The organism is Salinibacter ruber DSM 13855, assembly GCF_000013045.1.
In the GTDB taxonomy this organism is placed as follows: Bacteria; Bacteroidota; Rhodothermia; order Rhodothermales; family Salinibacteraceae; genus Salinibacter; species Salinibacter ruber.
Genome location: NC_007677.1, coordinates 805,040 through 918,077, shown reverse-complemented (window position 1 = coordinate 918,077; position 113,038 = coordinate 805,040). Strand labels below are relative to the sequence as shown.

Annotated in this window: 105 protein-coding genes, 7 pseudogenes and 1 riboswitch (2 of these 113 cut by a window edge); of the genes and pseudogenes, 42 read left to right on the top strand and 70 right to left on the bottom strand. The window is 64.2% G+C overall.

Translation table 11 applies throughout. The features are described from left to right. Positions 1 to 313, bottom strand: partial view of a hypothetical protein gene (locus SRU_RS03760; RefSeq protein ID WP_103017375.1) — the 5' portion only. 71 nt of this gene lie to the left of the window's left edge; 313 of the gene's 384 nt are visible here — the first part of the coding sequence; it begins with the start codon at positions 311 to 313; the stop codon falls past the left edge of the window. A 538-nt stretch (positions 314 to 851) separates the two neighbouring features. Between SRU_RS03760 and SRU_RS03755 the strand changes: the two genes are divergently transcribed. The 5 genes from SRU_RS03755 to SRU_RS03735 all read left to right on the top strand — a co-directional run bounded on the left by SRU_RS03755 (position 852) and on the right by SRU_RS03735 (position 4,080). Next, positions 852 to 1,244 carry a TIGR03643 family protein gene (locus SRU_RS03755; RefSeq protein ID WP_011403479.1) on the top strand — a complete coding sequence of 131 codons (393 nt, stop codon included), beginning with the start codon at positions 852 to 854 and terminating at the stop codon, positions 1,242 to 1,244. 435 nt (positions 1,245 to 1,679) lie between these two features. Further along, on the top strand, positions 1,680 to 2,468 hold the full coding sequence (locus SRU_RS03750) for a hypothetical protein (RefSeq protein ID WP_237701920.1): 789 nt from the start codon (positions 1,680 to 1,682) through the stop codon (positions 2,466 to 2,468). Positions 2,469 to 2,514: 46 nt separating this feature from the next. Continuing rightward, positions 2,515 to 2,916, top strand: coding sequence for a hypothetical protein (locus tag SRU_RS03745; protein WP_011403477.1), 402 nt, complete (start codon positions 2,515 to 2,517; stop codon positions 2,914 to 2,916). A 72-nt stretch (positions 2,917 to 2,988) separates the two neighbouring features. After that, positions 2,989 to 3,474, top strand: coding sequence for a DUF2214 family protein (locus SRU_RS03740; RefSeq protein ID WP_237701918.1), 486 nt, complete (start codon positions 2,989 to 2,991; stop codon positions 3,472 to 3,474). A 291-nt stretch (positions 3,475 to 3,765) separates the two neighbouring features. Then, complete coding sequence (locus SRU_RS03735; protein ID WP_011403475.1) at positions 3,766 to 4,080, top strand: hypothetical protein; 315 nt, start codon at positions 3,766 to 3,768, stop codon at positions 4,078 to 4,080. A gap of 102 nt (positions 4,081 to 4,182) precedes the next feature. Here SRU_RS03735 and SRU_RS03730 read toward each other — a convergent pair whose 3' ends face one another. The 3 genes from SRU_RS03730 to SRU_RS03720 all read right to left on the bottom strand — a co-directional run bounded on the left by SRU_RS03730 (position 4,183) and on the right by SRU_RS03720 (position 7,273). Beyond that, positions 4,183 to 4,860 carry a potassium channel family protein gene (locus SRU_RS03730; RefSeq protein WP_237701917.1) on the bottom strand — a complete coding sequence of 226 codons (678 nt, stop codon included), beginning with the start codon at positions 4,858 to 4,860 and terminating at the stop codon, positions 4,183 to 4,185. A 129-nt stretch (positions 4,861 to 4,989) separates the two neighbouring features. Continuing rightward, positions 4,990 to 6,180: a carboxypeptidase-like regulatory domain-containing protein gene (locus tag SRU_RS03725; RefSeq protein ID WP_237701915.1), complete on the bottom strand. Its 1,191-nt coding sequence runs from the start codon at positions 6,178 to 6,180 to the stop codon at positions 4,990 to 4,992. A 385-nt stretch (positions 6,181 to 6,565) separates the two neighbouring features. Continuing rightward, on the bottom strand, positions 6,566 to 7,273 hold the full coding sequence (locus SRU_RS03720) for a ferredoxin--NADP reductase (RefSeq protein ID WP_118826169.1): 708 nt from the start codon (positions 7,271 to 7,273) through the stop codon (positions 6,566 to 6,568). Positions 7,274 to 7,875: 602 nt separating this feature from the next. Further along, a riboswitch (TPP riboswitch) is annotated at positions 7,876 to 7,998 on the top strand. Positions 7,999 to 8,083: 85 nt separating this feature from the next. On the opposite strand from SRU_RS03720, the gene SRU_RS03715 reads away from it, so the two are divergent. From SRU_RS03715 to ispE, 13 genes and pseudogenes are all read left to right on the top strand, one after another. Next, positions 8,084 to 9,025, top strand: a complete 942-nt coding sequence (locus tag SRU_RS03715; RefSeq protein ID WP_118826168.1) for an ABC transporter substrate-binding protein — start codon at positions 8,084 to 8,086, stop codon at positions 9,023 to 9,025. A gap of 240 nt (positions 9,026 to 9,265) precedes the next feature. Further along, positions 9,266 to 9,319: pseudogene (locus SRU_RS16005) on the top strand (hypothetical protein); the annotation flags it as partial. 2 nt (positions 9,320 to 9,321) lie between these two features. Continuing rightward, positions 9,322 to 9,531 (top strand): hypothetical protein, encoded by a 210-nt coding sequence (locus SRU_RS03710; RefSeq protein WP_011403470.1) that lies wholly within the window; start codon positions 9,322 to 9,324, stop codon positions 9,529 to 9,531. Positions 9,532 to 10,011: 480 nt separating this feature from the next. Further along, positions 10,012 to 10,296: a DUF427 domain-containing protein gene (locus tag SRU_RS03705; protein WP_011403469.1), complete on the top strand. Its 285-nt coding sequence runs from the start codon at positions 10,012 to 10,014 to the stop codon at positions 10,294 to 10,296. Between the two features lie 67 nt (positions 10,297 to 10,363). Then, positions 10,364 to 10,876, top strand: a complete 513-nt coding sequence (locus SRU_RS03700) for a GAF domain-containing protein (protein WP_011403468.1) — start codon at positions 10,364 to 10,366, stop codon at positions 10,874 to 10,876. A 146-nt stretch (positions 10,877 to 11,022) separates the two neighbouring features. Further along, positions 11,023 to 13,569, top strand: coding sequence for an ABC transporter permease (locus tag SRU_RS03695; RefSeq protein ID WP_011403467.1), 2,547 nt, complete (start codon positions 11,023 to 11,025; stop codon positions 13,567 to 13,569). 86 nt (positions 13,570 to 13,655) lie between these two features. Then, positions 13,656 to 13,841: a CPXCG motif-containing cysteine-rich protein gene (locus SRU_RS03690; RefSeq protein ID WP_043552009.1), complete on the top strand. Its 186-nt coding sequence runs from the start codon at positions 13,656 to 13,658 to the stop codon at positions 13,839 to 13,841. A 117-nt stretch (positions 13,842 to 13,958) separates the two neighbouring features. Continuing rightward, complete coding sequence (locus tag SRU_RS03685; RefSeq protein WP_013061297.1) at positions 13,959 to 14,717, top strand: YggS family pyridoxal phosphate-dependent enzyme; 759 nt, start codon at positions 13,959 to 13,961, stop codon at positions 14,715 to 14,717. Positions 14,718 to 14,907: 190 nt separating this feature from the next. Next, positions 14,908 to 16,104: a DivIVA domain-containing protein gene (locus tag SRU_RS03680; RefSeq protein WP_164923491.1), complete on the top strand. Its 1,197-nt coding sequence runs from the start codon at positions 14,908 to 14,910 to the stop codon at positions 16,102 to 16,104. 54 nt (positions 16,105 to 16,158) lie between these two features. Further along, positions 16,159 to 17,016: a purine-nucleoside phosphorylase gene (locus tag SRU_RS03675; protein WP_011403463.1), complete on the top strand. Its 858-nt coding sequence runs from the start codon at positions 16,159 to 16,161 to the stop codon at positions 17,014 to 17,016. Positions 17,017 to 17,124: 108 nt separating this feature from the next. Beyond that, positions 17,125 to 19,590: a bifunctional aspartate kinase/homoserine dehydrogenase I gene (gene thrA / locus SRU_RS03670; protein WP_011403462.1), complete on the top strand. Its 2,466-nt coding sequence runs from the start codon at positions 17,125 to 17,127 to the stop codon at positions 19,588 to 19,590. Between the two features lie 151 nt (positions 19,591 to 19,741). Then, positions 19,742 to 20,701, top strand: a complete 960-nt coding sequence (locus tag SRU_RS03665; RefSeq protein ID WP_011403461.1) for a homoserine kinase — start codon at positions 19,742 to 19,744, stop codon at positions 20,699 to 20,701. A gap of 76 nt (positions 20,702 to 20,777) precedes the next feature. Continuing rightward, positions 20,778 to 21,632, top strand: coding sequence for a 4-(cytidine 5'-diphospho)-2-C-methyl-D-erythritol kinase (ispE, locus tag SRU_RS03660; protein WP_164923490.1), 855 nt, complete (start codon positions 20,778 to 20,780; stop codon positions 21,630 to 21,632). Between the two features lie 137 nt (positions 21,633 to 21,769). On the opposite strand, the gene SRU_RS03655 is transcribed toward ispE, so the two are convergent. The 4 genes from SRU_RS03655 to SRU_RS03640 form a co-directional block, all read right to left on the bottom strand. Next, positions 21,770 to 22,312, bottom strand: coding sequence for a hypothetical protein (locus SRU_RS03655; protein WP_237701913.1), 543 nt, complete (start codon positions 22,310 to 22,312; stop codon positions 21,770 to 21,772). Between the two features lie 223 nt (positions 22,313 to 22,535). Then, complete coding sequence (locus tag SRU_RS03650) at positions 22,536 to 23,831, bottom strand: metallophosphoesterase family protein (RefSeq protein ID WP_237701912.1); 1,296 nt, start codon at positions 23,829 to 23,831, stop codon at positions 22,536 to 22,538. A 93-nt stretch (positions 23,832 to 23,924) separates the two neighbouring features. Continuing rightward, a complete protein-coding gene (locus SRU_RS03645) occupies positions 23,925 to 26,300 on the bottom strand; it encodes a penicillin-binding protein 1A (protein ID WP_011403457.1) in 2,376 nt (791 codons plus the stop codon). A 51-nt stretch (positions 26,301 to 26,351) separates the two neighbouring features. Continuing rightward, entirely contained in the window at positions 26,352 to 27,107 is a 756-nt protein-coding gene (locus tag SRU_RS03640; RefSeq protein ID WP_011403456.1) for a UDP-2,3-diacylglucosamine diphosphatase, read from the bottom strand. Between the two features lie 150 nt (positions 27,108 to 27,257). Between SRU_RS03640 and SRU_RS03635 the strand changes: the two genes are divergently transcribed. The 3 genes from SRU_RS03635 (at position 27,258) to ispG (ending at position 30,510) form a co-directional block, all read left to right on the top strand. Then, positions 27,258 to 27,923, top strand: a complete 666-nt coding sequence (locus tag SRU_RS03635; protein ID WP_043552007.1) for a rhomboid family intramembrane serine protease — start codon at positions 27,258 to 27,260, stop codon at positions 27,921 to 27,923. 330 nt (positions 27,924 to 28,253) lie between these two features. Further along, positions 28,254 to 29,180: a rhomboid family protein gene (locus SRU_RS03630; RefSeq protein ID WP_237701911.1), complete on the top strand. Its 927-nt coding sequence runs from the start codon at positions 28,254 to 28,256 to the stop codon at positions 29,178 to 29,180. 133 nt (positions 29,181 to 29,313) lie between these two features. Next, positions 29,314 to 30,510 carry a flavodoxin-dependent (E)-4-hydroxy-3-methylbut-2-enyl-diphosphate synthase gene (gene ispG / locus SRU_RS03625; protein ID WP_112903303.1) on the top strand — a complete coding sequence of 399 codons (1,197 nt, stop codon included), beginning with the start codon at positions 29,314 to 29,316 and terminating at the stop codon, positions 30,508 to 30,510. A 63-nt stretch (positions 30,511 to 30,573) separates the two neighbouring features. Here ispG and SRU_RS03620 read toward each other — a convergent pair whose 3' ends face one another. The 3 genes from SRU_RS03620 to SRU_RS03610 all read right to left on the bottom strand — a co-directional run bounded on the left by SRU_RS03620 (position 30,574) and on the right by SRU_RS03610 (position 33,400). Then, positions 30,574 to 31,524 (bottom strand): L-lactate dehydrogenase, encoded by a 951-nt coding sequence (locus SRU_RS03620; RefSeq protein ID WP_011403452.1) that lies wholly within the window; start codon positions 31,522 to 31,524, stop codon positions 30,574 to 30,576. A gap of 46 nt (positions 31,525 to 31,570) precedes the next feature. Beyond that, positions 31,571 to 32,410: a DNA-binding protein gene (locus tag SRU_RS03615; RefSeq protein ID WP_237701910.1), complete on the bottom strand. Its 840-nt coding sequence runs from the start codon at positions 32,408 to 32,410 to the stop codon at positions 31,571 to 31,573. A gap of 147 nt (positions 32,411 to 32,557) precedes the next feature. After that, positions 32,558 to 33,400, bottom strand: coding sequence for a universal stress protein (locus SRU_RS03610; protein ID WP_164923489.1), 843 nt, complete (start codon positions 33,398 to 33,400; stop codon positions 32,558 to 32,560). Between the two features lie 243 nt (positions 33,401 to 33,643). Here SRU_RS03610 and SRU_RS03605 point away from each other — a divergent pair, with 243 nt between their 5' ends. The 3 genes from SRU_RS03605 to SRU_RS03595 all read left to right on the top strand — a co-directional run bounded on the left by SRU_RS03605 (position 33,644) and on the right by SRU_RS03595 (position 36,852). After that, positions 33,644 to 35,017, top strand: a complete 1,374-nt coding sequence (locus SRU_RS03605) for a PAS domain S-box protein (RefSeq protein ID WP_237701908.1) — start codon at positions 33,644 to 33,646, stop codon at positions 35,015 to 35,017. 195 nt (positions 35,018 to 35,212) lie between these two features. Further along, positions 35,213 to 35,866: a response regulator gene (locus SRU_RS03600; RefSeq protein WP_011403448.1), complete on the top strand. Its 654-nt coding sequence runs from the start codon at positions 35,213 to 35,215 to the stop codon at positions 35,864 to 35,866. Positions 35,867 to 35,910: 44 nt separating this feature from the next. Beyond that, complete coding sequence (locus SRU_RS03595; RefSeq protein WP_013061282.1) at positions 35,911 to 36,852, top strand: universal stress protein; 942 nt, start codon at positions 35,911 to 35,913, stop codon at positions 36,850 to 36,852. Between the two features lie 87 nt (positions 36,853 to 36,939). Here the strand turns inward: SRU_RS03595 and SRU_RS03590 are convergent, their stop codons facing one another. Then, complete coding sequence (locus SRU_RS03590) at positions 36,940 to 37,233, bottom strand: hypothetical protein (protein WP_013061281.1); 294 nt, start codon at positions 37,231 to 37,233, stop codon at positions 36,940 to 36,942. 225 nt (positions 37,234 to 37,458) lie between these two features. Here SRU_RS03590 and SRU_RS03585 point away from each other — a divergent pair, with 225 nt between their 5' ends. Further along, entirely contained in the window at positions 37,459 to 37,758 is a 300-nt protein-coding gene (locus SRU_RS03585; protein WP_013061280.1) for a putative quinol monooxygenase, read from the top strand. Between the two features lie 175 nt (positions 37,759 to 37,933). Here SRU_RS03585 and aroA read toward each other — a convergent pair whose 3' ends face one another. Then, a complete protein-coding gene (gene aroA / locus SRU_RS03580; RefSeq protein ID WP_011403445.1) occupies positions 37,934 to 39,226 on the bottom strand; it encodes a 3-phosphoshikimate 1-carboxyvinyltransferase in 1,293 nt (430 codons plus the stop codon). Positions 39,227 to 39,520: 294 nt separating this feature from the next. Continuing rightward, positions 39,521 to 40,612 carry an adenosine deaminase gene (gene add, locus SRU_RS03575; protein ID WP_013061279.1) on the bottom strand — a complete coding sequence of 364 codons (1,092 nt, stop codon included), beginning with the start codon at positions 40,610 to 40,612 and terminating at the stop codon, positions 39,521 to 39,523. Between the two features lie 255 nt (positions 40,613 to 40,867). Here add and tatA point away from each other — a divergent pair, with 255 nt between their 5' ends. From tatA to SRU_RS03555, 4 genes are all read left to right on the top strand, one after another. Next, positions 40,868 to 41,272, top strand: a complete 405-nt coding sequence (tatA, locus tag SRU_RS03570; RefSeq protein WP_011403443.1) for a twin-arginine translocase TatA/TatE family subunit — start codon at positions 40,868 to 40,870, stop codon at positions 41,270 to 41,272. Positions 41,273 to 41,365: 93 nt separating this feature from the next. Next, entirely contained in the window at positions 41,366 to 42,910 is a 1,545-nt protein-coding gene (locus SRU_RS03565) for an amidase family protein (protein ID WP_011403442.1), read from the top strand. Between the two features lie 306 nt (positions 42,911 to 43,216). After that, a complete protein-coding gene (gene sucD, locus SRU_RS03560; protein WP_011403441.1) occupies positions 43,217 to 44,083 on the top strand; it encodes a succinate--CoA ligase subunit alpha in 867 nt (288 codons plus the stop codon). Between the two features lie 219 nt (positions 44,084 to 44,302). Further along, positions 44,303 to 45,643 (top strand): NAD(P)-dependent oxidoreductase, encoded by a 1,341-nt coding sequence (locus SRU_RS03555; RefSeq protein ID WP_043552000.1) that lies wholly within the window; start codon positions 44,303 to 44,305, stop codon positions 45,641 to 45,643. 125 nt (positions 45,644 to 45,768) lie between these two features. Here the strand turns inward: SRU_RS03555 and SRU_RS03550 are convergent, their stop codons facing one another. From SRU_RS03550 to truA, 5 genes are all read right to left on the bottom strand, one after another. Continuing rightward, positions 45,769 to 46,260: a DUF4920 domain-containing protein gene (locus SRU_RS03550; RefSeq protein WP_164923488.1), complete on the bottom strand. Its 492-nt coding sequence runs from the start codon at positions 46,258 to 46,260 to the stop codon at positions 45,769 to 45,771. 448 nt (positions 46,261 to 46,708) lie between these two features. After that, positions 46,709 to 47,692: a YpdA family putative bacillithiol disulfide reductase gene (locus SRU_RS03545; RefSeq protein WP_011403438.1), complete on the bottom strand. Its 984-nt coding sequence runs from the start codon at positions 47,690 to 47,692 to the stop codon at positions 46,709 to 46,711. 170 nt (positions 47,693 to 47,862) lie between these two features. Further along, positions 47,863 to 49,170, bottom strand: a complete 1,308-nt coding sequence (locus tag SRU_RS03540) for an arginine deiminase family protein (protein ID WP_011403437.1) — start codon at positions 49,168 to 49,170, stop codon at positions 47,863 to 47,865. 68 nt (positions 49,171 to 49,238) lie between these two features. Beyond that, the gene (locus SRU_RS03535) at positions 49,239 to 49,427 is read right to left on the bottom strand and encodes a hypothetical protein (protein WP_237701906.1); all 189 of its coding nucleotides are present in this window, start codon (positions 49,425 to 49,427) and stop codon (positions 49,239 to 49,241) included. Positions 49,428 to 49,587: 160 nt separating this feature from the next. After that, a complete protein-coding gene (truA, locus tag SRU_RS03530) occupies positions 49,588 to 50,385 on the bottom strand; it encodes a tRNA pseudouridine(38-40) synthase TruA (RefSeq protein ID WP_011403435.1) in 798 nt (265 codons plus the stop codon). A 128-nt stretch (positions 50,386 to 50,513) separates the two neighbouring features. Between truA and SRU_RS03525 the strand changes: the two genes are divergently transcribed. The 6 genes from SRU_RS03525 to SRU_RS03500 all read left to right on the top strand — a co-directional run bounded on the left by SRU_RS03525 (position 50,514) and on the right by SRU_RS03500 (position 57,362). Then, positions 50,514 to 51,053 carry a shikimate kinase gene (locus tag SRU_RS03525; protein ID WP_237701905.1) on the top strand — a complete coding sequence of 180 codons (540 nt, stop codon included), beginning with the start codon at positions 50,514 to 50,516 and terminating at the stop codon, positions 51,051 to 51,053. A gap of 109 nt (positions 51,054 to 51,162) precedes the next feature. Continuing rightward, positions 51,163 to 51,696 carry a PH domain-containing protein gene (locus SRU_RS03520; RefSeq protein ID WP_183956718.1) on the top strand — a complete coding sequence of 178 codons (534 nt, stop codon included), beginning with the start codon at positions 51,163 to 51,165 and terminating at the stop codon, positions 51,694 to 51,696. Further along, positions 51,696 to 53,408, top strand: coding sequence for a PH domain-containing protein (locus SRU_RS03515; protein ID WP_164923487.1), 1,713 nt, complete (start codon positions 51,696 to 51,698; stop codon positions 53,406 to 53,408). The genes SRU_RS03520 and SRU_RS03515 overlap by 1 nt, the downstream gene beginning before the upstream one ends. Before the next feature lie 120 nt (positions 53,409 to 53,528). After that, entirely contained in the window at positions 53,529 to 55,049 is a 1,521-nt protein-coding gene (gene malQ, locus SRU_RS03510; RefSeq protein WP_011403431.1) for a 4-alpha-glucanotransferase, read from the top strand. A 190-nt stretch (positions 55,050 to 55,239) separates the two neighbouring features. After that, complete coding sequence (treZ, locus tag SRU_RS03505) at positions 55,240 to 57,012, top strand: malto-oligosyltrehalose trehalohydrolase (RefSeq protein ID WP_011403430.1); 1,773 nt, start codon at positions 55,240 to 55,242, stop codon at positions 57,010 to 57,012. Positions 57,013 to 57,068: 56 nt separating this feature from the next. Continuing rightward, on the top strand, positions 57,069 to 57,362 hold the full coding sequence (locus SRU_RS03500; protein WP_164923486.1) for a helix-turn-helix domain-containing protein: 294 nt from the start codon (positions 57,069 to 57,071) through the stop codon (positions 57,360 to 57,362). Between the two features lie 332 nt (positions 57,363 to 57,694). Here the strand turns inward: SRU_RS03500 and SRU_RS03495 are convergent, their stop codons facing one another. Together SRU_RS03495 and SRU_RS03490 are read right to left on the bottom strand one after the other, a co-directional pair. Continuing rightward, entirely contained in the window at positions 57,695 to 58,195 is a 501-nt protein-coding gene (locus tag SRU_RS03495; protein ID WP_237701903.1) for a hypothetical protein, read from the bottom strand. A gap of 51 nt (positions 58,196 to 58,246) precedes the next feature. Then, positions 58,247 to 58,477 (bottom strand): UPF0175 family protein, encoded by a 231-nt coding sequence (locus SRU_RS03490; protein WP_164923484.1) that lies wholly within the window; start codon positions 58,475 to 58,477, stop codon positions 58,247 to 58,249. A gap of 145 nt (positions 58,478 to 58,622) precedes the next feature. On the opposite strand from SRU_RS03490, the gene SRU_RS03485 reads away from it, so the two are divergent. Beyond that, positions 58,623 to 59,879, top strand: a complete 1,257-nt coding sequence (locus SRU_RS03485) for a M48 family metallopeptidase (protein ID WP_011403427.1) — start codon at positions 58,623 to 58,625, stop codon at positions 59,877 to 59,879. Between the two features lie 18 nt (positions 59,880 to 59,897). Here SRU_RS03485 and SRU_RS03480 read toward each other — a convergent pair whose 3' ends face one another. From SRU_RS03480 to SRU_RS03460, 5 genes are all read right to left on the bottom strand, one after another. Further along, the gene (locus tag SRU_RS03480; RefSeq protein ID WP_237701896.1) at positions 59,898 to 63,986 is read right to left on the bottom strand and encodes an ATP-binding protein; all 4,089 of its coding nucleotides are present in this window, start codon (positions 63,984 to 63,986) and stop codon (positions 59,898 to 59,900) included. Positions 63,987 to 64,130: 144 nt separating this feature from the next. Further along, positions 64,131 to 64,595: a DUF4783 domain-containing protein gene (locus SRU_RS03475; protein WP_011403425.1), complete on the bottom strand. Its 465-nt coding sequence runs from the start codon at positions 64,593 to 64,595 to the stop codon at positions 64,131 to 64,133. Between the two features lie 184 nt (positions 64,596 to 64,779). Then, positions 64,780 to 65,745, bottom strand: coding sequence for a 2-hydroxyacid dehydrogenase (locus SRU_RS03470; RefSeq protein WP_011403424.1), 966 nt, complete (start codon positions 65,743 to 65,745; stop codon positions 64,780 to 64,782). 170 nt (positions 65,746 to 65,915) lie between these two features. Continuing rightward, a complete protein-coding gene (locus SRU_RS03465; RefSeq protein ID WP_011403423.1) occupies positions 65,916 to 68,375 on the bottom strand; it encodes an endonuclease MutS2 in 2,460 nt (819 codons plus the stop codon). 308 nt (positions 68,376 to 68,683) lie between these two features. After that, positions 68,684 to 69,697 carry a sugar phosphate nucleotidyltransferase gene (locus SRU_RS03460; protein ID WP_164923482.1) on the bottom strand — a complete coding sequence of 338 codons (1,014 nt, stop codon included), beginning with the start codon at positions 69,695 to 69,697 and terminating at the stop codon, positions 68,684 to 68,686. Between the two features lie 543 nt (positions 69,698 to 70,240). Between SRU_RS03460 and SRU_RS03455 the strand changes: the two genes are divergently transcribed. Then, the gene (locus SRU_RS03455) at positions 70,241 to 71,155 is read left to right on the top strand and encodes a tetratricopeptide repeat protein (RefSeq protein WP_164923481.1); all 915 of its coding nucleotides are present in this window, start codon (positions 70,241 to 70,243) and stop codon (positions 71,153 to 71,155) included. Positions 71,156 to 71,366: 211 nt separating this feature from the next. On the opposite strand, the gene SRU_RS03450 is transcribed toward SRU_RS03455, so the two are convergent. The 6 genes from SRU_RS03450 to SRU_RS03425 all read right to left on the bottom strand — a co-directional run bounded on the left by SRU_RS03450 (position 71,367) and on the right by SRU_RS03425 (position 75,150). Next, positions 71,367 to 71,522 carry a hypothetical protein gene (locus tag SRU_RS03450; protein ID WP_158442683.1) on the bottom strand — a complete coding sequence of 52 codons (156 nt, stop codon included), beginning with the start codon at positions 71,520 to 71,522 and terminating at the stop codon, positions 71,367 to 71,369. Positions 71,523 to 71,617: 95 nt separating this feature from the next. Continuing rightward, complete coding sequence (locus SRU_RS03445; protein WP_051010918.1) at positions 71,618 to 72,049, bottom strand: hypothetical protein; 432 nt, start codon at positions 72,047 to 72,049, stop codon at positions 71,618 to 71,620. A gap of 95 nt (positions 72,050 to 72,144) precedes the next feature. After that, positions 72,145 to 72,552 (bottom strand): chorismate mutase, encoded by a 408-nt coding sequence (locus SRU_RS03440; protein ID WP_237701894.1) that lies wholly within the window; start codon positions 72,550 to 72,552, stop codon positions 72,145 to 72,147. A gap of 137 nt (positions 72,553 to 72,689) precedes the next feature. After that, positions 72,690 to 72,833, bottom strand: a complete 144-nt coding sequence (locus SRU_RS03435; RefSeq protein WP_162892262.1) for a hypothetical protein — start codon at positions 72,831 to 72,833, stop codon at positions 72,690 to 72,692. Positions 72,834 to 73,007: 174 nt separating this feature from the next. Further along, positions 73,008 to 73,514 (bottom strand): Uma2 family endonuclease, encoded by a 507-nt coding sequence (locus SRU_RS03430; protein WP_011403417.1) that lies wholly within the window; start codon positions 73,512 to 73,514, stop codon positions 73,008 to 73,010. Positions 73,515 to 73,620: 106 nt separating this feature from the next. Beyond that, a complete protein-coding gene (locus tag SRU_RS03425) occupies positions 73,621 to 75,150 on the bottom strand; it encodes a capsule assembly Wzi family protein (protein ID WP_237701892.1) in 1,530 nt (509 codons plus the stop codon). Between the two features lie 341 nt (positions 75,151 to 75,491). Between SRU_RS03425 and SRU_RS03420 the strand changes: the two genes are divergently transcribed. After that, positions 75,492 to 75,920, top strand: a complete 429-nt coding sequence (locus SRU_RS03420; RefSeq protein ID WP_162891519.1) for a hypothetical protein — start codon at positions 75,492 to 75,494, stop codon at positions 75,918 to 75,920. A gap of 224 nt (positions 75,921 to 76,144) precedes the next feature. On the opposite strand, the gene SRU_RS03415 is transcribed toward SRU_RS03420, so the two are convergent. The 17 genes and pseudogenes from SRU_RS03415 to SRU_RS03340 all read right to left on the bottom strand — a co-directional run bounded on the left by SRU_RS03415 (position 76,145) and on the right by SRU_RS03340 (position 86,195). Next, entirely contained in the window at positions 76,145 to 76,369 is a 225-nt protein-coding gene (locus tag SRU_RS03415) for a DUF4926 domain-containing protein (RefSeq protein ID WP_011403415.1), read from the bottom strand. 235 nt (positions 76,370 to 76,604) lie between these two features. Then, positions 76,605 to 76,862: a hypothetical protein gene (locus tag SRU_RS03410; RefSeq protein WP_164923479.1), complete on the bottom strand. Its 258-nt coding sequence runs from the start codon at positions 76,860 to 76,862 to the stop codon at positions 76,605 to 76,607. 83 nt (positions 76,863 to 76,945) lie between these two features. Next, positions 76,946 to 77,225 (bottom strand): annotated as a pseudogene (locus tag SRU_RS15450) (DUF433 domain-containing protein). A gap of 55 nt (positions 77,226 to 77,280) precedes the next feature. Beyond that, positions 77,281 to 77,787 (bottom strand): hypothetical protein, encoded by a 507-nt coding sequence (locus tag SRU_RS16000; protein ID WP_374982343.1) that lies wholly within the window; start codon positions 77,785 to 77,787, stop codon positions 77,281 to 77,283. Between the two features lie 104 nt (positions 77,788 to 77,891). Next, positions 77,892 to 78,173, bottom strand: a pseudogene (gene mntA, locus SRU_RS15995) (type VII toxin-antitoxin system MntA family adenylyltransferase antitoxin); the annotation flags it as partial. 1,007 nt (positions 78,174 to 79,180) lie between these two features. Further along, the gene (locus SRU_RS03395) at positions 79,181 to 79,468 is read right to left on the bottom strand and encodes a nucleotidyltransferase family protein (RefSeq protein ID WP_011403413.1); all 288 of its coding nucleotides are present in this window, start codon (positions 79,466 to 79,468) and stop codon (positions 79,181 to 79,183) included. A gap of 251 nt (positions 79,469 to 79,719) precedes the next feature. Then, a complete protein-coding gene (locus tag SRU_RS15990) occupies positions 79,720 to 79,947 on the bottom strand; it encodes a PIN domain-containing protein (RefSeq protein WP_164923477.1) in 228 nt (75 codons plus the stop codon). A 162-nt stretch (positions 79,948 to 80,109) separates the two neighbouring features. Further along, the gene (locus SRU_RS03385) at positions 80,110 to 81,243 is read right to left on the bottom strand and encodes an RNA-guided endonuclease InsQ/TnpB family protein (protein ID WP_011403412.1); all 1,134 of its coding nucleotides are present in this window, start codon (positions 81,241 to 81,243) and stop codon (positions 80,110 to 80,112) included. A gap of 3 nt (positions 81,244 to 81,246) precedes the next feature. Then, positions 81,247 to 81,645, bottom strand: coding sequence for an IS200/IS605 family transposase (tnpA, locus tag SRU_RS03380; RefSeq protein WP_043551986.1), 399 nt, complete (start codon positions 81,643 to 81,645; stop codon positions 81,247 to 81,249). A 270-nt stretch (positions 81,646 to 81,915) separates the two neighbouring features. Next, entirely contained in the window at positions 81,916 to 82,161 is a 246-nt protein-coding gene (locus tag SRU_RS15830; RefSeq protein ID WP_011403410.1) for a type II toxin-antitoxin system Phd/YefM family antitoxin, read from the bottom strand. 352 nt (positions 82,162 to 82,513) lie between these two features. Further along, positions 82,514 to 82,723, bottom strand: a pseudogene (locus SRU_RS15985) (DUF5615 family PIN-like protein); the annotation flags it as partial. Between the two features lie 115 nt (positions 82,724 to 82,838). Next, on the bottom strand, positions 82,839 to 83,138 hold the full coding sequence (locus tag SRU_RS03365) for a DUF433 domain-containing protein (protein ID WP_043551984.1): 300 nt from the start codon (positions 83,136 to 83,138) through the stop codon (positions 82,839 to 82,841). Between the two features lie 318 nt (positions 83,139 to 83,456). Then, positions 83,457 to 83,606 carry a DUF3368 domain-containing protein gene (locus SRU_RS15980; protein ID WP_162892943.1) on the bottom strand — a complete coding sequence of 50 codons (150 nt, stop codon included), beginning with the start codon at positions 83,604 to 83,606 and terminating at the stop codon, positions 83,457 to 83,459. Between the two features lie 141 nt (positions 83,607 to 83,747). Then, positions 83,748 to 83,942 carry a hypothetical protein gene (locus SRU_RS03355; protein WP_162892942.1) on the bottom strand — a complete coding sequence of 65 codons (195 nt, stop codon included), beginning with the start codon at positions 83,940 to 83,942 and terminating at the stop codon, positions 83,748 to 83,750. Beyond that, positions 83,939 to 84,220, bottom strand: a complete 282-nt coding sequence (locus SRU_RS03350; protein WP_162892941.1) for a UPF0175 family protein — start codon at positions 84,218 to 84,220, stop codon at positions 83,939 to 83,941. The genes SRU_RS03355 and SRU_RS03350 overlap by 4 nt, the downstream gene beginning before the upstream one ends. Positions 84,221 to 84,411: 191 nt before the next feature. Beyond that, the gene (locus tag SRU_RS03345) at positions 84,412 to 85,395 is read right to left on the bottom strand and encodes an NAD-dependent epimerase/dehydratase family protein (RefSeq protein WP_011403405.1); all 984 of its coding nucleotides are present in this window, start codon (positions 85,393 to 85,395) and stop codon (positions 84,412 to 84,414) included. Between the two features lie 81 nt (positions 85,396 to 85,476). Continuing rightward, positions 85,477 to 86,195 (bottom strand): IS1 family transposase gene (locus SRU_RS03340; RefSeq protein ID WP_164923476.1). Its coding sequence is split into 2 segments (ribosomal slippage): positions 85,477 to 85,946 and positions 85,946 to 86,195, totalling 720 coding nucleotides; the frame shifts between segments, so codons are not numbered across the junction. A gap of 529 nt (positions 86,196 to 86,724) precedes the next feature. On the opposite strand from SRU_RS03340, the gene SRU_RS15975 reads away from it, so the two are divergent. Beyond that, the gene (locus SRU_RS15975; protein WP_374982341.1) at positions 86,725 to 86,913 is read left to right on the top strand and encodes a transposase; all 189 of its coding nucleotides are present in this window, start codon (positions 86,725 to 86,727) and stop codon (positions 86,911 to 86,913) included. Here SRU_RS15975 and SRU_RS03330 read toward each other — a convergent pair. Next, positions 86,859 to 87,752 carry an IS982 family transposase gene (locus SRU_RS03330; protein ID WP_011403403.1) on the bottom strand — a complete coding sequence of 298 codons (894 nt, stop codon included), beginning with the start codon at positions 87,750 to 87,752 and terminating at the stop codon, positions 86,859 to 86,861. The two genes, SRU_RS15975 and SRU_RS03330, sit on opposite strands and share 55 nt — an antisense overlap. Positions 87,753 to 88,511: 759 nt before the next feature. Here SRU_RS03330 and SRU_RS03325 point away from each other — a divergent pair. After that, positions 88,512 to 89,069 (top strand): UpxY family transcription antiterminator, encoded by a 558-nt coding sequence (locus SRU_RS03325; protein WP_231847339.1) that lies wholly within the window; start codon positions 88,512 to 88,514, stop codon positions 89,067 to 89,069. Positions 89,070 to 89,179: 110 nt separating this feature from the next. On the opposite strand, the gene SRU_RS03320 is transcribed toward SRU_RS03325, so the two are convergent. Continuing rightward, positions 89,180 to 89,464, bottom strand: a complete 285-nt coding sequence (locus tag SRU_RS03320) for a HigA family addiction module antitoxin (RefSeq protein WP_043551974.1) — start codon at positions 89,462 to 89,464, stop codon at positions 89,180 to 89,182. 16 nt (positions 89,465 to 89,480) lie between these two features. After that, positions 89,481 to 89,651, bottom strand: a complete 171-nt coding sequence (locus SRU_RS15970; protein WP_011403400.1) for a type II toxin-antitoxin system RelE/ParE family toxin — start codon at positions 89,649 to 89,651, stop codon at positions 89,481 to 89,483. A 475-nt stretch (positions 89,652 to 90,126) separates the two neighbouring features. Here SRU_RS15970 and SRU_RS03310 point away from each other — a divergent pair, with 475 nt between their 5' ends. Both SRU_RS03310 and SRU_RS03305 read left to right on the top strand, forming a co-directional pair. Further along, positions 90,127 to 90,888, top strand: a complete 762-nt coding sequence (locus tag SRU_RS03310) for a hypothetical protein (RefSeq protein ID WP_237701889.1) — start codon at positions 90,127 to 90,129, stop codon at positions 90,886 to 90,888. An 897-nt stretch (positions 90,889 to 91,785) separates the two neighbouring features. Continuing rightward, a complete protein-coding gene (locus SRU_RS03305; RefSeq protein WP_237701887.1) occupies positions 91,786 to 93,603 on the top strand; it encodes a site-specific integrase in 1,818 nt (605 codons plus the stop codon). Positions 93,604 to 93,820: 217 nt separating this feature from the next. On the opposite strand, the pseudogene SRU_RS15965 reads toward SRU_RS03305, so the two are convergent. The 18 genes and pseudogenes from SRU_RS15965 to SRU_RS15430 form a co-directional block, all read right to left on the bottom strand. Continuing rightward, positions 93,821 to 93,933 (bottom strand): annotated as a pseudogene (locus tag SRU_RS15965) (IS4 family transposase); the annotation flags it as partial. A gap of 139 nt (positions 93,934 to 94,072) precedes the next feature. Beyond that, positions 94,073 to 95,038, bottom strand: coding sequence for an IS1634 family transposase (locus SRU_RS03300; protein WP_164923474.1), 966 nt, complete (start codon positions 95,036 to 95,038; stop codon positions 94,073 to 94,075). Beyond that, entirely contained in the window at positions 94,953 to 95,714 is a 762-nt protein-coding gene (locus tag SRU_RS03295; protein WP_164923473.1) for an IS1634 family transposase, read from the bottom strand. Before SRU_RS03295 ends, SRU_RS03300 begins: the two co-directional genes overlap by 86 nt. 318 nt (positions 95,715 to 96,032) lie before the next feature. After that, on the bottom strand, positions 96,033 to 96,620 hold the full coding sequence (gene xrtX / locus SRU_RS03290) for an exosortase X (protein ID WP_011403397.1): 588 nt from the start codon (positions 96,618 to 96,620) through the stop codon (positions 96,033 to 96,035). Between the two features lie 63 nt (positions 96,621 to 96,683). Further along, positions 96,684 to 97,475: a sugar transferase gene (locus SRU_RS03285; protein ID WP_164923472.1), complete on the bottom strand. Its 792-nt coding sequence runs from the start codon at positions 97,473 to 97,475 to the stop codon at positions 96,684 to 96,686. Beyond that, positions 97,472 to 97,936 (bottom strand): hypothetical protein, encoded by a 465-nt coding sequence (locus tag SRU_RS03280; RefSeq protein WP_237701886.1) that lies wholly within the window; start codon positions 97,934 to 97,936, stop codon positions 97,472 to 97,474. Before SRU_RS03280 ends, SRU_RS03285 begins: the two co-directional genes overlap by 4 nt. Before the next feature lie 215 nt (positions 97,937 to 98,151). Next, positions 98,152 to 100,035, bottom strand: a complete 1,884-nt coding sequence (locus tag SRU_RS03275; RefSeq protein WP_164923470.1) for a hypothetical protein — start codon at positions 100,033 to 100,035, stop codon at positions 98,152 to 98,154. Positions 100,036 to 100,262: 227 nt separating this feature from the next. Then, entirely contained in the window at positions 100,263 to 101,513 is a 1,251-nt protein-coding gene (locus SRU_RS03270) for a glycosyltransferase family 4 protein (RefSeq protein ID WP_164923469.1), read from the bottom strand. A 465-nt stretch (positions 101,514 to 101,978) separates the two neighbouring features. Continuing rightward, a complete protein-coding gene (locus SRU_RS03265; protein ID WP_011403393.1) occupies positions 101,979 to 102,962 on the bottom strand; it encodes an NAD-dependent epimerase/dehydratase family protein in 984 nt (327 codons plus the stop codon). A 188-nt stretch (positions 102,963 to 103,150) separates the two neighbouring features. Next, positions 103,151 to 104,293 carry an NAD-dependent epimerase/dehydratase family protein gene (locus SRU_RS03260; RefSeq protein ID WP_011403392.1) on the bottom strand — a complete coding sequence of 381 codons (1,143 nt, stop codon included), beginning with the start codon at positions 104,291 to 104,293 and terminating at the stop codon, positions 103,151 to 103,153. Between the two features lie 466 nt (positions 104,294 to 104,759). Continuing rightward, a pseudogene (locus SRU_RS15960) lies at positions 104,760 to 105,729 on the bottom strand (IS256 family transposase). A gap of 327 nt (positions 105,730 to 106,056) precedes the next feature. Beyond that, positions 106,057 to 107,025, bottom strand: a complete 969-nt coding sequence (locus SRU_RS03250) for an NAD-dependent epimerase/dehydratase family protein (RefSeq protein ID WP_164923468.1) — start codon at positions 107,023 to 107,025, stop codon at positions 106,057 to 106,059. A 5-nt stretch (positions 107,026 to 107,030) separates the two neighbouring features. Beyond that, complete coding sequence (locus tag SRU_RS03245) at positions 107,031 to 108,227, bottom strand: glycosyltransferase family 4 protein (RefSeq protein ID WP_011403391.1); 1,197 nt, start codon at positions 108,225 to 108,227, stop codon at positions 107,031 to 107,033. 15 nt (positions 108,228 to 108,242) lie between these two features. Further along, positions 108,243 to 109,037 carry a sulfotransferase domain-containing protein gene (locus SRU_RS03240; protein WP_237701885.1) on the bottom strand — a complete coding sequence of 265 codons (795 nt, stop codon included), beginning with the start codon at positions 109,035 to 109,037 and terminating at the stop codon, positions 108,243 to 108,245. Positions 109,038 to 110,080: 1,043 nt separating this feature from the next. Beyond that, complete coding sequence (locus SRU_RS03235; RefSeq protein ID WP_164923466.1) at positions 110,081 to 110,809, bottom strand: glycosyltransferase family 61 protein; 729 nt, start codon at positions 110,807 to 110,809, stop codon at positions 110,081 to 110,083. A gap of 617 nt (positions 110,810 to 111,426) precedes the next feature. Continuing rightward, on the bottom strand, positions 111,427 to 112,059 hold the full coding sequence (locus SRU_RS03230) for a class I SAM-dependent methyltransferase (protein ID WP_011403388.1): 633 nt from the start codon (positions 112,057 to 112,059) through the stop codon (positions 111,427 to 111,429). Between the two features lie 232 nt (positions 112,060 to 112,291). Further along, positions 112,292 to 112,753 (bottom strand): IS1634 family transposase, encoded by a 462-nt coding sequence (locus tag SRU_RS15955; RefSeq protein WP_164923722.1) that lies wholly within the window; start codon positions 112,751 to 112,753, stop codon positions 112,292 to 112,294. Between the two features lie 18 nt (positions 112,754 to 112,771). Beyond that, positions 112,772 to 113,038, bottom strand: a pseudogene (locus SRU_RS15430) (IS1634 family transposase) (it continues 824 nt past the right edge of the window).

Sequence of the window (113,038 nt, the reverse complement as noted above, 5' to 3'; positions counted from 1 at the left end):
CCTCCCCGACCTCGTTGACCCCCGCCGGCCCAAAGGCCCAGATTCCCCCGGCGATGATGACGAGAACCGCGGCGGTCTCGCCCCAGGACGCCTGCACCCACAGGGCCACCAGCATGCCCAGCCCGGCCCCCAGTGCCACGAACAGCATGCCGGCCCGGACGGGGTCCACGCCGGCTCCTCCCCCCGCCCAGCCCCCACGGGGCGCCGGCAGGCGGGACTCCCCACCGAGCAAGAGGCCGCCGAAAAACAAGAGAAGCAGGCCGATCAGGCAAAAAATCGCGCCGTAGGTGAGGGCGCTGCGGACGTAATTCACGGTGAATGGGGTTTGATTACACGAAGGGAGTCCCCTCAAAGACTTCCGCTGAGCGACCCTTGGGGCCTCTTCGTCCGGAAAGCGGCAGCCCCAGGGCACGGTTTGTTTTCGTCTTCTGTCCTCGTCCTTCAAATGCACATGCAGGCTGCCGGTCATCTCGTTCAGCGGATACCCGGAACCGGCCAGGGACGATGCCGATCCGGGAGACGGACCAGACCCCCTTCCTGGGTTGCACCCGCCAAACGGAAGACAGCCCCGCCCAATCGACGGGAGCGGGTCCGCAACGCCTGGGTCGACCACGCAACCTTTCGACCTTGTTACTCTCGGGTCCAGGCCCTAGGCGAATCGATCGTCGTGCCGTCCATGTCCAAGTTGATGAATTGTCTTGCCCGATAGGCGGCACAGACACGCTTCAGTTCGGGGACCCGTCCGTTTCCCGTCAGGTCCCCAGTCGCCGTCGGCTGGGGGGAGCCGTCGTGCCGAGCCTTTGGGGGACCGTTTCGCCATGCATGCTCCACGTTGAGATCCCTCGCTCGCCATGGGCGTCCAAAGCGACCACGACCTTTCGGATGAAGACGTGTCCCACGTCATCGGCATGGCCTGGAAAGACGACGTGCCCTTCGAGGCCATCGAGGCGCGGTACGGACTTGACGAAGAAGCCGTCATCGCACTGATGCGCGACCGACTGAAGCGGTCGAGTTGGAAGCTCTGGCGCGAGCGGGTCAGCGGCCGCCCGTCGAAGCATGCCGCCCGACAGTCTCTGACCGACTCGGTCAGCAAACGCCCCCCGGGTGCCCGTTCGCTGGAGCCCCTCGACGGCCCGAATTCCCCTGCAGATCTGGAGGATGGGTCTCCATTTCGGGACCGTCCGGGCGACACGGACGGCGCACCCGATGTCCCCGAAAACGACGACCCGGACCCGGACGGGTAGCGACCGGCGGGACGCAAGACGCTGATGGGCCGTTCAGTGCCCCTTCCGAAGGCGACTCGTCGCGGGCCGACCGCTTCGGTTTTCGCCCAGGCAGGCACACCGTCCCCCCAGCAGACGAGACAGGGTCTGCTCGTCTGTTCTAGACGCCGCCCCGTCACCATCCCGAACGCCTCCTCGGCCGTTGGCACTGCAGAGCCACATCCCCGATCCGCAAGCGTAATAAAGATGATAAAAGGGTCTTCTTTTAATAAAATAGGCGAACCTTCGCCTCCTTCGTGCCGAATGACTTCCCGCGAGGAAGCGACGGGCTCAAGGATTCGGGACTGGGGACTTCGGCACCGGTCCCCTCGGCAGCGAATTGCATTTGCCGGTCCGGGCGTGGGCGTCGGTCGCTTCTCTCTGTCTCAACAGCTGGTCACAGATGCCTCCGTGCTGATGTACTGGAAGACCTCCCCTGCCCGCTCGTCCGCATGCCCGCGCTCCCTCCTTCTCTCCGCCCAGGCGCTCCTCTTCGGGGGCCTTCTGCTGGCTGCCGCCGCTCCCCCGGCGGTCGCGCAGGACGGGCCCACGGCGAATGCGGGCGAGAGGCCCGAAGAGCGCAGCTACGTTGCCATCGGCGTGAGCGGAACTGATCTTGGGCCGCTCAACAACCGCCTGTCCGCCAACAGCTACCCGACCTTCTCCACAGAGCTGCTGTCCATCGGCGGAGGCACGTACCGTGTCGTGGCGGGCCGTATTCTGCTGGGGGCCGAGCTAAACGGCCTTCTCGCCCCAAGCCAGGGGTTTGAGGGACGGGATGTCTTTCTCGGGGGCGGGTACGGGCTGTTGTCGCTGGGGTATTGGATTGAGCCGACCCCTCGGCTGCGCGCGTTCCCAACGGCGGGCGTCGGGGCGGGCGGCCTCCTGCTCAACATTGGGGACGACGGCTCGGCCCATTTTGACGACGTTCTCGCCGATCCGAACCGGTCCGCCACGCTCAGCACGGGGAGCCTGCTGGTGAGCCTAGGGGCGGGGCTGGAGTATCAGTTCGGCACGCCGGGGGGCGATGGGCTTCGTCTCGGCCTGCGGGGCGGCTACCTGCTCTCCGCCCTCAGCTCCGACTGGCAGCTCGGGCAGAGCCGCCTCGGGGGCGGCCCGGACGCCAGCATGCAGGGGCCGTTTCTCCGCCTCACCGTGGGCGGGGTGAGGGCGGCGCTGGGCGACGCAACCGGCGACAAGCAGTGAACGCGCCCGACGAGGCGCCCAACGATCTCTTGCCTCCGCGATTAGTATGCCTGATCTCCCGCTCGTCTCGCATGTTCTCCCGGCCGCGCTCGCCCTGCTGGCGTACGTGGGCGCTGGTCTCGGGTACGTGCTCACCGCACCTGAGGGCGACGGCAGCGGCGGCACACCACGACTGTGCTGTGCGGCGCTTGAGCACTACCTCGATACCCATACGGTTTCGGCCCCCATCGAGCACGCCCTGCGCCGCGGCACAGTGGCGGTGGGCATGACCCGCCGACAGGTGATCTTGCTTCGGGGCGTCCCCCGGGCCTACGCGTCCGAAGGCAAGCGCCCGCTGCTGATCTACGACGCGGAGGACACTGCGACGCCGTCCTGGCTCCACGTTCGGTTCGAGGACGGGCGCGTCGCGTCCGTGCGGCGGGTGCCGGCGGCCGGAGTGCCGGCGTAGCGGGCCGCCGGGGTCTTCTGTGGGGCATTGGGAATGCTTTCGCATGCATCTGTCGCCACTCCGTGTACGCCGATGGCCCTCTGGTCCTCCGCGCTCGTGCTGTACTTGCACATCCTCAGCTTCATGCTCACCTACGCCGCGGTGGCGGCCGAGTACGCCCTGCTGCGCGGCCCCACCGACGCCGCCACGGTCCGGTCACTGGGGACGGCCGACCTCGTGTACGGAATTGCCGCCGTCGGCGTGTTCGTCACCGGTGCGGTGCAGGTTCTGTACTTCGGGAAGGGGTTCGCCTACTACATGCAAAGCCCAGTGCTGTGGACGAAGGTCGGGCTGTTTACGCTGGTCGGCGTGGCGTCCGTCTACCCCACGCTCACGTTTCTGCGGTGGCAGGCCGAGCTCGACGGCGAGGACGTGCCCGTTCAGAACCTGTTGGGGCTCTCGATTCCCCCGCGGGCAGCCCCCCGCAACGGGCGACTGCGGAGCACCGTCGGGCTTGAACTCGGCCTGCTGACCCTCCTCCCGCTCCTCGGCAGTGCACTGCACTACGGGCTCGGCTGAGACGCCGGGGGAACTCGGCCCCCACCCAATGACGATGCCGCGTGCGCCTACGCCCCCCTTGCCGGCCGATTCGCACGGTCGTCCTCGACATTTCTTCCACATCACACCGGGAGGGAGGCGCGCATGGACAGACCACCGGGCCGTTCTCATTTAACGTCGCACACATTTTGTGGACCAGAATGTCCTGCCCCAGCGGCACAGATTCCTGACAGGTGCCTGGCAGCTGGCCGCGGGTCCCAATGACCGCAGTCGGGCGACTGCTCCACGCTCCCCCCACAGACCAACAGGCCGATGGACGATACAGACTCTATCCCTTCCCGCTCCGATCTTTTGGACCAGTTCGAGCGACTGTTCGGAAGCCGGACCCCTGACTTCGAGCGGCAGGCCGAGAAACTACAGCAGCTGCGCCGCAGGGTGAGCGAACAACGAGGCGAGCAGTTCGCGGAGGAGTGGTACGAGGTGTACGGCAGCCCGATCGAACTGGGCCGTCTCGCTCATGCCCGGTGGACGGAGCTGGGCCCCAACACGAAGCGGCACGTCATCGATGAACTCCAGTTGGCGGACCCGGTCGGGGAGGAGATGAACTACCTTCCCGCGTCGGGCTAGCGAAGCGCGAGGCCACGAATGTCCCTGGCCACCAGCCGGGAGCAGGAGAAAAGCAGCCGCCCCTCCGTCCCCACTGAGCGGTGTGTCTCGGCGGCCTCGGCGCTAGCCGACCAGTCGTCTCCGCGCCTCGCGGGCCACGCCGGGGGCCGCCGCAATCAGGTACCGGTGTCCCGGCACGAGCTCGGTGCTGGGCTGGGGCACCTCGTCGTTCGTGACGTCGAACACGACGTGACTCTGGTCCGGGAGCGCGGCGGCATCCAGCTGCTTGCCGGCGGCCGGGGCCTCCGGGGCGACCTGAACCTCCGCCACATCAAGGTCGCCGCCAACGTCCTCGAAGACCCGCGTGTCCCCGGTCAGGATTTGATTGACCGCGGACTTTGCCCCGGCCCGTTCCGGGTAGACCACCCGGTCAAAGAACGTGCCTTCCTCGTCGAGCTGATCGGGCCGTTCGATCCGGGCAACCGTGCGGATGTCGCCGGTGAGGTGCTTGACAACCGCACAAATTGCGAAGTTTGTTGCTCCGGTCTCCGTGAGGGCGGCGAGGACGTCGGCCCGCTCGGGATCGGCCTGCGCCAGCACCTTCGGGTCTGTGGCGTCCCCTTCGATAACCGTCGCCCCCAGTGCCTGCCGGGCGTCCTCGACGATGTCCGGGTCCTTGTCGATGAGATACGCCTCGTGGCCCTGGTCTCTCAGGACCCGGGCCGTCCGGTGCCCAACGCGCCCGGCCCCGGCGATAATGATGTGGAGATCCTCCGAGTCTGGGTTGGAAATGGCAGTCATGTGGGTGGATGGGCTTCTGGTGGATGCGAGGGCGCGCGGCGGGCCGCGTGCCATGAGGGCGTGGAATCGGAATCCCCACGGGCTATATTCCTCTCCTCAGGGAAGGTTTTCGGCCGCCCGCATCGGCGCCTACTGCGGGCGGTACTCCTTTGGCACTTGGTCGGCCACCCGCTCGAACCCGAAGTATCCCGACACCGTCACGCCGTACCGCTCCACGACCTCGCCCTTGTAGTCGACAGTGGCCGGGCCCCGCTCCAGCCAAAATTGGGAGGTCTGGTAGCGGGGCGCCCGTCCGCCCCGGCGCCCGGTGCGCTCTTCGCGCCAGGCCGAATAGGCCTCACTTTGCTTCTCCCCGAGGTAGATGACCTCGGCCGCCCCCTGAAAGTCAAGAATGTGTTCGTCCGGCCCGTCTCCCTCGGTCATGATGTCGCCCACCTCGATGGACATCCGTCCGCCCCCAGAAAAGCCCGACCCGAAGCCGCCGCTCCCCGGCGGGCCCGACGACGAGCTGCCGGGGGGGCTGCCCGGTGCATTCTGGCGGTAGAACAGCTTGAAGCCCTGTTCCTCGACCCGATCCTCAATCATGGCGAGCATGAGGTGGTGGAAGGACCCAAGGAATGCCTCCCGGCGGGCCTTCTCCCACTCCGCCTCTTGGGCCGGGGTGCCCTCCAGTTCTTCAAAGAACGGCTCCCCATCGTACTGTGTCCGCCGCTGGGTGACCTTGAAGTCCTCCAGGTGGTACTCCACCCGGTAGCCGAGGGCCTGGTTTTCGATCACGATGGGGCGGGCGGCAAAGGCTTCCAGCGAGCCCAGGCCCCCGTCGAAGCTGAGCACCTCCCGGTTTCGGATGTTCGCCTGCTCCGCGTTGGGGGTCTCCCCCAGGAAGGCCGACTTAAATCGCTCGAAGCGCCGCTGCCACTGCTCGTCCCGCTCGGCCTCGACGACGACGCCCTCCCCTTCCAGGACCGTTTCCGGCAGCGCAAACTCGAACCGATACGGCCTCGCCTCCCGCAGGTTGAGGCTCCGGGACGCCGACTTGTACCCCACGAAAGAGACGTAGAGCTGCTGAGCCCCGAGCGGCACGCCCGTGAGCCGGAAGCGCCCCTGGTCGTCGGTCGTCGTCCCCCGCATGCTCTCCGCGATGAAGACGTTCACGTCCGACAGGGGAGCGCCGGTCGCCGAGTCTACGACGGTGCCCACCAGGGTGGCCCGTCCGCGTGCAGGGGCGGGCTGCTGGGCGTTGGCCGCCTGCCCGGCGCCAAGTAGCGCACAGAGGCAGAGGAAAAAAGCGAGATGGGGACCCCCTGTGACACGACGCATGGGACAAAGGCGAGCCGGAAAAGAAGCAGTGTAGGTGGGACAGACTGGGTCTACCCTCTGCGGCGCGGGCGAGGACAACGGGCGCACCTCTCCGGCCGCACACTCGTCCCCCAATCATGTGTGCCCGGCGGGGGCAGGGAGTTACAGCTGCGCCAAGGCAGGAGACGCATCCGCTCGGGCAGCGCCTCCGTCGGAACCACATCCGCCGGGAGATCCACAGCCCCCACGATCGGGAGCCGGCCCGGTTTGGGGCACCGGGGCCGCCGTCCGCAGCGGGACAGGTGCTGAGGCACAGCGGCAACCCGGAGCGACCGGGTTGAAAGCAGGGGCGGAAGCTACACGGCGGATGTGAGGCGACGGGCTCCCCAGGGCGGGGGCACGCAGGCTACACCGCGTCGCTTTCCCAGCCCTCGGTGAAGATGCGGCCGTCGTCGACGCCCTCCTCCTGCAGCATCTCTTCGCTGTCGACCACCATCGGGGGGATCCCGCAGATGTAGTAGTGCGGGTCCTCGAAGCGCTCGTCCACCACATCGCCCAGGTGGGTCTGTACGTGCCCGGTCGGCCCGTCCCAGTCCTCGTCGGACAGGGAGTAGAGCACCTCCAGATTGTCGCGGCCCGCGGACAGGTGGTCGAGGGTCTCCCGGTACATGATGTCCTCCTGCGTCCGCTCCCCGTAGAGGAACGCCGCCCGGCCGCTGCCCTCGCTCAAGTACTGCTTGAGCATCGCGATCATTGGGGTGATGCCCGTCCCCGTCGAGAGGAACACGACATCTCGGTCCAAGTCGCGCAGATGCAGGTTGCCGCTGGGCTTGGTAATTGTGATCTCCTCCCCCACCGACCGGTCGTGCATCCAGGTCGAGGCCGTGCCGTCCTCGTAGCGCTTGATGCCGAGGGCCAGGGCCCCGGTGCCCGGCAGGTTGACCGGCGTGTAGGGCCGCCCGACGACGTCTCCGTTCTGCTCAAACTTGATCACGACGTGCTGGCCCGGCTGGTAGGAGAAGGTATGGTCCCCCGCCTCAAGGATGAACTGCTTGACCCGAGGGGTCATTTCGTGGATGGAGGTAAGCGTGGTTTCTAGCGTGTCGGAAGCCATAGGGGGCGGGTTCTTGCGTTGGTAGAGTTCAGAAGGGGAGTGCAGGCCGCTTTACATCGAGGGTGATGGTCAACAGACCGCAATCCGGGTGGGGTGGGAACGTCAGGCGTACGGACGACCGGTCGTGCAACCGAAGAGACAATCATACTGCCCGGCGCAATTTCCAAAAGGCCAGGCGAGGGTCGAACGGGACGCGACCGGGGCCGTGACGTTCACGGAAACGCACAAAAGGGGCGGCGCAGGGCCGAAGTATGGGGTTGACCCCTTCGGAAAATTGGAAACGGGTTCTTGTGAGTTTTGTGCTAGAAGGAGGCAACGAGGGACAGCCGGAAAGATTCCGGGGGCGGGCGATTTTGGTTGCTTAGTTAAGTTGTTGTGTCTCAGTCCGCCTGTCACGAGGAGGCACCCGCTGAGCCTTCCAGGCAGGATGGCGACGGCGTATGGGTTGAGGGGACGTGGCGTGCCGTCCCCGAACGAACTCCTCTGGGCTGCCCTCCGCGGGGCTCCCTGTACTGTAACAGGATCGCCACGCCCCACTGCTTGCAAAAATTTCCGCCGGGTGGCCATTGACGTCGATTCGGGCACTCCTTATGATGCATTTGTGCACGCGCTAGGGGTGCCTCGACGCCTGTGCCTGTGGCCAATGCAGCGCAGTCGAGGCTGAGATCACACCCTTTGAACCTGACCCGGTTCGCACCGGCGTAGGAACTCGTCTTGGCCCGTCCTGACTCTTCGCCCACGGCCGTGGGCAGGGAGGCACTGCTGGCGCTTCTTTTCTCGTCAATCGCCAGCACAACCTCCGTTCCCGAAATGGACACGATTCGCCTGGGGCTCGAGTGGTTTCTGAATCCGGACCACACCCCCCTTCTTCTCGCCAAAGAACACGGCTGGCTCGAAGACGCCGGCCTGAACCTCGAGGTCATTGAGCCGGAGGAGCACCTCGACGCCGTCACCGCTATCGAAGAAGGCGACATGGACGTGGCGGTCACCGAGCCGCTCCACCTCGTTGAGGACCGCGCCGCCGGCCGACCGGTCGTCGGCTTCACCCGGTTCCTGCACACCAACGGCGGGGTGATGTACCGCCCCGACGCCGGCATTGAGCGCCCTCGCGACCTCGCCGGGACACGCCTGCAGTATCCTGGGGCCCCCGGCCCCGGCGGCCCCGCGATCGCCGGTTCGATGGTCGAGGCCGACGGCGGAACGTACGATCCCGACGCGTTCACGCCGGTCGACTACGGCTTCTACCACACCGACGCCCTGGTCGACGGGGAGGCCGACGCGGCCACGCTGGCCTTCTATAACTTCGAGCTCGTGGAGGCGGCCCACCGGGGCCTTGAGGCGGAGTTTTTCGCCCTCAAGGATTGGGGCATACCGGACTTCTGCCAACTCGTCTTGATCAGCACGCCCAGTCGGCTGGAGGAGCGCCGAGACGCCTTCGCCCGCCTCGTGGAGGTGCTGCGCCGGGGAATCGACCTTCTGCACCAGCGCCCGGCGGAGGCGCGGGCCGTCTACGCGCGCCGCACCGGGGCGGACCTGGACGACGAGCAGACCGACGCGATCTTCGGGGCCACCCTGCCGTGCTTCACGTACGACCTGTCGATGACGGCACAGTACTACGAGCAGCTGGAGGCCTGGATGGCAGGTCGCAACCTGATCGACGACCGTCCCGGGAAAGGGGCGTACTGGACGAATGCGCTCGCGCTCCCGGGTCCGGGAACGCCGTCGCAAGAGACCGCGGCGGCCCTCAGATGAAGCGCCCCCGCTTTCACGAAAAAAGGCGCGAGCGTCGACTCGCCAGCTCGTCGTCCGCCGTGCGGCCCCCGGCACAGACGCCGGGGGCCGTTCCTTATTTTGGGAGTGCGTCGACGGCGCTCTCCCGGTGCCCGCGCGACTGGCGGCTCCGTCCCGAGGCGAAACTGCCCCGACCGAATTTGGGTATCCCCCAACAAGGAGCCCACTTCCGCATCCCCTCATCCCGTCCCCGACTCCGCCATGGCGCTCATCGACTGTCCCGAGTGCGCGACCGACGTGAGTGAGCACGCGGAACGTTGTCCCCACTGCGGCTATCCGTTCGAGGAGCCCAGCGGTCCCGACAGGGAGGCGTCGTCCTCACGGACATCGACATCGGGTTCAACGACTGGGCAGTTATTCTTCTCAAGGCCGGCCTGGCCGCGTTCCCGGTCGCCATCATCGCCGTGCTTCTGTACTTCGTCTTGACCATCGCGGGCACCGCGCTGGTTGGCGGGATTGGGGGGTGACCGTGGCCTGCGCCGGCCATCGCCGCGAGCCGGCCCCCATCATGGTCGCGAAAGGAGAAGCGGGACTGCCGTCGGGGGCAACGATCCTCCGAGATGGATTCCGCCATCTACGAACGCCCGGGGCAGATGAGCGAAAGCGGAATGCACGCTACGAACATCGGTCTCGTCACGGCCTGCATCGGGCTCGGGACAGGAGCGTACACTGGACCGTTGCCGGCCCGAATGGGCGTCTCCCCCATGTTCGCTCTCGGGCCCGTCGCGACCATCGGCAGCGGTGGGCCCCGTGCGGTATTTTCGTGACGTACGCCGCCGGCTTCCGCCCCTCTCGTGCAGAACATTCGGGCACACTGCAACGACTTCGACACGGTGTGGCACCTGCGGGCTTCCGGTCCGTATCGTAATGTTGAAATTCGCACTCTCTGATACGGAGGGACTACTTCCCCCTCCGCTCGTGTCCTTCGTCATAACCGCCCAACAGCCATGAAAGCCACCTGGAACGACATCGTTCTCGCCGAGAGCGACGATACCGTCGTCGTTGAAGGCAACCACTACTTCCCGCCCGAGTCGTTGAACAAGGACTACTTCAAGAAGAGCGAGCACCGCACCACCTGCCCGTGGAAGGGCAAGGCCCACTACTACGACCTGGTCGACAACGGCAACCGCGCGGAGGACTCCGCCTGGTACTACCCGGATCCGTCCGACGAGGCCTCCGAGCTCAAGGACCACGTTGCCTTCTACACCAGTCAGGTGGAGGTGACGGAGTAGAATTGCCCCTCGCGGTCCGGCCGTCGGGCCGCCCCCAATCGTTTTCGTGCACGACCGCCCGCCCCAGATGCCTTCCCCCGCCTCCTCCACCGCTACTGCGTCGGACAAAGCCGAACGCTACGCCGACACCCGTCGTCGCATCGACGCGCTGCTGGACGGCCCGACCGACTGGGTGTCGGCGATGGCCACCGTGGCGTGCGAACTCCACCACTCATTCGACCACTACGACTGGACGGGCTTCTACCGGGCGGTGTCCGATGACGAGCTGCTCGTGGGGCCGTACCAGGGCCCGCACGGCTGCCTCCACATCGACGTTGATCGGGGCGTGTGCGGCGCGGCGGCACGGACCCGCGAGACGCAGCTATGGCCGGACGTGTCCAAGGCCCCGGACCACATCGCGTGCCAGTCGTCCACCCAGTCGGAAATCGTCGTGCCCGTCCTTACGCCAGACGATGCCCTGCTGGCCGTGCTCGACGTCGACTCCGATACACTCGGCGCGTTCGACCCGACCGACCGGGAGCACCTGGAGGCCCTGTGTCGGGACCTCGGCGCGCAATTCGGCGACACAGAACTGAGGTAGCCTGTGGAGCGGCCTTTCGTCCCTGATGCACGTGCACGCGTCAGCCATGGCGCGCGGCCTCCGGCACCGCACGTCGGGCCCCTCTCAGCTCGCGTCCTGCCCTCGCCTCTCCTCTCGCCACTTTCCTGACGCTTTTCAGAGCCCGAATGAGCGAGAACGTCCCGTGGATTCTCAAGATGGCCTGGCGCGACAGTCGCGGCAGCCGCACGCGACTGGCCCTCTACCTCTCCGCGATGGTGCTGGGCGTGGCGGCCCTCGTGGCCATTCGGGGCTTCGGCGAAAATCTGACGCGGACGGTCGACCGGGAGGCGAAGACGCTCCTGGGGGCCGACCTGAAAATCGAGAGCGATGCGCCGTTTCGGGACTCCACCGAGGCGCTCCTCGACTCGATCGGCGGCACCCAGTCGCGCCGCATCTCGTTCGCGTCGATGGCCTACTTTCCCGCCACCGGCGGCACGCGGCTCTCCGCCGTGCGGGCCGTGGAGGGCGGCTTTCCGTTCTACGGCGCTTTGGAGACGCGCCCCGACGACGCGGCGGCCCGCTATCAGGCCGAGGACGGCGCCCTCGTGGACGGGGCGCTCCTGCGCCAGTTCGGTGTGGAGGTGGGCGACTCCGTCCGCATCGGGGAGACGCAGTATCCCATTCTCGGGGAGCTGAAGCAGGCCCCAGGCGAGTCGAGCTTTACCTCGGCCGCCAGCCCCCGCATCTACCTGCCCCGCGCCCGGCTCGACACGTCCCTCTTCGGCCGCGGGAGCCGCGTGGAGTACGAGGTGATGTTCGAGTTCACGGAGGCCCGCGACCGGAATGAGTTGATTGCGGGGATCGACCCCTACCTGGACCGGCACGACCTTGACCTCGACACCGTGGAGGAGGCGGCCTCGGGCTGGCAGGACGGCCTCAGCGACCTGTATCGGTTCCTCGGCCTCGCCGGCTTCGTGGCGCTGCTGCTGGGGAGCCTCGGCGTGGCGAGTGCGGTGCACGTGTACGTCCAGCGCCGCCTCACCTCGATCGCCGTCCTGCGCTGTCTGGGGGCGAAGGCCGGGCCCACGTTCCGCATCTACCTCGCCCAGGCCGGCGTGCTGGGCCTGATTGGGGCCGGCCTCGGCAGCCTTCTCGGCGTGGCCCTGCAGGCCTTCGTGCCCCGCCTCCTGGCCGACTTCCTGCCCGTCGAGGTCGCCTTCGCGGTGTCGTGGACCGCCGTGGGCCTGGGGCTGGTCGTCGGGCTGGGCGTGACGCTCCTCTTCGCGCTCTGGCCGCTGCTGGAGGTGCGGGGCGTCTCGCCGCTCCAGGCGCTACGCACCGAGGTGGACCCCTCGACGGGAGGCTGGCGCGACCCCGCCCGGTGGGCCGTGGCCATCGCCGTGGCGGCCACGGTCTCGGGCATCGCCGTGCTCCAGGCGCCCACCTGGGAAATTGGGCTCGGCTACGCCGTCGGCGTAGGGGCTGTGTTTGGGGTGCTCGCCCTCGTGGCTCGGGGCATCATGGCGGGCGTGCGCCGCTTTTTCCCCACCTCCTGGTCCTACCCCTGGCGGCAGGGCCTGGCGAACCTGTACCGGCCCCACAACCAGACCACCGTGCTGCTGCTGACGCTCGGCCTCGGTGTCTTTCTCATCACGACCCTCGTGCTCGTGGAGCGGACCCTCCTGGAGCAGATTCAGGTGGCCGGCGGCGAGAACCGCCCCAACCTCGTGATGTTCGGCATCCAAAACGACCAGATCGACGGCGTCCGCAACGCCGTGGAGAAGGCGGGCGCCCCGGTCCTGGCCAGCGAGCCCATCGTGACGACACGCCTGCAGGCCCTGCAGGGCCGCTCCCTCAAGGCCCTGCGGCAGGACTCGACGGTCAACGTGAGTTGGGCCTACGAGCGCGAGTACCGCGTCACGTACCGGGACCACCTCACCGAGAGCGAAACGGTCGTGGCGGGCGAGTTCGTCGGCTCCGTGGAGGGCACCCCGATGCAGTCCGGCGAGGCCGTTCCCATCTCGATGGAGCAGGAAATGGCCCGGGAGGAGCTCAACGTGGGCGTCGGCGACACCCTCACGTTCGACGTGCAGGGCCGGCCGGTCACGACCTACATCTCCAGCCTGCGCGACGTGAACTGGCAGCGCATCGGCACCAACTACTTCGTGGTCTTTCCCGAGGGCGTGCTCGGGGCGGCCCCACAGACCCACGTCCTGCTCGGGCGCACCCCGAACGACGACGTGGCGGCCGCGGCGCAGCGGAACGTGGTGCAGGAATACCCGAACGTGTCCGCCATCGACCTGTCCCTCATCCTTTCCACGTTCCAGGACCTCTTCGGGCGCCTCGCGTACGTGATTCGGTTTATGGCCCTCTTCAGCGTGTTTACGGGGCTCATCGTGCTGGCCGGGGCGGTGGTGGTGAGCCGCTACCAGCGGGCTGAGGAGAGCGTCCTTCTGAAAACGCTGGGCGCCTCGCGCCGCACCGTGCAGACCATCATGACGGTGGAGTATCTCTTCCTCGGGGCCTTTGCGGCCGCGACCGGCCTGCTGCTGGCCCTGACGGGCGCGTGGGGGCTTTCCTACTTCGTCTTTGAGGGGCCCTTCGTGGTCGCGCCGCTCGTGCTTCTCGCGGCGTTCGTCCTCGCCGTGCTCGTGACCATCGCGATTGGCCTCTGGAACAGCCGCGGCCTCTACGACCGCCCGCCGCTCGACGTGCTGCGGACGGAGACGTAAGGGCCCTGTGTGGCCCGGCCAGGAGTCCCCGGGCCCTGCCCGTGGCCCCTCCCACTCGCTATTCGTTCCCCAACGCCCCTCACGCCGTGAACGTCCGCGAGCAGTCATTTACGTGCCCGCACTGCTGGGAGACGACCGCCGTGCTCGTCGACCCGTCGGTCCGCGAGCAGACCTACATCGAGGACTGTGGCGTCTGTTGCCGCCCCCTGCGCGTCCACATCGTCGCGCAGGGCGGCCGCGTCGTGTCGTTTGACGTGCAGCCGACCCAGTAGCCACACGCCGGACCCGGACGCGAGGCGGGGTGCGCCCGCACCGGATCATGCGCACCCACCCCCGAATACCAATACCCGGTTCGCAGACGCTTCGCAACACGCAACCCTGTCCCGCACATGAGCAAGATTCCGGACGCCACGCCGGAGGTGGAATCCCAAATCCGCCCCGAAGCCGTGACGGAACGCGTCGAGTCCATCCGTGAGCGCATCGCTCAGGCCTGCGGGCGGGCCGGACGGTCCCCCGACGAGATCACGGTCGTCGCCGTCTCCAAAACGTTTCCGATGCAGGCCATCGCGTCCGGCACGGGCGTGGGGCTGGAGCACTTCGGCGAAAACCGGGCCCGGCAGCTTCGCGACAAGGCGAAGGCCCGCCCGGGCGCCGTCGAGGGCGGCGACGTGAAGTGGCACATGGTGGGCCACCTGCAGAGGAACAAGGCCAAATTTATTGCCCGCCACGCCGACTGGTTCGACGCGCTCGACAGCCCCCGCCTCGCGGAGGAGCTCAACAAGCGGGCCGCCAAGAACGACCGCGTGCTCCCGTGCCTGGTGCAGGTCAACATCACGGGCGACGACCAGAAGTACGGGCTCGCCCCGTCCGAGACGCACGAGTACCTCGACCACTGTGCCCAGTACGACCACCTTGCCGTTGAGGGGCTCATGGCCCTCGGCTCGTTCGTGGACGATCCCGAAGACGTGCGGGGCGAGTTTCAGAAGATGCGGGAGCTGTTCGACACCTACGACGCGTCCGGCAACCCGCAGGTGGAGATGACCGAGCTCTCCATCGGGATGAGCAACGACTTCGAGGTGGCCATCGAAGAAGGAAGCACCATGATCCGGCTCGGCACATCGATCTTCGGGCCGCGCGACTACGACTAGGTCGCCCCCCCGGCGGGCCGCCCCTCGACGACCGGGGTGCCCCGAAACAGTGTTCGGGCAGCCCGGTGCACACGGGGTAGACCTCTGAGCCTTTCTGCTTCGCGTGGCGGATCGCACAGGACAAGCGGTTCGTCCCGGGCGGTCGCCCCCCCGTTGCTGCACGTGTCTCCCGATCCAAGCCGCAGTCGCCATGAACCTCACGCCGCTCGACATTCGAAAGCGAGAGTTTGACCGGAGCCTCCGCGGGTACGACCCCCAGGAGGTCGACGCGTTTCTCGACATGGTGGCCGAGCAGTGGGAGGACCTCGACGACGAGCGCCGCCGCCTGAAGAACAAGGTGGAGGAACTGCAGAGCCGGATGGACCACTACCAGGAGGTCGAGGAGGCCCTCCAGCAGGCCCTCGACCAGACCCGCAAAAACGCCGAGGAGACGCTCCAGAACGCCCGTGAGAAGGCCGATCGCATCGTGGAGGACGCCAAGGCGGAGGCGGCGGAGATTGAGCGCGAAGCCGAGCGCATCGTGGAGGACGCCCGCGACCAGGCCCAGGAAATCAAGCGGGACGCCGAGGCCGAGCGCGAGCAATTGAAAGCCGACATCCGCCACCTCCAAAACCGGCGCACCGAGGCCGTCGCGCGGCTGCGCGGCTTCCTCAACTCGGAGCTTGAGGTGCTGGAGGCGTACGACCGGGAGGACGACCCGTCCGATCCCCCTTCGACCGGAGCCGCGGAGCCGCCGGCCGACGAGGCCGCGTCGCCCGAGCCCGAATCGCCGGCCGGCCCCGGAGGCCCGTCCGGCGCCCCCTCCGCTCCGGATCTGACCCAGGCGGACGACGAGGCCGCCGACACGGAGCCGGCCGCCCCCGATGCCGCGTCGGTCGACGACGCTGACGCGTCCGAGGCGCCCCCGACCGTCGACTCATCCACGGCCTCCTCCACAGACACAGACGCCCCCGCCTCGCCCGAAGAGGACGTTCCCGCCGAAACCGAGCCGTTGACCGACGCCGACGCCCCGGCCGAGGAGCCTTCCGAGGAGCGCGCCCCGTCGGAGGTGTTCACGGACGATGTCGCGAGCGAGGCTGCCCCCACGCCCCGCTCTTCCTCGGAGCCGGACGCCCCGGCGGAACAGCCGTCCTCCGAACCGGAGGCCCCTGAAGACCGTCTCCATGGGCGAGACGAACAGTCCGTTCCCCAGGCCGACGCGCCGGATCAACAAGCCGATGCCCCCTCCCAACCGAACCAGGAGGCAAACGCCGCCCCCGACGCCCAGGCGTCCGGTGCCGAGCAAACCGACGAGTCGAAACAGAAAAGCCGCTCCGGGGACGACCAGGACGCCACCTCCGAGGAGATCGAGAAGATCTGGAGCATCCTCGAAGACATGGAGGACTAGTCCCGGGTCGTCTCGCCCTCCTCCGCGCCACACTGCTTTCAATCCGCCCTCCGCATGCCTACGGCCGCCGACGCCTCCGCCCTCACCGCCGACGGAACCGCCGCGTACAAACAGCAGGTCAACGCGGCGGCTGCCGCCCTCCCCGACCTAGACGCCTCCCCCACCGTTGCCATCGTGCGCGACGTGGAGCTCGACGACGTTCTTCAGGCGGGGACGGTCGAGCACACGATTCCGTACGCCAATCTTCCGCACTACCCGGCGTCGGACGGCACGCTCACGATCGGCACGCTCGGCGGGACCCAGGTCGTCGAGTTGGACCAGGCGTTCCACCTCTACGACGGACACACGCCCCGGGAGGTCAGTTTCCCTGTGCGCATGCTCGCCACCGCGGGCATCGACTCGCTCTTGCTGGCGGCCCCGGCCGGCAGCGTCACCGCACAGGCCGATCGCGGCGACCTGATGCTGCTGACCGATCACATCAACTTTCAGGGCCAGAACCCGCTCGTCGGGCCCAACGTGGAGGAGTGGGGCCCGCGCTTCCCCGACATGACCGCCCCCTACGACGCGACGCTCCGGCAACGGGCGAGCGACGCGGCCCGGAGCGCGGGCGTCCCCCTGCGGCAAGGCATCTACATGGGCCTCCTGGGCCCCCATCACGAAACGACCGCCGAGCACCGGATGGCCCATCGGCTGGGGGCCGACGTCGTGGGAACAGGCGTGGTGCCCGAAGTGCTTGCGGCCCGCCACATGGGCGTGCACGTCATGGCCCTCACGCTCCTCACCGCGCAGCATCTGGCGGAGGACGATGGCGCCCCGTCCTCGGAGGGCCCTTCCCTCCAAACGAGCCGTTCCCAGCTCCATCGCCTTCTCGTGGCCACCGTCGCCGCGAACGAGCAGGCGGGGTCCCGATAAACACTCTCCCGTCCGTCTCGGCCGCACAGGGACGACCGGCATTGTTCTCTTGCGGGTCGAAGCTGAAGTCACCCGCCACGGGTCCCCCTCCCTAATTCGCCTCCTCGTATGGAATCGTCCGCCCCTGCGTCCGCCAACTGGCGGGTTCACAAGTTCGGCGGCACCAGCCTCGCCGACCCGGCCCGCATCCGGCACGTGGCCGACCTGCTCGGTGCCCGCACCCCTCCGGTCGCCGTCGTTGTGTCGGCCATGAGCGGGGTGACCGACCGCCTGCTCGCCCTCGCCGAGAAGGCCCACACCGACGCCGACGGACTGGCCGATCGCCTTCAGTCCCTGCGCGACGATCAGCGGGCCGTGGTGACCGATCTGCTGGACGGGGACGCCGCCGCCTCCGTGCTCCGCACACTGGACCAGGACCTAGACGACCTGGCCGACGTGCTCCGGGCCACCCGCCTTATGGGCACGGCCCCCGACACGACCCGCGACCTCGTGGCCGGGTACGGCGAGCTGTGGTCCGCCCGCGTGCTCGGGGGGGTGCTGCGTGATCGGGGGCTGTCGGCCGCCGTGTGCGACGCCCGCGAGGTGCTCGTCGTCACCCACGAGGAGATGGGCCCGGTGGTCGACTGGGACGCCACTCAGGAACGGTTTGCCGACTGGCGGGCCGCGCACGACGCCCCCGATACGATCGTCGCCACCGGCTTTATCGCCACCACGCCCGACGGGGTGCCCACCACCCTCGGGCGGAACGGCTCGGACCACTCCGCCGCCCTCTTCGCGGCGCTGCTGGAGGCGGAGGCCCTCACGATCTGGACGGACACCGACGGGGTGATGAGTGCCGACCCGCAGTACGTCCCCGACGCGCGCCGCCTCGACGGCCTCTCCTACGAGGAGGCCATGGAGATGGCCTACTTCGGGGCCGGCGTCATTCACCCGCGCACGCTGTCGCCGGCCGTCGAGCACGAGATCCCGATCACGATCCGCAACACCTTTGCGCCGGACCGGCCCGGCACCCGCATTCACCTCAACGACGACGGCGCGTCGGTCGTGAAGGGCTTCTCCACGATCGACGACGTGGCCCTTCTCAACCTGGAGGGCAGCGGCATGATCGGGGTGCCCGGCATCGCCCGGCGCCTCTTCGACGCGCTGGAGGACGAGGGGGTGTCCGTCATCCTGATCTCGCAGGGCAGCTCCGAGCACTCGATCTGCTTCGCCGTGCCCCAGGCCCAGGCCGAGGTCGCCCGCGAGGCCGCCGAGCACGCCTTCTACGCCGAGCTGGACCGCGGCCAGCTCCGGACGGTCGAGCTGGTGCCCAACTGCAGCATCCTCGCCGTGGTGGGGGACCAAATGGCGGGCACGCCCGGCGTCGCCGCTACCTTCTTCGGGGCCCTGGGCGAGGCCAGCGTCAACGTGCGGGCCGTCGCCCAGGGCTCCTCGGAGCGCAACATCTCCGCCGTGGTGGACAGGGACGACGCCCGCCGCGCCCTACGGGCCGCCCACGCGGGCTTTTACCTCTCGAAGCGGACCCTGTCGATCGGCGTCATTGGCGCCGGCAATGTCGGCGCGGCCCTGCTCGACCAGATTCGCACCGAGGCCGGCCGGCTCCGCGACCAACAGGACATCGACCTCCGTGTGCGCGGCATCGCCGCGTCCTCGCGCATGCTCCGGGCCGAGCAGCGCCTCGACCTCGAAACGTGGCGGGCCGACTTGTCTGCGGGGGAGGCGACCGACCTCGACGCCTTCGTCGACCACGTACAAACCGACTACCACCCACACACGGTGATCGTCGACTGCACGGCCAGCGCCCCCATCGCCCGGCGCTACGGGGACTGGTTGGAGCGCGGCATCCACGTGGTGACGCCCAACAAGAAGGCGAATACCGACACGTGGGAGACGTACCAGGCCCTACAAACCGCGAGCCAGGGGCCCGGGCCCCAGTATCTGTACGAAACGACAGTGGGGGCGGGCCTGCCCATCCTGCAAACCCTGAACAGTCTCACCGAGACGGGCGATCAGGTGCACCGAGTTGAGGGCATCCTCTCCGGCACGCTGTCGTATCTCTTCAACGCGTTCGATGGCGACCGGCCCTTCTCCGCCATTCTCCGCCAGGCCAAGGACGAAGGCTTTACCGAGCCCGACCCCCGCGACGACCTCTCCGGCATGGACGTGGCCCGCAAGGTCGTCATTCTGGCCCGCGAAATGGGCGTGCCGCTGGAGCTGGAGGAGGTGTCCGTGGACGGGCTCGTGCCGGGGCCGCTCCGTGACGGCTCGGTTGAGGCATTCCTGGATCGGCTTCCCGAACACGACGCGGACATGACCAAACTCCTGCGGGACGCTCAGGCCGAAAACAAGGTACTCCGGTTCGTGGGCGGCGTCACGCGGGACGGCGACGCGTCGGTGCGCCTGCGCCGCTACCCCGCCGACCACGCCTTCGCCCGCATCAACCACACGGACAACATCGTCCGCTTCCAAACGGACCGGTACGACGAGACGCCCCTGATCGTGCAGGGCCCCGGCGCCGGCCCCCAGGTCACCGCGGCGGGCGTCTTTGCCGACCTGCTCCGCTTGATGTCCTGAGCGTGGGAGGGCGGGCGCGTAAGGGCATAGAGGCTCGAAGACCTCGGAGGCGAGGAAACAGAACGCAGGATCTACGGACTGTGAGGAGACCGGAGAGAAGGTCTCTCATTCACACTTCACCCAAAAATGCTCCACTGAGAAAAAGGACCCGATGGACGACGAAGTGACCGCATTTGCCCCTGCCTCGATGGGCAATGTCGCCGTGGGGTACGACGTGCTGGGGGGCGCCCTCAGCGGCCTCGGCGACCGGGTTACGGTGCGGCGGCTCGAAACGCCGACGGTACGGGTCGGCTCCATCACCGGGCGCGTCCCCGACCTGCCCACCACGCCCGCCGACAACACGGCCACCGTCGCCCTGCAGTCCCTTCGGGACGCCGCGGGCATGAACGGCGGGTTCGAGGTTTCTATCGAAAAGGGCATCCCGCTCGGGTCCGGGCTCGGGGGCTCGGCCGCCTCCGCCGTGGGCGCGGTCGTGGCCGGGGCCGAACTGCTTTCGGCGTCCTGGTCGCAGGCAGATTTACTGCCCCACGCGCTGGCCGGGGAGGCCGTCGCAAGCGGCGACCTGCATCCCGACAACGTCGCCCCCTGCCTGTTCGGCGGCCTCGTGCTCACCCGCGAGATGGATCCCCCGGACGTAGTGCCCATTCCGGTCCCCTCCGACATCCGTTGTGTCCTCGTCCACCCGGACCGGGTCCTCCCGACCCGGGAGGCCCGGGCGTGCCTGCCCGACACGATTCCGCTGTCCGAGTCGGTCCGGCAGACGGCCCACCTGGGTGCATTCGTGGCGGGCTGCTACCGCGACGACCTCGCGCTCATCGGGCGCGCCCTGCGCGACTTTATCGTGGAGCCCCACCGGGCCGCGCTCGTTCCCGGCTTCCCGGACGTGCAGGACGCGGCACGGGCGCACGACGCCCTGGGCTGCTCGCTCTCGGGCGCCGGCCCCACCCTGTTCGCCTGGTGCGAGGGGCCCGATCAGTCCGAACGCGTGCGGGACGCCATGGTCGAGGCCTTCGCGCAGCACGACGTGTCCACGGAGGCCTGGATCTCCCCCATTCCCTCCGAGGGGGCCCGTGTCGCCGCGCGCCCCCCTGCCGACTCGCAGGCGTCGTAGGCACGGGAAGACAGGAGGGCAGCCCAAATCTACACTGCTTCGCGCGTTTTCTCTCTGCCCCGCCCCTCCCCGGTCGATGCCCCTCGCCCAAGATGCCCCGGCCAAGATCAACCTGGGCCTCCACGTCCTCCGTCGGCGCCCCGACGGATACCACGACATCGAAACGGTCCTGCACCGGATCGACTGGGCCGATACGATTACGGCAACGCCCGCCGACACCCTCTCCCTCACATGCTCGGACCCGTCGCTTCCCACAGACAGGGACAACCTGTGCCTCCAGGCGGCCCACCGGCTCGCGTCGGCGTGTGACGTACCCGCAGGCGCCGACCTCCACCTCGAGAAGCGGGTGCCGTACGGCGCCGGCCTGGGCAGTGGATCCAGCGACGCCGCGGCCACACTCCGGCTCCTTGCGCGGCTGTGGGACGTGGACCCGACCTCCGAAACCCTCCAGGAAATCGGGCGCACGATCGGGGCCGACGTGCCGTTTTTTCTCCAGGATGCGCCGGCCGCCTACGCCACCGGACGCGGCGACACGCTTTCGCCACTTTCCAAAGACGGCGCATCGTACCGGCTGCCGTTTTCCCTGCTCATCGCCGTGCCGTCCGCCGAGATCGCCACCCCTTGGGCCTACGACCGGGTAACCCCCGCAGAGGCCAACCGGCCCGACCTACGGCGTCTCGTGCTTTCGAATGACCTGTCTCGCTGGGACGAAGCGCTCACCAATGACTTCGCCCCCCCGGTGACGACGGCCATACCGGCGGTTGACGCGGCGCGCACGGCCCTGCGGGCGACAGACGCGGCCTGCGTCTCTCTCTCCGGGTCCGGCAGTGCCGTGTACGGGCTTTTCGAAGAGACGGCCGCAGCCCGGGCGGCCCTTCAGTCACTGAAGCCGCGGGACCTCCGAACCCACCTCATGCCGGCGCCGAACTGATCTCGGGCGCGACCGGGGGTGCTGGTTTGGCCGTTTGGCCGGGACAGGTACAGGATGGGTGTTCCCTCGGAAGCACTCCCCCCAGAGCGGTACGGCGGACAGCGTGGGGCCGGGACAACGAAGGACGTCAGCCGCCGTCAGATGCGGCTGTAATACTGGTCGTCGTCGTCCCCTTCGTCGTCGACCATGTAGTCGTCCGAGGGAACCTCAAGATAGGCCATGAGCCAATCGAGGGCCCAGACCTGCTTCTCGACGCCGTCCCAGTTGTATCCCTTCTCGATCCGGTCGACCACCTCTTCCCAGTCGACCGTCCAGTCCTCGTAGACCTCAAAGGCAAAGTGGTGATCGTCGGTCTCGAAGTGAAAGGCTCCCTCGCCGGGGTCGTAAATGGTCGTAGAACCGTCGTCCTCGCGGGCAAGCTTGGCGCCGAGCACAACCAGGGGAACCTTGAAACGGTAGTCCATCTTCTCGACCTGCTCGGCCTGGCTGATCAAGAAGTTGGCCAGGGTTGCACAGCCATCGCTCACCTCCATGGCCGCTTGGGCCGCCTGGTAGGTGGTCGGGTCGGCGTCAACCTTGTCGAGGGCCGCCTCAACCAGCGGCCACACTTCGACGGGCTCTTCCTCCTTGGTCGTGTCTTCCTTTCGCGGGACGACTACGGTACGATTTTCGATATCCACGGGTGTTTGATGCGTTGATTGCGAAACTGTCCGTACGCCCTGTACAGCCGTACGTCCCCAGTTTCGAGCACGGAATGAATGATGGGATGCCCATAACATGGAGGTAGGTGGGCGGACATTCAACCGTGCCTCGGCGCGATGGTGTCAATTACAGATTCGGCACGATCGCCTCGGGGGGGAGAAGAGGCTCATGAGTCGCCGTGGGTGCCGCGGGAACTGGTGCTCACCCAGGGTTCGCCTCGTCGGCCTCCAGCCCCGCCTCGAGCGCCAGGGCCGCCTCCACGAGGTCCTCCTCCAGTCCGGACAGCTCGTCATGCTGCCCCACGTACTGGCGCACCGCCTCCTCGAGTCCGGACTCGCGCGTGACGGCCGTCCGGCGCTTGCGGTCGGCCGGGTCCACCGTGCGTTCGATCCCGGCGACCGTGTCGGCGGCCGCAAGGGCCTCCCGGAGCCGTTCGGGGTCGACCTGCGCCACCTGCTCCTCCCGCACGCGGTACCGGACCCGCACGATGGCGTCGGCGACATCGCGCTCCTGGATCGCCGCCAGCACCCGTTCGGTCGGATCGTCCGCGTCCCGGGCGTCGACCGAAACCGCCACGAACGGGCGGGCCGGCGTCTCGACAAAGGTGGTGTGGGTAACCGGGTCGCGCGCCGGGTCGATGTCGACCAGTTGAACCCCCTTGTCCTCATCGGCCTCGTTGAACGTCACGCGCTCGATGCTGCCGGAATACACGACGGGGGGATGGCCCTCCTCGTTGCGGTTCTGCGGCCGGTGCACGTGGCCCAGGGCCACGTAGTCGATGGGACGTACGGCAAGCTGCCCCACGGTGAACTTCGGCTCCGACGCGATCGTGGTGGTGTGCTCCGAGCCGGACAGGGCGGCCCCCTGCACGGTCACGTGTCCCGCCAGCACGGTGGGCACGTCGGGCGACAGGGCATGCTCGGTGCCCTCGGGCGTAATGCCCGTCTCCGCCTCCATGATCTCGGCCGCCCGGCGCTGGACGTAGGTCACGTAGTGCTCCTCCACGAACTGCCGAAGCTCATCCGGCGACATGCGGCGGTACTCGTCCTTTGCAAGGATTTGGCTCCGGATGGGCCAGGGCAGCGGGATGAGTTGAAGCGGCCCGCTTTTCGTGTCGAGGACCTGGACGCTGGACGCCGGCTTGCGGTAGCAATGCACCGCGCCGGCGATGTGGTCGAAAATGTCGAGCGACGAGGCGCGGCCGAACGTGACGGGGTGGTCGTGATTGCCCACGATCAGCACGACCGGAATGTCCGCGTCGGCGAGGGGCCGGAGGCACTGGACAAAAATGTCCTGTTGCGTGGGGGTGGGGTCGGCGGTATGGTAGGCGTCCCCACAGAACAGAAACGCGTCCACGTCGGCGTCGAGGGCACGCTGGACCACGGCCTCCAACGAGCGCCGCACGTCGAGGAGCCGCGTGTTCAGGCCCGTGTCCGGATCGCGGCGTCCGTGGGTCTTGAACCCCAGGTGGATGTCCGCGGTGTGGAGCAGCGTCACGACGTCGAGCGACCGGGTTGGGAAGGAAGGAGCGAGAGGAGCAGGACCCGCCAATCGTTCGAACACCGCGCCGCGACACGCGTCGGCCCGTCCCTACCACCCGACGCGCCCGCCATTGGGGCTACCGGTCGTGTCCTCCGGGGCGCCGTAGCCCTCCACCAGCGGGAAGGACGTATTTGCGAGCGACACCGTATCCGACTCGGTGATGCGCCGGTAGTAGTCGCCGACGAGGAAGAGCGCGGTGTGCGCCCCCTGCCCCCAGAAGCCCGTCCGGAAGGTCAGTCGCTGGTCTTCGAAGCCCACCCAGGAGCCGCTCACCAGTTCGGGATGCATGAGCATGAACCACGTGTCCGCCGCCCGGTCGGTGGTCCCCGTTTTTCCGCCCAGATCGTACTCCCCAAGGTTGAACTGCGTGCGGATGCGCACGCCGGTGCCGTAATCGATCACCCCCCGCATCATGTCGACGACCGTGTAGGCCGTTCGCTTGGAGAGTGCCTCCCGGGGGCTCGACGACGACTCCCAGAGCACATTGCCGTACCGGTCTTCGACCCGCGTGATGGCGACCGGCTCGTTGTAGAGCCCCCCGTTCGCCAGGGTGCTATAGCCCGCGGCCATGTCGAGCAGCCGCACGTTGCTGGTGCCGAGCGCGATGGACGGAACCGCCTTCAGGGTTTCGTCCGGAATGCCCATTCGGCGGGCGTACGTGGTGACCGTCTGCGGGTTCAGGTCGAGCGCGAGCCGGGCCGTGATCGTGTTTTTGGAGTTGGCCAGCCCCTGGCTCAGGGTCAGCATCTCCCCGGAGGACTCTCCGTCGTAGTTCTGGGGGGACCACGTCGTGTCCGCCCCCGCGTCTTTCCAGGTAAACGTGCTGTCGAGGAGCGTGTCGTAGGGGGAGTAGCCGTTGTCGATGGCGGCGGTGTAGGTGAACGGCTTGAACGTCGACCCCGGCTGGCGCCGGGCGGTCCCGACCTTATCGTACTTCTCGGTTTCGAAGTCGCGCCCCCCCACCCACACCTTTACGTGTCCGTTCCGGGGATCGAGGGAGACGAGCCCCGCCCCCAGGCGGCTCTTCGCCGCCTTCAGCGAGTCGAGAATCGACGGGGCGTCGCGGAGCCGGTCCACCGCCGCCTTCGGCCCCATCCCGCGGGCCCGAAGCGTGTCGTAGCGGGTCGTCTGGCGGATGAAGTCGTTCAGGACCTCGGGGTTGGACTCCCAGAAGTGGGCGAACGGCTCGTAGTCCTCCCCGGGCGTCAGCGACCGGTAGTCCTCCAGCGAGCTGCTGTAGAGGCCGGGCGAGGGCTCGCTCCACTGGTAGCCCACCACCTTCTGGAGCGCGGTCATGTTGTGCTCCACCGACGCTCGGGCCAGCTTTTGCAGCTTGGAGTCGAGGGTCGTGTACACCCGCAGCCCGTCGCCGTAGATGTCGCGGCCGTGGAGGGGATGGTCGCTGTATTTCTCGTCCGTGGCCCAGTCCGAGAGGGTGGTGCGCACGTGCTCGGCAAAGTACGGGGCGAGGCTCGCAGAGAGGCGGGAGGAGTGGTAGTCGGCCCGTACCGGGTCGTCAACGTGGTCGCGGTAGTAGGCGGCGCTGATCGCGCCCTGCTCCCGCATCAGCCGCAGGACCACGTTGCGCCGTTGCTTCGCGTTTTGCGGGTTTCGCACCGGGTTGTAGTAGGTGGTCGCCCGCAGCATGCCCACCAGGGTGGCGGCCTGGAGGGGATCGAGCTCCGCGGCGCGCCGGCCAAAGTACGTCCGGGCTGCGGACTCGATGCCGTACACGTTTCCCCCGAAGCTCACGGTGTTGAGGTACATCTCCAGGATCTCCCGCTTCGTGTAGCGCCGCTCCAGCTCCACGGCCGTCACCATTTCCCGCACCTTGCGCGGAATGGTGACGGCCCGCCCCACCGCTTCGTTGTACAGGTTGCGCGCGAGCTGCTGTGTGATGGTCGACGCCCCCCGAAAGTCGCCGGTCAGGATGTCGGCCACCGCGGCCATGATGGCCTGCGGGTCCACGCCCCAGTGCCTGTAAAACCGCTGGTCCTCCGTCGCGATGAGGGCGTCGGTGACGTGGGACGAGATGCTGTCGTAGGGAGCCCAGGAGCGGTTCTGGCGGGCGTACCGGGCCAGCTCTTTGCCGTCGGCCGTGTAGGCGATGGTGGCCAGCTGCATGGTGGGGTCTTCCAGGCGCTCGGTCGACGGGATGTCGTCGGTCAGGGTCCAGACGTACGTACCGCCTGCCAGCACCCCAATTGCCAATAGCCCCGTGAGGACGGAGAGCACGGCGGCGGCCTGGGCCGCCCACGGGTCCGCGATCCGGCGGTGAAAGAACCCCCGGAAGCCGGTGGTGGGACGCCCGTGTCCGTCTTCTTCGTCCCCCGACGAGCCCTCCCCCGGTCGATTGCCCTCCCGAGCGGACCGGTCACGAAAGTACTGATCGAGCTCTTCGTCGGAATAGGACCACTCAGACATGGACCAGCGGGCCGGTACAAAAGAACAAGCGAACGGGGCCGGTGCGCCCTGTCACGACGGAACGGATTCAATGCTCTGAGCGCGCGTGCCGTTCCAGTGCTGGAGGCGCAGCCCCGCCTCGTCCAAACGGGCAAAGGTCCGTCGTTCGTACCAGTTGCCGGTGTTGAGATACACCCCGTCCGGGCCGCGGTCCAGGGCCGGTTCGTGGCCGTGCCCCAGCACGACCCCGTCCAGCGCCTCGTGCCGGAGGAGCCTGTGGGCCTGTGTTCGGAGGCGGGCCGGCGTGGCCGCGTCCGTCTCGTCCGGGTCGTGGAGCCGCCGGCTCACCCAGCGCGCAAGGCCAAGCCCGATGTCCGCGGGCAGCAGCGACCGGTAGAGCCGCACCGGCACCGGATGGCGGAGCAGGGCCCGCACCCAGGAGCGCGGCGGGTCGGTTGCCGCCAGGCCGTCGCCGTGCGCGAGGTGGAGGCGTCGCCCGAAGTGGGTCGCCTCGATCGAGTCGGGAATGAGCGTGACCCCCAACTCCTCCGAGAAGTGATCCTGGTGCCACGGATCGTGGTTGCCGAGCAGGTACGTCACCGGAATCCCCCGATCGGTCCAGCGCGCAAGCAGGCCTTGAAACCGAACGAACCCTTTCGGGACGAGGTGGCGATATTCGATGTACCCGTCAAACACGTCGCCCAGCAGGTACAGATGGTCGATGTCCGACGCGTGGGCCTTCAGGCACTCGACGAGCGCCGCCTCCTTCGTCCGCTCCGCCGAGCGGGCCCCGCGCCCAAAGTGCATGTCGGAAACAAAGAGAACCACGGGACCGAACAGGAAGGCGACGAGTGACGCGATGGTGATGGGGCCCGTCCCCCGCCGCCCGAACGCACGGCCCCGCAGGCTGTACGATTGTTAACTGGATCCGCACTGCCGTGCGGTTTTCTCCCCCTCCGAACAAGACGTTCTTATCGCATGCCGCAACGCACCCAGTACCGGCCGCCCACTCGGGTCTCGGTGATGCCGCCGGTGATTAAGAACCTCCTCATCCTCAACGGCCTGTTCTTCCTGGCCCAGTTTGTGGCGGCCGAGACGCTGGCGCGGTCCTCAATGCTGGCGAGCGTGCTGGACCTCATGCCCCTCTACCCGCCCGGCACCGCCGGTCCCGACTTCTGGCCCTGGCAGTTGGTGTCCTACGGCTTCCTGCACGGGAGCTTTGGGCACCTGTTCTTCAATATGTTCGCCCTCTGGATGTTTGGGGTTCAGATCGAAAACCGCTGGGGCTCGCAGCGATTCGTGTTTTTCTACTTCGCGTGCGTCATCGGCGCCGCCCTCACCCACCTCGCGTTCGTGAGCGCGCCGATTCCGACGGTGGGGGCCTCGGGCGGGGTGTACGGCATCCTGCTGGCCTTCGGCATGATGTTTCCGAATCAGCCAATCTACATCTGGTTTCTGTTTCCGATCAAGGCCAAGTGGCTCGTCGCCGGGTTTGGAGCGCTGGAGCTCTACTCGGCGGTCACGGGCACACAGGCGGGGGTGGCCAACTTTGCTCACCTCGGCGGCATGGTGATTGGTTTTCTCCTCATCCAGTACTGGCGGGGCAAGCTGCCGGTGCAGCCGGATCGGGTGATGCGGTGGTAAGAGGATCCGGGGAGCGACTGGCCGCATCGAGGTCGGCTCATTCTCCGACCGTACGCCTACTTCGACAGTCGAACCGGGAGACGTGATGCGTGAGACGTGAGTTTTCAGAATCACGCATCACTCCTCACGCATCACACTGTCCAACGACGCCAAATACGAGGAATATGACGATCGCTCACCGAACGCAAACCGGACAATCGGGACTGCCCCCCGAGCAAACCTTGCCCTCACTCCGCGGTATAAGGCGGTGTATTTAGGAAACGGCACGTCCAGAACGGCGCCTTTTCCTCGTTTTGCCTTTGATTGGGGTCAACAGCCCAGCCATCGACCGTGTACGACTTCAAGACGTGGTACTACCAGCAGCCGCCGGCGCTGCGCACCATCATCACGATTAACGTCGTGGTGTGGGTGGCCCTGCAGTTCCTCAACCTGTGGAGCACCGGGCTCATGTTCGTCCGGTCGCACCTGGCGCTGCACCCGGTGTTTCCGGACATCCTGCTGGAGCCCTGGCAGTTGGTGACATACAGCTTCATGCACACCGGGCTGTTCCACATCGGGATCAACATGCTCCTGCTCTTCTGGGTGGGGCGCGAGTTTGAGCGGATGCACGGGTCGGACCAGTTCTGGAGCGTCTACCTCACGACGGCCGTCGGCGGCGCGCTCATCTGCCTGCTCCTGAGCCCGATCGCGCCCAGCATTTCGGGCGGGATGCAGGGCGGGCGGAGCATTCCGGTGCTGGGGGCCTCCGCCTCGGTGCTCGGGGTCCTGACAACCGTGGCGATCCTGTACCCGTACAAGCAGATCCGACTGCTTTTCTTCGGGGTCGTGCCCCTCCTGTGGGTCGTCATTGGGTTTCTGGGCATCGACGCGTTGATGGCGCTGCGCCCTGGCGGCAACACGGCCGTCGCGGCCCACTGGGGCGGCGCGCTCACCGGCTTCCTCTATGCGAAGAATCAGCAGGGTGCCCTCGGGACGCTGCCGGGGATCGGTGTTCTGTTTCGGGGCCGCTCCTCCCGCCGCTCCGGCTCCGGGCTGTGGGCCCGCGTCACGGGCTGGTTCCAGTCCTCGTCCTCTTCGGGCTCTTCTTCCTCAGGCTCCGCCCCCACGCAGCGCCCCGTCGACACGAACGGGGCCTCGGCCCCGTCCTCCGGGCATACCAAGGAGGTGGACCGCATCCTCGACAAAATCAGTGAGGAGGGGTACGACGCGCTCAGTGAGGAGGAGAAGCGGACCCTGTACGAGGCCAGCGAGTCGTGACGGCCCAGAAGCACGGGACGCCCCTCACGCGCCGGTCGTGGGGCCCCGACACGGGGGCCCACCGCGGACATGGAATCCACTTTTGCTCTCTCTGCCTTCACACCCCCTTTCGTCACTAAGTTCGCCCCGGTCTATGGAACGTCCTCGTCGCTCGTCCCGCCCCGTTCAGGTTGGTGATGTCCAAATCGGAGGCGGGGCGCCGATCTCCGTGCAAACCATGACCGTCTCGAAGACGCACGAGGTGGAGACGACCCTCGAAGAAATTGAGCGGGTGGCGGACGCGGGCGCCGACATCGTGCGCGTGGCCGTGCCCCGTCCCGAAGACGCCGACGCGCTCGAAGACATCGTGCAGGGGGCGCCCGTGCCCGTCGTGGCCGACATTCACTTCAACTACCAGTACGCCCTCAAGGCCATCGAGGCGGGCATCCACAAGGTGCGCATCAACCCCGGTAACATCGGGAAGCGCGAGTGGGAACGCGAGGTGCTGGAGGCCGCAAAGGAGGCCGGCGTCCCGATCCGGATTGGCGTCAACTCCGGCTCCCTGGAGGAGGACATCCTCGACAAGCACGGCTACCCCAAGCCGCAGGCCCTCTTCGAGAGCGCGATGCGCCACGTGGAGGTCTGCAGGCGCAACGACTTCGAGGACATCGTCATCTCGGTGAAGCACTCCGACCCCTACATGATGATTCAGGCCTACCGCAAGGTGGCCGAGGAGACGGACTACCCGCTGCACCTAGGCGTCACAGAGAGCGGCAGTCTCGACACCGGCACGGTCAAGAGCTCCATCGGCATCGGCTCGCTGCTGGCCGACGGCATTGGCGACACGATTCGCGTCTCCCTCGCCGCCGACCCGGTGGAGGAGGTGAAGGTGGGGCACCGCATTCTCAAGTCGCTAGGGATCGGGCGGCCCGGCGTCAATATCATCGCGTGCCCCACCTGCGGGCGGCTCGTGGGCGATCTCTTCTCGGTCGTGGAAGAGGTCGAAGAGGCCGTGGCCGAGAAGAGCTTCGACAAGAACCTCGACGTGGCCCTCATGGGCTGCGCCGTCAACGGCCCCGGCGAGGCCGAAGGGGCCGACCTCGGCGTTTCTCTGGGACGGGGCCGCGCGCACTTCTTCAAGCACGGCGAGGTGGTGGACACCGTCCCGGAGGACGAAATCGTGGATACTGTCCTGGAGGCCATCGAGAACTGGGACGAGGAGGACGAGTCGGGCGACGAGGACCCCGCCGCGGGCGCCACCGGAGACGGCGCCCCGACAGGCGACGAGGCCGCCGACGAAGACGCCGCGGAGGCGACCGGCGTCACCAAGCCGGACCTTCCGACGTCGTAGATTCCGGGCGTCGTAGATTCCGGGCGTCGTCGCTCCTCGCCCCGACGCGCCCGCCAGATGCCCCTACGTCCCCACCGTTAAGTCGGCGCGGCTGTCGCGAAGGGCCCGTGCGGAATCGCGGAGGGCCTCTCGCTCCTCGTCGCTGAGCCCCGGATCCACGCGTTTCTCCATGCCCTCCAGCCCCACGACGCACGGGACGCTCAGGCACACGTCGTCGATGCCGTACGCGCCGTCGGGCCGTGTGCTGACGGGCAGCACGTTCTGCTGATCCTCGAGCACGGCACGGACGATGCGGGCAATGACGAGGCCGATGGCCGTGTCCGTGTGGCCCTTCCGGTCGATGATTTCGTAGGCCGCATCGCGCGCCTGCTCAAAAATCGACTGCATCGCCTCTTCCTCCCACTCCTTCCCCAGCACGGTTTCCCCGCGGATCTTCTGGCCCCCGATCGTGGCGTTGCTCCAGATGGGCACCTCGGAGTCGCCGTGCTCCCCGAGGATGTACGCATGCACCGAGCGAGGGTCCACGCCGTAGTGCCGCCCGAGCAGCGCCCGGAAGCGGGCCGTGTCCAGCAGCGTACCGGTGCCCAGGATGCGCCGGTTCGGCCGGCTGCTCAGCTCCTGGCAGATGTAGGTGAGCACATCGACGGGGTTCGTCGCCACCACGAGGATGGCGTTCGGCGCGTGCTTGTCGAGTTGGATGATAATTTCGCGGAAGATTTCCGCGTTGCGTTGCAGCAGCCCGAGCCGCGTCTCGTCCGGCGACTGCTGACTTGCCCCCGCCGAGAGGACGATGATTTGGGCGTTGCTGAGGGCCGCGTACTCGACCGCGCGGCACGTGATGCCCCCCACCAGTTGCTGGCCGTGCATCAGGTCCATGGCCTCCCCCTCGGCCCGGCGGGTATCCTGGTCGAGAAGCAGGATTTCACTGGCGAGGCTCTGGTTGAACATGGCGTAGGCGGCCGCGGTGCCGACGTTGCCGGTGCCGACGATGCCGACGGTGCGTCGCTGAATCATGGGACAAGCGAGCGTTGTGGGGACGAATCGAGAATCCCTCGCCGGACTACCCGGCGAGGATGATGAGTGCAATGGTGGCGAGGAAGCTCAGCACGGCAAACAGCGACACAGTGAGCGAGAGGGTCGTGCTCGTTCGTGCCTGTGTGGCCGGCCCCGCGATCCGGGCCGCCGCCCGCGGGTTTTTGCCCTCGGGCGCACGCTCGTCGTCCGTCGGCGGCGCAACGACGAACGGCACCGGATCGCTCCAGGGCCCGGGCTCGGCCACGCGGAAGAGCGGGCGCACACGCCAGCGAAACGACGTGCCCGTTCCGGACAGCGTGTCGTAGAGGGTAACCGACGTGGTCTGGTCAACCGTACAGTCGACGACCGGGTCCTCAGGGGCGTCGGCCGGCGCCACCTGAAGCTGGTACCCAGTGGCCTCCGGCACGGCCTCCCACGTAAACGGAACGGCGCTCTGGTCGAGCGGGGGATTCTGATCGCTCGTGGGGTGGAGCGGCACCGGCGGCGCCTCCACCCGGACCGTGCCCGCCGCGGACTCCAGCTCCGCGGACGGGGCCGCAAAGCGGGCCGGCCCGCTCCAGTCGGACCGGGCCTCGTCCGCCCCCTCTGCCCGCACGCGCCAACAGGCCGTGGCGTCCGCGTCCGGGAGCACGGCCCCGAGCGACACAGCGGTGCCGCGATCCATGATCTCGTCGTAGTGGACGGCCTCGAAGGCCTCCGTGCGTGCGATCTGGACCCGATAGCGGGTCGCGTCGGGCACCGGCGTCCAGTCGAACACCGGCGTGTCGGTGTCGACCGGGCGGCCCGCCACGGGCCGGGTGGGACACGGCGCCGGGAGCGTCGCGGGGGGCGATTCCTGGTACGGGGTGGGGGGAGACGTGGTCATGAATGTGTAAACCGATGCAGAAGAGCGGCGAACGGGAGCAGTCCCAATGTGGGTCCCAATGTGAGCAGTCCCAATGTAATGAAGGCGGCCGACGGCGTCCATCCCAGGCAGCGAGGCGCAACCGCATGGCCCCCGCTTTCGATGCGGCTACGCCGCGTCGTCGGGCGGGCCGAGGAGCGATGGGCCGGAGGCTCGTACCAGGAACAGGGGACGGGTTACCCGCCCCAGCACGCGCGTGCCGACCGGCCCGAGCGGGCCCTCTTCTGCGTCACTGCCGTGGGCGGAGAGTACCATCAAGTCCACGTCGCCCTGGTTCGCAAAGCGGCTAATCTGATCCGCGGCGGCGCCGCGCATGATGTGGGACTGCACCTGTACGCCCGCCGCCTCGCCTTCCTGCAGGAAGGCGCGGAGCCGGCGGCGCCCGCGCCGCTCCAACAGCGTCGTGGCCCCTAACGAAAGGCGATCCGTCGGTGTTAGGGCCACGTACGGGACGGACTCGATCACGTGCAGGACATCGATGGCGGCGTCGTACAGGCGGGCCAGCGCCACGGCGTGCCGGAAGGCGCGGAGGGCGGAGGCGGACAGGTCGGTGGGGACGAGGAGACGCTGAATGGCGTCCGGGTCGTCCTGGCGCTCCACAATAAAAACGGGACGGTCGAGGCGCCGGGTGAGGGCCCGGGTCAGGTCGGTGGCAAGCGGCGGAACCGGCCCACGGTCGAGCGGGGTGTCGGCCACCACGAGGTCGATGTCCGCGTCCCCCACGTACTGGAGCACCGCCGTCACGGAGCGGGGTTGTGTCTCGACGACGTGCGCCGGCACCGCCGCCTCTGCCCCGGAGCCCGGATCCGACCCCGTCGGGCCGGCGGCCCGGCCGGACGGGAGGGGCATCACGTGCAGCGTCGCCCCGGTGCGACGGGCCAGCTGCGCGGCCTGTGTGCCGGCCGCCGACGTGGACGACCCCAAACACAGAATGTGGGCGGCGTGGAGCATTGCGGGCCGGGACGGGTGACGAGAAGGCGCTGCCGCCAATGAAGACGGACGCGACGAACTCTGCTCCGCAAAAAGCATTAGTAAAAAGCGTCTTGTGGATTGCTTCGTCGGTCCGGCAGCCGCTCCATTCCGTCGTAGGAGCTTCCAGAGAGCGACCGTGGGGGCACGCCCCACGTCCCCGGCACCACGCCACGCCGCCTCGTTGCTCTCGGTGCCTCTATGCTTCGCCCCCTGTTCGCCCGCATGCCCCTCCCTTCGCGACGTATTCCCCTCTACGTCGGCCTCGGCCTGCTGTCCGGGGCGTTCTTTCTCCTGGACTGGATGCTCCCGATGGGGGCGACCGTGGAGATGCTTCAGGTCGCGGTCATTCTGCTGACCCTCTTTCTCGAAGGGCGGGGCCCTACGATCGGATTTGGCCTCCTGACGACGGCGTTCGTCGGGCTCGGGTGCGCCCTTGAGTTCGCGGCCTCCGTCCCCGCCGAGGCGCTCATGGAGCGCGGCCTGGTGCTGGCCGGCCTCTGGACCGCAGTGGCGGTGGTGCTCCGCTACAAGCGCGTGCGCCAGGCCCAGCGCGAGAGCGAGGCGAAGGCCCAGGCCATCCTCGAAACGACGGTCGACGGCATCATCACGATCGACGCGGACGGGGAGATCGAGTCGTTCAACGAAGCCGCCGAGGACATCTTCGGGTACGACGCCGAAGAGGTGATCGGGAAGAACGTGAAGGTGCTCATGCCGCCCCCGTACCGCGACGAGCACGACGAGTACCTTCGGAACTACCACGAGACCGGGCGCAAGCGCATCATCGGCATTGGACGAGAGGTATGGGGCCGTCGCAAGGACGGATCCACCTTCCCGATGGACCTGGCCGTGAGCGAAGTGGAATTGGGCGATCGAATCCTCTTCACCGGCATCGTGCGCGACATTAGCGAGCGGCGCCGGCTCGAGAAGGAAATCCTGGAGATCAGCGAAGAGGAGCGCCGCCGCATTGGACAGGACCTGCACGACGGCCTCGGGCAGATGCTGACCGGCATCGGCCTGCTGAGTCAGGACCTGGCCCGGCAGCTGGAGGAGGAGGGCCACGAGCGCGCCGCGGACATGGCCGAGATCACCGACCACGTCAAGGAGGCCGACCAGTACGCCCGCGACCTGTCGCACGGCCTCATTCCGGTGGACGTGGAGGCCAACGGCCTGACCGAGGCCCTGCGCCGCCTGTCCCAGAATGCCGTGCGGATGTTCAACGTGGCGTGTTCGTTCCGGGAGGTCGACACCGTTCTCGTCCACAACAACACCGTTGCGACGCACCTTTACCGCATCGCCCAGGAGGCCGTGAGCAACGCCGTGCGCCACGGCGAGGCCGACAACATCAAGGTCATTCTCGCCTCCGGCGACGAGCAGATCCGCCTTCAGGTGCGGGACGACGGCACCGGCTTCGATCCCGGCGTGTCGGACGGGTCCGGGATGGGGGTCCACATCATGCAGTACCGCGCCCGCATCATCGGAGGGGGCCTCGAGATCACGAGCGACCCCGGAGACGGAACGGTGGTGACCTGCACGATCCCCCGAACGGCCGATGTGCCCGTGGACGAGGCCTCGTCCCCCGTGCCGGCCGAGTCGTAAAGCACGTCGGGACGTGCCACCGTCGGGCGATCCCCCACAGGGGGAGACGACGGGCGCCCGGTACAGACGCCCGGCCCGCCTCGGTACTTTCTGTTTCCCGCAACACACGTTATCCTGTCTGGTGACCGCACGAGGCCATCTGGATCGGAGCCGGGATGCACGTTTTCTTCTTTTGCCGCCACACCGCGCCCTCCCATGGAAGACATCGCCCTGGTTGACGACCATCCGCTTCTGCGAAAGGGCCTGGCCCGCACCATCGAGGCGGAGGCCGACCTCAACGTGGCCGGCCAGATGGACAGCGCCGAGGAGGCCCTCAGCGAGATCGAGGACCTGGCCCCCGACCTCGTCATCGTGGACATTTCCCTGCCCGGCATGAGCGGGATGGAGCTCATCAAGCACCTCCAATCGCGGGTGCCCGACGTGCAGATTCTTGTCGTCTCGCGACACGACGAGACCCTCTACGCCGAGCGCTGCATCCGGGCCGGGGCGCGGGGCTACGTAATGAAGCAGGAGGCCGGCGACGACATTGTGCAGGCCATCCGGAAGGTGCTCAACGACCGCATCTTCGTCAGCGAAGAGATCAACGAGCGACTGCTACAGAGCATGGCCGAGGGCGGGCGCGAGCGCATCATGCAGTCGCCGCTCGAGGTGCTGAGCGACCGCGAACTGGAGGTGTTTGAGCTGACGGGCCAGGGCCTCTCGACGCGCGAAATCGCCGAGCGGCTCCACCTGTCCGTCAAGACCGTCGAGTCGTACCGGGCCCGGATCAAGAACAAGCTCAACCTCGACTCCGCCAACGAGCTCATGAAGCACGCCGTGCAGTGGGTGGAAAGCGAAGAGAGCACGTAACCTCGTTCCCTCACCGTTTCGTCTCTGATTCTGTCCCCCTTCCGATGCTCAACATTGACACCATTCTATTCCCGACCGACTTCTCCTCGGTGGCCGAGGACGCATTCGCCCACGCCGCGCACCTGGCGCTGCGGTCCGGCGCTACGATCTGCGTGTTCAACGTGGTGACGCCGGACGACGGGGACGCGTCCAACCCCATGGACTTCTTGCCGGTGACCCCCGTGGAGGGGGGCGCGGTCGACGACGCGGCCCCCCAGCGCGTGGAGGTCCAAACCGTGACGCAGGAGCGTGGCACGGTGCCGGTCGTGTACGCCCAGACGGACAGCACCTCGCCCGAGACGGCGATCGTGGAGCAGGCCACCGAGCACGACATGGACCTCGTGGTGATGGGCACCCACGGCCGGCAGGGCATGGACCGTCTGCTGAGCGGGAGCGTGGCCGAAGAGGTGGTGCGCCAGGCGCCCTGCCCGGTGTTTACGGTCCTCGCGGACGACGAGGACGCCCCCGCCCGAACGCCGATCGACCGCGTGCTCGTGCCTGTCGACCTGTCGGAGCAGTCGCCCCTCGTGGTGGACCACGCCACGGCCCTGGCGGACGCCTACGGCGCGTCGATCGACCTCCTGCACGTGGTCGAAGAGGCGACCTTCCCGACCGCGTACGGCATCGATCCGCTCGCTCCCTCCCAGCCCGACGTGCAGGAGCGGGCCCGCGAGGCCCTCGAGGCGCTGGCGGCGGACCTCGGCGACGTCGACGCGCCAATCGACACGCACGTGCTCGCCGGCTACGCCGCCCGCGACATCGTGGATTTCGCCGCGGACCACGCCGCCGACCTGGTCGTGATGGCGACGCACGGCCGCACGGGGCTCCAGCGCTTCCTCATCGGGAGCGTGGCGGAGAAGGTGACACGAAGCGCCTCCTGCCCTGTCTTCACCGTGAAAAGCTTCGGGAAGTCGCTCGTCCCGTCCCGAGACGGCGAGGACGCGTAGCGCGGGCCGGCTTCCGGCCTTGTCGGGGGGACCGCGGGGGCGCCCAGTCGGCCCGGCCGCCCCTCCCTGCCCGAACGCGCCCCTTCACTACTCCCAGAGCCGCCCCCACACTCCTCGTGCGCGGCGGAATAGAGACCGAGCGTGGCCACGCATCCGCGACGCGAGCGGCCCGAGGGCCTCAGCGAGCCGCCCGCGCAACTCTTCGCTCGCCAGCACCAGCCGCGCTCGTCGCCAGGCCACACTGTCCCGAAACTGCCGCGCCACCTCCTCCTCCGACATGGATTCCGGCAGGTAAAGGGCCCGACGGACCCGACGGGCGACCTTCGCCTCCCGGTCGGTGAGAGAACGGGGACCGTTCGGGCCGGAGAAAGGGGGCCTCATGGTCGGAGGGATTATTTGCAGATGCACGACATGACCGCGCGGCGGACAGGTATACTGTGGCCCCAAAGACGTTCAGCGGGCCCTGCCGACAGCCTCAAGATATTGGGGGATGGTAACGCTTGCGGGGAGACACTGCCACGGCCCGAGAATTACAGAAAGCAGACCTGGCGGCACTGCCAGTACCAGTTTTCTTGCCCCTTTCCCCAATCCGGTTCCATCCCCACCATGGCCAACGAACAGAAATCGCTCCTCGCTCGCCTGCACGCAAAGCCCGACAAGGTGGAGGAGGTCCGCACCTTCCTTGAGGACGCCCTTCCGCTCGCCGAGGACGAAGAGAAGACCGTCTCCTGGTACGCCCTCCAGATCGACGACACCACCTTCGGCATCTTCGACACCTTCGCGGGCGAAGAGGGCCGACAGGCACACCTCGACGGCGACATTGCTGCGGCCCTGATGGAGCACGCCGACGAGCTTCTCGAGGAGCCGCCCCAGATCGAGCACGTAGATGTCCTGGCGGCCAAGTAGCGCAGGTTGCGGGCCGGCCCCCGGCGGCGGACGGCCGTAGTCGGCACGGGCCGCCGGGGCCCACCCCTCGATCGTGTGTGCGGGGCTGGCAACCGACGCATCGCCGCGGGCATCCTTCGTGCTCCGCGTTTCCCTCCAGACACGGCCCCTTCTCCGAGGCCACCCGGACGTGCCCCTAGGACACCGACACGCGCGAGAGTTCGTCCCAGAAGCCCGGAAACGACACGCGGGCGCACTCGGCGTCCGAGATGGTGGTGGTGCCGTGCGCCACGAGGCCGGCCACGCCCATTGCCATGGCAATGCGGTGGTCATCGTGGCTCGTCACCGCGGCCCCCAACAGATTGGGGCCGTTGCCGTCGATGATAAGGCCGTCCTCTCGCTCCTGCACCTTCGCCCCCAGCGCCTCCAGGTTCTGCGCCATCGCGTGGAGGCGGTCGGTCTCCTTCACGCGCAGCTCCTCCGCGTCCCGAATCTCAGTGCGCCCCTCCGCGCAGGCCGCGGCCACGGCGATGACGGGAATCTCGTCGATGAGATTGGGGATGAGACGCCCCCCGATGTCGATGCCGGAGAGCGACGCGGAGCGGACGGTGATGTCGCCCACCGGCTCGCTGCCCTGCACGCGCTCGTTCTCAACCGTAATGTCGGCCCCCATCCCGTCCAGCACGTCGAGCAGGGCCGTGCGCGACGGGTTGAGGCCCACGTCGTCGAGGTGCAGCTCGCTGTCGGGCACCAGCGTGCCAGCCACCAGGAAGAAGGCCGCCCCCGAGAAATCGCCGGGCACCGACCAGTCGACGGCCGGCACGGTGTGGTCCTCCTCCACGATGATGTGCCGTTCGCCGCCCACCTCCTGCACCTCCAGGCCCAGCATGCGCTCGGTGTGGTCGCGCGAGGGGGTCGTCTCGATCACAACGGTGCGCCCCGACGCGTACAGCCCGGCGAGCAGCACGCACGACTTGACCTGGGCCGAGGCCACCGGCAGCCGGTACTCGAGGGGCCGCAGTCCGTCCGAACGCTGCGGGCGGATGCGGATGGGCGCGTGTCCACTTCGTAGGTCAATCCGTGCCCCCATGGCCTGCAGGGGGTCGGCAATGCGCTCCATCGGCCGCTGCTGCAGGGACTCGTCCCCGGTCAGGACGCTCCCAAACTCCTGGCCGGCCATCATGCCCGAGAGCAGGCGCATGGTGGTGCCGGAGTTTCCACAGTCGAGCGGCTCGCTCGGCGGGTGCAACCCCCCGAGCCCGCGGCCGTGGATCGCGAGCACGCCCTCGTCGTTCCGGCCGGCCTCGATTCCGAGGGTACGCACACAGTCGAGGGTCGACTGCGGATCGGCCGAGTCGGGAAAGTTGTACACCCGCGAGCGCCCCGTCCCGAGCGCCGACAGGAGGGCGGAGCGGTGCGAGATCGACTTGTCGGCGGGCAGGGACACGGTGCCGCGCAGGGAGGCGGCCTGATCGATCGTCTGAACCATGGGCGGTGGGGATGATTGGCGAGAAGTGAAGAGGACTCTGACAAGCCAAACTGGGACTCGTTGGGGGAGCGCCTCGTTCGGCTCGACACGGGGACGCGGAGAACGGAGGACGCGGCCTCACTGCGTCCCTTTTTTCCATGTCTATTTGGTCAAATTAGCTTGTGGCATGATAGGAATCAGACCTCCCAGGATCGAACCAGATGACAGGCCGAGCCGTCGTCGTCCAGCTCTTTCACATTCTTCCCCTCTCCTACACTCCCTCTCTCCCATTCGCCCGTTCCCCCACACCCGAAACTACCACAGCGGCGTCTCGGCGGTCTCCGCCAGCGGAAAGTCGTCCGTCACGGACCGGAGCAGGTCCTGCTTCTGCTGGTGCGGCAGGAACGCGTACCGGAACCCGTTGAGGGCAATCTCGCGGAGATGGCGCGCCTCCAGGTTGCAGTGCTGGTGCACGCGCCAGAGCTCTTTCGTCACCGAGGTGCGGCTGAAGAGCCGATTGTCGGTGTTGACGGTGACCGGAATGTTGGACCGCACGTACGTTTCGATGGGGTGGGCCTCCAGGCTCGGCACCGCCTGCGTGTCCACGTTGCTGGTCGGGCAGATTTCGAGCGGGATGCGGTGGTCAGCAAAGTACTGCATGAGCTCCGGGTCCTTCCGCAGCGAGATGCCGTGCCCGATGCGGTGCGCCCCGCAGTAGAAGAGCGCCTGGCGGATGGAGTCGGGGCCCCAGGCCTCCCCGGCGTGGATCGTGAGGTTGAGGAGGTTGTTGCGGGCCCGGTAGAACGCGTGGAGGTGTCCCTTCGGCGGATTCCCCGCCTCGCCCCCCGCCAGGTCAAACGCCACGACCCCTTCGTGCTGATACTCGACGGCCAGCTCCGCCAGCCGCATCGATGCACTCTCGAACCGATCCCGAAGGCCGCAGACGATGAGGGAGGTCGTAATGTCGAAGTCCGCCTCCGCCCGCCGAAGCCCCTCGATCACCGCGTCGTTCACAGCCTCGAGGGACAGGTCCGACTCGACGTGAAGGATGGGCGAATACCGCACCTCCAGGTACCGGACGTTCTCCGCCGCGTTGTCCGCCGCCAGCTCGTAGGCCGTCCGCCGGAGCGCCGCTTCGGTCTGGAGCAGCGGAATCGTGTAGTCGAACCAGGCGAGATAGGCCTCCAGGGTGCCGGACGCTTCCACCTGCCGGAGCTCATCGCGGAGCCCCTCCACGCTGTCGGCGGGGAGCACGCTCATTTTGCCCTGCTGCTGCGCCAGGTCGAGCATCGTCTCCAGCCGCACCGAGCCGTCGAGGTGGCAGTGCAGTTCGGCCTTCGGCCAGCTCCGAATGTCGTCTTGGGTAAGCGTCGCGGCGTCGGGGGCGGGGGTCGAGGACATCGGCATGGGGGGCGCATCACGAAGAACAGACGAGCATCGCCGGTGCCCGAGCGAGCGGTCCGGGGCACATGGCGAAAAAAGTTTTCCACCGATACATGCCCGCACGGGGGGCTGTTTCGGGAACCGCGTTCATCTTTGCGGAGGCCACACAGGCTGGAACCCCCATTCCCCCACCTCGTTTGCCTCGTGTCCGATCACAAGTGACGCTTCCGGCGCTGTCGGTCGTGTCTGCCCGCCTCGAGGCAGCCGACAGGCCGGAACGTGCGTGCTCTTTTTCTTCCCACCAAGCCCTCCACGATTCCCATGGGCGGCATCGGCTTTCCCGAACTGATTATCATTTTCTTGGTCCTACTGCTCGTGTTCGGGGCGAAGCGGATCCCCGAAATTGCGCGCGGCATCGGCAAGGGCATCCGGGAGTTCAAGAGCGCGACGAACGAAATCTCCCGCGAGATCGAGAACGAGGGTCAGGGGCGTCAGATCAACGAGCCGCAGGCCCCGCAGCAGGGCGCCCCCCAGCCCCGTCAGGGCCAACAGCAGCGCCCACAGGGACAGCCCCAGGACCGTCCCTCGGAGCCGGCCGCCGAAGAGCCGGCGGACGGCGGCTCGCAGTCTCCAGGCGCCACCGAGTCGAACGCTCAGGGGCAGGAGAAGGAGCAGCCCTCCTAGCCGCCACCCGGGCTCGCTGGAGCCGGGCCTCGTCCACGCCTCTTCCCCTCTCTTCGCTGCGCTTCCCTCGCCGCAGAACCTTCCCGTCTACGCATGGAGTACCCGACATTTACCGACGCCCGTCGCGCCCTCGACGCCGGAGAGACCAGCTGCGAAGCCCTGGTCTCTTCTTTTTTGGAGCGCATCGACGCGCGCGACAACGAGATCAACGCGTTCACGAGCGTCGACCAGGACGGCGCCCTGAACCACGCCCGCTACCTCGACAGCCAACGTGAGCGCGGCAACCCGCGCCCGCTCGCGGGCCTCGTCCTGGCCGTCAAGGACAACATTTGCATCCGCGGCTACCCGGTCAGCTGCGGGTCGAAGATGCTGGCGGACTTCTCGTCGCTCTACGACGCGACGGTGATCGACCGCCTCCGTGACGCCGGCGCCATCTTCATCGGCAAGACGAACTGCGACGAGTTTGCGATGGGCTCGTCGAACGAGACGTCCCACTTCGGTCCGGTGCGCAACCCGCACGCCCCCGAGTACGTGCCCGGCGGGTCGTCGGGCGGGTCGGCCGCGGCGGTGGCCGCTGGCCTGTGCCACGCCGCCCTCGGCAGCGACACGGGCGGGTCGGTGCGCCAGCCCGCCGCGTTCTGCGGCACCGTGGGCCTGAAGCCCACGTACGGCCGCGTCAGCCGCTCCGGCCTCGTCGCGTTCGCGTCGTCGCTCGACGTGATCGGGCCGTTGACCCGCAGCGCGGAGGACGCGGCGACCATCCTCAACGTGATCGCGGGCGAGGACGAGCGCGACTCGACCAGCGCGCCGGTCGATGTACCGGACTACACCGAGGGGCTCGGCGACGGCGTGGAGGGCCTCCGTCTCGGCCTTCCCGAAGAGTACTTCGCCGAGGGGCTCGACGACGACATCCGCCGCATGGTGACGGAACAGGTCGACCGGCTCGACGACGCCGGCGCGACCGTCGAGGAGGTGTCGCTCCCTCACACCGAGTACGGCGTGGCCACCTACTACCTCGTCGCCACGGCCGAGGCCTCCAGCAACCTCGCCCGCTACGACGGCATCCGCTACGGCCACCGGGCCGACCTGCAGGAGACGAAGCAGGCCCTCCAGGAGCGCCGCGAGGAGCTGAAAGAGGAGCTCGCCAGCGCCCGCGCACAGGGCGACGAGGCGCGCGCGGACACCCTCGAAGCCCAACTCGACGACGAGCAGAGCACCCTCGACGCCCTCTACACCCGCAGCCGCACCGAGGGCTTCGGCGACGAGGTAAAACGCCGCATCATGCTCGGCACCTACGCCCTCTCCGCCGGCTACTACGACAAGTACTACGAGAAGGCCCAGCGCGTGCGCACCCTCATCCGCCACGACTTCGAACGGGCCTTCGAGGACGTCGACGCCCTCATCACGCCCACGACGCCTACCCCCCCGTTCCGGCTTGGCGAGAAGACCGACGACCCGCTCGAAATGTACCTGAACGACATCTACACCGTCACGGCCAACCTCGCGGGCCTGCCCGGCCTCACGGTGCCCATCGGCGAGCACCCCGACACGCCGGGGCTGCCCGTGGGGCTGCAGGTCCTCGGGCCCCACTTCGACGAGGCACTGCTCCTACGCATCGGCGCGGCGATCATGGAGTGACCCGCGCTGCATGAATTGTGACATGAATTGGGCTGCCTGAATTGGGCTGCGCGAGGCCACGGGCCTGCGAATCACGAGTCTCGCTTCTCGCCCCCCAGCCCCGGCCTCCGACTTCCTCCGCCGCGCGGGACGGCCCCAACCGACTGAGGGCCCCCGCCATTCTGCCGTGCTGCCGATTTTGGATTGTTTTTCGTCCTCGCCCCTGGCAGTTGTTGCCAATGCTCATTAGCCTGCAGGCTGAATCCATTGGCCGGCCGTAGGCCCTCCCTTCCACGCTAAGATCTTCCATTTCAAACTTCTGGACGCATGAGCATTCTCGTCGACGACGACACGCGCGTAGTGGTGCAGGGCCTTACGGGCTCGGAAGGCACCTTCCACGCCGAACAGATGATGGATTACGGCACCAACGTGGTGGCGGGCGTCACCCCCGGCAAGGGCGGCCAGACGCACCTGGGCCGGCCCGTCTACAACACCGTCGCCGAGGCGGTGGAACAGGAAAACGCCAACACGTCCATCATCTTCGTCCCCCCTCCGTTCGCGGCCGACGCCATTCAGGAGTCCGCCGACGCGGGGGCCGAGGTCATCATCTGCATCACGGAGGGGATCCCGGTGGCGGACATGAAGCCCACCTACCAGTACGTCAAGAAGAAGGGCGCCCACCTCATCGGCCCGAACTGCCCGGGCGTCATCACGCCGGGCGCGGCCAAGGTGGGCATCATGCCGGCCATGATTTTTGAGCCCGGCTCTATCGGCATCATCTCGCGCTCCGGGACCCTCACCTACGAGGCCGTCGACCAGATTACGCGGGCCGGCTTCGGCCAAAGCACGGCGGTCGGCATCGGGGGCGACCCAGTGATCGGCACCCGCTTCATCGACGCGCTCGAGCTGTTCGAGGACGACCCCGACACGGACGGCATCGTCCTGATCGGCGAGATCGGCGGCACCGACGAACAGGAGGCCGCCCGCTACGTCCAGGACCACATGGACACGCCCGTCTTCGGCTTCATCGCCGGGCGCACGGCGCCGCCGGGCCGCCGCATGGGCCACGCCGGCGCAATCGTGTCCGGCGGCTCCGGCACGGCCGAGGCCAAGTTCCAGGCGCTCGAAGAGGCCGGCGCGACCGTGGTCAAGAACCCCGCCCTCATCGGCGAGACCGTACAGGACGTCCTGTAACCCGGTGCGAGGCATGCCGGTTTGCCGACGGCGCCCCCTGCCGTCGCGACGACTGAGGAGCCGCCGCGCCCCCCGGCCCGGCGGCTTCTTTGTTGTCCCCTCATCCATCCGAAAACGTGGCCCGTTTTTTACGGATGTCCCCTGCACGGAATGGGGGCTTCCGTTGTATCTAGTTGGTCTACGCCCGTCCTCCCGCTTCGCGAACCCTCCGTCTACACCATGGAGTCTCTGCAGACGCGCTTCCTCAACGATCATTTCGAAAAGGCCCTGATCTTGGAGGAGCCGGACCCGAGCCTCGACACGCTCCTGCGCGAACAGGGCATCGAGCCGGATCGGGTGCCCAAGCCGGAGTGCTACGACCAGGACGCGATGGTCGAGCGGCTGCGCCAGGGCCAGCACGACCTCATCTACAAGCGCAGCAAGTTCGTCGTCGACGAGCACGTGGTACAGGCCTCCGACAACCTGGCGGCCGTGATGCTGTGCTGCATCGGCGACGACACCGTCGACAAGCAGGCCTGTGCCGACGAGGGCGTGCTCGTGCTCAACGACCCGGTTAGCAACGGCCGGTCGGTCGTGGAGATGGTGATGGGCGAAATGGTCGTGCTGGCGCGCCGGCTCTACACGGCCAACGAAACGGGACGGCGGCACCTGTGGACGAAGGACAGCACCCGCCGCTACGAGCTGATGGACAAGACCCTCTCCGTCATCGGGCTCGGCAACATCGGCAAGCAGCTGGCCCGCCTGGCCGACGCCTTCGGGATGAACATTCGCTTCTACGACGAGGCGGACGTGGCCCGTGAGGTGGGGACCACGCTGGGCTGGACCTCGTGCTCCAGCCTCGCGGAGGCGTTTCGGAAGGGCGACTTCGTGACGGTGCACGTCTCGGCGGAGGACCCGCAGGGACAGCCCAACAGCGGCCTGCTCGACTACAGCCACTTCCGGCAGCTCGGCGCGGACCGGCCGGACAACAGCCCGCGGGCCTTCATCAACGCGGCCCGCGGCTTTCTGTACGACCCGGCCGACCTGAAGCGGGCCATCGACGAGGATCACGTGCGCGCCGCGGCGGTCGACGTCTTCCCCGAGGAGCCGGGCAGCGCCGACGAGGACTGGACCAACCCGTACGCCGAGATGGACAACGTCTTTACCACCCCCCACATCGGCGCCGCCACGCAGGAGGCCCAGCCCCGCATTGCCTCGCGGATGAGCACCTCCACCCGGCTCCTAAACGAGCAGGGCACCGTCCGCGACACCGTCTTCGGGCAGGGGCACACGATCGGCGTGAACGCCGAACTCCCCCACTGGGTGCTGGCCGTGGTGCATAGCGACGTGCGCGGGACCAAGAAGGCGATCGACGACACCATCTACGAGGCCGGGGCCAGCAACCTCCAGTCGAGCCACCGCGACTTTCCCGACCTCGGCATCGCCTACGACGTAAACGCGATCGACCAGCCCCTGAGCGACGACCAGCTCCGTCAGCTCGTTGAGGCGGCCACGTCGCTTTCCGAAGACCCCCACGCCATTCGGGCCCTCCGCCAGTTCAAGGTGAACGACACGGCGTGAGGCCCACTGGCGGGCCGCCTTTCGACGCGGAGGGGGGGAGGGCCGATCTCCTCTTCCGTCGCGGACGGAGCGACCGGGCAGCGTAGCGAATGCAGCTGCGCCGCAGCACTGCCCGAGACGGGCGGTCAGGCGTCGGGCACCACCCGGATGCCGGTCGCCGCAATCTGCACTTCTCGGGCGCGTGCCGACGCGGCCCCGTCCTCGGCAAGATGATTCTGCGTGGCGGAGTCGAGCTCGACGGTTCGGAGGGTGCCCGTGACCGTGGCCTCGCCGGCCAGTGTCGTCGGCACCGTGAACTCGTACCCGTCGTCGGTACGCGGCACGAGCACGCGGATCGGCATCGCCGTGCCCGTGTCCAGCGCGAGCCAGCACCCTTTCTTCTGGCACACCGTCGAGATGCGTCCCCGAACCGTCACGGTCGTGTCGGCAAGCCTTGACGGCTTGGCCGCCACCTCCGCCGCCGCCCGCGCCGCCGCCGTATCGACGGACGCCCCGTACGTCTGCACGTCCTGCGCAGCCGCGTCCGGGGGCGACGACGGCTCCGACTGGCAGGCGCCGGCAAGCACGGCGAAGCAAAAGAGGACGGGCAGGGAGCAGAGACGACCCAGCGTAGACATTGCGGTTTTGCGTTTCGGGACGGTGAGGGAGAAGAGGGGCGTCCGGGAAGCGTGTGGGCTCGGGGAGGGGGACTTTCGGTCTGAGCAGAGCACCCGCGCCGTCGCCTGCGACAAGAGCCGATGCGGAGACGGACTCAGGCAACGATGACGCAACCGACCATACAGGGTCAGCAGGAGCGGGTTCACACGGGCCGCGCTGGCCCACCGGAGACGCGGCGACTGCCCGATCGGGTTGAGACACGCGCCACGGGCGGCCTTGGACCGCAGGTCTGTCCCTATCCCACCGACGGACCGGTCCGGGAAATGCCAACTCAGGAGCCGTTCGCGCCCCGACAGTCGCTCTCATCGAGCAGGAGTTGCGTGAAGTCGGATGAGGCTCCGGAAACGAAAACCCGGGGCTCGGATCCGAAGCCCCAGCGATGGCTCGGGATGCCCCCTCCCGCCCCCCTTACACCACGGCGGGCTCGGGGTCGAGCGTGGCGGCGATGTGGTCCGTAATCTTCTCGGCGTGGACGCGCCCGTTCTCAATGAACCACCGGCTCGTGTCGCAGCCGCCACAGATGGTCCCGGCGAGGTACAGGCCGTCACGGTTCGTTTCGAACGTGCCCTCCTCGTCGTGCACCGGCGTGCGGGCCTCGTCGTTGCGGATGGCGATGCCGAGCCGCTCCAGGAAGTCGTAGTTCGGCCGGTACCCCGTCATCGCGAGGACGAAGTCGTTGTCGATCGTCTGCGGCCCGTCGGGGGTGTCGAGGTGAAGGGTGTCCGACTCGATGGCCGAGACGGTCGTGTCGAAGTAGGCGTCGATGGAGCCTTCGTCGATCCGGTTTTCCACGTCGGGCCGGAGCCAGTACTTCACCCCGTCGTCGAGCGCCGAGTCGCGCACCACCATCGTCACGTTCGCCTCGTGGCGGTAGCAGTTGAGGGCCGCCTTCACCGCCGAGTTGGCCCCACCCACGATGGCCACGTCCGTGAGGGCGTACGGGAACGGCTCCTTGAAGTAGTGCCGCACCTTGTCGCGGTCCTCCCCCGGCACGCCCATCTGGTTGGGCACGTCGTAGAAGCCGGTGGCCACCACCACCTTTCGGGCCTCGTACGTGTCGTTCTCGGTCACGACCGTGTAGTGCCCGTCCTGCCCCCGCAGGTCCGTCATGGGCTCGTAGAGGCGCAGGTTCAGGTCCTCCGTCGTGGCGACGCGGCGGTAGTAGTCGAGCGCCTCCTCGCGACGCGGCTTGTAGTCGCGGGTCGGGAACGGGTGCCCTCCAATCTCCAGCGGGCCCGGGGTGGAGAAAAACTCCATCCGGGTGGGGTATCCGATAAACGAGTTGCAGAGGGCGCCCTTTTCAATGAGGAGCGCATCGAGGTCGCGGCGCTTGGCCTCCACGCCACAGGCAAGCCCGACGGGGCCGGCCCCGATAATAATCACGTCACGCATAGGCACCGGAAAATGGGTTCAGAAGATCGACGTGGTATCTGAACCTGCAGGCGCGGGCGGCAGTTTCGGGGCCTGCGTTGGAGAATGGAAGAATGGGGGAACGAGCCCGGGGCGCCCCAGGACGCGGCATCCTGTGTGCGGGCGCCGCACCCGGCTCGTCCCCGACGCCCCTACTCGCCCGCGGGAGCGTCGCCCGACGGCGTGGCGTGGCGGGCGACCGGAAGCGTCATGCAGCGCGGCCCCCCCCGTCCCCGCGACAGTTCGGTCCCCCCCAACTGGATTGCGACCTTCTCCCGGCCGGGGTGAAACTCTCCCGACTCGAAGTAGGAGAGGAAGCTTTCGGCGGACACGATTCGGTAGCCGTGCTCTCGCAGGCGCTCGAAGGTGCGGCTGTTGCGCTCGTAGCCCAGGATGGCCCCCGGTGCGGCCGCAAACACATTGGCCCCGTCCGTCCACTGCTCGCGCTCCTGGTGGAGGCGCTCCGTGCCGCCGCAGGGGATGAACGTCAGGTCGCGATCGAGCAGCTCGTCGAGCACGTCGCGCAGGTTGCGGCGCATGTCCGTCACGAAGCGCCCCGTCTCGTCCGCGGCGGTGAAGTGCATCGCGTACCCGAAGCCATGGGTTTCGAGGAGCGGGGGAAAGACGATCACCTCCTCCGGCGACGCGAAGGTAAACACCGTGTCGAGGTGCATGGTGGCCCGCCGCTTGGGCAGGTCGACGGCGAGGACGTGCTCGATCGACGTGCGCTCGAACAACTCGTGCGCAATCGCCATGATGGCCCCGAGCGAGGTCCGCTCCGAGTGGCCGATCAGTACCGTGTCGGGGCTCGCCACGAGCAGGTCGCCCCCCTCGAAGGTGACGCCGGGGGGCAGCTCGATCACCTTGTCGCTGTGGGGCGCAAACCGCGGGTGGTGGTGGAGAATGACGTTGATGATGATGCTCTCCCGCGTCCGCGCCACCGTCGCCGCGTGGCTCAGGATGATGTGGTCGTGCACCACCGCCGCGAGGTCGCGCGTGAACATGAGGTTGGGCACCGGCTGGGCCTGAATGGCGAGGTCCGACTGGCCGGTCAGGGCAAACTGCTGGAGCTCCTCGGGAGAGAACCGCTTCAGCTCGTCCTCCACCGCCCCCAGGTTTTGCTCCGGCAGGCTTCGGCACAGCTTCTCCACGAAGGCGTGACGGGCCTCCTCGGCCGCCTCGAACGTTTCGCGCAGGAGGTCTTTAATTTGGAGCACCGCGTCGGGGCGGCCGACAATTTTCTCAAAGACCGAGCACATGAGCAGGTGCTCCTGCCGCGCGTGGCCCACGAAGAGGATGTCGTCGAAGAGCAGGTCTTCTCGGTTCGCCGGCGACACGAGCTCCATCTCCGACCCTGGGGTGTGGACGATGACTTGTTCGAGCAAATGGGCCTCGGCGGGAATGCTGTAGGCCGACGACTGCTCAACGGAAGGGGTAGGGGACGCCTGAACCGTGTCCACGGGAAACGGGGGTTGTTCGGAAGGAATTGTGCACCCGTAAGGTCGAAATCAACCCGGAGAAAAGCCACCTATCCAGACCGCACGCCCTCCAATATGCGAATCACGAGAAGCACCACGAGCACGACCGCCCCCGCCTTCAGCACGAGCTGGAGCAGCGCCCCCGCCACGTCCACCAGCACGCCCACGAGGCTGAGGCCGAGGAGTGCAATCACGCCGATGATGAGCCAGCGAAGAACGGTGCGGATGTCGAGGTCCATGGAGACACGGGGTCTTTTGAGGGGATGGGCCTTGGGCAACGGACCGCGCCCCCATCTTTGTTACAATCCTGCCGCAAGCGCATCGTGGTCGACGTGAGACGGCCGTTCGCTCTCGCATCAACGGCGCCGCCGGCACCCGCCCGGCGCCGCCTCTTGCCGGCTACGCCTCCCGCCTCACCGCCGGCACGAGCGGATCGCCCGGTCCGTCGTCGAACAGCGGCTGCTCGTACCGGACGGCCTCCAGCACCAGTCCCTCCGGCGGCATTGACGGCCCGGCGGCCCGCCGGTCCCGCGCCGCCAGCACGGCCGGGAGCGCGTCGGCGGCGCGCTTCTCGTGCCCAATCTCGACGAGGGTCCCCACGAGGGCGCGCACCATGCCGTGCAGGAACCGCGTGCCGACCACCTCGACCCGCCAGCACCCGCGCCGGGCCTCGTCGACCCACCGCAGGTGCGTGAGGGTACAGACGCGGTTCTCCGTCTCGGACTGTGTCAGGCAGAACGAACTGAAGTTGTGCCGCCCGAGCAGGTCGGGCGTGGCGGCCCGAATGCGGCCAAAGTCGGGCACGGGACGCACCGGGGTGCGGGCCCGTCGCCCCAGGGCACAGGGCTGGGTGTGGAGGTGGTAGTGGTAGCGACGCCGACGGGCGTCGTAGCGGGCGTGGAAGTCGTCCGGTGCCCGTTCCACCCGACGCACCGCCACAGCATCCGGCGTGAGGCCGTTGAGCGAGCCCCGCAGCCGGTACGGGTCGCGCGTCTCCGGCAGGTCGACGTGGGCCACCTGGCCGCGGGCGTGCACCCCCGCATCCGTGCGCCCGGAGCCGGTGACTCGGCACGCCGTTCCGACCACCGTGTCGACCGCCTCTTCCAGCGCCCCCTGGACCGTCGGGACGGTCGGCTGGATCTGCCACCCGTGGAAGTCGGTTCCGTCATACTCGACGAGCAATCGATATCGGGGCATCGTTGATCGGGAGACGTAAGACGCGTGCCGGAGCCCCTGGTACGACGTCGGGCATGGAGTGGTCTCTTGCAGAAGACGACGCCCTCGCGTACAGCCCCCTTTTCCTTCCGAACTTCAGACCGTTCCCCATGCGCGTGTACCTGACCGGCTTTATGGCAAGCGGCAAGTCCACCGTGGGCCCCGAGGCCGCGGCCCGGCTCGGCCAGCCGTTTCTGGACCTCGACCGCCTCATCACCGCCCACGCCGGGCGCTCCATTCCCGCCCTCTTCGCAGAGGAGGGGGAGGCGCGCTTCCGCGAGCTCGAACGCGACCTGCTCCGCCGAACAGCCACGACCGACGACCTCGTCGTGGCCCTCGGGGGGGGAGCCCTCCTGGACGACGCGAACCGGGCCTTTGCGAAGGAGCACGGCCTCGTGCTGTACCTGGAGGCCCCGGTCGACACGTTGCTCGGGCGCGTGACGGGCGACGACACCCGGCGCCCCCTGTTGGAGGACGACACCGGCACCCGACTGCCGCGGGACGAGCAGCGCACCCGCATCGAGGCAATGCTGGACGAGCGGCGGCCCGCCTACGAGGCGGCCCACCATACCCTCGACGCCGACCGTCCGGTCGAGGAGGTCGTCGGCCGAATCGTCGAGGTCGTGACGGCACAGGCCGAGCCCGCGTGAGAACTGGGGAGCCGCCGCCCAACCGCGCGCTTGCGGAAACCTCGCGCGGCGTCCCTGTTTCAATAGAGTTGCTTGTCCGCCACGCTTTGGACCCTTGTCAACCCGTTCTATGAGTGCCCCCGCCAACGCCACCGTTGCCGACGTGGCGGCCGGCGACGCCATCCGATCGCTCGACCCGTCAATCCGGGCCGTCTGGGCGATCAAGATGGCCGCCTTTTCGATGTTTCTGTTTCTTCCCGCCCTGTTTTACGACCTCACCCATCTGTTTTCGCCCGACTCCTGGCTTCCCTTCGGCGTGCTGTCGGGGACGGTTCTCGTGGGGGGCGTGCTCTACTGCGTGGCCTGGCCGCGCCTTCGCTACCGGGCGTGGGGGTTCGTGCTGCGGCCCGAGGAGCTCTATATGGAGCACGGGGTCCTGCAACACGTCCGCACGATCGTGCCGCTGCGGCGCATCCAGCACGTCGACGTGTCTCAGGACCTGATCGAGCGGGAATTCGCCCTCGGCCGCCTCGTGGTGCACACCGCCGGGTCGCGCAGCAGCGACGTCGTGATCCCCGGCCTGCCCCTGTCGGAGGCCGAGACGATCCGGGACAAGATCAAGCGCTTTATCCTCGAAGATCCGCTCACTGAAGAGCCGGTGTGATGCCGCCCTCCTCCCCTGCGGAGCCCAATTCCGATGGGCGCCAGGACCCGCCCCCAGTGCCGGACCGCCCCGCCGACGATGCAGAGGCCGACCCGACCGATGCGGCGGAGGACGCGGCCGCAACGACGCTCGGGGCCGTCCGTGAGCCGCAGCGCCTGCATCCGCTCACGCTCCTCCTGCGGGTGGGCACCAGCCTGCCCGCCCTGGTGATCATCCTGCTCCCGATTCTTCGCAACCCCGGCTCGACGGAGAACGTCACCTCCCTGGTGCTCGGCGCGCTGTACGGCGTGTTTGCCCTGCCGGCCATCCTGCTCCAGTACTGGCGGTTCAGCTACCGCATCACGCCGAAACAGATTGTCATCCAGAGCGGCGTGTTCAACCGGAAAAACCGGAGCATCCCCATCGAACGCGTCCAGAACATCCAGATCGAACGCAACCTCGTCGCCCGGCTGTTTGGCATCGCGAAGGTAAAGCTCGAGACGGCCGGCAGCACGAGCACCGAGGGCAGCCTGGAGTATGTGCATCAGGACGAGGCCCGCAAGATCCGTCAGGTGGTCCGGTCGTTCCAGCGGGACGCGGAGGGGAGCGACGCGGCGGCGGCGAACGCGGACGCCGAAGACGCCGCCGACAGGGACACGCTGCTCGACATGCCGCTGCGGCGGGTGCTGTTGTCGGGGGCGTTCCGGTTCTCTCTGCTCTACCTCGCCGTGATTTTCACGGTGCTTGAGCTCTTCAACCCAGAGGCACTGGTCGAACGGGTGCTCCGGGCCCGCGGCCGGATGGAGTGGGTGTCGGAGATCGTCTTCAGCCACCCCGCCCTGGCCATCCTCGCGACGGTGGGGGCCGCCATTGTTTTGGGATGGCTCAGTGGCATCGGGGTCCACGTGGCGCGCTACTACAACTTTCGGCTGTGGCTCGACGGCGACAAGCTGCGCAAGCGCCACGGCCTGTTTACGGTGACGGAGGGCACGATTCCGCTCGACAAGGTGCAGGCGCTGATCCTCCGCACCAACCCGTTTATGCGGGCCTTCGGGTGGTACGAGCTGAAGGTCCAGACGATCGGGCTGGACGTGGAGGAGCAGGGCCACCGGGTCATCGCGCCCTTCGCCGGCGCGGAACGCATTCTCGAACTGGCCCGCCAGGTCCGCTCCGTCCAGCTGCCCGAGTCGTTCACACGCGTCTCGCGCCTGACCATTCGCCGCCGGTTCATCCGGTACACGGCGGTGCTCGCCGCGCTGCTCCTGCCCGCCGTCTACTTTTGGCCGGCGGGCTGGCTGCACCTGGGCGGCGTCGTCCTGCCCTGGTGGGGGTTCGGGCTCGTGCCGTTCATCCTGGGATGGGCTGTCCTTCAGTACCGCAATCACATGTACGCCAGCGGCGAGGACGGCTTCTACATCCGCCGGGGCGTGCTGTCGCACTACCTGTGGATCCTGCCGGTCGAGAAGTTTCACGTCTTCCACGCCACCGCGTCGATCTTTCAGCGCCGGCTCGGCCTCAAGACGCTCTTCGTGGACACCGCCGGGGCCGCGACGTTTGAGTACCCCGAGGTGATCGACGTGCCCGCCGCGGAGGCCGACGCCCAGTTCGACACGCTCTACCGGCGCTTCCGGCGGCTGTACCGGGGCCGGGTGGAGGCCGCCACCGGCGCCCCCGACACGCGGCTCGCCCCCGATGAGCGGCCCCACCTTCCGGTCGACGAGGCCCCCGAGTGACCCGGGCCGCGGGCCCCCCGGCCCGCCACGGCCCCGTCTCGCACTCGTCGCGCCCGGTTCGGTGGCCGCAGCGTCGCGCCGCCCCCATCCCGACAATCCCCTCATCAACCGTTTTCTCCCGTGGATTCTCGACGCACGAGCGGCCTTCTCCTCCCCGTCAGCGCCCTGCCCAGCCGGTACGGCATCGGCGACCTGGGCCCGGCCGCGTTTCAGTTTGCCGACCTCCTCACCCGCACCAACCAGCGGCTGTGGCAGGTGCTGCCGGTCGGTCCCATCGGGCCCGGCGCCTCGCCCTACTCCAGCTCCTCCACGTTTGCCGGCAATCCGCTTCTGATCAGCCCCGAGCCGCTCGTGGAGGACGGGCTCCTCACGGAGGACGACCTCGCCCCCCTCACGGAGCTGCCCGCCGACCACGTCGACTACGCGCGCCTCGTCCCCCGCAAGCGGAAGGTCCTCCGCACGGCCTTCCGCCGGTTTCGGGCCGACGTATCGACCCCGGAGGCAACGCGCGTGCAGCAGTTTCGGGCGTCCCAATCCGCCTGGCTTGACGACTACGCCCTCTACGCCGCCCTGAAGGACGCCCACGGCGGGTCCGCCTGGACCGAGTGGTCGTCGGCCCTCGTGCGGCGCGACCCGGAGGCCCTCAAGCGCGCCCGCGACGAACACGAGACCGCCATCGAGCGACACGTCTACTGGCAGTACCTCTTCCACCGCCAGTGGACGGCCCTGCAGGCCTACTGCCACGCCCGCGACATCCGGCTGTTTGGGGACCTGCCGATCTACGTTGCCCCCGACAGCGCCGACGTGTGGGCCCATCAGGAGCGCTTCCGGCTCGACGACGACGGCACCCCGACGTCGGTGGCCGGGGTGCCGCCCGACTACTTCAGCCCGGAGGGCCAGCGGTGGGGCAATCCCCTCTACCGGTGGGACCGGATGGAAGAGCACGACTTCGCGTGGTGGACGGAGCGGCTGCGGCGCGCATTCGAGCTGTTCGACCTCGTTCGGCTCGACCACTTCCGGGGCTTCGACGAGTACTGGTCGATCCCTGCCGGGCACGACACCGCCATCGACGGCTCGTGGGAGAGCGGGCCGGGGGCCGCGTTCTTCCGTGCCATGGAGGACGAGTTCGGGGAGCTGCCCGTCGTCGCCGAGGACCTCGGCATCGTCACCGATTCGGTAGGGGCGCTGCGGGACACGTTCGACTTTCCGGGCATGGCCGTCCTGCAGTTCGCCTTCGGCGGCGGCCCGGACAACGACTTTCTCCCGCACCACCACCGCCGCAACATGGTCGCCTACACCGGCACGCACGACAACAACACGATCGTCGGCTGGTGGCGGGACGACCTCTCCGACAAGGAGCGCAATTTTGCGCACTCGTACCTCAACCTGCCCGACACGAACCCCGACGAGAGCGTCCACCGGCAGGCGCTCCGGGCAATGATGGCGTCGGTCGCCGACCGCGTGGTGACCCCCCTTCAGGACGTGATTGGGCTGGGTAGCGAGGGCCGCATCAACACCCCGGGGACGATGGGGGACAACTGGGCATGGCGCTTCACCCCCGACCAGATCGCCGAGGAGGACGAGACGCGGCTCGCGCAGCTCACGCACCTGTACGGACGGGCGTCCGGATACGGCGACTAGTTTCTCGCCCTGCCACCCGCGGTCGCACTGCGCCGGGCGTCGCGTCACCGGGTGGGGCCGATTCGGGGACGGCTCCCCGCGATTGCCCGATGGCCTTCCGGACGCGTGGCGCAGGCACCGTCCGTCTCCGGCGTGGCCTCTCCAGCGGCCGTCGCTCTCCGTACCGCCCCCCGTTTTGTCCCCGTCTCGCATGTCTCCCTCTTTTCCCCTCCACGGCGCCCATCCCCACGACGATGCCGTCACGTTCTGCGTCTGGGCCCCGGCGGCCGACGCCGTCACCCTGGCGCTCGGCGGCGGGCCGTCCCTCCCCCTGTCGGAGACCGAGGACGGCCTGTTCGCGTGCACCACGGACGCCGCCGGCCCCGGCACGCGCTACCGGTTCCGGCTGGGCGACGAGGGGCCCTTTCCCGACCCCGCCGCCCGCTTCCAACCCGAGGGCGTGCACGGCCCCTCCGAGGTGATCGCCCCCGACGCATACGAGTGGGGCGACGCGGACTGGAACGGAATTCCCCGCGAGGACCTCGTGGTCTATGAGCTGCACGTCGGTGCCTTCACCGAGGCGGGCACCTTCGACGGCGTCCGCGAGCAGCTCGCGTACCTGCGGGATCTGGGCGTCACGGCGATCGAACTGATGCCGGTGCACGACTTCCCGGGCGCCCGCAATTGGGGCTACGACCCGGCGGCCTGGTTCGCCCCGGCACACACGTACGGCCGGCCCGAGGCCCTGCGCCGCCTCGTGGACGCGGCCCACCAGACCGGCCTCGCCGTGATCCTGGACGTCATCTACAACCACCTGGGCCCCGACGGCGCCTACGCCAACGCCTTTGGCCCCTTTCTCACCGACACGTCCGAGACGCCCTGGGGCCCGGCGATCAACCTCGACGGCGACGGGGCGGCGGGCGTGCGGCGCTTCTTCCTCGACAATGCGCTGCACTGGCTGCGCGAGTACCACGTCGACGGCCTCCGCCTCGACGCCACCCACGCCCTCCGCGACGAGAGCGATCCGCACTTTCTGGCGGAGCTGTCGGCCGCGGTGGGCGAACACGTCGACGGCCCCGAACGGCACCTCATCGCCGAGGACCGCCGCAACTTGAACCGCCTCGTGCAGCCCCGCGACGACGGCGGCTACGGGCTCGACGCGGTGTGGAGCGACGACCTGCACCACCAGCTGCGCGTCCTCACGGCGGGGGACACCGAAGGCTACTACCGCGACTACCAGGACACTACGGCCGCCGACATTGCCACCTCGATCCGCGACGGCTGGTTCTTCCGCGGCGAGCACTCCGAACACCTGGGCGAGCCGCGGGGCACCGATCCGGGCCCGGTGGCCCGCACGGAGTGCGTCGTCTTCATCCAGAACCACGACCAGGTGGGCAACCGCCCCACCGGCAACCGCCTCACGGGCGACGTGTCGCCCGCCACGTACCGGGCCCTCTCGGTGCTCCTCTGCGTGGTGCCGGAGGTGCCGCTGCTGTTCATGGGCCAGGAGTGGGCCGCCTCCACCCCGTTCCAGTTTTTCACCGACCACGACGAGGAGCTCGGCCCGTCGGTCACCGAAGGGCGCAGGGACGAGTTCGCGGACTTCTCGGGGTTTGAGGGCGCGGTGCCCGACCCGCAGGCCCCGGTCCCGTTCGAGCGCAGCGTGCTGGACTGGGAGGAGCCCACCCGCCCGCCCCACGACGGCGTGCTCGCGCTCTACCACGACCTGCTGGCCCTGCGGCCCCGGCTCGGCGACGAGCTGACCGTGGAGGCGCCGAGCGATACGACGCTTCGGCTGGAGCGCCCGCCGATCCACGTTGCCGTAAATCTGGAGGGCACCGCCGATCTGGACCTGGCCTCCGGGACTTCCGTACTGCTTCACACCGAGCAGGCCGGCTACACCCCGGCCCCGCGCCCCCCGGCGTTTACGGTGGAGACGGTGTCGTTTTCGCGGCCTGGGGCGGTGGTCGTGCGGGCGGAATGATTACGGGCCCTCTCGTGCCAGGATTGCTGACGTTTCTCCCTTCCCCGACCGAGACCATGAACACCGACATCACCGAATCGTCCGGAAACGTCTTCAGGGATCTTGGCTTCGACGGTGGCGAAGCCGAATCGCTTCGCGTGCGGGCCCGCCTGATGGCCCCTCTGGAGCGCTTCCTCCGGAAGCAAGGCATCACGCAGGCGGAGGCAGCCGACGGGTTGGACACGACGCAGGCTCGCATCAGCGCACTGATGAACGGTAAGATTCAGGCCTTCAGCATCGACGCGCTGATTAACATGCTGGACCGGGCGGGGCTGGAGGTCGACGTGAACGTGCGGCCGAAGAACACCTGAGCAGCACGTCACCCTGCAAACCGAGCAGAGCAGTTATCCCCTCGACCCACGGTTACTGTCCGTTTCTCCTGCCACCATCTCCTTCACACGCCCCGAGACTGTGATCTTTCAGTCGAGCTGACTTCCGGCGTCGGCTCTTTTTCCATTCCTCCGCACCTCCACGCGTCCACGCACAGCCCGCCCACGGTCGCCATCTGCCGCCTCCGAGCGCGCTCGCGAGGCGGACGTGGTCGGACGTGTTGACGGGGTCGCCGTCGAGGCCGATGCGGCCCTTGACGTGCAGGCGCTGTCGACGGATCGGAGGGCCGTTCTGCCCGCTGAGCGGTAGACCACTATTCGTTCTGCACCGGAGACTGGTAAAGGGACTCGGAAATCCGATTCTTTTTCAGAAGAATCCGCCACATTTCCGTGGCTTCTGCAAACGAGAGGAAGTCGTCCTGACGGGCTCGATCTATCAGACCAGCAATCCCCGAAACCTCGCACCCGAGGCTCTTGGCCACGCGACGCCCGGCCGTTTCCTCAATGAGGAGAGGATACTCCAGTTCTCGGGCAAGGGAAATCGCCTCTTGTTCTCCTTCATCCAACACGTGCCACCCTGATCCTGGATCTGCCTTCGAGCGAGTCTCCGGACGCCGCACGTCAATCAGACGACGAAGCCCCGCTTCTTCCAGAAACGCCTGTCGTTCCTCATACGGATGAGCAGCCTCATCCAGCACAGTCGGAGGAATGATGAGCCGGTCGAGGACCGACCGGATCCACTGGAATCCCGTTGGGGGTGACTCCAGACTGATTAACGGTCCGGTATCGCTCACAAGGACGTCCCAGCCTTCCACAGAGTCAAGGCAATCGGTTCACACATTCCAACGGGAGTGCGAGCGGACAAATCACTCCCGTCGATGTCGCAACTCATACTGAATGTCCTCCGGATCGCTGTTCATGTACGCCACGTCGTGCTCCGAGAGCATCTCTTGAAAGGCCCGACGCGAGAGTCCAAGAACATCTCGTCCCTGCTTTTCCGAAAGCATCCCCGCCTCGTACAGCAACGCGACGACCCGTTCTTTCGCCTCGTGCTCGTCCAGTCCCACGTCGTCCGGAAGGTCGATGGTTACCTGCATTTTTTCCGGCGTTTGGTGAAAAGACCGTTCAATCACGCATACGACCCGCTCCCACGGCGGTTCTAAAAAAACTGAACCCCGCCGTCGCCCGTCCATTCATCCGATGATTCCGACTCCCCTCTGCTGAGTCCATCCTAGCGTCGACGTGAACACCTACGCCGCCCTCATCCTCGCCGCCCTCCTGGCCGAGTACGTCCTCAACCTCGGCTCGGACCTCCTCAATCTTCGCCACCTCCAGCCCGAGTTGCCGGCGGAGTTTCGCGATACGTTCGACGAGGCAGAGTACGAGCGCGCCCAGGCATACACCCGCACGACGACCCGCTTCGGGCTCGTGTCGTCCACGTTCGGCCTGGCAGTGCTGCTCGTCTTCTGGTTTGCGGGCGGCTTCGAGGGGCTCGATACGGTCGTGCGCGGCTGGGGCTTCGGGCCGATCGGGACGGGGCTGTGTTACATCGGCCTCCTCGTCCTCGGGCGCGGACTGCTGGCGCTGCCGTTCTCGCTCTACTCCACGTTCGGGATCGAGGAGCGGTTCGGCTTCAACGAGACGACGCCTCGGACCTTCGCGCTGGACCTGCTGAAGAGCGTCGCGCTCGGGGTGGCCCTTGGGGGGCCGCTCCTGGCCGCGATCCTCTGGTTCTTTCAGTCCACCGGCCCGTACGGCTGGGTGTACGCCTGGGCCGTGGTGACGGCGGTGATGCTAGGGCTTCAGTTCTTCGCCCCCCGCTACCTGATGCCCCTCTTCAACGACTTCGAGCCGCTGGAGGAGGGGGCGCTTCGCGAATCGATCCTGTCCTACGCCGACTCGGTCGACTTTCCGGTCGGCGAGGTCTACGTGATGGACGGGTCGCGCCGCTCGAACAAGGCGAATGCCTTCTTCACCGGCTTCGGGGCCAACCGGCGCATCGTGCTCTTCGACACGCTCGTGGAGCAGTTGTCCGTGGACGAGCTGCGGTCGGTGGTGGCCCACGAGATGGGGCACTATAAGCTCAACCACATCCCGCAGCGCATCGCCACCAGCGTGGTGCAGACCGGCGTCCTCTTTTTGCTGCTCTCCCTCTTCCTGCAGGTGGAGGGCCTCTTCCACGCCTTTTACGTCGACCAGCCGTCCGTCTACACGGGGCTGCTGTTCTTCGGCCTGGTCTACTCGCCGGTGGACCTGCTGCTCTCGATCCCGCTCAACGCCTGGGCGCGCCGCCACGAGTTTCAGGCCGACCGCTTTGCGGTGGAGACCACCGACCGGGACGGGCCGCTGGTCGGCGGGCTAAAGCGCCTCGCGGAAACCAATCTCTCGAACCTCACGCCCCACCCCCTCACGGTGGCGCTGGAGTACTCCCATCCGCCCCTCTCCCAACGCATCGAGCAGATTCGCGCCGCGGCCCGGTCGGGCTCCACGGCCGCGTAGCCCGGACCGGCGTCCTCCTCAGGCCGGCTCGTCCACGAGGGGAAGCCGGATCCAAAATGTCGTCCCCTCCCCCTCCGTCGTCTCGTAGCCGATCGCGCCCCCCAGCTCATCGATGCTCTTCTGGGCGATGGCCAGCCCGAGGCCCGTGCCGCTCGTCTTCGTTGAGAAGTTGGGCTCGAAGACCTTGTCCTGCACCTCCGGCGGGATGCCGGTGCCGTTGTCGATCACCTCGCTGTAGACCGACGGCCCGTCGCCCGCGTTCTCTTCACGGCGCGCGGTGACCCGGACCCGTCCCTCCCGGTCGTCGGGGAGGGCCTGCAGGGCGTTTTTGAGGAGGTTGATGTAGACGCGGCGCAGCTCTTCGCGGTCCGCCTCCACCACCAACGGGTCGCCGGGCAGGTCGAGGGCCAAAGCCTCGGCGTTGGCCGCCTCCTCCTCCATGAGCGACGCGGCCCCCCGAACCACCTCGACCAGGTCGATCGGCTCGGGGACGCGGGTGGGCAGCCGGGCGAAGGTCGAAAACTCGTCGGCGATGCGCACGAGCGACTCGACCTGCTCCACGAGCGTGCTCGTGATGCGGTCGAAGACCTCCGCAAACTCGGCCGCGTCCGTGGCGTCGTCGGTGCGCGTGAAGGCCCGGCGGAGGTGCTGGATGGACAGCTTCATGGGCGTGAGCGGGTTTTTGATCTCGTGGGCCACCTGACGGGCCATCTCGCGCCACGCCAGCTCCCGCTCCTGCCGGGCCAGCTTGCGCCGGCTCTCGGCGAGCTGATCGCGCATCTCGTTGAACGTCTGCACGAGGTCGCCCACCTCGTCCCGCGTGTCGACGGAGAGGGTGCGCGTAAACCGGCCCTCGCCCACGGCCTCCAGGCCCTCCCGGAGCTGGGCGATGGGCCGGGCCAGGGCATTGGCCAGGACCACGCCCGTGAGCATAACCACCACGACGAGCAGCAGCAGGGCCCCGAAGAGGTAGGCCAGGGTGCGCGACTTTTCCTCCTGCAATTGCTCCTGCTGCGCAAGCGTGGGAACCCCGACGACCACCCGAGGCCGCCCCGTCTCGTCGACCAGCGCCCGGTACCCGACCCGGTATCGAAACTGCCCAATGGACCCCTCGGCGGTGACGAACCGGTAGGCCTCGTCGTACAGCTCGTGGTACACGTCCCCCGGCAGGCGCTCGTCCACCAGCCCGTCGCGGCGGAGGCGGGGTTGGCTCGTGCGCGCGAGCCGCCCCTCGTCGTAGAGGTGCAGGTCGAGCCCCACCCGGGCGGCAAGGGTGTCCACGTCCATCCGCTTCGCCGTCCGCCACAGGGGCTCGCCGGGGCGGGCCGCCAGGGCCAGCGTCTCTTCGACCCGGGTGAGCTGGTCGTGCATGCGCCGCTCGATGGCCCGCTCGTTCTCGCCCGTCACCACGCGCACCCCCACGACGCCCACGGCAACCATCGAGACGATTCCGACGACCAGGAAGGCATTCAGGACCTTGTTGCGGAAGCGCACGCGCGAGGCCGGCAGGCGCCCCCGTCGGTGCCGCACGTAGAGGCCGAGCAGGTACACGACGAGCCCCACACAAAGGCCGGCGACGGTGAGCCGAAGCAGGTAGTAGAGGTGATCGAACGCCAGGGTGGCCGGGATGCGCACCGCCACGGTCGAGGGGGTCGTCTCGCCCACCGGCACGAAGCGGCGGTAGTGGGTCAGGTACTCGCGCCCCTGCACCGTCTCGTTCCGCCACACGCCCGGCTTTCCGCGGAGGGCGTCGCGCTTGGGGGGCCGCAGGCGCGCCCGGCCGAAGGCCTCGCCCACGCTCCGCACGAGGCGTCCGTCCCGGAATTCCGCGAGCGACAGATCGGCGTACAGGTCCCCGAACGAGCCGTCCGGCAGCAAGACCCGAGACAGGCCGAATCCCGTTCCGGGCAACACGGACTGCGGCTCGATCCGGACCAGCACCCAGCCCTCCACGAACTCGCCCCCCGTCGGGACGCCCAGCAACCCAGCGTACTGCACGCGTCGCGTCTCGGCGGTCCGCACGGGCGCGCCCGCAGACAACTGCTCGACCACGGGCCCCGGGCGCTGCCCGTAGCGCGACCACAGGCCGGCGAACGCCCGCCGGGCCGCGTCCTCGGTCTGCTCCCCCGCCGCCACGGGCCCGTCGGCCGTGTACTGGCGGCGCACCGTCCCGTCCCACTCCAGCACGCTGAGGCGCACCTCGTACGTCGCGAGGGACGACAGCAGCGACTCCCGCACGACCTGGGGCGCAATTGAATCGAGGCGGGCCTCGGACGCCGGGTCCGCGGCCCGGACGGACGGCCCCAGCGCCTCGGCGGCCGACCGGAGCACCCGGCGCACCGAGTAGAGGACGCGCGGGTCCTGTCCCCGTTCGAACGACCGCGCGGCGTCGACCATGTGCTCCTGCCGCTTCGCGTCCATCCCGGCGTACAGCAACGGGTAGAGCAGCAACGTGACCGCGAAGAGGCCCCCCAGCAGCCCCCGTAGCGTAAGGGCCTCGTCCCCGTGCGCCGGCCCCACGAGGCCGTAGGTCGCCAGCCCCCCCACGCCCGCGAGCAGGGCGAGCACGTACGGCAGCGACACGAAGGCCTGCACGTCCGTGCCGAGGTACAGCGCGGCCAGCGCCCCGCCGTAGAGCCCCGTCCCGAGCACGAGCCCAATGCCTCGCGGCCAGTTGCGGGGCCGATGGTGCAGCAGGCGGCGCAGGGCCCCCCACGTGCCCCCGATGCCGACGAGGATGCCGGCCGCCACCAGGAGAAACAGGCCGCACAGCACCCCCAGGACGAGCGGCTCCGGGAGCAGCCCAGTGCGGGCAAAGAAGTCGAGGGTGCTGTCGAAGACGGCCCGCCGCACGATGAAGGCGAGGACCACAATCGCCCCGAGGCTGCCCGCCACGAGCCCCACCAGGATCCCCAGATAGCGAGCCGCGTGCGGCCGGTCCGGCGCGTATCGGCGAAAGGCCTCCGGAAGCCCACTGAGCACCTCCGCCCGCGGGCGGTAGTGCCGGGCCAGGTAGACCACCCCGGTGGCAAGCCCCGCCGCCCACACGCCTGTAAGGAGCAAGTCCCCGATGGACCGAAACAGGCCGCCCCCGAGGGTCGACGCGAAGTACGTCGGGTTGAAGAGGGGGGCGATGCCCGAGCCGGGCGCCGCCCACCGGGCCGGCACGTCGAGCGACAGCATCGCATAGCGGGCCCCGACCGCGAGAAGCGCGACGAGGGCAAGCCGCCCCGCCGCCGCCCGCCGGGCCCGCCAGTGGCGACGCAGCCCCGGCCGCCGGGCGAGCCGGAGGTACCAGTGCCCCCCCAAAGCGAGAACCCACCCGAGGAGCCCGACGGCCCCGGCCGCGAGGAGATCGGTGTAAAACGCAGCCGTCCGGTCCACGAGCCGGTCGGGCGGGGGCGGCTCTACGGACGCGTACCCCAGGACGGCGCCGTTCCGGCCCCGAAGCGCCCGGTGAGGCGTCGCGGGTGGGGCCCCGCTCCAGCGCACCCGCACCAGCTCGCCGGTCGCCCGGCTCCACTGGGCCTCCAGGCTCGTCGCCTGCACGTACCGGTTCTGCACGGGCGGCCGGTACCGGACGACGCGGACGACGCGCACGGCCCCCAGCCGTGTGCCCCCACGGGTCACTGGGGCCCAGGCCGCCAGGGCCCATCGCCCACGGCCGTCGCGGACGACGGCCGTGCGGGGCCGGGCGGCCCTTCCCTTCCCCGCCTGTGCACTGTCAACGGGCACCTGCGGCCCCGCCCACGCAAGGACGCGGCCGTTCGGGGCGTACACCTCGATTGCCGTGCGGGCGGCAGGCGGGCGCGCGGCAACGTACTGGGCAAGGCGCGCCGGGCGCGTGCCCTGCTCCCGCCACGCCCGCAGGTCCTGCCAGATGGTCGAGTCGGCGGCGAGCCCCTCCGCACGGTCGTGCAGCCGGTCGCGGAGCCCCTCAAACCGCTCCTGGATCGTCGCAAGGGCCGCCTCGACGGTCGCCTCCTGGCGGGCCGCCGCGTTCGCCGCAACGCTCTGCACCGCGTACGTCCGGAGCCCGGCCGTCACCAAAAGCCCGACGCATATCCCCAGGCCCCCCCCCCAGGCCCAGGGACGACGGCGGAGCATACGAAGCAGACGATCCATCACGCGCACCGGAGCTACGAGTCCACAGACGAGCGAGCCCCCCTTGGGAGATGGGCCCAATCGGCCCGGGGCCCACGACAGACGCGCTCCCTTCAGGGACCGGCGGTTTTTCCCCCAGCACCCTCGTCACTTGGCAGCATGTTCGATCCGAACCTCGTGCAGGTTCCACAGGTCCTTGCCCTGCGGTTGGTCGAGCCGCACGTAGACGTGGTGCCGGCGGGCCATGCGGGCCTCCTCGTACTCGCCCCGGACGAAAAAGCTCGTTCCGGCCTCCATCACGTCCCCCACCGCGAAGCGGCCGGAGGGATGGCGCCGAAAGAACTCCCGCAGCACGTACACGGCCTGCGAGCTGCTGTAGAAGGTGCGGTTGCCGAAGAGACTGATCTCGACCCGGTCGGCCGACGGCGTGAGGAGCCGGCGGGCGTTCCCCTCCGCAAACGCAGTCGCCACCCGCCGGGCCACCGCGGACGTGTCCTCGATCGTCGAGCCCGGGCCCGACGCCGTCGAGTCTGCCGGCTGTCCCCGACCAACGGATGGGGCCCCTCCAATTCCGATGACCAGGAGCACCACCAGCGATTTGGGGACGGACATGGACGCAGGAAACCAACCGGCAAAGAGTGAACGACAGCGCGATGGATCTGATCACGGATCCATGTCTGCAAAAAACGAACCGATCCCGCTCTACAGGCCGCCGGGCCGCTCCCCCGCCGCCAACCGTCCGGCGCCGCACACAGTGGCGTCCACCAAGCCGCCCGGTCCGGAAGCCGCTGGCGGCCTACACCAGGCGGTGCGGCACGCTTTCGGCCCCGTCCAGAAGCGCCGTGATGGAGGCCACGCACATCTGGGCCATCCGCATGCGAGTGTCGGTGGTGGCACTCCCCAGGTGGGGCGCCAGGACGACCCGGTCCTGCTCCATCAGCCCCGGGTGCACCTCCGGCTCGTCCTCGAACACGTCGAGCCCCGCCCCGGCAATCTCACCGCTTTTAAGCGCGTCCACCAGCGCCGCCTCGTCGACGACGGGCCCGCGGGCGGTGTTCACCAGCAGGGCCGACGCCTTCATTTTCGAGAAGGCCGCCGCGTCGAGGAGGTGGTGGCTCTCGTCGTTGTGGGGGCAGTGCAGCGAGACGACGTCGCTCGTCGTCAGCAGCTCGCCCAGCCCCACGTGCCGGGCGCTCACCTGGCGCTCCACGGTCGGGTTGGCCCGCGTCCGATTGTGGTAGATCACCTCCATCCCGAAGCCGAGGGCGCGGCGCGCGACCGCCGTCCCGATCCGCCCCATGCCGACGATGCCGATGGTCTTGCGGGCCAGCTCCATGCCCATCAAGTGGGTCGTCTCCCAGCGCTCGAAGCGGCCGTCGCGCACGTACCGGTCGGCCGCCGGCACGTGCCGGGCGGCGGCCAGCAGCAGGGCCCACGCCTGGTCCGCCGTCGCGTCGGTCAGCACGCCGGGCGTGTGGGTGACGGCCACGTCGTGCGCCTCCGCCGCCTCCAGGTCGATGTTGTCGACCCCGACGGCGTACTGCGACACCATCTGCAGCCCCGGGCGGGCCTCGAACAGCGCCTCCGTGATCGGGTCGGCGAGCACGGACAGAAGCACGTCGGCCCCGTCGGCCAGGGCGATGAGTTCATCGACGGAGCGCGTGCTGCCGTCGGGCGGGTCACAGACCGTAAGGGTGTGCTCGTCTCGCACCCCGGAGAGGCCCCCGTCGATGAGGGGGCGCGTCGAAACGATGTGGGCCATCGGTGGAAGGGCTACTAAGGAATGTCGTCGAGTCGGGCTGTCGCCCACGAAGCTACAAAGCGGCGGGCGTTTCGTCCAGCGGGGAGGGCACAGGCGCAGCCAGAAACAACAGGGACGGACACGATGGGACCCCGCTTTCCCCCGAACGGACCCGCGCGTCCTGCCTGGCGTCAGAGGTCCACCTTCGTCACGCCCGCCCCGCCCTCCTCAATGGGGGCCTTGCGGTGGTCCGTCACGTCGGGCCGACCCGAGAGCATCTCGTGGAGGGCATTGCGGAGCGCCCCGGTGCCCTTCCCGTGGAGGATCTCGACCGTGTCGAGGTTGGCCGCCACGGCGTCGTCGAGGAAGTGCTGCACCTGCCGCCGGGCCTCGTCCACGCGCTCCCCGCGCACATCGATCGAGGGGCTCGCCTCCAGCGCCGCCATCTCGGCGTTGCCGCCCGTATCCTCTTCGTCGGGCTCCGCAGACTCCGGCCCGCCGACGCGGGTCAGGCGGTCGAGCGACACGCGCATGTGCATCGAGCCCATCAGCAGGCGGGCCTCTCCGTCCTCGATCTCCTGCACCTCCACGGCGGTCGACCCGTCGTCCACCACCACCTGGTCGCCCTCGTTGATGGGGCCGCCGGCGGCCGCCGGCGACGCCCCGTCCGCCTCCGCCGGCGCCGCGTCCTGCTCCGGCGCCGCCTCCTCGCGCCGCGCCTGGAGGTCCGCTTTGTAGTCTTCGAGCTGCTCCCGCGCCTCCTGGGTGGCGTCCGACTCGGCCTGGGCCTCCTTGATCTCGCGGATCGTGTTCTCGATGCGGGCATTGGCCTCCTCCACGATGCGCTCGGCCTCCTCCAGGGCCTGCTGGCGGAACGCGTCGCGCTCCTTCTCCAGCTTCTCCGTCTTCTCCTCGTAGCGCTGCTGCTCCGCCTCGGCCTTCTCGCGGGCCTTGCGGGCGTCGTAGAGCTCGTCCTCCAGCTCCTGCGTGCGCCGCTCGAACGTGGTGATGAGGTTCTCCATGGCCGTCTTCTGGGTCCCGGCCAGGGTGCGGGCCCGGTCCAGCAGGTCGCCCGACAGGCCCATGCGCCGGGCAATCTCGAAGGCGTAGGAGGACCCGGGCACGCCCTCCTGGTAGCGATGGGTGGGGCGCAGGGTCTCCTGGTCAAACTCCATCGACCCGTTCTCGACGGCCTCCGCCTCGTGGGCGTACGTCTTGAGCGTCCCGTGGTGGGTGGTCGCGATCGTGCGGGCGCCGGCCTCCGTGAGCTGCTCCAGCACCGCCTGCGCGAGGGCCGCCCCTTCGTCCGGGTCCGTGCCGGTGCCGGCCTCGTCGATCAGGACGAGCGCGTTCTCCCCGACCGCGGAGAGCATGTGACGGAGGTTGGAGACGTGCGAGCTGAAGGTGGACAGGTCGTCCTCGATCGACTGCTCGTCCCCAATGTCGGCCACAATCTGGTCGAAGAGCGGGAACGAGGAGTGCGGCGCCACCGGAAGGGGGAGTCCGTAGGCGAGCATCAGCGAGAAGAGGCCAACGGTCTTCATCGTCACCGTCTTGCCCCCGGCGTTGGGGCCGGTGATCACGAGCGTGCGGAAGTCGGCGCCGAGCTCCAGGTCGAGGGGAACCACCTCCCGCGGCGGAAGGGCCTCCTCCTCGCCCGAGGCGCGCCCGTCGGTCGCGTCGCCGGCGTCGCGCCTCTCGAAGTGCAGCTGCAGGACCGGGTTTCGGCCCTCGTAGATCTCGACGTGGCCCTCGTCGTTGAGCTTGGGGACGACGGCGCCTAAGCGGTTGGCAAAGCGGGCCTTCGCGCGCAGCAGGTCGAACTGGGCCAGCACTGTCAGATTCTCCTCAATCGCGTCGCTCTCGGCCCGCACGTGGTCGGTCACCCGGCGCAGGATGCGCTCGATCTCGGCCTGCTCGGCGCTCTGGAGCTCGCGCACCTCGTTGTTGAGCTCCAGGCAGGCCGCCGGCTCGATGTAGACGGTCTGCCCGCTGGCGGACCGGTCGTGCACGAAGCCCTCCACCTTCCCCTTCGCGCTGGCGCGGACCGGGATCACCATGCGCCCGCCACGGAGGGTGGCCTGCTCGCCGGTGGCGTGGCCCTCCCGCACGGCGTGGCGGAGCGCCTTGTCGAGCGTCGTGCGGAGCTCCTCCTCCTTCGATCGAATCTGCTGGCGCAGGCGCCGCAGCTCCGGCGACGCGTCGTCCCGGATGGACGCGTCCTCGTCGAGGATCGACGCGATCGTCTCTTCGAGATCCGGGAGCGGGGTGGCTCGCGCCACGGCGTCGGCCAGCCGCGGGTAGTCCTCGCGCCGCGCCTCGAAGTGCTTCTTCAGGCGCCGGAGCGTGACGAGGGTCCGCCGGGTCGCCATCAGGTCCTCCGGGTCCACGTAGGCGTCCTCCGGGGCGGCGCGGCGGAGGGCGTCCCGCAGGTCGTACATCGGGCTGAGCGGCACCGAGTCCCCGTACTGAAAGGCGCCCTGCAGCTCCTCCACCCGCCCCAGCTCGCCCCGCAGCCAGTCCATCGTGCGGGCCGGCCGCATGGACGCCAGCCGCTCCTCGCCCAGCGGGCTCTGCACGCGGGCCGCCAGGCGGTCGCGCACGACGTCGAAGCCGAGCTTCTCATCCAGCGAGTCCGGGTACGTCTCCATGGGGCGCGTAGCACGCAAGGGTGAAGGGGGACGCTCGGGGGCCGTGAACCGGGGCGCGAAAAACGACACTCGCCTCTCACGCGTGTCCGTTCACGGAAGGGCCGGCCGTTGCCCCGCCGGCCCGGCAGGCCATCGCCGCCTGGCGTGGGATCATAAACAATCGACCGGCCCGGCTGCTCCAACGCCACGCGGCCCACGCGCCCTCAGCGGCGCCAAACGCCGTAGTCCACCCAAAATCCACACGCAGCGGGCCCCTGCGCCGTCGATACGGCGGCAACGTCCTTAGGCTCGGTGGGGCCCGGCGCTCCCTAACTGCGCAGCTCCACGTTGACCTGGGAGTGGTCGCCCACGTTGAGGCTTTCCGGCCGCAGGTCGACCGCGGCGTGGCGCCCGATCACGGAGTCGGCGAGCACCGCGTTCTCGACCGTGCCGCCGGCAAAGACAATGCTGTCCCGCAGCACCGCGTCGGAGACGGTCGCGCCCTCTTCGATCGAGACGTGCGGGCCCACGACGGCGTTCTCAACGGTCGCGCCCGGGCCGATGTAGACCGGGTCGTGGATGACACTATCCTCGACAGTGCCCTGGCGGGCGTCGCCGGACTCCCGCTCCAGGACGCGCCCGGTGGTCTCCAGCAGGGCCGGGATCGTGCCGCAGTCCATCCACGCGTCCACACCCGCCGTGGTAAACATGTCGCCCTCCTGCAGGCGGTGGTCCAGCGCGTCGGTGAGCTGATATTCGCCGCCCGCGCCCTTCATGTCGGTCTCGATGACGTGGTCGATGCCGGCCTTCAGGTCGGCCAGCTCGCGGAGGTAGTAGATCCCGATGAGCGCCTCGTTGGAGACCGGGTCGTCGGGCTTCTCGATGAGCTCGGTGACCTCCTCCCCATCGCGCACGGCAACGCCGAACCGGCGCGGGTCGTCCACTTCGCGGACGAACGCCACCACGTCAGCGTCGCCGAGGGTCACCTTGCCCGATAGGCCAAAGAGCGTGTCCGCAAACACCACGACGCCCTCGCCCTGGAGGTGCTCGCCCGCACAGCCGACGGCGTGGGCCGTGCCGAGGGCCTTCTCCTGGACGGGGAAGTGCGGCGTGATGCCCCGCTCGTCGCAGAGCGCGGTGAGCTGGTCGCGGATTTCGGTGCCGAAGTCGGGCCCCAGGACGAACACGCCGTCGTCGGGGGGCGCCGGGAGGACGCGGGAGAAGGTGTCGACGATGCGCTCGACGATGCTCCGCCCTCGCACCTTGAGAAGCGGCTTGGGGGTGACGTGCGAGTGCGGGCGGACGCGGGTGCCCCGCCCCGCCATGGGAACGATGAGCTTCATGGGCAGAATTGATGCGTTGCGCAGAGAACGAGAAGAACGGCCGTGGGCGTCCACGCGCGGGAGACACTCGCATGCCGAGTGCGCGTTCGATGCGACGCCGCCATGATAATAACGAGATCGGGGACCGAATGCCAGCGCGCCCGCCGCGATTTTCTCGTGCACCGCCCCTCTTTCGGCGGGTCCGGAATGTCCTCGATTCTGGACAACGCTGCGCACTGCCGCCTACGACCCGCCCCCGTCCTCCACCGCCCCACCTCCACCACGCCGTCTTCATATTTTCGACCGTTCTGGAGGCCCACCGCGGGGCGCGGCCCCTTTGGCCGGCGAGAGCGCCCGGTTCGTCGGCCCGGCTGCACTTCCGGCACAGACGTTGTACCTTTTAGGCTCCACGATGACGGCAGCGGCGGCCCTCCCGCCCGCCAGCCTGCCCCCGTCGGCGCCGGGGCCCTCGGCCCCGGAAACAAACGTACGGGGCACTCCTACCGCACTTAGTGTTTGATGTCGACGGTTTTTTCATTCTTCCCCGCAACCAGTCTTCCAGTCATGAATACCCACTGGCTACCCCGCGCTCTCGCAACCCGCTGGACGGTCGTCGCATTTGCCTGCCTGCTCGGGCTCCAGCTTGGCGCCGGGAGCGTGCGTGCTCAAAGCGACAACTCCCTGTCCAACGCTCAGAAGAAGAAGCTGAAGAAGGAGCTGCAGCAGACGTATAAGGAAGGCGCCAAAGCCGGAAACGCGGAGAACTACGAGATGGCCGCCACGCGGTTTGAGGAGTCCATCGAGCTGGCCCAGAAGCTGGGGCTCGACGACCTCATCGGGAAGATTGAAAACAACCTCATCGAAAGCCTCAAGGGCGCCGGCAGCGCCGCGCTCAAGCAGGAGAACTACACAGGCGCCCTGTCCCACTTCAAGACGCTGCAGGAGTACACGGACGCCGACCCCACCGTCCAGTACAACCAGGGCCTGGCCCTCATCAACATGGAGGACAGCACGGAGGCCGGGCTGCAGTCGCTGCGGCAGGCGATTGAGGTGGGCAACGAGGTGGGCAACACCCGCGTGGCGGGCCTGGCCACCGAGCGCATTCGGGACGAGTTCCTGGCCCGCGCCTCGAAGGCCCTGCAGGGCGACAGCCCGTCGCAGGCCCAGATCGACAAGGCCCTGAGCGCCCTCGACCAGATGACCGAGTACGTGGAGCCGAACGCGAACGCGATGTTTTACCGCGGCACGGCCCTTTACGAGAGCGGGCAATACCAGCAGGCCATTCAAGCAGCCCGCCAGGGCCTGGACATGCACCAGGGCAGCCGCAGCGACGCCGCGAAGTTCCACTTCGTGATCGCCGAGTCGCAAATGGAAACCGGCAACAAGGCCTCCGCCTGCGAGACGTTTGCCAACGCCACGTACGGCGACTACGAGGCCCGCGCCAACCACTACCTGGAGAACGAGTGCGACGACGTGTGACGCGCCGCTGCTCCGCGCCATTCCGGTGTCCCTCGGAACGCCCGTGCCCTCCGGCGCGGGCGTTTCGTGTTGAGGGTGCACCGCCTCGTCCTCAGAACCTACCACTCATCAGCGAAGGGCGCGCCGGGCGAGGCCGTGGGGGCAGTCTGCCCCTGGGCGGGATGGGCCCATGGCTCCATGCCCCACCCGATTGGAGAGAGGCGGGGGCCTCTCACACCGTCTCCTGGGCCCCCCAGTAGACGAGCACGACGAGGAGCACGGCGGGCACGAAGATCGCGGCCAGGGTGAGCCACTCGATGCCCGTCCCGACCGGCGCGTCCGCCTGAAACGATGCGGCGCGCTGGAGAAGGGCGATGGGAAGCATCATGGGGGCAACTGTGCGTTTCGCAGGGAAGAATGAACGGCGGGGGCGCCGGCGTCGGGGCCCGCCCGACTGGCCGACAGGGCTGCCCGTTCGGGGCCTCACTCTTTGGGCCAGGCCGTCTCCTCGGGCAGCTCCGCATCGGGGGGCTGCAGGACGAGCTCGTCCGGCAGGTCGTTCACTTGGTCGCCTGGGTTGACCACCGACACGAGCGGCAGGGCCAGGGCGGTGAAGAACTTGCCCATGGCGGCGAGCAGAAACTCCTGCTGCAGCTCCACCATGTCCTCTTCCAGGCGCTCGTCGTCCCGGGCGTGCCCCTGAATGTCAAGGTACAGGACCCGCGGCCAGTCCGGAAACTCCGCCTGCGCCTCCTTGAGCAGCGCAAAGACGTCCTGCGCCGCCGTCTCGAAGTCGTCGTCCGGCCGCACTATATGGTAGAGCGAGACTGTGTTGTCGAAGTTCATGTGCAGGCCGGGCGCATCCGGCTTGTTATACTCCGGCACGAAGTCCGGGCGGTCCGAGGACGAGCTCATGAGGAACGCCAACCAATTCACGAGAACGGGTCCGTTTTTGAATGCCCGCCCGCCCCGAGAGATTCGGCCCGGCGGCGCGGGCGCATCGCTGGAGGCTACCCCGCCTGCGCCTGCGCCCCACACGTGGAGACGGCCCCGGTCGCCTTCTCCGCGGGCTCCTCGGCGGACAGCTCCTCGGCGGACGACTCCTCGGCGGACGGACCCGCAGCCCCGTCGGCCCGCTGACGCCGCTGGCGCTCTACGGAGTGGGCCAGGATCTCTTCGAAGAGGGTCTCGGCGAGGGTGGGCGGCAGGCCCGCCTCGTCCGCCACCGACCGGACGTGGGCCAGCAGTTCGGCCTCGCGCTCGGGGTCGCGCACGGTGCGGTCAGCGTCGGCCTTCAACTCGCAGAGGTCGTCGACGATGGCCTGCCGCTCGGCGAGCAGCTCCACGACCCGCTCGTTGATCTCGTCGATGCGGGCGCGGGCCTCCGGCACGGTCGTTGGGCTGGAAGACGTGGACATGGATGGGTCGCTGGCGTGGGGGTCAGAATGCGTCTGGGGACCCACCGGGCGCGGCGCCATCGGCCCACACATGCGAAAACCCCGCCGGGGCCGAAGGCGATCGACCGGCGGGGTGCAACAACAAGAGGGTACGCGCGCTACGAGCCGCCGGCCGTCCAGAGATAAAAATAGACATACACGTAGCCCAGATAGAAGCGGGCAAAGGCACAGCGGCCTTCGGCCGCGCCGACAGAGGCGCTGGCCGCGGACGGGATGGCGAATGGGAGAGCGCGTCGGTTCATGGCTACCGTACAGTACGGCACGCGGGCACGGATGTCAACGCCCGTTCGGTTCTACACAGAACTCTAACATTTACTGCATCCAGTTCGGTCAGCCTCGTCTCTCCAGACAATTCGGAAGGACAATCTGTTCAGAAGGACAATTTGCCCGCAAACGTTCTGAACACCAACTGTTCCTCACAGGCGATTCGGGACGCCCGGGATTACATCGGACGTGTCTCGCTCCCCATCGGCAAAGAAGCGGATGTTCTTCTCTTCGGTGACGATCCAGACCTCTTCGGCTCCTGCCTCGCGGTAGAGCGCGCGTTTCTCGTCCATCTCGTCCCAGTCGTTCGACTCGGACATAACTTCGATGCACACCTCCGGGGCCAAGGTGGGAGGATCCCCCGTCCCTTCCATTTCGTCCCTCCGCGCGGCCGTGCACCAGACGACGTCGGCGACCTTTGTCCCCTTCGCCGTCACGATGGGGAATTCCGGCCGGACCCGTCCCCCGCCTGCGTGCTCGTGCAGAAGAGCGATGAGGTCGCCCTGCCTGTCGGAATGCAAAGCGGAGTGTGGACTCAAAATCAGCTGTCCTCTACGGTTGGTTTCGACCTTGTAGGAAAGCTCGCGGAGAACGGGATCCGAGCGAATTTCCGCCCATCGCTCTTGCTGGTCCTGTTCTGCGGTCGTAGGCGCAGGCATGGCTGGACGATTAGGATCTATAGATATGCAGATTCCAAAACGCTCAGCTCCGAAACAGGATCCGCTCCCCTCCTCTGTTTTCCGCCCCGCCCGCCTGTTCCCCCGCCTAACGGCCCAACGGATCCTGCAGTCTCCGCCACGTGAGGCCGACCCGCACGCCCACGCTTTCCTTACGAAAGTCGCCGGTGTCGACCGCCACGCCCAGGTCGTAGGCGAGCGCCTCCGTCCCCGGCACCCGCCCGAAGACCTCCACCAGAAGCGACCACTGGCCTGTCCGCGAGAAGCGGTCGTCGAGCAGGTCTGTACACTCGGGGTCCGAGCACAGGCTCGTCGAGCCGCTGTTTTCGCTGTAGGTGCCCGTGAGCCGGTAGGACAGGCCCGGCCACGCCGTGCCCTCCACGGCCACGTGGTGGGCCACGACGAGACTGTTGGCGATGCCGGGCCGGCCATCCGGGACGCCCGGCGTGCCCGCAGGCGGCGTCACGAGCGGCAGGCCGATCGTGCGTCCCCGATGGGTCCAGCCCGATCGGTAGAGGCTGTGGCTAAAATTCCGGTCGGACCCCGCCCGCTGCCCCTCCGCGTACTTGGCGTTCTGGCGGATGAACCGGAAGTGCTCGTACAGAACTGCCTCCACCAGGGCCGGCCCGCCGGGCCGCCGCAGACTCACGCCCCAGAGCCCGTCCCACACGTTTCGGAACCAGAGGCCCGCCTTGTCCTCAAAGAAGAACTGGCGATAGACCTGTGCCGCCACCGGCCCCGCCGACACATCGACGCTGAAGTCGTAGTTGCCCATGTGGTCGGGGCCCACCTCATCGGAGCCCCGCAGCGCGAAGAACACGCGGCCGAACTGCCGGAGGCCGTCCCGGAAGGCCCCTGCCTCCTGGCCCGCCACCGCCTCAGTGGGCGTCCCGCCCCAGAACGCGTGATGGATCAGCCCCGCGTGTAGCGTCACCGGCCACTCGGGGGGCAGCAGGCGGAGGTACCCGTACTTCTCGTGCAGAAAGGCATTCTGCACCACCCGGCCTTCCCCCATCCAGCCGTGGGCGAGGTACCCCTTCACCCCCAGGAATCCGTTCGTGCCGGGGACGGGCACGTAGCCGGGCGTCGACACGCGCACCTTCGGCAGGGGCGTCGCGTTTTCGCTGCGCGTGACGCCGCCGAGCGAGCGGGCCGTGTCGACCCGGCCGATGACCTGCTTCTTCCACCCGGCCGTCAGCTGCAACGGCCCGTACCGGAGCTGCCCGTAAAGCTCCTGCACGTGGAGCGTGCTGTTGGCGGAGGCCCGTCCCAGAAGGCTCGCCCCGACGGCGTAGTCGAGCCCGCCCTTCGCGCCCGAAAAGGGCCGCCGGGCCGCGAGGCGCGCCCCGAGGGGGATCCCGCTCCGGCCTAGCCGCCCGTACTGGTTCGCGTCCAGCCAGAAGGGCAAGGCCTCCGTGCTCGCCCCCGCCCCGAAGACCGACACCTCCGATTGAATTGGGCCCCCGCCCTGCCCCTGCGCGGGCCGGGCGGACGCCCCCATCAGCAAGGCGCAGAGACCCACCCAGACGATCAGGCCGGCCGGGAGGCCCCTTTTGTACCGGGTCGTGGTGTACCGGGTCACACGTGCGGGGTGGGCGCGTCGGGAAGAAGCAGTCATGGGGCGGTCGGCGTGTGCGCAGTCGGCGCGTCGAGGCAATGCGTAGAACGCCCGTGTCCATCGGCGTGGACGCTCCTTGTTCCGACTCGTTGCCCGAAGTGCTCAATTTACGCAGTGCCCCTCGATCGTCCCCAATCCACCAGGACACGGTCCCGTAGACGGCTGCCCCCCACGAACAAGAGACATAGTGGACGTGCAGTGATATCATTCAACGTGCCCTGTTCGAGGAGAGCGTGGCCGCACGCCCGGCCGCCCTCACATCAACGTTTTGGGGGAACCTCGCAGTGGGATCGGTACTACGCCCCAGTGCTGCCACATGAGACTTCAGCCTTCGCCCCGACATGAGCATCTACGCAACCCTCTGGACGCTCAAGTTTCCGCATCAGGGCCGCGCACACCTAGACTCCGACTGGGTCCGTGTACGAGCCCAGCCCAAGACTACTTCCTCACTTTGCTCGGGGCGCAAGGGGGTTCCCTCGCACATTGGCTCCCCCACGCCCGGCCTGGGATACGAGGACGGTGATCCCTACGGCGCGTTTCTCCCGCCCCCACTCGAAACTAACAAGCACGGGGAGCACGAATTCATGCGTGCGGTCGTGTTCGTGACAGAACAGACGAGCAATGGTACTGAGCGCAGCCCTCAAGAGTACGTCGATCCGCTGCTGGTGCGGACAGGCGAGGCGTACGCCCGCCTCACGTTCGAGGAGCTTCATCGGCACCTCTGCGACACTCTCCGAAACGATGAAGATCACCGACATCCGAGCGATTGAACCAAGCGACCAGAAAAGGGGCGACCGGCGCTTTTCTCCAAAGCACCTCTCCCCTTCTCAGAACCTGTTTTAATTCATGCCACGAGGCGACAGGCGGCAGCGATGGCCTGCAAATCGGACCTGGACTCGGGCGGTAGATCCACTGCAGCCCTCGACCATGTCCCGATTCTCGGCACATCGGTGCTCGTCCTCGAGGGTCGGTTCAAAATCAACATACCAGGTTCTCACTCCACACTACGGGCGTGGGTCAACTCCCGCGACTGAACCGGGCGCACCTCGTCCCGGTCGATGGCCAGCATAGCCACGGTGTCTCCCGTGAGGGTGACGAACTCAACCTCAAAGGCCTCTCCCTCAGAATACACATGAACGACCGTTCCCACGTCCCCCGGTTCCAGTCCCGCGTCGGGCTCTTTCGTCGTAAGAACCACTCGATCGTGTTCTTCGATCATGGGCCTACCGGTCCGATGAAGAAAGGGGATATGCTGCTACCAATCGAGATTCCGGCTCCGATTACTCCTGTTCGATAATCCAAACCATCCGCACCTCCGGGCGGTTTCCCGTCGGAGTATCGATCGGTCCTTCGACCACGTAAGTAGGGCACCTCCTCGGCGATGAATCTTCGAAGCGCACCGTGCTCAGGCTGACTTGAGTAGATGATCAGGTTGCTGTCCAGAAGCATGCGGCTTAACGGTCACGGCCAAGAAGTGGACGATCATGCCGAACCTCCCGCTGCCACGCGTCTGGATCGTCGACCGTACTGAAGGCGCTAGACTCCGCCAATTTGGCAAGGGCGTCGGCCATCTTCTGACCCTGGGTTCCCTTCTCGGTTTCTTCCTCGAGCACGGTGACGTGTACGCGCAACGGACGGTCGGTGTCTGGCACCTTTTCTCCTGCCCATCGGACGCGGTCGCCCTCGAGAATACCTTCGTAGGTTCGGAGCATAGCAGTGAGTTCGCCGGTGAGAAGACACGATTTGTGTTTTCAACTCTTCACCCTCGCGAAAGGTTTGGGTACGTACAGCCTCGCTACTCAACTGGGGTGTGTCTCACTGCTGCTGAGGCGACGATAAAAGCTCGGCTCTCTTCGAGCGAACGATCAATCTCCTCCCGGTGAGCAAAATAGTAGGCAAGTGCTGCGTAGACATCCGCCAGGGACAAATCATACTCACTGGCAATCTGATCCACGCTCCAGCCCAGCCGCTCGTGCCAACACCACGACGTCCTGAACCCTGATTCGGTGGTCGGCAATTCGGGGCTTCCCACCACAGATTCCGTCCGTCTGTTCAATCCGCTGATCCAAGGACATGGTCGTACTGGAGACCTGAAAGGACAACATTTCGCTTGAAAGGGGTACGCACACGTCAAGGAGACAGGTGCCTCTGTTCCACATGCTCGCTCTCTTCGCGCATTTCTCCCTCGCACGAAAGAAAACCGCCCAACGCTGAACGTTCAACATACAAACACTGCACGCAAAACGCCCAACGCCCAAACGGTTCAGACAAGCCGCAAGATAAGAGCAGCGAGTCTCCTTTGTCCACCGAAGACAACCACCTCCGACAGCTACACCTCCATCGACCGACCTCACTCGCGGCCACAGGGTAGAGGGTCCAATGCCAAACGCCCCCATGTCGCCGGTGCAGGAAGGCGTCCACCGGGCGACCCCATGAATTGCGAGTCGCTCTCGGGCGGGACTCCCTGGCTACGAACCCGACGACAGATCCAGGTGCCTCATCACCTGATGGGCAAACGCACGAAAGTCCCCGAGCCGCTCGTAGGAGATGCTGTGCACGATCCGCCCAGTCAATGGAGCGATAGGCGTGAACAGCAACGTTGCGGAATCCGACAGCCCCCTGTAACCGATGGGCCAGCTCCTCCGAAAGGACCCCATCTCTTGGAGATGATCAAACGCCTTCGCCATGGTCTCCGGCGACGGCCGGTCGGTTTCGGCAATGAGATGAGCAGCCACGTCGACGCAAAAGAGGCGCGTGCCGGTTTGAAGAATCCGGTCGACGATAGGGCCGTGGGTGGCCTGAAGATCAATCAGATCAACGGGGCGACCGGTTGCCTGCGCCAGCGTTTCGATCAACGCCAATTTCTCATCGGCAGCGAGGGGCTCGTTCGGCAGCACCGCCACATCGAGGTCACTGGTCAGGCCGGCCGTACCGGAGGCGACCGATCCAAAGACCCAGGCCGCCCCAATGCCCTCGTGGGGGTGGAGAAGATTTATGATCCGTGCCCGCCTGTCCGAAGTCATCGTCCGTTCTGGCCAATGAACAGTCGTACTCGTTTCCCACGTACAGGTCCGGGAGAAGTTGGAGCCCCACGTTCCGACCCTGACGGCCTTCGGGGCCTCCGCGACCGCTGTCGGGACGGGATGCCGATTGAGCCAACACCGGTCCTCGTCTCGCTGTTGTCGCACCGTCTCACTGAGGGACCCTCCGTTCACCTCAAGGGAGTCTCGACACCGATGAAGTGAGGGCAGAGCCTCCCCTTCGTGAGGCTGTACAGGCCCAAGGTGAACTGGAGGCCATGAGAATTGTCTCACCCGCTTCCACGTGAGCGACAAGGTCGACAAGACCCACTTGCGCTTCTCGAAGAGAGCCCTGCGTCACGACGTTGTCGATCGGTCCGGACGTAAAGGATGTCCCGTTTCTTCCCACAGGCGTTTCGCTTGAGGGAGCATCCGGCGTCTGAGAGACCATCAAAAGGAGTGATGATGCTATCTCGATGCCAACGCAAAACGCCCGACATGCAGGCCCTTATACTCTCCACTCTCTCCCATCCTCCCACGCACACCCATGCTCAACATTCTCGCCCTTTTCCCATGCAGCGCTCCGGAACGTTCACTTCAGTCATCGTTAGCGTCCCATTTTGCCGTAGAGATGCTCGCGCCGAAGAGTCCCCGTCTTCCATTGCCCCGCGTCGAGGCGTGGCCAGTTCGTTGCGAGAAGGTCGGAAGATCTCCGGCGCAGAGGGGACTCCTCCATTGACGCATTCTCCGTACGGGACAGCACGATGACCTCAGCCTCCCCGGGTGCCAGTTCGGGAAGCGAGTCCGGCCACTTCAGAGTTCCGTCCGGGTGCACCTGCACCGTCAGTTTGATGGCTTCCATAACGAGTGGTGAGTCACAAAAAAAGACTCTGCAAAGCCAACGCTCCCCTGACATTTCGTTTCTCCCCCCGCCGCCGAGGCACACGTTTCAATTCGCCTAGTGCGCTTTTGAATGTGCTCAAGGTACAGTTCATCTGTCTCATCGGCACTCATTGAAGGGAAACGGCCTCCCGAAGCACCCGATCGCGAAGCCCCGGGTGCAACGATGCTTCCGTCACCACATCGACATCTCGTCCCAGCAGATCTTCAAGGTCCTGCTTCAGAGCGACGTGATCTAGCAAACTTCGGCCGTCTTCCATCCGAACGAGCAGATCGAGATCGCTGTCCGGCCGATCCTCACCGCGGGCGACCGACCCGAAGAGCCGCACATCGTACGCCCCGTGCTCGCGAGCAAGCTGCAAAATCTCGGTCCGGTGTTCGCGGGCGACCTTCGTCATGAACGCGCATCACTTTTTTCATACGGTTCCGCATTGTCTCCGACAGACGAGCTACCACCGATCACGGATCAGAGGTTCCGTCTGCAGACAGCCACTCAATCGGAATCAACGTACGCCCCCTGCAGTCCGTCGTTTCTTCCAAAACAGTGATGGATCCGACACTCCGCACCTGCAAATCGGCACCGACTGCACTGCAACAGGGAGTATCGAGTACGATGACGACACGTGTCCGCCTTCCTCCCTTCTCCCGGTCAAGAAGAATCACCGGCACGCATCAATTCTACGTCCAGCTCGAACGTGGGACCGGCGTCCGCCAACCCCCGATCCGCCGTCAGAACCTCCCGGTCTCGACGATGGGCCACGGCAAGGTGCAACGCATCCAGGGTCCGGAGCGCCGTGTCCCTTCGAGCGATCCACTGCCGGGCCTGCACGAAATCCCCGTGTTCGATTGCCGCGACCTCATACAATACATGGGACATGTGGGTGCGAAAGAGGTCCTGCACCCGCTCGGCATCTTCTTCCGCCAATTCGCCCCCCGGACTTTCTTTGCCAGCGCCGAGTGCATCTCCACGTCGGTCAACCAGTTGACCCACTCCCCCGGCTAATCCAGCTATCGCTTGGCAGGAGATTCTGCGGTCTCGCTACGAGCTTCGAGCAACGCGGGCTGCCGCCCCTGACGGTCTTACGCCCGCTTCCGCGCTGGAGAGGGCCCTCTCCAGTACATTTCGTGCTGCATTCAAGTCACGGTCATGCAGAGATCCGCACTCTTCGCAAGTCCAAGTTCGTTCCTCAAGCGACAGGTCTTCGTATCTGTGGCTACAGTCGGAGCACGTCTGCGAGGAGGGAAACCAGCGGTCAATCTTGCGGACCTCTTTGCCCTCTTTTTGGGCAACGTGCTCCAGAATCTTGACGAAGGAAGCGAAGCCGAGATCACTTACTTTCCTTCCCCAAAGCTCTTTCATCGCTCCGACGTTGAGCTCCTCAATACAAACAACGTCGTATCGGGAGAAGAGCCTGCGGGCGAGCTTGAAGTGGAAGTCTTTCCGCTGGTTGTCAATCTGGCGGTACTTCTTCGCCAGCCGGCGTTTCGCCTCCTTTCGATTGTTGGAGCCACGTTCTTTGCGAGAAAGCTTCTTGTGAAGGTCCTGGACCTCTTCCAGGCTTTCTTGGAGCGGCTCTGGAGCTTGAATCCGATCTCCGTCGGAAGTCACCAGGAAATCCTTGAGTCCGAAGTCGAGCCCGACAGCATTACCTGTTCGTGGCAGTTCAGGGGTAGGTGGTTCTTTCTCGACAGAGAAACAGATCCAGAGATACCCGCAGGCATCTCGCTTGATCGTGACGGTCTTGATCTCGCCCTTGATCGGGCGCGACTTGACGAATTTGTAGTTGTGGTTTTGGATACGAACTCGGTTTCCACCGAGGAGCTTCCAACCGGTCTGCGTGAGCGTAAACGAGGTGTATTTCTCGCGCTTCTTGAACCCAGGACGCCCGGCAGAATCGATCTCGAAGAACCGCTGGTACGCTTGATCCAGGCGCTCAATCACGTTCTGGAGGGCCTGCGAGTTGAGGTCGTACCAGTGGCCCTTGTCCCGCTGCTTCAGCTTCGTGAGGTGCTTCTTGAGCGCGTAGTAGCCGGGGTACTCACCATAGATTTCGTAGTACCGGCGGGTCAGAGCAACGAAGTGGTTCCACACCACCGACGCAAGCTCGATGCTTTCTACGAGGTGTTTGTTGCGCTCGCAGGTGTAAAGCCGGTACTTGTACGTCTTGCGCATGGGCTACGATTGATCCTCAATGTACCGCCCGACGATCTCCTCGCTCACTTTGCCGGTCGTGCTCACGAAATACGAGCGGGTCCAAAGCGACGGAAGCCGGTGAAGCTGGTCGAACTCTTTTCGCAGAACGTGAGCGCTTTTTTCCTTGAATCGATGAATTACCTGATAGGGTGCGTGGCGGGTATCCGCCTGAACGAACAGGTGAACATGATCGGGACGAATTGCCAGAGAGCCGATCTCCCAGTCATGCTCATCCGCTACGTCAAAGAGTACTTGTTCAAGACGATTGGCAATCTCATTCTTCAACACCTTCGCCCGACGCTTCAGGCACCACACGAAGTTGTACTTCACCGCGTGGACGGCGTGACGCGACCATTGGTATGGTTCTTTGTTGACTGGCATCACTCAATCAACAGACCATCACAGCCGGTGTTCTGGAGAAAATCCTTGCCTTGAACTCGAATTTTCTCTGCGAGAGGGTCCCCGAACCGACAGGTTCATATCCCCCAAGGAACGACAGCTCCACAGGAGCCGGAGGGTTTACTGCCCTCTCACGCTCTCCCAATAGTCTAACGACGAAAGGTGGAAGAGCACGAAGCCGTTGCTCAACCCGTCCGCTGAGTGGCTCGGGGCAGTAATACGCCGCCAGAATGCTTGTGTCGACGTATTGGGTCAATATCGATCCTCCTCTCGCTGATGCTGTATCGTTTCACTGAGGGGCTCCCCCTTCACCTGAAGATCTTCACGCCACTTATGGAGCGAAGGCAAGGCATCCTCCTCTTCATCTTGTGACTGTACAGGCCCAAGCCGAACCGGGGGGCGTCCCGACCGCGTAATGAGAATCGTTTCTCCTTCCTCCACACGAGCGAGAAGGGCCTCAAGACAGTCTTGCGCTTCTCGAAGCGGGACCTGGGTCATGCCTCAATGGAATGCTGTTTAGACAATCGGAGAATGACGTACGAGAAGACGTTGACGGTGCTCCGTACCTCTATTCCCATCCGACACGCTCCTTGTCAAAGCGCCCAACACTCAACGCAATACGCACAAGCGCCCTTCCCCCACTCTCCCTTTCCCCCATTCCCTACACTCCCACGCTCTCCACACCCACGCGCCTGCACGCACGGACGGTTCAGGCAAGCCGCGAGCGAAGAGCAGTGTGTCTCCTCTTCCCACCAAAGCCATCCTCCTGCGCGCTACAATTTCAATTCCGGCCGATCTGCAGGCGCTGAACCAGGCGGCAACCGTCGTCAGGCTCAGCTTCCGAACGCATCTACAGAAACCGAATCTGCTGGTGCAGTTCCTCTTCCGACGACGCCCGTGCGATTCGGACCAATCCGCGCACAATGTCGCCAATCGACCGCTCCCGGGGCACGTAGACAATGACAGCATGAGAGCCCCCCTCTGCGGCCAAGCGGAGAAAGTCATCGTCGTGCGTCACGAGCACCCGACTGTCCCTCCGGGCATGAGCAAGGTGCTCCTTGTCTTGGGTTCCCTACCGATCCATTTCGGCGAGCGTACGGACCTCTATGCCCCGTTGCCGGAGCCCTTCCGCCACGACTGACGGAATGTGCTCGTCCAAATGGAAACGAACCGACTCAGCCATCCTCCCCCAGAGGTTCTGTCTGCTCCGACGACTGCTCCTTCTTCATCCGCTTGATAAAAGCTCGGCTCTCTTCGAGCGAACGATCAATCTCCTCCCGGTGGGAAAAATAGTAGGCAAGCGCCGCGTAGACGTCCGCCAGGGACAGATCGTACTCGCTAACAATCTGATCCACGCTCCATCCCTGCCGCTCGTGCCACACCACAACGTCCTGAACCGTGATTCGGTGGCCAGCAATCCGGGGCTTCCCACCACAGATTCCGTCCGTCTGTTCAATTCGTTGATCTAAGGACATGGTCGTACTGTAGATCAGAAAGGGCAACGTGTCTCGTAAGAGAGGTACGCACGCGTCGGGGAGACAGTTGCCTCTGTTTCCCATGCTCGCTCTCTTCTCGCATTTCTCCCGCGCACGAAAGAAAACCGCCCGACGCACAACCCTCAACACACAAACCCCCACGCACACCTCAAACTTCCAGCACCGGCCGATCCGCACAATGGGCTTTCTACAGTCGACAAACTTTGGGGCCCTCGTCGATCGGCGTCTCCGCACCGACCGCGGCCGGCACAGAGTTCATTCAGCGACAGGCCGCAATGACAGAAGCAGTGATCGAAATCACAACTCCCCAAATTCTTGCAGAAGGCGCTCGTAAAAAGATTCACTGATCCATAATCCCGCCTCCAAAACGCGATCGAGTTCTCCTCGCAGTGAATCAGCGTGTTCAGCCGCCCGCGCTTCAACGAGAACCCCAATCGTCCCCGTCACGCTGAGGCCTCGCTGTTTCGCAACTCGCCGTCCTTCCTGGTCGTTGAGAACGACGAGGTCAGCGTCTCGCTCAACGGCAAGCGGAAGCCCCCCCCGCTCTCCGTCCCCCAATTCTTCGGGAAGACGGTGCAGAGACGCATCCTACGGCTCTTGGACCGGAATGTCTTGCCTGTGTCGCCACTGCCGAATGGCCTCGGTGTCCGGTTGCTCCCGGGCGTTCACTTCGTCGAACACGGCTTTCGGAATTTCCACCGTCGCGTACAGCGTCGTCAGCAGCTGTAGCCGTCCAACTTTGGCCAGGATCAGAAGCGGGCTGGTATCACAGACGACCATCACGAGCGGGAACGGGCTCGATCCTGGGCCGCTTCGATCTCTTGCTCAAGCTCGTCGGCGTCGTAGTTCCACACAGAAATGCGGTGGGCGCCAAGTTCGTTGAGAAAACCGACACGCTGCATGCCCGCCACGTCTGCGGCTCGCCCCGAGGTGATTCGTCCCAGCTCGTAGAGTTTTGCCGCCACGAGAAATCGCATTTCACGCTCAAACTCGTCCGGGGTCTGATCCATCGCCTCCGGCAACTCCTCGGGATACGGGATGCGAAGCTCACGCGTCGCCATGGACATGTATATCTGTCTACGGGGAGATATGATGTACCCGTCAGGGGAAAGAGGACATTTCCACAACAGGTTGCAGTAGCGGGGGCGTAATCATGAACGCCTCACGACGGAGCAAAGTTCATTGCCCCTTCTTGCCTTCCCCACAGAACGCCCAACGCAAAACCCTCAACGCACAAACCCCCACGCCCACCTCACACCTCCAACACCGGCCGGTCTTCGTAATAGGCTTTCACCCAGTCCGCGAATTTTTGCAGCCCCTCGTCGATCGGCGTTTCGGGCGTCCAATCCAGGAGCCGCTTCGCCTTAGAAATGTCCGCGTAGGTCCGCTCCACATCGCCCGGCTGGGTGGGCAGTTGCTCGATCTCCGGCGCGATGTCCATCGCCTCCGCAATGCCGGAAATGAGATCTCTGAGCTGCGTCGTCTCCGACCCGCCCAGGTTGATGATCTCATGCTCGGGGGCGTCTAGGCCCTTCGCCCGGCGCAGGCTGCGGACGATGCCGTCGACGATGTCGGCCACGTAGGTGTAGTCGCGGCGCGACGTGCCGTCCCCGTACATCGTGATGGGCTGGCCAGTGAGGAGCTGCCGGGCAAACTTGTGGATCGCCTGGTCTGGCCGCTGGCGCGGACCGTAAACGGTAAAGAAGCGGAGGCAGTGGACGGTAAGCCCGTAGAGGTGGTGGAACGTGTGCGCCAGCAGCTCGCCGGAGCGTTTCGTGGCGGCGTACGGCGAGATCGGTGCGTCCACCGGGTCCCCCTCTGCGAAGGGCACCGTATCGTTGGTGCCGTAGACGGACGAGGAAGAGCCGTAGATGAACGTGCCGATGCCCAGCTCTTGGGCCACCTCCAGCATCGACTGCGTGCCGCCCACGTTCGTCTCCTCGTAGGCCATCGGGGCCTCGATGGAGGGGCGCACCCCAGCCCGGGCCGCGAGGTGCACGATCGCGTCCACGTCCCGGGCATGCAGGGCCTGCAGGAAGGCGTCGGTGTTGCAGATGTCCGTCTCGATGAGCGTGAACCGCTCGCGGGGAAAGTCTTCGATCCCCTCCTCCTTGATGGCGCGGGGATAAAACGGATCGAAGTTGTCGATGGCCGTGACGCGGTGGCCCTCATCCAGGAGGCGGCGGCAGAGGTGTCCGCCGACAAAGCCGGCCCCACCCGTAACGCAAACATGCATCGCTTTATGTAGACATGTCGGTTGATGGAGTGAGCTTAACGTGCCTAGAGACCCAGCCCTTGGGCAGGTAGCGGGTAGATATTAAGTGATGGCTTCGTTGTACCACTCCACGAACAGTTTCGTCGTCAGGTGGAGCATTCGTTCTGACTGGGAGGCCGCTCGCGTTCGCCGGACATACCGCGCCAGCTTCTGCCGCAGTCGCCCGAAGAACCGTTCGACGTGGGCCAACTCGCCACTGGACTTTCCAACCTGCTGGTGACTAGGGTCGTCTTCGAAAACTGGGCGATAGGACTTCCAGAAATCGCTGAAGCTTTTGGCTTGGCGGTACTCCTCCGGAATCCGGCCCCAGAGCCTCGCGCAGGTTTTGGCCGAGCGGTCTCCAATGACAAACGCTACGACCTGCCGTGTCCTTCGACAGAGAGCCACCCACAGCCACCGTTTGTTCGGCCGTTTTCGGACGTATGTCCAGCATTCGTCGAGCTCAAGGACGTCATTCTCCTCAGCTGGCCGGAGTCCATCGGCTACTGAGTCGACTTCGCGTCCCTTTTTTCGAGCCAACGGTTCAGAGTATTGCGACTGATCCCAAAAATGCGACTGATTGCCCGTTTTGACCCGCGTTCGCGGTAGGCTCGGAGGATCTTTTCCTTCTCCTCCTCAGAATAGCCACGCGGCTCAGGGTCAAGTACCTTGTGGGCACCACAGTCTTTACAGTGATACTGCTGGGAGCCGCTGGCGCTGTGGCCATTTTTGACGATATTTGAGGAGCCGCATTCCCTGCATTCGTGGGTCTCTTTGATCATCGGTAGTTTTTGGCTTGTTGAGCCGGACGCGACACCTTTGTAACAGAATCTTTCACTACTTGTTGAGCCGCTACCGCCCTCAGCCTGTTCTGCGTACCCTCTCTCGAAAGACCAAGGAACTGATTGGCCGTGCTACTGAGCTGAAAAACGAGCTGCATGCTCTGCTCCAGCGAGTCCATCCTGAACTTGCCCTTCTGCGCCTGTGGGCACATGAGCCAGGTGGGTCCTGAAGTTAATCAAACGGCATCCGACGCCCGACAAGGTCGTTGAGGCCGGAGTAGAGACAGTGGCCGAGATCCCATGCGTCACCGAGGAGAGGGCCCGAGAGGTTATCGACAATGCCCGAAGCAGCGTCGCTGGGCAGACAGATCCGGACACTGGACTGGCTCTGTCGATGGTCGCAGAGGATCTTCTTCGGCTCGAAAAACGCATCGATCGGCCCTGAGGTCGGCTCTGGGACCGAGTCAAAGATCGGAGGGCCCCTCCTGTCTTGAGGAGCATCGACGGGATCGGCAAATGGGGCGCTGCGGTGCTTTACATTGAAATCGGAGACATAACCCGGTTCGACTCCGTCGAGAAGCTCGTGGCCTGCGCCGGCCCGGATCCTCAGGTCGAACAGAGCGGCGATCAGGTCTCCGAAAAAGGGATAAGCAAAAATGCGAATCAGGGGTTGAGAGCGAGAAGGAGCATCGCGGCGGCGAGCCGACCAAACGCGTGAACCAACAGTCCCCGGTAAGAACGCACCTTCGAGGCCCGCTGAATGCCGGTTTTCTCGTTGATCCAGTTGAAAAGCGACTCGATCGGCTGCCGAAGCCGACTTACAGCCTCGGAAAACAGCTTATCTGCCGCTGGAAGGGTCTTCTGGCCTTTTTCCCTCTTGACCGGAGTCAGTAGATCGAGGTTCTGGTCTTCGGCAAGTCGCTCTTTGAGCGGCCCGTCGCAGTAGGCCTTATCTCCGCAAAGGACTCCATCTTCGATGAACGGCAATACCCGCCGGAGAGCGCGAAGGTCGTTTTCGCTTCCAGGCGTCAGCCCGGCCCGCTCCGGGACTGGAAGCTCCTCAGATCTGCGTTCCACGACAAGATGGAGTTTCACGCCGTGATAGAAGGTATCCTTCGAGGAGCAGTAACCGACCGATGCGAGTCGATCGGAGGCCACCATTGCCTGAGAGGCCCGCTGCCCTTTCGCCAGCATAATCGGCATCGAATCGGCGATGCGAATCCTCCCGTCGCGGATCTTTTCGCAACCAACTTCTGAGAGGGCTTCTTCAACCAACGGAGCAAAAACGGCGCTCAGCCGATTCAGGCGTCGGTTGTAGCTCTGATAGGAAGGCAGTTCGGGAAACCATTCCGAAAAGTGGTCCTCGACGTACTTGTGAATCTCGCTGATGGTCGTCCGCTTTTTGATGAGTCCGAAGACGTAAATTGTCAGCACCTCCTCGTCGGTAAAATCCGGCTGGTCGTTGTTACTCTGCCGCTGGGCCGCTTCGGCGAGCCGTCCCCGGTAGCGCTGACAGATGAACAGGTAGATCCGAATGAGCGTAGAGGTAGTGTCCATGTCGCCAAGGGCGGCTTATCAGAAAGATGTTGGTTGCACCTTTCTTCAAGCCGCTTGCGGCGACGTGGTTTATCTCAACCCCTGATTGGCATCAAAAGGGGAAACCGCTATATCCGGTCTGTCCTATACGGATGCGCGACTGCTGCAATCCGCGGTGGGAGGAGTCCCCCTGCAGGACGACTCTTCGATCGGTTGAAGGCAAAGGGGAAGCACCGGAAGGCCCTGAGGTCGCCCGTATGCTTTGGGCTCGTGGCGATCGTCTACGGCTGCTGGTCCAACGGAGAACGGTTTGCCCCCCTGCGAGGAGCGGCTGAAAGCCCGTCAAGAACAAAAAGCCCCTCAAGAACAAAAAAGGCAGGATGACCCGAATGAATCGGATCGAGATTCCGGCACGAACAGAGACCTGTCGGCTCCGATCTCTCAACGAGAAGCTACTCAAAGGAAGAAGGCCCCATGCCCACAGAAGAGCGGTAGCTTCTCGGATCGTGGTCAGGGGGCCTTCCCATGACTATTCTACGGAGCTACGAACACCGGATCAAACTTGACTTTCTACTGGGCACCTAAACCATTCTCGTTGGCTTCAGGACAAAGCGCCATTTTCAAAAGATAATAAACCTTGAGGGGAGAGTGCCATCATTCGGACCAGAAGACTCTTGCGGTTGTGACCTGTGTCCCTCCACATTCCCAAAGCATCCCCTTAGGAGAAGAGCTTCTCTCTGCTGTAGCGCCTCGACCGTCTCGTTGAAATCATTTTCTACAATGAGCCCAGAAACCTCGAAGAGGCCGAAAAGCCCCGATACTGAAGTTTGGCGCGTCTTCTACACCCGCGCCCGAGCTGAGAAAAAGGCCGAACAGCGGCTTGAGGACCGCCGAATCGAAGTGCTTGTGCCGAAAAAGACGGAGATGCGGCAGTGGTCCGACCGGAAAAAAGAAGTCACCGAGCCGCTTTTCCGGAACTACCTTTTTGCGAGGGTCGGCGAGAAGGACAGGATCCGTGTGCTCCGAACGAATGGAATTGTACGCTGTGTTCACTTCGATGGTGAGCCAGCACAGCTCCGAGAGGACACGGCCCAGCGGCTCAAAAAAATACAAGCCGTCCCTGACCGGCTGTCTACGGCCGACCTGCGGCCTCAGGTCGGATCGACCGTCACCATCACCGATGGGCCGGAGCGTCTCCGCGGTCTCACCGGAGAGGTTCTAGAGCACCGGGGCAGGACGTATGTCCTCCTGCGGGTAAAAGCTGTAAGGCAGGCCGTGAAGGTGGAAGTAAACGCCAAGTGGGTGGAGGAAACGGAGGAGACGGCCCAGCGGGCCTGACCTACCTGAAGCAGAGAGGCCTGAAGCGGAGAGGCGTTGCAGGAGGAAGTGTTTTAGGCAGAGGAGTTTGTAGGGCGTTGCCACCCTCAACGATCGTGGGTGAGAAGCGCCTACGCCGCCGCGAACCGCTTCACCTCCGGGTCGGACTTCTCTTCGGCCTGCCGGAGATCGTACTGCATCTGCCCGGTTAGCCAGCCCTCCGGGCTGCCCCCTAAAGCCCGGGAGGAACAGATTCCCATTTCGGGGGAGGTCCCCGCCCGGCCGTTCATGAGGGCTGAAAGGTGCTTTCGGCTCACGCCAAGCCCTTCGGCCGCCTCGGTGATCGTCAGATCCAGCGGTTCGATGCAGTCTTTGCGGACGATCTCGCCCGGGTGTGGAGAACTTTTCATCGGCATGGGCTCGGGCGTGTTGTCAATGGTAATCCTCAAAGTCTACGTCCGTGGCGCAGGAGCCCCCGAATCGGAACGTCATCCGCCAATTCCCCGACACCTTCACCGACCACGTGCCCGTCCGCTGCCCCTTCAGCTCGTGAAGCCAGTCGCCGGGTAGGTCGATATCCTGCGGCCCCGAAGCCGCGTCCAAGCGGGCAAGTATGCGCCGGAGCTTGCTGGGTGGCGAGGTTCACCTTTGCGGCGCTGTCGTCCTGGCAGGGCTTTCTCAGCCCCTTGTGGCGGATCTTCTGAATCACAGAACAGGCGCCTCGCTGCGCGGGAAGTGCTGGTTTCGGTACCGATGTTGACCGTTTCTGCGCGGCGGCCGGAACCGTCTACCGTTCATGTGTAGCCGAAGCGGAAGCTATGCCTGTTGCATAAGTCTCTTATTCTACCGGACAGGCTAACCTGATGGACCAGACGTAGCGTGGTTCAAACCACACTACACGACAAAAATGAACGGGGTTGATCAGCGGCAGTACAGATCGCGAGCCTAGACGCGATCACTGCTGCCAATCAACCCCATGCTCCCCTACGTGAGGCAACTGACGCGCGTTCTCTCCAAGCGGCTCGGTTGGAACCGGGCTCGAATGAAGCTGATGGCTCGCCTGACAGGAGCGCTCCCGATGAAAACGACCACGAACCTTGCCCAGTTGGCCCACGCGGGGAAGCCTGAGGTCGAGACCGACTCGACCTATCGGCGTCTCCAGCGGTTTTTTGCCGAGTTCAGCTTCGGATATGAGACGCTCGGGCGGTTTTTGTTGGATCTCGTTCCGACCCAACCGCCTTACGTGGCGGTATTAGATCGGACCGAGTGGCACTTTGGACAAACGGCAGTCAACGTGCTCATGATCGGGATTGCCGAGAGCGGGATTGCATATCCGGTCGCGTGGAGCGTGCTCGGTCACGGCGGTGGATCCGGCGCTGGAGAGCACACCGAGCTTCTAGACCGGTTTCTTCGGCTTGTCGAGCCGGACGACCTTCGCGCCCTGGTGGCCGATCGAGAGTTCACGGGCAGCGACTTTCTGAAAGCGCTCGTCCAGCGAGAGATTCCCTTCGTCATCCGCCTCAAAAAGGATCGGCGGATCGGGCCTCCATCTGGAGAATCATCAGGAGAGTGGTCGCTTCCGGTCAAAATGTTTGCTCGGGCCTGCCAGCCGGGCCAAGTCAGTCAACTTCCAGCCCCGACGGGACTTGGAGGCGCCGAGTCGGTGGAATGTCAGGTCACTACCCGGCGCTTGGAAGAGGAGTCGTTTCTGATTCTCGCAGGCCACGAGGTCGATCCCGACTCAATGCTGGATCTCTACCGGAAGCGGTGGGAGATACTGGCGTTTTTTGCGGCGCCTGGGGTCCAGAGGCTTCGGGCTGGAGGACACCCATATGACTGAGCCGGACCGGATTCGGAAGCTACTCGGCATGTTGGCGCTGACCTACAGCTGGACACGGATTATCGGCCTCGACCGGAAGGCTAAAGAAGGCGCCCCTCGGGAATGTGCCAACGGGTATCCGGAGAAGAGCCTCTTCCTCTTGTGGGTTGGATCGGCTCCGAGAGCTGACAACCAATTGGTACCGGATGAGAGACGAGCTGCGCCGGTGCATTCAGGCGCTTCTCGCTTCTCGATCATTTTTGTCGTGTAGTTAGGACCTGTCCAGAGGTTCCACTGAAGCCGGGCATGGGTCTAACCACAAAATTGACACCACATTCCCAAGGCGTCGCTGGAGAGCAGGGAGATCATGTGCACATGTGCATGGGCACAATCGAAACCGGCTATGAGACCGAAGCTGCCTGTAAAACCGAAGCCGGCTATAAGAAGGAATGTCGGCGGCTGCCTGACGAAGGCCAACCAGAATACTTAGTGATCCAGGCTCCAAAAGGCTTGCCAAGAGATGATCCACGCGGTACGCTCCTTCTTGGAGGACCTGGAGGAGAAACACGCTCCATCGGCTCAGGCTCTTCTACGAGCTGGGCAAGAGTCTCTCTTGCCAACAAACTGCACTGAGCGCCTGATGGCCAATGTAGACGGCTGTATCTAAATCACGTGAGATCCCTATGGGTCTTTTATCGGACAGCACCTGACACTATTGTCTTTTTCGACGATTCCCCTACAGCTAGATTCTCTACGGTCGTAGCCTTCTATAACCACAGGACAGGTGGACCAATGAGCTTTGCACAACGAGATCCAATTGGGGAACTTTCGCTACTTACCCATATATTTATTAAGTACCGTGAGCCATACGTTACCGATGGCCAATGCAGAGTGATTGTTCAAAGCAAAAGGCCTATTATGTCATCCATAGAGCAATACTCTCAAAAGCCATTTTACGCACATAAGGGCACAGACGAGAGTTCTCAGGACACGGAGACCACAGAAGACATAGTAGTGAAGGAGGGGAAGCATTTTTGGATCGAGTTTGACCCTCCGGAGGAGCCTTTTACCGACACCTCTCGTCGTGTCCTTCGACTAGTGAGAAATGTTGAGCAGCATAGACAGCCAGGGTATTGTACGTTTTCGAAGTCCCTTTTTGTCGAAAGAAATGGCAACGACATATTTAAACCATACCGTTTATATCCAACCCACAACTTCGAAGACAAATATTTCTCCAGTGCGGAAGTCAAAGAGTCAGCCTCTCTTTACGATCTTTCTAGTCTCAAGAAAAACGAGATACGTCCTACTCTTGAGAGATACGAAGAGGCGCTCAAGGCCGAAGTCTTAACTCCGCTACGTAATGCCCTAATTCCATGTATGGTCGAAGTATACCGACGAGAAATCGGCTTCGAAAGTGAACCTGATAAATCACTTAGAAATGCAAGTTATAGTTCGGTTCTTTCGTGGGGCTCGACCCTGCGTTTTACTCTCCGGTTGTGGGACAGAATTGTGTCAGGGCAGCCTCTCGCTCAGGTCAAAAGCGAGGATTGGTTTGAGGGTACTTTTGAAAAAGTTCCAAGTGCGGTTTCTCAAGGGGCTAGAAGCGCAATTAGATACTACGTGTCAGACAAGAAGTTGAGCCGAGACTACGTGCTAGCCCAGGCACTTCCAGTATACTTCAAGTGGGCCGCTTGCCGTGAAGCCATTCAGTCCAAACTTCACGAACAAAAAACTGACTTTTTCGCTGTAGATACTGAACTGGACAAGACGCACGTACTTTCTGGCGATAATGTGCCCGCCAAGATTAAGAAGCTTCTGGAGGAAGCGGCTGCTAGGCGCAAAGATGCACTTAGTGAGAACACCATTCAGGCATACCAGCACGCGATAGACCACTTCAAGAGTTTTTGCGAGAGACATGGGCCAAAGGCGCTACCTGCTTCACCTGAGACCTTGATTGCGTACTTTGAGCATTTGGCACAGAATGGGTATGCGGAATCCACGATCAGAAAAAGAAGGTCAGCTATCAGGTTTTTGCACGAGAGGTCCATGAACGAGTCGCCAACTACCTCCGAATCGGTACGGAGATATTTCGACGATCTGCGCAAGACCATTCCTGAGAGCAGAGGTCACGGGCAAAAAGACCCTATTCTTTTCCATCATCTTCACCAGATGAGTTTTGACGAGGAAGAGCTCTCCGACCTGAGAGACCGGGCAATTCTCTATATTGGGGTTGCTACCGGACTTCGAGATTCTGGCCTCATAGGGCTAGAAATGCGCGATATTTTTGAGAAGGAGGGCGGTGTTGTGTATCGCATACGGGATCCTAAAGGGGAGGGCGACCCAGGCCCTGAACGGGTATCAGTCCCTCATGAGGTACCTGCGCTTACCCCATCACCCAACGAAGCTCTCACTGCTTGGATCGAAGCCGCAGGTATCGAGTCTGGGGCTGTGTTCAGAAGCGTGGACCAATATGGTAACGTCGGAGGTGATGACGGATTGAGTTCTGGGTCTATCAGTAAAGACATCGTGAAGCCTTGGATGAAGTCTATCGGAGAAGATCCATCTGAATATAGCTGTCATTCCTTGAGGGCCGGTTTTGTAACACAGGCAATCTTGGATGGTATCACAGAGCCTAGAATAGCTGCACAATCCCGCCATAAGTCAATAGAGGCGCTCAGGGAATACGAGAGACCGACAAATGATATGAAGAACCACATGCTTAAGGAAATGGGCTGAGCACATGACAAAAGCGCAGTCGGACTTCGAAGAACCTGTAGGCATTCGAAGAACGCCTGTGGCTGAGGTTCTGGCGTGGTCAAAATTCCCTGGAGCCGGTCCAGTCTGCAAAAAGAACAGGCTTCGCTCTCTACGCCCGTGGGTTTTGATCGGAGGAGGCCCTTCCTATTGGGCGCGTCTTCTTGGGCGCGCCGATCCTCGACAAGCCGCGTCTAGCTGAACGCCAGCGCCAACAGGCTAACAGGCCGCTCGGCGCGGCTGGGATCGGTCAGGTCGGTTGCTTCCAGATCGAATCCGCGCGACTTGAGGGCCGCAAACATCAACTCGAGTTCTCAGCACCGCCGGTAGAGCTCGGTGGCCTCGCCGGGATCGGCCTTCCAGGTTGCCAAGACCAGAAAGGGGGACCCCGCCTCCCTCGACCACATGCGCCACAATACAACTCGAACTGGAACCCGACACTCCGCACCCCCTATGTCGGGTGGGATACATAAAGTCGCTCGTACTCGGGGCCGAGGATCGACACCACGGTCCTGTGGTACTCCTCCAAGTTCAAAATGAACTGCTGCTTTCGGGTGTGGAGCACGTGGATCCCCTCGAAGCTCTGAAAGACCCATCGCGCCGTCGGTCGCTGGGTCGGATTCCCTTTTTGATCGGGGTAGGAGCAGCCAGTCTCTTTCAGGCCTTGCCGGATGCGCCACTGTAGAGCCGCGTAGACCAGGAGGCAGAGCGTCATGACCATCAGCAGGGCCATGATCCGCCGCTCGCTCTCCAGAAAAAGGGAGGACGCCACAAACTGCGGGTCCTTCAAAAAGCGGAAGCCGCGTTCCACTTTGCTTTGCCCTTTATAGCCCTCCAGAAGCTCTTTTCCGGAGAGCCGCTCCTTGTCAAGCTCATTGGTTGCTACGATGAAGAAGCTTTTCTTCTTCACGAGTTGGGCCAGGCGGTCCTCCGAAGGGACGAGCGTTCCTTGTAGCAGGTAACCCGCCTCCCCTGTCTCTACAGGGACGCCTTCCTCGTCGATGGTGAAGCGCGCGGCCTGAAGCACCTGCTTTTCGGCCCATACGCTCCCGGCAAGCTCCTCCTCAAAGGCGCTCAGGGCCTTTTCGGCGTCTTCCCGGCACGAGAACTCCCGCATCTCCAGTGCGCGGAGATCGCGCTTCTCTGCCTCATGCTCGCGGTCTCGCCGGTTTGCTGCGCTTTCGCTGGCCCGATCGGCGGCAGCCTCCGAATAGACGATGAGCCAGCGCTGTTTTACGTCCCCGTACTCGGAGATCTTCTCTCGAGCACGGTATCCATCCGAGAGCGGCTTCAGATCCGCCAGGTCGGTGTTCTGAATGGCCTGCCGGGCTTCATTGAGCGTTCCCGGTACTCGCGCAGGTGAACTTTGTCCCTGCCTCGTCGAGATCCTGGATGTGCCCGGCGCTGTAGAGAGCACTGTCGGCCACTACATAATCGAACCCGTGCACATTTTGAAGGTGATCGACGTGCCGGTCGATCAACTCCCGGAAGCTGCCCTGATCGCTCGCGTTCCCTGAGAGGGGCTCCATCAGCACCGGCAGTCCCGCCTTGTGCTCGACCATCAAATTGAGCACGACCTGATTGAGGTCAGGACGTTGGTCACGAGAATATCCCTTCCGAACCTGAATGACTCCGTTTTCAGGCCCCTCGTCCCCTCCGTATTCGCCATGAGCCAGAAAACTCGTCGCATCCAGGTGAGCAAACCGGGGTGTGAGCCCGAGCCGGGCTGCTGCGTGTGCCGACAGATCGCGAAAAAGTTCGGTCACGCCGTAGTCGTAGAGACAGTCGAGAGCCCTTCCCAGGGCGTCATCATTGAGATGCTCCGGCTCGACTCCCTCTCCGATCAGCCGGTCGGTCGGCCTGTTCTTGAAGAACCGAGGCGTCAGATACAGAGATTGCTGGACAAACCCCAAGCCGTTGAGTACCATTGCCTTCACGGCTTGCCCAACAGAGACTTCTCGCTGATCGAGGTCTTGAGCAATGCAGGAGTCGATGCGCTCCCCAATCTCCAGCTCGTCGTACATTCCGGCCACCAAGCCCAGATGGTCCAGGATCTCGCTCTCGTAAGTCGGCGGTGCGGTAGGTGCTTGCATCGAAGGTCTCCAGAATCAGATCATAGGCCGGGAGCACCGCTAAATAGGCCAAGATCCGAGAGAAAAGCGAGATCCGAGAGAAAAGCGAGAATCACTGCCAAGGTGACAGCCAAAACCCCTCAAACCTCCCAGATTGCTTCTTACTGCAGTGTAATCGGTGCCGATTTGCGGGTGCGGAGTGTCGGTCCAACTGCTCGAATTTGTACGCCATGACTCTCAGATCCGTCTGCGCTCTGATTCTGGGCGACTGCTGGCGCAACGAGCGGTTCTGCACGGCAATCCCCCCCCAACTGCGGTCCGTCGTCCGCGGTCCCAACCCTACGCAACCGCCGGGGTGCTCTCCGTTGAAACGTTGGGCCCAGAATCAGAAGCGGAATCCTGGGACGCACCGCCATAATTCGCCCAGAGCACCCACAGCCCAAACACGATGAGATGAAAGAACGCCGGGGCGCCCAGGTTATGGACGATTTCGAAGGCGGGAGGCCAGTGGACCTGAAGGCCCGCGAGCAACGAGACCCGAGCAACATTCGCCAGGTAGATCACTCCGATGCCGAACGGAATGAATAGAAGTCGTCGCCGGGTGGAGCCGGGAAACGCGAGCACGAAGCCTGCAAAGAGCCCGATCGTCGCCAGGCCGTTGCAGCCGTCAACGATTCGGATTCCAGAAGCACGGGCCAGCTCAATGGAGCGTCCGTTGGCGACGGCCTCGATCCCTACCCCTGAAAGAACCATCTGACCGGCGTGCACGACGGTCTGCGACACCCACGCGTCCAACCGCCCGTCTGGGAGTAGCCACAGGTCGTACAGCACGTACCACGCCCCGTAGATCGCCACTGCCTTTGCGAGGAACTGGAGGACGGGCCCGTGGCGGGACAACTTGTAATTGGATTTCTGGTCGGCATTCATGGAGTGCTATACCGAACCGAGGGAGGGTGAGATACTCGCCTTAACTCGAACATACTGTGGGATTCAGGCTCCGAACCCGGACAAAACGTTCTTCAGTGTCAGGTAGACAATCAGCAAATCCAGCGCGGCAGAGCGGTGCTTGACGTAGTACAGGTCGTGCTCAAGTTCGCGGCGCGCTTCATCCACCGCAAATCCGTGCGTCACCTGTGCCCACCCAGTAATGCCTGGACGCACATAATGACGGTACTCAAGGAGCGTTTCCTCCTCAAACAACTCCGGGGAGAAATCAAGAGCCTTGGGCCGTGGTCCGATCAGGCTCAGGTCTCCCTTGAGCACGTTCCAGAGTTTCGGTAGTTCGTTGATCCGTAGCTTCTGAATAAGCCTCTCAACTGAAGTAGCGTTTTCTCGACCGTCTCCTGCGTCCACACCTCGGAATTTCGCCATCTGAAAGGGCTCGCCGTACTGACCAATCCGCTCATGCCACGACAAGACCGGCCCGCCTGACTCCAGCCATAGCATGAGCGAGGCGACTACAAAAATGGGCCCGGTAAACGGTAGACTGAGAGATAGAAGCGTGATGTCAATTGCCCGCTTGACGTGGGAATAATACGGGCGTTCGTCCACAGTCAACTCAGTACGGCAGTCCTCGCCGAGAAGGACTCGGCCCGTGAGCAGTTCGTATAGGTATCCCGCGTGATGGGTCGGAACCTCCGTCAGCCCGTGCTGGGCGATGACCTGCTGGTACGCCGCCTGCGAGCTGTGCAGATCGGCCACGATTCCGTCAACATCGACCGAGTCGAGATGGACATCCTTCATCAGCGTAACGCCCGGAGCCGCAAGGAGTCGATAGCTCACCCCCCCGGAATTACGACAAGGCGCGATTCCCGAAACTGATGGAAAAACTGGTCTACGAGATACACCGCGAGGCCTCCCCCTCCGGCGACGACGGCGATCATCCATAGCGAAGGACCGAGAAGCGAGTGCAGGAGAAGACTAACCGGAACGAAGACACAATTTGCACTGAGAAACGCCGCCTCGAATTGGCCAAGGAACGGATACCGCTCAAGAGCGCTGTTTAGCGACCACGCCCCGAGATACGCAAATACGAAAAGGACGGTTACGGGCCACGCCTCCGCAAACCGTCCCATCGAAAATGTCCCCTCAACCAGCCTTATGGCCAATCCGACGACAACTGGTAGTACGGCCGCGTGCAGGACCTTGGCCCCGACCACATTCGTGCGGTCGAACGTCCCCGGTGGAAGTGCCACCGAAACCAAAACAGGTTCCGGAAGGGACGCATCCTTCGACTCCGTCATTTCAGTCACTCAGTCACAATATCTTCAGGCGGGGATGGTCCGGATATTACCGAGCGGCAAGAAAGGGATGATTTTGCAGCCTCATCGTTCTGCTTTGCTTTCTCCCCGGCTCGGAGTTCCTCAGAACGACCACGACGTTGCTATTTAGCAGATCGCACGCCGGCCATCTCCTGCCTCTCTCCCATGTCATCCGTCTTAACGCTGAGAATGAAAAGTTACGGCGAGAGAATTTTCTCCTCGCCCCTACCGTTGTCCGTCAAGGGAGACGTGCTGGTCTCCGGGGCAGGACGGATGGTCGGATCAAAATACTGACAGTCCACCCCGGCCGCTGCGCACTGCTCCCGGATGCGGGACCGCTCCTCTTTCGACACTGCTTTCAAAGGGACAATCACCTCCTCCACGTCGTGATCTGAGCAGATATCTGGCAGATCGTCCGGAGCACCGAGCACCTCTACCCCTTGCATCCGGTAGCCGTGCCGGACAGAGTTCTCGTCGAGGAGCCCCACAACCGTTCGGCCGAGCTCCGGGTGCTGGCGGAGGTGACGCAGGAGGAGGATGCCGTCGGGGTCACTACCGTAGATGAGGACCCGCCGCCCGCCGTCCCGATGGGCCGCCGCGTACTGGCGTAGCGCCCGAAAGGCAAACCGTGCTCCCCCGATTCCGATCGTGGTGACGAGCCAGTCGAGGATGAGGATCGACGGCGCGAGCGCCGCAGGTCCCTTCACCGTGACCAATCCGACCCAGACGATAACCGACGCCGTGCCCGAGGCCCCGGCAAGCCGAACGACCTCGGGCGTGCCCGCGTGCCGCCAGATGCCCTCGTACAGCCCAAAAGTATAGAAGACAAGGAGCTTTGCCCCGATCACCGCAGGCAAAATTTCCAGCATCACAGCAGACCAATCCGGCGGCGGGGCCCCTCCGTACCGCAAATAAGCCGCCACCACGAATGCGGCGCCGACTACGAGCAGGTCAGCGAGAAGCCCCGCCACGGACTTCCAGGACGCCCCCCCAGCATAGGTGCGCATAAGTGCCCCAAATCGCGCCGTCATTCCAGACTCGCTCGACGAAACCCCTGCCAGTCGACCCCCACCCATCGTGGCGAGGTAGACGCCAACGACGGTCACCAGCACCAGAAGGAGGGCCGCGACCGCAAGTGCGAGGAGCCGCTGCATCCACAGGGCCGACAGGGCCACTCCCCCGAAGGCCGCGCTCATCCCGCTCAGCAAGGCCAGCGCCTGCCCCTCCGAAGCCCCGAGTTTTATGAGCCGGTGGTGAACGTGGTCGGTCCCCCCATCAGTCACAGAACGACCCCGAAGGACTCGCGTGACGGTGACGAAGGTGGTGTCGAAAATTGGTACCGCCATGACCGCAATGGGCACGAGCGTCCCTACCACAGGCCCGCCGCCGCCCTGCACGCCAAGTGCCCCGACCGACAGGAGATAGCCAAGAACGAGGCTCCCGCAGTCGCCCATGAAGACGGAAGCAGGTGGGATGTTGTAAACGAGAAATCCAATGGCCGCCCCTGCGAGAGCCAACATGACTGCCGCTAGCGCCAAGTTCCCCAGCGCAACACTAAGGAGGGCGAGCGCCCCCGCGGCAATCGCTGTTACGCTGGCCGCGAGGCCGTCGATCCCGTCGATCAGGTTGAGCGCATTCGTGATGCCAATCACCCACAGAAACGTGAGTGGTATCGAGGCCCATACGGGACCACCACGCCAGAACTCATGGCCAGCATAGAGCACGGCTGCGGTGGCCAGGACTTGTGTGAGCACCTTTGCTTCGGGCCGCACGCCCCACAGGTCATCGGTCAATCCAAGGGCAAAGAGGGCGCTCGCTCCGATCCAGACCGGCCAGGGGAACGCACCAGTCCCCGCCACGGCCATCCCCAAGGCGACAGCCCCAACAATGGCAACGCCTCCCATGAGGGCTACCGGCCGGTCGTGCCAGCGGTCATCGGAGGGCCAGTCGACCTGTCCGTTCCACCGGGCGATCCGCTTCACGACAGGCGTAAGGCCAAGAGCGGCGAGAAGCGCCACGCCCACACTCAGCCACGCCTCAGCAAGGCCCGTGGAGAATATGGAAGGGAGAACAGACGACATAACGTATCAGACCACTCGGGGCCGAAAAGGCAACGAACGATAAAACTTCACTCTACATGCATTCCCAATCGCAGTAAGTCGGTGGCGTCCGCTCAGGCCCAGAGCCAGTACCACAAGACAATTCGAAAACAAATCTTCTTTCGCGACCGGGCCGAACAGCCTTTCCTCCTGGCTTCGGAAGGCGGTGTTTAGCCACCCAACGTCCTGGCGGTCCACTGACAAGCCCACTACGGGGCTCCCACCTCTTTCCGCAGGAGCGTGGCCCACTGGTCGCAACACTGCTCCTGCTCGAAGCGCTCCAGGAACACCTCACGCCCCCGCTCACCCAGGACATCCCGGCGCTCGGGGTTTTCGTAGAGTGTGCCAATGGTCTCGACGACGGCGTCCGTGGCGGCCCCGTTGCCGTTGTACTGTCCCGGGTCCACCACCCGCCCCACCTCCTGGCGCTGGATCGTAGCTGCTGAGTCGGACGCCTCCGGGCCCACCATTAGCACCGGTCGACCCGCGGCCAGAATGCCGTAGAGCTTGCCCGGCACCGCAATCCCAGCAAATGATCGCCGCAGGGTTAGCAGGTGTACGTCCGCCAGGGATAGTGAGTACTTAATCTGGTCCCGCGGGAAGTAGTCCAGGTACGTGAAGTTGGACAAGTCGCGGGACTCGGCGAAGGACTCAATTTCTTCACGCCGCGGTCCGCGTCCCACAAACAGGAAATGAATGTCCGGATGCCCGTCGAGGCGCCGGGCCGCCCCGAGTACCTCGTCGAAGCGGTGCCCAATCCCCGCATTGCCCGAGTACATGACGACGAACTCATCCTCTAGGCCCACTTCGTCCACGAGAGGATTTTCCTCTTCCGGAATGGGGTAGACCTCATTCTTCTTGTTCCAGACCGGAATCGTGTGAAGGTGCTTTTCCGAAACGCCTTTGTCCCGAATCCGGGCCTTCATATAGGGTCCCAGATCCACGGTAAACGCGGCCTGGCGATAGCTCCAGTCCGCCAGCCGCTGCAAGAGCTGACCCAGCGGCCCGTCGGACTCAATCATTCCGACCGCCTGCTCGGCCTCCGGGTGGAGGTCCATAGACCAAATGCCGTAGGTCTGTCCGCGAAGCAGGTTCGCCACAGCCATCGCCACCGGAAGCAACGGCGGTGTGGTAAGTGACACAACCGCGTCGTAGCGAGGGCCTTTGAGCAGGCGCCACAGCACCTGGAGAAAAAAGCTCGCGTAGTCGGCGATGCGTCCGACGGTCGTTTCGCGCCCAAAGGCGGTCGTGCGGACGCGGTGAACGTGGACGCCGTTGCGCATTTCCTCGGCCGGGACGTCCATCTCGCCGGACAGGTAGTGGCCCCGACTGCAAAGGACATGTACCTCAAAGCCTTCCTCTACGAGGTGCTCAGCGAGGTCCGTCAGGTGCTGGGCCGTCGATGCGAGGTCAGGGGCATAGTGCTGGTTGATAAATAAAAGCGAGGGGGCATTAGACATGAATTTAGGAACGCCAACTTCGGTGTGGAAATCTCGGCGATTCGGGTCTACAAGAGTCCCGCCACGTGAGCCCGACGCACAGTCAAACCCGCTCCTCGTAGATCTCCAGGGTGTCAACGATCATGCCTGCGCGGGAGGATAGACTCTCTGCGACTGACATCCTCCCTACCGACTGGCATCCCCCCTACCTCAGCGAGAAGTGACCACTGGTGTCGGCGGACGGTGAAGGAGCATATCAAGGCCTCGCGGTCCGGTGGCGCACAGACCCGATTTGCACCACAGTTGCGGCTTTACGTGCCCAGAAGCAAGTGGTAATGACCTTGACCATGAGGGAGACGACCAATGGGACTAGACCCGCCGCCTCCAAACGCTTCACGGAATAGCAGGTCAGGGCTCGAGCTTCCGCTAGGCTCTCGTCTCGTTGGCTTCGTAGATAGGCTTGGACTCCCCTGTTTTGCGACCCACCTACACGTCCAGCACCGGCCGGTCCGCGTAGTAGGCTTCGACCCAGCTGACAAACTTCTGCAGGCCTACCTGAATCGGCGTGTCCGGTTCGTAGCCCAAAAGCTCCTCTGCCTTCGAGATGTCGGCATACGTGCGCTCCACATCCCCCGGCTGCTCGGGCAGCTGTTTAATTTCCGGGGTGATCCCCATCGCATCTGCAATACCCGAAATGAGGTCCTTGAGCTGAGTCGTCTCCGAGCCGCCTAAGTTGATGATCTCGTACTCCGGAGCCTCCAAGGATTTGGCTCTGTGGAGACTTCGCATAACGCCGTCGACGATGTCGTCGACGTACGTGTAGTCCCGACTCGACGTGCCATCGCCGTACATGGTGATGGGCTGATCGGTGAGCAGTTGACGGGCAAACTTGTGGATGGCCAAGTCCGGCCGCTGGCGTGGGCCGTAGACCGTGAAGAAGCGCAAGCAGTGCACCGTCATGTCATAAAGGTGGTGGAACGTGTGCGCTAGCAATTCGCCGGATCGCTTCGTGGCCGCATACGGAGAGATGGGATGACGCACCGGGTCTTCTTCTGAAAAAGGGACTTTCTCGTTATTGCCGTAGACGGACGAGGACGAACCAAACAGAAAGGTATCGACCCCGAGCCGCTGGGCGACCTCCAGCATTGACTGCGTACCAGCCACGTTGGCTTGCTCGTAGGCCCCGGGTGACTCGATCGAGGGACGAACGCCAGCCTTCGCGGCGAGGTGAATCACGGCGTCTACGTCCCGCGCGTGAAGCGCTTGGAGGACTGTTCCAGTGTTGCAGATGTCGGTCTCGACGAGCGAAAACGACTCTCGGGGAAAATCCTCGATGCCTTCCTCCTTCATGGCACGGGGGTAGAAGGGATCGAAGTTGTCGATCGCAACAACGGTGTGGCCGACCTTCAAGAGACGGCGGCAAAGACGGGCGCCGATGAAACCAGCGCCTCCGGTGACAACGACGGTCATAACTGAATGGTGTCCTAACTTTTGATAGGGGGGCAAATGATTCGTACCCTCTCAGCTGGGCCAATAGCTCTATATCCCACTTCAGACAGCACCCCACGCCAGATTGACCATTTTCGTGAATGGCAACCCGCCGTTAGCTGCTGTACTCGGCAGCTGTACCAATAGTGGGAGTACGGATTGCTGGCCCGTTAATGCGGCACCGCAAACCGGCTCGTCGTCTCCGCCTCACGATGGGTGCGCATCTGCTGCTCGATCCACTCGGCGGTGACCTCCATCCCGTCCCGAAGCCCCGTCGGCGGCTCCCAGCCCAGTTCCTCCAGAATCTTCGTGTTGTCCGAGTTGCGGCCGTCGACTCCCTGCGGCTTCGTGAGGTCGTACTCCCGGTCGAGGTCCACCTCCACCGCCTGCTCGATCACGTCCACCAGTTCGTTGATCGTCACCAGCTCGTCGCTCCCGAGGTTGATTGGTTCCGTAATATCGGAGTGCATAATCTTCTGTGTCCCCTTCACGCAGTCGTCGATGTACATGAAACTTCGCGTCTGCGTCCCGTCGCCCCAGATCACGATGTCGTCGCTGCCGGATAGCTTCGCCTCGATCGCCTTGCGCGTCAGGGCCGCCGGGGCCTTCTCCCGACCGCCGTCGTAGGTGCCGAACGGGCCGTACACGTTGTGGTAGCGGGCCACGCGGGTCGTCACACCGAAGTCCTCGCGAAAGTGGCGACACATCCGCTCGCTGAAGAGCTTCTCCCACCCGTACCCGTCTTCGGCGAGGGCCGGATAGGCGTCCTCCTCGGATAAAGGCTCTACGTCGGCGGTGTCCTGGAGCTCCTGGTTGTAGACGCAGGCGCTCGACGAATAGAAGTATCTGTCGATGTCCATGTCCCGGGCGGCCATCAGCAGGTGCGTGTTGATCGTCACGCTGAGCATGCAGAGGGCCTTGTTGTTTTCGATGAAGCCCATCCCGCCCATGTCGGCGGCGAGGTTGTAGACGTGGTCCGCGTTTTCTAGCGCGCGGTAGCAGTTCTCTTTCTCCCGCAGGTCGAGGGAGCGGTTGTCCGCCTGCGGAAACTTCTGGAACCACTGGTTCGGCGGCTTGATGTCGACGGCGCGTACCTGATTGAAGCCCTGCCGGAGCAGGTCGGCCACGAGGTGACCGCCGATGAAGCCACCTGCACCGCAGACGACGACGGTGTTGTCGGTGTCGACATCGCCCTGGAAGATGGACTCCGCCTCGACCCGATTCCTCGGATTTGACGAGAGAATATCCCTGCGTGGATCCGGCGCTCTATTCGAGAAAGAGTGACCGTTCGTACTAGAGGAGAACTCTGTCATTTTTTTGGCCGACTTGTCTTTTAGGTGTACACCAGTGGATCCCCCCGATATATAGTGGATTTTCTCTCGATACGTATCAGATCCATTGCTAGGCGCGCAGTCTTCCTACTCACCGGTGAGACACGCTTGGGGTGCTCCCGATCTCTGTACCAGGGTGAATGTTAGACTGGTGCTGGAGTGAGAACAGAGACTGCGACGCAGTTTGCATAATACTCCGCCCGGCTTTGGAAATCAACTGAGATGTGAGGCCGTTCGGTGTTGTATTCTTCACGGTACCGGGTGCCAAGTACTTTTGCTTCGAGCAGGTGACCAAAGACTTCTCGGCCGAGCGGCTCAAAATTCACTACACGCCTGAGCATGGAGGTTGGCTAAACGTGGCGGAGATCGACCAGTCCGTTTGGGCGCGGCAGGCCCTCAGCCGCCGAATTCCGTCAAGTCCAGTTTTTTGTGTAACGCGCCTTGCCTATCAAGCTGGTTGTAGCGTGGGACTAGGAGATTCTGATTTCAGTTCTTGAGCGTCTCTTCCGGGCTCTCTGGTCCGCCATTCGTAGAACTCCTCGATTGTCCAGTAGCGCCTTCCGGTGGACCATTCTTCGTGTTTTTCGGCCAGCAAGGCCCCAACGAGGCGCCAGGCCGACGCTTTGTTCGGAAAGATTCGAATGACCTTCTCCCGTCGGCGGATCTCCTGGATGAGCCGCTCCATCATGTTCGTCGTTCGGAGTCTCTCGCGATACTTTTCCGGAAGAGCTAGAACAGCAGTGGCATCCAGAAGGCCTTCTTCAAAAGCCTCATGCGCGTCGCTGGTGGCCAACTCTACGCCGGAGAGGCCTCGCTTCTTGAGTTCCCCCAGCAGCTCTCTCCAGCTTTCTCCGGTCTCCCGGAGAGCGATCTTGAATCCAAGAATCTCTCGGTAGCCGTCTTCACTGATTCCGACGACAACGGGTGCCATAGCCGACCGCACCGCCTCCCCGCGACGAACCTTTAGCTGCATGGTGTCGGCCGGCAGGAACGGATATTCCTCCTCAGGGGGCCAATCCGCCAAAGCGCACAGAACAAGTCCGATTTTTTGTGCAAAAGTGCGCTGCGTGAGGTTCGGTCAGGTTGCTTACGGTTTGTCGGCTAAGCTCTCGCCCACAGAGCTCAGTGGTGATCTTATTAACCCGGCGCGTCGATACGCCTTGGAGCACCATCTGCATCAGTGTCGTCACCAGTCCTCTTTTCGACCGCTGATAGCGTTCGAACAGCCGGGTCGGGGAGGTCCCGTCTCTATCGCGACGTACTTCCAGCTTCAGGAACCCAATCCGCCTGGTCAGGGCCCGCTCGGAGCTCCCACTGCGGTAGACACGCAGACCCGGGGCCCGTTCACCATGGTTAGCTCCAAGGGGCTCGGTCATCTCTGTCTGCAGAATCTGGATCATCACCTTGCCCAGAAGCACTTCGGCTCCCTTGTCGCCGACCTTTGGCTTCGCGGAGGGTCTCCTCGTCTAACGACACCTGGATTTGGGTCAGCGTCTCTGTATGGTCGGTTCGACTGTGGTGGTCAAACCAACCTACAGGCGGCGGTGGCCCTTTTCTATTCCACCTCGCTTCCGGTCAGGCCATCATTGGCTTCGCACAACTTATTAAACACAACCGGGAAATGAAATAAAAGAACGGATATAAAACAATTTACACCAACTGTCTTAGGTAACTATTGTGATGCATTCCTATCTAACCAAAAACTTCAGTCACCCATTTACCCAGACTATTTTCCATACACACCGTTATCTACTTTCCTCTAAGAACCACGACACAGTCTCTCTTATTCCCTCTTGAGTAGAATACGGAAGAGGGCCGCATATTTGCCTCGTTCTCTCCATGTCATACGTATACTCTGTAAGTATGTTATTTAACCTAAACGAGTTAAAGGGAAAACTCTTCCAGCCGAGCCAGTTAATTATATCCCCAATCTTGGCCAAGACTTTAGCCACCTGTAGTGGACAAGTCGGTATTGACCTTGAGCCCATTTCTTCCTGTAACATGTTAGCATATTCACGCAGAGAAATAGGTTCATAGTCCGCAAGGTACAGCACCTCCTGATGTATACTGTCAGAAGAGGTGGTCAGTATTTTGTAATACTGGTGCGCGACATTTCCCGCGTACCCATAGGACTTGTATAAGTCTTTTTTACCAATATGAAAATATATTCCCTTCTGTATATATTCCAAAAATTTTTGGTAGTGTGGCTTCATGTAAGGCCCCCACACTGTCGTTGGTCGAACTATACACCAGGAAACCCCTCCACCATCCTTATCCCGAACAATTTGCTCCGTTCTAACCTTACTTTTTCCATACAACGTGTCCGGGCAGTACTCCGTGTCGTGAGCGGGCACGTATCCAGTTCGGCACACGAGCTGGGATGACGTATAGATAGCTCTTCGAATTGAAGGAGTACTACCCACCGCGTCGACCACATTCCGAACACCGTCTATATTGGCAGCATAACCATCTAGGTTCTCCGTTTCGTCCAGATCCGTACGAGCGGCGAGATGGATAAGGGCATTAGGAGCAGCAGCACGTATAACCTCCATAACCCTCTCACGGTTGAGAATATTACACGTGTAATGCTCGTCAACATTCCGAGGTTCATTCTGTCGATCCAAACCTATTACTGTAAAACCTTCCTCTTGAAGTCTTTCCGTAAGCCATCGCCCAACTATCCCATGAGTCCCAGTCACCAGAACACGCATCATATCAGTTATTTTACATCAAGTAATTGACGCAACTCCTCAAGTGTATCATGCCACCTTGAAAGATGTGGATCTAAGGAGAATTGTTTTTGAAAACGTGACCAGCCCTCCACAGCTGCGCGCTTTCGCGCTTCCTCATTCTTCGCATATGCCCGGATGGCATCAGCTATCCGAGAACAAGTCGGCTCTTGAAGCTGAATACCGATACGATCATCAAGCTGATAAGGTATTTCACCGATTGTGGAGGTAATGACCGCACAACCACTTGTCAATGCCTCCATAATAACATGAGGCTGAGCCTCTACCGAGAAGTAGCTCGGAAAAACAAATATATGTGTTTTATGATACAGGTCCACTTTTTCTTGACCATCAACCCAATCAAGCCACTTTATATTTATGTAAGAAGAATTATTTATAACCTCAATCTTATCGCGAATTGCCGCCTCGGTTTGCTTTCGGTCGCTAAATATCCCCTCCCCTTCGTGCGTACTGATTGGGCCAGCCAAAATCGCATCCGTCTCTGGCATACTACTATCATCTGCAAGCATCTCAAGAGCTTCTAAGTAACGGAAGTAACCCTTAGTCTGGATTAATAAGCCTAAATACATAATACGTACTGGGGGAGCACTATTTTGCTTCTCCATCACTTGGCCCCGACTCAGGGATGGAAACGTGCACGTGTTTGGATTCACAACTATTTTTTGCTCAGGTATGCCCATACTTGATAACCTTTTTTTCTGGTTAGGGCTAAGTACGTTTATTTTATCAGCGCATGAGAGCATTAAAACGAATGTTCTGTTTACGATACTCTCGGGCTCCCATTGCATAAATTTTCCTCCATGTAAAGCAATAACTGATGAGAATTTTGCGGCAAATGCACGAATTAGTACAAATGGAATCGCCATCCTCACTATCGAAACCAGGCTTTGGCCCATATTCATATACATAGTTACCTCACTACCTGAGTATTTATATATATCACCAATAGCTTTCACCATCTCATTACACATCCTAACAACCGCCCTAATACTAATCTCATTACCGCCTTCATAAGCTGGAAGTTGCAGGCTCCGTATATCCCATTTCTCTCTGTTTATATTTTCAATAAGAATTTCTGTGGATCGTTTCTGGCCTGAAAAACCCTTAGGGCAAGCATACGCAAAGAGAAGAACTGGTCTGTCCGAACCCGTATTAGCTTTTGTCATAATACCTTATTTCCGTTAAGTGTATAAGTCGAACTCGTACTTTTCGCAAAGTTTATGAAATTCCTTTAGGTCACTATTATCAAAATAATCTTTCCATTGTGAGCTAGTCGCCTTGCGTGCAAATGTAAACTCATCGTCAAGATGATCGAGCTCGCTTTTTTGTTGTGCTTTACGAACATTCTTCACACTTGATTGCTTGACGGCTCGCTTTACTTTTTTCCTGCTTGTGTTTATTTGACAAAAATCTGCTATATCTGCGAAGTTACTTAACGGATCTTCTTTAAGATCTTCATACCTTTTGATTAAGCTAACGTTATTCCTCCATGATTTATAGTGCTGAAAAAACACTTCCATTCCCATTCTCGGGTGGTGTATCATTTCTTTCATGCTACCGTCGAAGGAAAAGTCCGTATTTTCTTTTGCATAATGGTAAAATGATACCATTATGTCTCTTGGATCTCGAACAACCATCATTGACTTATTGTTACGGAATACCCTGCTGTATGGACGGTGTGTTTTGATAAGTCTTGGCTGGTCTTCGAAGGGCCACGTATTGAACATACTCGGATTGCCGTACTCAGCCATGTATTTGTTTAGCTCATTAAAGCTCGGTGGTTCGCTCCCTAAAGGTTTATCCCGCAGTATATTATATAAGAAAAACCTGACCCATGTACTCCCAGTCTTGGGGTAAAATGCCATTATTATATCGGTTTCAGATAGCTTATAGAGGCTGCCGGCGTATAGCCAAGCCTTACGTGCGTAAAAAAATGGGTTCAAAAGAGAGCTTTTGTCCACGAGAATAGGCGACATAGGTGGTGTAGATTAATTCATTTGTGAGGTAACAGGGACAGTGCTTACACATTGGAGCTCTTTCGCTCAATGTGACATTGTATTTCCGCAAAAATAGTTCTACACTTGGCTACAACACGTCCACCGTATCCGCTCCCGGTGACGATCTCCGGACTGAAGGCTACGAGGCAGCCGAAAAGCGTGTGGCTCGCCCGATGAAAGAGGATCACTTAGCGAGATAAGGCCTCAAACACAACCCTCTATGTCGGTTCGCGGAGCTGAAAGGCATTTCACTCCAGATCTTGTAAAAGGCGATTTTCCGGCCGATAGTCGCTGCGAGCTGTGAGTCCCAGATAGCACCTACGTTCCATTGGAGGCCAGGCTGGTCTTTGAGTGAGAGCTCCAGAAGATCGTGACTGTCGTGGGCAAGAAGGGCCGAATTGAAGAGGTAGATGCCTATGGGAGGCTTCGAGAAGAAGCGGCCCATAACCTCGCCGCAGTCGAGGAGAACTTAGAGGACGCTACGGTACTCGTTGTACCGTCCGGCAGGTACGGGCACCGAGCACACACAATGAATATGACCGAACCGTTGATCGAGAGAGTTCGTCTGCGCCCGAAAAGCAATCCGGATCTTCACAAACGTCGACTCGGCCTGCCGACGGATTGGCGCCGTGCTGGCCGAGAAACACGATGAATCGTCGACAGGGCGAAAGTCTTGGACATGAGCGCCATCCTCAGCAGGAGTGAGCCAACCACTAGGTCCAAACCTAACGCCGACAATTTCCTCACCAACACTGAGTAGCGGCTACCTGACCGAACCTGACGCAGTGCACTTTTGCACAAGAGTTGGCCTTGATCGCTCGGTCTCCGTGGAAAGCCCTTACCCGATAAGATAATAGACAAGACGGTTTTCCAGAAAGACGAGAGTTCTATACCGAGACCATAAACTTTAATCTTCTCGAACTACCTTTCGGCGAACCTACTACACTTCTGTGAACTGATAGGCCCAGTTGACATAACTGTATTTATGAGGCACCCCTATCCTATTCTATAAATCAACACTCTCACCGTAGGATGGCTTCTAATGTATTTTCCAGAGCATCAATATTCACCTCTATTGGGTCCCAGCCATAGTGTGGGTCATTGCCCTTTTTCGGTCTTTTACCGCTGCCTATTATATAGTGGTACCTCACATTTAAGTTTTGTAGCAACTTCCAGTAGCATAGATTCATATAGTTAGGCGAAAATATTTCTATTATATTACACCCGTCCGAGCAAAAAATAGTGTTAACTAATCCTGCTCCATGAGGTGCCACTATTATACTAGCATTTCTGACAATGCTTACTTGCTTATCCCACTTGTAATTTTCAAGCCTTACGGGCTTAAAATTGTATTTTTTTAAAAAGTTGATAGTCCTTTCCCTGTTAGCTACCTTTCTTCTCAACACATTGACCCGGTCAATATATACACGTGAAGGCAGCTTACTGTTCGCTTCATCTACAGTAGGTATAAGTCTCTTTCGAAGAAATTCAGTAGACCACCTCGGGACGTTGCCGAATGTTCTAGGCAACGATGGTACTATAACTTTTGCCGCTTCAATATGATGATCTTGTGATGGGTTTATTATTTTACCGGAATCTATACCTATTTTCTGTAGTGTCTTTTTTTTGTACGAGTCGTCATCGGGGACATAGTAATAATCGATCCGTTCTTTACTCTTGTTCACAAGATATATCCGTGGCAGGACATCAACAAACCAGTGATAAAACTCCGAGCCACGATCAGAAGCCAAGACGGCAATATTTCCATCAATCTTTTCTAGCGTAGGTAGCCATGGTTTCCTTAATAGGTGATGGCACTGGGCTTCTGTTGCTAATTGCTTACTCGCGTCCGCTAGAAGTCTGTCGTTCGCTGTAACCACATCACCAGGGGTTCCAACTATGCGTCCTTTCGGAATCGTAGCAACGTAGTCCTCTCTAAGTGTGGACTCTTTCTCATTCTTAAATTTCCAGTGAGTAGACGAGTAAATACTGCTCGGCTCAGCATGAACGCGCTTGCGCTCCGGGAAAACAGTTTGGTACCGTCCATCGTGCTGATCGACATACGTGCGCGCGTGATGATAGTATCCTCGTGGTGGCCCAAAAGACTTCGAATCCGATGGTAGCCACCGCATCGGTAGCGTCAAATGGCACATAGTTTTGCTTAGTAGATTTCGTGTTGTGCGACCTAAGGGAAAAATAATCCTCGACATTATCGATCTCCATAAAAGGCAAAACATACCATAAGACTCCATTATTGAGATCACTTCTATTTCCAATATTGTCCAGTTGAAGTCCGGATCTGGTAATGATCTACAAGTTTTTTAGAATGACGCTAATAAAGATGTTTGGCAAGATTCATCAATGATCGTCACTCGCTCACCTTACTAGCTGTAACAATCATTGACTTTGCGATCGAAGGCAGCCGACCCACGCGGTGTACTCTTATCTGCTTAAAGCCAGCCTCCCTAAGAAGCTTTTTCAGTGTAGACGGACTCCAAATTTTAATATGGCCATTCGTCCAGAATGGACTGTAGTGGCGATGGCCCCACTCTCCCATGAGAGCTATTAGAAGGTTTTTTAGATATCCGTGGTAGGGTGTCGAAATAATAGCATGTCCACCAGGTCTCGTCAGGTTAAACACTGTATCGGCATACTTTCTCGGATAGTACACGTGTTCGACTACTTCAAGGCTTAAGGTCACATCGTATTGCCCATACTGACGTGATAGGTCATCGTACGCTGAGCCAATGTGAACGTCTAGGTATGGGAAGGCCTTCTTAGCTTCGGTAATACCTTCTTCTGAGGGATCCACGCCGGTGACGTTGTATCCATTCTCCACGAGGTGTGCCATCACGGATCCGTTTCCGCAACCCAGATCAAATATTTCATTTGGTTGCAGATCATCGAGTATAGCCTCTACCCTGGGAAGCAGATAATCGTGAGAACGCCCACATTTTGCATTTGAATAAACGTAATCGGATGCGTGCTTTGTTTTACCCATATAGAATAAAAGCTTAGCTAGTTATGCACTGTTAATAAAAAAATACGTCTGATCTAATCGGGTTTTTATTTGCCTAATCAGCAGCGTCCTTTACACATCTACTCTGAGTTGCACTACGCACCTCAGCACGAAACAAAACTTCGCCCTTCATATTTTCAATAATACTCAAACAACACCCTATATTTCAGTTTATGTCATGCAGGTGACTGTTGTACCCCATCTTCTGCACCCCCTATGTCGGATGAGATACATAAAGCCGCTCAAAGTCCGGGCCGAGAGCGGACACGACTGTCTGACGGCGTTCTTTCATGTTCAACACTACTCGCTTCTGCCCAGCACATGGCACGTGAATCCCGTCGAAGCTTTGAAAGACCCACCGCGCCGTTGGTCGTTGGGTTGGATTTCCTTTCTGATCGGGGTATGACCGACCTGTCTCCTGCAGCCCCTCTCGAATACGCCATTGTAGGGCCGAGTAGACCAGTAGGCAAAGCGTCATCACCATCAAGAGCGCCATGATCCGCTTCTCGTCTTGCAGGTACAGCGGATCGGCGACAAACTGCGGATCCTTCAGAAATCGAAATCCTCGCTCGACAGAATGCTGGCCTTTGTACCCCTTCAGCAGTTCCTCATCGGAGAGCTTATCCTTGTCTAGTTTGTTGGTCGCGACGATGAATAGGCTTTGCCTCTTGACCAGTTCGGCCTCACGGGCCTCTTAAGGGACGAGCCGCCCTTGAAGCAGGTATTTCTCCTCACCGGTCTCTACAGGCGTCCCCTCTGAGTCCATCGTAAAATGCACAGCACGGAGAACCCGCCCTTCGGTCAGAACGCTTGCGGTAAGATCCTCCTCAAAAGCGCTCAGCGCCTTCTCCGCGTCTTCTCGACACGCGAATTCCTGTTTTGTCAGCTCGCGAAACGCCTTCTGCTCTTCGGTGTGCTCCCGATCGATCTGCTTTGCCGCCTGATCAATAGCCCTCTGCTC

What these genes read in the sequence shown, in the direction of transcription:
- SRU_RS03620 (WP_011403452.1), bottom strand. Translation starts at nt 31,524, where the DNA reads ATGATTCAGCGACGCACCGTCGGCATCGTCGGCACCGGCAACGTCGGC.
- SRU_RS03450 (WP_158442683.1), bottom strand. Translation starts at nt 71,522, where the DNA reads ATGATGCTTCCCATCGCCCTTCTCCAGCGCGCCGCATCGTTTCAGGCG.
- SRU_RS03475 (WP_011403425.1), bottom strand. Translation starts at nt 64,595, where the DNA reads ATGTCCGTCCCCAAATCGCTGGTGGTGCTCCTGGTCATCGGAATTGGA.
- SRU_RS03755 (WP_011403479.1), top strand. Translation starts at nt 852, where the DNA reads ATGGGCGTCCAAAGCGACCACGACCTTTCGGATGAAGACGTGTCCCAC.
- SRU_RS03440 (WP_237701894.1), bottom strand. Translation starts at nt 72,552, where the DNA reads ATGTCCACGTCTTCCAGCCCAACGACCGTGCCGGAGGCCCGCGCCCGC.
- SRU_RS03535 (WP_237701906.1), bottom strand. Translation starts at nt 49,427, where the DNA reads ATGGACCTCGACATCCGCACCGTTCTTCGCTGGCTCATCATCGGCGTG.
- SRU_RS03270 (WP_164923469.1), bottom strand. Translation starts at nt 101,513, where the DNA reads ATGTCTAATGCCCCCTCGCTTTTATTTATCAACCAGCACTATGCCCCT.
- SRU_RS03645 (WP_011403457.1), bottom strand. Translation starts at nt 26,300, where the DNA reads ATGTCTGAGTGGTCCTATTCCGACGAAGAGCTCGATCAGTACTTTCGT.
- xrtX (WP_011403397.1), bottom strand. Translation starts at nt 96,620, where the DNA reads ATGAATGCCGACCAGAAATCCAATTACAAGTTGTCCCGCCACGGGCCC.
- SRU_RS03470 (WP_011403424.1), bottom strand. Translation starts at nt 65,745, where the DNA reads ATGGCCCACATCGTTTCGACGCGCCCCCTCATCGACGGGGGCCTCTCC.
- SRU_RS03590 (WP_013061281.1), bottom strand. Translation starts at nt 37,233, where the DNA reads ATGAGGCCCCCTTTCTCCGGCCCGAACGGTCCCCGTTCTCTCACCGAC.
- SRU_RS03740 (WP_237701918.1), top strand. Translation starts at nt 2,989, where the DNA reads ATGGCCCTCTGGTCCTCCGCGCTCGTGCTGTACTTGCACATCCTCAGC.
- SRU_RS03350 (WP_162892941.1), bottom strand. Translation starts at nt 84,220, where the DNA reads ATGGCGACGCGTGAGCTTCGCATCCCGTATCCCGAGGAGTTGCCGGAG.
- SRU_RS03610 (WP_164923489.1), bottom strand. Translation starts at nt 33,400, where the DNA reads ATGCTCCACGCCGCCCACATTCTGTGTTTGGGGTCGTCCACGTCGGCG.
- SRU_RS03730 (WP_237701917.1), bottom strand. Translation starts at nt 4,860, where the DNA reads ATGACTGCCATTTCCAACCCAGACTCGGAGGATCTCCACATCATTATC.
- SRU_RS03260 (WP_011403392.1), bottom strand. Translation starts at nt 104,293, where the DNA reads ATGACAGAGTTCTCCTCTAGTACGAACGGTCACTCTTTCTCGAATAGA.
- SRU_RS03385 (WP_011403412.1), bottom strand. Translation starts at nt 81,243, where the DNA reads ATGCGCAAGACGTACAAGTACCGGCTTTACACCTGCGAGCGCAACAAA.
- SRU_RS03680 (WP_164923491.1), top strand. Translation starts at nt 14,908, where the DNA reads ATGAACCTCACGCCGCTCGACATTCGAAAGCGAGAGTTTGACCGGAGC.
- SRU_RS03555 (WP_043552000.1), top strand. Translation starts at nt 44,303, where the DNA reads ATGGAGTCTCTGCAGACGCGCTTCCTCAACGATCATTTCGAAAAGGCC.
- SRU_RS03700 (WP_011403468.1), top strand. Translation starts at nt 10,364, where the DNA reads ATGCCTTCCCCCGCCTCCTCCACCGCTACTGCGTCGGACAAAGCCGAA.
- thrA (WP_011403462.1), top strand. Translation starts at nt 17,125, where the DNA reads ATGGAATCGTCCGCCCCTGCGTCCGCCAACTGGCGGGTTCACAAGTTC.
- SRU_RS03420 (WP_162891519.1), top strand. Translation starts at nt 75,492, where the DNA reads ATGAGCATCTACGCAACCCTCTGGACGCTCAAGTTTCCGCATCAGGGC.
- SRU_RS03585 (WP_013061280.1), top strand. Translation starts at nt 37,459, where the DNA reads ATGGCCAACGAACAGAAATCGCTCCTCGCTCGCCTGCACGCAAAGCCC.
- SRU_RS03695 (WP_011403467.1), top strand. Translation starts at nt 11,023, where the DNA reads ATGAGCGAGAACGTCCCGTGGATTCTCAAGATGGCCTGGCGCGACAGT.
- SRU_RS03410 (WP_164923479.1), bottom strand. Translation starts at nt 76,862, where the DNA reads ATGCTCCGAACCTACGAAGGTATTCTCGAGGGCGACCGCGTCCGATGG.
- SRU_RS03265 (WP_011403393.1), bottom strand. Translation starts at nt 102,962, where the DNA reads ATGACCGTCGTTGTCACCGGAGGCGCTGGTTTCATCGGCGCCCGTCTT.
- SRU_RS03325 (WP_231847339.1), top strand. Translation starts at nt 88,512, where the DNA reads ATGAGCCCAGAAACCTCGAAGAGGCCGAAAAGCCCCGATACTGAAGTT.
- SRU_RS03395 (WP_011403413.1), bottom strand. Translation starts at nt 79,468, where the DNA reads ATGACGAAGGTCGCCCGCGAACACCGGACCGAGATTTTGCAGCTTGCT.
- SRU_RS03750 (WP_237701920.1), top strand. Translation starts at nt 1,680, where the DNA reads ATGTACTGGAAGACCTCCCCTGCCCGCTCGTCCGCATGCCCGCGCTCC.
- SRU_RS03425 (WP_237701892.1), bottom strand. Translation starts at nt 75,150, where the DNA reads ATGACTGCTTCTTCCCGACGCGCCCACCCCGCACGTGTGACCCGGTAC.
- SRU_RS03280 (WP_237701886.1), bottom strand. Translation starts at nt 97,936, where the DNA reads ATGACGGAGTCGAAGGATGCGTCCCTTCCGGAACCTGTTTTGGTTTCG.
- SRU_RS03320 (WP_043551974.1), bottom strand. Translation starts at nt 89,464, where the DNA reads ATGCCGATGAAAAGTTCTCCACACCCGGGCGAGATCGTCCGCAAAGAC.
- SRU_RS03515 (WP_164923487.1), top strand. Translation starts at nt 51,696, where the DNA reads ATGCCGCCCTCCTCCCCTGCGGAGCCCAATTCCGATGGGCGCCAGGAC.
- SRU_RS03330 (WP_011403403.1), bottom strand. Translation starts at nt 87,752, where the DNA reads ATGGACACTACCTCTACGCTCATTCGGATCTACCTGTTCATCTGTCAG.
- SRU_RS03455 (WP_164923481.1), top strand. Translation starts at nt 70,241, where the DNA reads ATGAATACCCACTGGCTACCCCGCGCTCTCGCAACCCGCTGGACGGTC.
- ispG (WP_112903303.1), top strand. Translation starts at nt 29,314, where the DNA reads ATGGAACGTCCTCGTCGCTCGTCCCGCCCCGTTCAGGTTGGTGATGTC.
- aroA (WP_011403445.1), bottom strand. Translation starts at nt 39,226, where the DNA reads ATGGTTCAGACGATCGATCAGGCCGCCTCCCTGCGCGGCACCGTGTCC.
- SRU_RS03295 (WP_164923473.1), bottom strand. Translation starts at nt 95,714, where the DNA reads ATGCAAGCACCTACCGCACCGCCGACTTACGAGAGCGAGATCCTGGAC.
- sucD (WP_011403441.1), top strand. Translation starts at nt 43,217, where the DNA reads ATGAGCATTCTCGTCGACGACGACACGCGCGTAGTGGTGCAGGGCCTT.
- SRU_RS03490 (WP_164923484.1), bottom strand. Translation starts at nt 58,477, where the DNA reads ATGCAGGTAACCATCGACCTTCCGGACGACGTGGGACTGGACGAGCAC.
- SRU_RS15830 (WP_011403410.1), bottom strand. Translation starts at nt 82,161, where the DNA reads ATGACCCAGGTCCCGCTTCGAGAAGCGCAAGACTGTCTTGAGGCCCTT.
- SRU_RS03275 (WP_164923470.1), bottom strand. Translation starts at nt 100,035, where the DNA reads ATGTCGTCTGTTCTCCCTTCCATATTCTCCACGGGCCTTGCTGAGGCG.
- SRU_RS03230 (WP_011403388.1), bottom strand. Translation starts at nt 112,059, where the DNA reads ATGGGTAAAACAAAGCACGCATCCGATTACGTTTATTCAAATGCAAAA.
- SRU_RS03365 (WP_043551984.1), bottom strand. Translation starts at nt 83,138, where the DNA reads ATGTCCTTAGATCAACGAATTGAACAGACGGACGGAATCTGTGGTGGG.
- SRU_RS03675 (WP_011403463.1), top strand. Translation starts at nt 16,159, where the DNA reads ATGCCTACGGCCGCCGACGCCTCCGCCCTCACCGCCGACGGAACCGCC.
- SRU_RS03595 (WP_013061282.1), top strand. Translation starts at nt 35,911, where the DNA reads ATGCTCAACATTGACACCATTCTATTCCCGACCGACTTCTCCTCGGTG.
- SRU_RS03745 (WP_011403477.1), top strand. Translation starts at nt 2,515, where the DNA reads ATGCCTGATCTCCCGCTCGTCTCGCATGTTCTCCCGGCCGCGCTCGCC.
- SRU_RS03565 (WP_011403442.1), top strand. Translation starts at nt 41,366, where the DNA reads ATGGAGTACCCGACATTTACCGACGCCCGTCGCGCCCTCGACGCCGGA.
- SRU_RS03665 (WP_011403461.1), top strand. Translation starts at nt 19,742, where the DNA reads ATGGACGACGAAGTGACCGCATTTGCCCCTGCCTCGATGGGCAATGTC.
- SRU_RS15990 (WP_164923477.1), bottom strand. Translation starts at nt 79,947, where the DNA reads ATGTCCCATGTATTGTATGAGGTCGCGGCAATCGAACACGGGGATTTC.
- SRU_RS03245 (WP_011403391.1), bottom strand. Translation starts at nt 108,227, where the DNA reads ATGACAAAAGCTAATACGGGTTCGGACAGACCAGTTCTTCTCTTTGCG.
- SRU_RS03480 (WP_237701896.1), bottom strand. Translation starts at nt 63,986, where the DNA reads ATGCTCCGCCGTCGTCCCTGGGCCTGGGGGGGGGGCCTGGGGATATGC.
- SRU_RS03600 (WP_011403448.1), top strand. Translation starts at nt 35,213, where the DNA reads ATGGAAGACATCGCCCTGGTTGACGACCATCCGCTTCTGCGAAAGGGC.
- SRU_RS03605 (WP_237701908.1), top strand. Translation starts at nt 33,644, where the DNA reads ATGCCCCTCCCTTCGCGACGTATTCCCCTCTACGTCGGCCTCGGCCTG.
- SRU_RS03465 (WP_011403423.1), bottom strand. Translation starts at nt 68,375, where the DNA reads ATGGAGACGTACCCGGACTCGCTGGATGAGAAGCTCGGCTTCGACGTC.
- SRU_RS03545 (WP_011403438.1), bottom strand. Translation starts at nt 47,692, where the DNA reads ATGCGTGACGTGATTATTATCGGGGCCGGCCCCGTCGGGCTTGCCTGT.
- SRU_RS03715 (WP_118826168.1), top strand. Translation starts at nt 8,084, where the DNA reads ATGGACACGATTCGCCTGGGGCTCGAGTGGTTTCTGAATCCGGACCAC.
- tnpA (WP_043551986.1), bottom strand. Translation starts at nt 81,645, where the DNA reads ATGCCAGTCAACAAAGAACCATACCAATGGTCGCGTCACGCCGTCCAC.
- SRU_RS03310 (WP_237701889.1), top strand. Translation starts at nt 90,127, where the DNA reads ATGAAAACGACCACGAACCTTGCCCAGTTGGCCCACGCGGGGAAGCCT.
- SRU_RS03705 (WP_011403469.1), top strand. Translation starts at nt 10,012, where the DNA reads ATGAAAGCCACCTGGAACGACATCGTTCTCGCCGAGAGCGACGATACC.
- truA (WP_011403435.1), bottom strand. Translation starts at nt 50,385, where the DNA reads ATGCCCCGATATCGATTGCTCGTCGAGTATGACGGAACCGACTTCCAC.
- SRU_RS03445 (WP_051010918.1), bottom strand. Translation starts at nt 72,049, where the DNA reads ATGAGCTCGTCCTCGGACCGCCCGGACTTCGTGCCGGAGTATAACAAG.
- SRU_RS03435 (WP_162892262.1), bottom strand. Translation starts at nt 72,833, where the DNA reads ATGAACCGACGCGCTCTCCCATTCGCCATCCCGTCCGCGGCCAGCGCC.
- SRU_RS03500 (WP_164923486.1), top strand. Translation starts at nt 57,069, where the DNA reads ATGAACACCGACATCACCGAATCGTCCGGAAACGTCTTCAGGGATCTT.
- SRU_RS03240 (WP_237701885.1), bottom strand. Translation starts at nt 109,037, where the DNA reads ATGTCGCCTATTCTCGTGGACAAAAGCTCTCTTTTGAACCCATTTTTT.
- SRU_RS03635 (WP_043552007.1), top strand. Translation starts at nt 27,258, where the DNA reads ATGCCGCAACGCACCCAGTACCGGCCGCCCACTCGGGTCTCGGTGATG.
- SRU_RS03460 (WP_164923482.1), bottom strand. Translation starts at nt 69,697, where the DNA reads ATGAAGCTCATCGTTCCCATGGCGGGGCGGGGCACCCGCGTCCGCCCG.
- ispE (WP_164923490.1), top strand. Translation starts at nt 20,778, where the DNA reads ATGCCCCTCGCCCAAGATGCCCCGGCCAAGATCAACCTGGGCCTCCAC.
- SRU_RS03550 (WP_164923488.1), bottom strand. Translation starts at nt 46,260, where the DNA reads ATGTCTACGCTGGGTCGTCTCTGCTCCCTGCCCGTCCTCTTTTGCTTC.
- SRU_RS03720 (WP_118826169.1), bottom strand. Translation starts at nt 7,273, where the DNA reads ATGGCTTCCGACACGCTAGAAACCACGCTTACCTCCATCCACGAAATG.
- SRU_RS03520 (WP_183956718.1), top strand. Translation starts at nt 51,163, where the DNA reads ATGAGTGCCCCCGCCAACGCCACCGTTGCCGACGTGGCGGCCGGCGAC.
- SRU_RS03415 (WP_011403415.1), bottom strand. Translation starts at nt 76,369, where the DNA reads ATGATCGAAGAACACGATCGAGTGGTTCTTACGACGAAAGAGCCCGAC.
- SRU_RS03735 (WP_011403475.1), top strand. Translation starts at nt 3,766, where the DNA reads ATGGACGATACAGACTCTATCCCTTCCCGCTCCGATCTTTTGGACCAG.
- SRU_RS03250 (WP_164923468.1), bottom strand. Translation starts at nt 107,025, where the DNA reads ATGATGCGTGTTCTGGTGACTGGGACTCATGGGATAGTTGGGCGATGG.
- add (WP_013061279.1), bottom strand. Translation starts at nt 40,612, where the DNA reads ATGCCGATGTCCTCGACCCCCGCCCCCGACGCCGCGACGCTTACCCAA.
- SRU_RS03685 (WP_013061297.1), top strand. Translation starts at nt 13,959, where the DNA reads ATGAGCAAGATTCCGGACGCCACGCCGGAGGTGGAATCCCAAATCCGC.
- SRU_RS03615 (WP_237701910.1), bottom strand. Translation starts at nt 32,410, where the DNA reads ATGACCACGTCTCCCCCCACCCCGTACCAGGAATCGCCCCCCGCGACG.
- SRU_RS03525 (WP_237701905.1), top strand. Translation starts at nt 50,514, where the DNA reads ATGCGCGTGTACCTGACCGGCTTTATGGCAAGCGGCAAGTCCACCGTG.
- SRU_RS03305 (WP_237701887.1), top strand. Translation starts at nt 91,786, where the DNA reads ATGTCATCCATAGAGCAATACTCTCAAAAGCCATTTTACGCACATAAG.
- treZ (WP_011403430.1), top strand. Translation starts at nt 55,240, where the DNA reads ATGTCTCCCTCTTTTCCCCTCCACGGCGCCCATCCCCACGACGATGCC.
- SRU_RS03725 (WP_237701915.1), bottom strand. Translation starts at nt 6,180, where the DNA reads ATGCGTCGTGTCACAGGGGGTCCCCATCTCGCTTTTTTCCTCTGCCTC.
- SRU_RS03345 (WP_011403405.1), bottom strand. Translation starts at nt 85,395, where the DNA reads ATGCATGTTTGCGTTACGGGTGGGGCCGGCTTTGTCGGCGGACACCTC.
- SRU_RS03430 (WP_011403417.1), bottom strand. Translation starts at nt 73,514, where the DNA reads ATGCCTGCGCCTACGACCGCAGAACAGGACCAGCAAGAGCGATGGGCG.